Source organism: Ideonella flava (assembly GCF_051857595.1).
Lineage (GTDB): Bacteria > Pseudomonadota > Gammaproteobacteria > Burkholderiales > Burkholderiaceae_C > Ideonella.
Genome location: NZ_JBPZHD010000011.1, coordinates 57142 through 171274 on the forward strand (window position 1 = coordinate 57142; position 114133 = coordinate 171274).

At 67.6% G+C, this 114133-nt stretch carries 97 protein-coding genes and 2 pseudogenes (2 of these 99 running past the window's edge); 39 read left to right on the top strand and 60 right to left on the bottom strand.

The window, feature by feature from the left end; genetic code table 11:
* The 6 genes in view from ACS5PM_RS23370 to ACS5PM_RS23395 are tightly spaced (at most 49 nt apart) and all read left to right on the top strand, a layout consistent with a single transcriptional unit that may run on beyond the window.
* A protein-coding gene (locus ACS5PM_RS23370) for an ABC transporter substrate-binding protein (RefSeq protein WP_439390112.1) crosses the window boundary here: on the top strand, window positions 1-749 show its 3' end. 865 nt of this gene lie to the left of the window's left edge; 749 of the gene's 1614 nt are visible here — the last part of the coding sequence; the start codon falls outside the window, past its left edge; the stop codon is at window positions 747-749.
* 37 nt (window positions 750-786) lie between these two features.
* Window positions 787-1743 carry an ABC transporter permease gene (locus ACS5PM_RS23375; protein WP_439390344.1) on the top strand — a complete coding sequence of 319 codons (957 nt, stop codon included), beginning with the start codon at window positions 787-789 and terminating at the stop codon, window positions 1741-1743.
* Between the two features lie 10 nt (window positions 1744-1753).
* Window positions 1754-2629: an ABC transporter permease gene (locus tag ACS5PM_RS23380; RefSeq protein ID WP_439390113.1), complete on the top strand. Its 876-nt coding sequence runs from the start codon at window positions 1754-1756 to the stop codon at window positions 2627-2629.
* On the top strand, window positions 2629-4287 hold the full coding sequence (locus ACS5PM_RS23385) for an ABC transporter ATP-binding protein (RefSeq protein WP_439390114.1): 1659 nt from the start codon (window positions 2629-2631) through the stop codon (window positions 4285-4287). Before ACS5PM_RS23380 ends, ACS5PM_RS23385 begins: the two co-directional genes overlap by 1 nt.
* A complete protein-coding gene (locus ACS5PM_RS23390; RefSeq protein ID WP_439390115.1) occupies window positions 4284-5372 on the top strand; it encodes a tartrate dehydrogenase in 1089 nt (362 codons plus the stop codon). Before ACS5PM_RS23385 ends, ACS5PM_RS23390 begins: the two co-directional genes overlap by 4 nt.
* Before the next feature lie 49 nt (window positions 5373-5421).
* Window positions 5422-6888, top strand: a complete 1467-nt coding sequence (locus tag ACS5PM_RS23395; RefSeq protein WP_439390116.1) for an NAD-dependent succinate-semialdehyde dehydrogenase — start codon at window positions 5422-5424, stop codon at window positions 6886-6888.
* Between the two features lie 213 nt (window positions 6889-7101).
* Here ACS5PM_RS23395 and ACS5PM_RS23400 read toward each other — a convergent pair whose 3' ends face one another.
* The 3 genes from ACS5PM_RS23400 to ACS5PM_RS23410 all read right to left on the bottom strand — a co-directional run bounded on the left by ACS5PM_RS23400 (window position 7102) and on the right by ACS5PM_RS23410 (window position 10347).
* Complete coding sequence (locus ACS5PM_RS23400; RefSeq protein ID WP_439390117.1) at window positions 7102-8427, bottom strand: NAD(P)/FAD-dependent oxidoreductase; 1326 nt, start codon at window positions 8425-8427, stop codon at window positions 7102-7104.
* Window positions 8428-8447: 20 nt separating this feature from the next.
* Window positions 8448-9167 carry a cupin domain-containing protein gene (locus ACS5PM_RS23405; protein WP_439390118.1) on the bottom strand — a complete coding sequence of 240 codons (720 nt, stop codon included), beginning with the start codon at window positions 9165-9167 and terminating at the stop codon, window positions 8448-8450.
* A 265-nt stretch (window positions 9168-9432) separates the two neighbouring features.
* Window positions 9433-10347 carry a LysR substrate-binding domain-containing protein gene (locus ACS5PM_RS23410; protein WP_439390119.1) on the bottom strand — a complete coding sequence of 305 codons (915 nt, stop codon included), beginning with the start codon at window positions 10345-10347 and terminating at the stop codon, window positions 9433-9435.
* Between the two features lie 281 nt (window positions 10348-10628).
* Here ACS5PM_RS23410 and ACS5PM_RS23415 point away from each other — a divergent pair, with 281 nt between their 5' ends.
* From ACS5PM_RS23415 to ACS5PM_RS23480, 14 genes are all read left to right on the top strand, one after another.
* The gene (locus ACS5PM_RS23415) at window positions 10629-11726 is read left to right on the top strand and encodes an FAD-dependent oxidoreductase (protein ID WP_439390120.1); all 1098 of its coding nucleotides are present in this window, start codon (window positions 10629-10631) and stop codon (window positions 11724-11726) included.
* A 40-nt stretch (window positions 11727-11766) separates the two neighbouring features.
* Window positions 11767-13461 carry a DUF1302 domain-containing protein gene (locus ACS5PM_RS23420; RefSeq protein ID WP_439390121.1) on the top strand — a complete coding sequence of 565 codons (1695 nt, stop codon included), beginning with the start codon at window positions 11767-11769 and terminating at the stop codon, window positions 13459-13461.
* Between the two features lie 166 nt (window positions 13462-13627).
* Window positions 13628-14980, top strand: a complete 1353-nt coding sequence (locus ACS5PM_RS23425) for a DUF1329 domain-containing protein (protein WP_439390122.1) — start codon at window positions 13628-13630, stop codon at window positions 14978-14980.
* Window positions 14981-15150: 170 nt separating this feature from the next.
* Window positions 15151-16179: a WD40/YVTN/BNR-like repeat-containing protein gene (locus ACS5PM_RS23430; RefSeq protein ID WP_439390123.1), complete on the top strand. Its 1029-nt coding sequence runs from the start codon at window positions 15151-15153 to the stop codon at window positions 16177-16179.
* Window positions 16176-18557, top strand: coding sequence for an efflux RND transporter permease subunit (locus tag ACS5PM_RS23435; RefSeq protein WP_439390124.1), 2382 nt, complete (start codon window positions 16176-16178; stop codon window positions 18555-18557). The genes ACS5PM_RS23430 and ACS5PM_RS23435 overlap by 4 nt, the downstream gene beginning before the upstream one ends.
* Window positions 18558-18582: 25 nt before the next feature.
* Complete coding sequence (locus tag ACS5PM_RS23440) at window positions 18583-19731, top strand: alpha/beta hydrolase family protein (RefSeq protein WP_439390125.1); 1149 nt, start codon at window positions 18583-18585, stop codon at window positions 19729-19731.
* 112 nt (window positions 19732-19843) lie between these two features.
* A complete protein-coding gene (locus ACS5PM_RS23445; RefSeq protein ID WP_439390126.1) occupies window positions 19844-20770 on the top strand; it encodes a VOC family protein in 927 nt (308 codons plus the stop codon).
* A 101-nt stretch (window positions 20771-20871) separates the two neighbouring features.
* Entirely contained in the window at window positions 20872-21225 is a 354-nt protein-coding gene (locus ACS5PM_RS23450; protein WP_439390127.1) for a Rieske (2Fe-2S) protein, read from the top strand.
* Complete coding sequence (locus ACS5PM_RS23455) at window positions 21222-22352, top strand: FAD-dependent oxidoreductase (protein ID WP_439390128.1); 1131 nt, start codon at window positions 21222-21224, stop codon at window positions 22350-22352. Before ACS5PM_RS23450 ends, ACS5PM_RS23455 begins: the two co-directional genes overlap by 4 nt.
* Window positions 22353-22362: 10 nt before the next feature.
* Window positions 22363-22944: a cupin domain-containing protein gene (locus ACS5PM_RS23460; RefSeq protein ID WP_439390129.1), complete on the top strand. Its 582-nt coding sequence runs from the start codon at window positions 22363-22365 to the stop codon at window positions 22942-22944.
* 9 nt (window positions 22945-22953) lie between these two features.
* Window positions 22954-23904 carry an NAD-dependent epimerase/dehydratase family protein gene (locus tag ACS5PM_RS23465; RefSeq protein WP_439390130.1) on the top strand — a complete coding sequence of 317 codons (951 nt, stop codon included), beginning with the start codon at window positions 22954-22956 and terminating at the stop codon, window positions 23902-23904.
* 25 nt (window positions 23905-23929) lie between these two features.
* Window positions 23930-25072 carry an MFS transporter gene (locus ACS5PM_RS23470; RefSeq protein WP_439390131.1) on the top strand — a complete coding sequence of 381 codons (1143 nt, stop codon included), beginning with the start codon at window positions 23930-23932 and terminating at the stop codon, window positions 25070-25072.
* A gap of 17 nt (window positions 25073-25089) precedes the next feature.
* Window positions 25090-26079: a fumarylacetoacetate hydrolase family protein gene (locus tag ACS5PM_RS23475; RefSeq protein ID WP_439390132.1), complete on the top strand. Its 990-nt coding sequence runs from the start codon at window positions 25090-25092 to the stop codon at window positions 26077-26079.
* 14 nt (window positions 26080-26093) lie between these two features.
* Window positions 26094-26891: a cyclase family protein gene (locus tag ACS5PM_RS23480; RefSeq protein ID WP_439390133.1), complete on the top strand. Its 798-nt coding sequence runs from the start codon at window positions 26094-26096 to the stop codon at window positions 26889-26891.
* Between the two features lie 78 nt (window positions 26892-26969).
* Here ACS5PM_RS23480 and ACS5PM_RS23485 read toward each other — a convergent pair whose 3' ends face one another.
* Both ACS5PM_RS23485 and ACS5PM_RS23490 read right to left on the bottom strand, forming a co-directional pair.
* Complete coding sequence (locus tag ACS5PM_RS23485; RefSeq protein ID WP_439390134.1) at window positions 26970-29204, bottom strand: LamG-like jellyroll fold domain-containing protein; 2235 nt, start codon at window positions 29202-29204, stop codon at window positions 26970-26972.
* A 681-nt stretch (window positions 29205-29885) separates the two neighbouring features.
* Window positions 29886-30803, bottom strand: a complete 918-nt coding sequence (locus ACS5PM_RS23490) for a LysR family transcriptional regulator (protein ID WP_439390135.1) — start codon at window positions 30801-30803, stop codon at window positions 29886-29888.
* Between the two features lie 195 nt (window positions 30804-30998).
* On the opposite strand from ACS5PM_RS23490, the gene ACS5PM_RS23495 reads away from it, so the two are divergent.
* The 4 genes from ACS5PM_RS23495 to ACS5PM_RS23510 are packed head-to-tail and all read left to right on the top strand — an operon-like array spanning window position 30999 to window position 34633.
* The gene (locus ACS5PM_RS23495; protein WP_439390345.1) at window positions 30999-32084 is read left to right on the top strand and encodes an alanine racemase; all 1086 of its coding nucleotides are present in this window, start codon (window positions 30999-31001) and stop codon (window positions 32082-32084) included.
* A gap of 14 nt (window positions 32085-32098) precedes the next feature.
* The gene (locus ACS5PM_RS23500; protein ID WP_439390136.1) at window positions 32099-32479 is read left to right on the top strand and encodes a RidA family protein; all 381 of its coding nucleotides are present in this window, start codon (window positions 32099-32101) and stop codon (window positions 32477-32479) included.
* The gene (locus ACS5PM_RS23505) at window positions 32476-33348 is read left to right on the top strand and encodes a GNAT family N-acetyltransferase (protein WP_439390137.1); all 873 of its coding nucleotides are present in this window, start codon (window positions 32476-32478) and stop codon (window positions 33346-33348) included. Before ACS5PM_RS23500 ends, ACS5PM_RS23505 begins: the two co-directional genes overlap by 4 nt.
* A gap of 7 nt (window positions 33349-33355) precedes the next feature.
* Complete coding sequence (locus ACS5PM_RS23510; protein ID WP_439390138.1) at window positions 33356-34633, top strand: NAD(P)/FAD-dependent oxidoreductase; 1278 nt, start codon at window positions 33356-33358, stop codon at window positions 34631-34633.
* A 100-nt stretch (window positions 34634-34733) separates the two neighbouring features.
* On the opposite strand, the gene ACS5PM_RS23515 is transcribed toward ACS5PM_RS23510, so the two are convergent.
* From ACS5PM_RS23515 to ACS5PM_RS23525, 3 genes are all read right to left on the bottom strand, one after another.
* Window positions 34734-35447 (bottom strand): enoyl-CoA hydratase/isomerase family protein, encoded by a 714-nt coding sequence (locus tag ACS5PM_RS23515; RefSeq protein ID WP_439390139.1) that lies wholly within the window; start codon window positions 35445-35447, stop codon window positions 34734-34736.
* 398 nt (window positions 35448-35845) lie between these two features.
* A complete protein-coding gene (locus ACS5PM_RS23520) occupies window positions 35846-36415 on the bottom strand; it encodes a dihydrofolate reductase family protein (protein WP_439390140.1) in 570 nt (189 codons plus the stop codon).
* A gap of 210 nt (window positions 36416-36625) precedes the next feature.
* Complete coding sequence (locus ACS5PM_RS23525; RefSeq protein WP_439390141.1) at window positions 36626-36832, bottom strand: hypothetical protein; 207 nt, start codon at window positions 36830-36832, stop codon at window positions 36626-36628.
* Window positions 36833-37045: 213 nt separating this feature from the next.
* Here ACS5PM_RS23525 and ACS5PM_RS23530 point away from each other — a divergent pair, with 213 nt between their 5' ends.
* Window positions 37046-38254, top strand: coding sequence for a hypothetical protein (locus ACS5PM_RS23530; protein ID WP_439390142.1), 1209 nt, complete (start codon window positions 37046-37048; stop codon window positions 38252-38254).
* An 80-nt stretch (window positions 38255-38334) separates the two neighbouring features.
* Here ACS5PM_RS23530 and ACS5PM_RS23535 read toward each other — a convergent pair whose 3' ends face one another.
* The 12 genes from ACS5PM_RS23535 to ACS5PM_RS23590 all read right to left on the bottom strand — a co-directional run bounded on the left by ACS5PM_RS23535 (window position 38335) and on the right by ACS5PM_RS23590 (window position 56510).
* A complete protein-coding gene (locus ACS5PM_RS23535) occupies window positions 38335-39930 on the bottom strand; it encodes a glycoside hydrolase family 43 protein (RefSeq protein ID WP_439390143.1) in 1596 nt (531 codons plus the stop codon).
* A gap of 75 nt (window positions 39931-40005) precedes the next feature.
* Window positions 40006-42117 (bottom strand): family 43 glycosylhydrolase, encoded by a 2112-nt coding sequence (locus ACS5PM_RS23540; RefSeq protein ID WP_439390144.1) that lies wholly within the window; start codon window positions 42115-42117, stop codon window positions 40006-40008.
* Complete coding sequence (locus tag ACS5PM_RS23545; RefSeq protein WP_439390145.1) at window positions 42114-43259, bottom strand: glycoside hydrolase family 62 protein; 1146 nt, start codon at window positions 43257-43259, stop codon at window positions 42114-42116. Before ACS5PM_RS23545 ends, ACS5PM_RS23540 begins: the two co-directional genes overlap by 4 nt.
* A 36-nt stretch (window positions 43260-43295) precedes the next feature.
* Window positions 43296-44327 (bottom strand): glycoside hydrolase family 5 protein, encoded by a 1032-nt coding sequence (locus tag ACS5PM_RS23550; protein WP_439390146.1) that lies wholly within the window; start codon window positions 44325-44327, stop codon window positions 43296-43298.
* Window positions 44328-44544: 217 nt separating this feature from the next.
* Window positions 44545-46074, bottom strand: a complete 1530-nt coding sequence (locus ACS5PM_RS23555) for an alpha-N-arabinofuranosidase (protein ID WP_439390147.1) — start codon at window positions 46072-46074, stop codon at window positions 44545-44547.
* A 190-nt stretch (window positions 46075-46264) separates the two neighbouring features.
* Window positions 46265-47473 carry a glycoside hydrolase family 27 protein gene (locus ACS5PM_RS23560; RefSeq protein WP_439390148.1) on the bottom strand — a complete coding sequence of 403 codons (1209 nt, stop codon included), beginning with the start codon at window positions 47471-47473 and terminating at the stop codon, window positions 46265-46267.
* Window positions 47474-47578: 105 nt separating this feature from the next.
* Window positions 47579-50302 carry a glycoside hydrolase family 31 protein gene (locus ACS5PM_RS23565; RefSeq protein WP_439390149.1) on the bottom strand — a complete coding sequence of 908 codons (2724 nt, stop codon included), beginning with the start codon at window positions 50300-50302 and terminating at the stop codon, window positions 47579-47581.
* Between the two features lie 184 nt (window positions 50303-50486).
* On the bottom strand, window positions 50487-51635 hold the full coding sequence (locus ACS5PM_RS23570; protein ID WP_439390150.1) for a LacI family DNA-binding transcriptional regulator: 1149 nt from the start codon (window positions 51633-51635) through the stop codon (window positions 50487-50489).
* Window positions 51636-51912: 277 nt separating this feature from the next.
* Entirely contained in the window at window positions 51913-52890 is a 978-nt protein-coding gene (locus tag ACS5PM_RS23575; protein WP_439390151.1) for a Bug family tripartite tricarboxylate transporter substrate binding protein, read from the bottom strand.
* A 34-nt stretch (window positions 52891-52924) separates the two neighbouring features.
* The gene (gene tcuB / locus ACS5PM_RS23580; protein ID WP_439390152.1) at window positions 52925-54109 is read right to left on the bottom strand and encodes a tricarballylate utilization 4Fe-4S protein TcuB; all 1185 of its coding nucleotides are present in this window, start codon (window positions 54107-54109) and stop codon (window positions 52925-52927) included.
* On the bottom strand, window positions 54096-55502 hold the full coding sequence (gene tcuA / locus ACS5PM_RS23585; protein WP_439390153.1) for an FAD-dependent tricarballylate dehydrogenase TcuA: 1407 nt from the start codon (window positions 55500-55502) through the stop codon (window positions 54096-54098). Before tcuA ends, tcuB begins: the two co-directional genes overlap by 14 nt.
* 81 nt (window positions 55503-55583) lie before the next feature.
* Window positions 55584-56510: a LysR family transcriptional regulator gene (locus ACS5PM_RS23590; protein ID WP_439390154.1), complete on the bottom strand. Its 927-nt coding sequence runs from the start codon at window positions 56508-56510 to the stop codon at window positions 55584-55586.
* Between the two features lie 332 nt (window positions 56511-56842).
* On the opposite strand from ACS5PM_RS23590, the gene ACS5PM_RS23595 reads away from it, so the two are divergent.
* Window positions 56843-57004: a hypothetical protein gene (locus tag ACS5PM_RS23595; RefSeq protein ID WP_439390155.1), complete on the top strand. Its 162-nt coding sequence runs from the start codon at window positions 56843-56845 to the stop codon at window positions 57002-57004.
* Window positions 57005-57277: 273 nt separating this feature from the next.
* Here the strand turns inward: ACS5PM_RS23595 and ACS5PM_RS23600 are convergent, their stop codons facing one another.
* Window positions 57278-57670 carry a hypothetical protein gene (locus ACS5PM_RS23600; protein ID WP_439390156.1) on the bottom strand — a complete coding sequence of 131 codons (393 nt, stop codon included), beginning with the start codon at window positions 57668-57670 and terminating at the stop codon, window positions 57278-57280.
* A 231-nt stretch (window positions 57671-57901) separates the two neighbouring features.
* Between ACS5PM_RS23600 and ACS5PM_RS23605 the strand changes: the two genes are divergently transcribed.
* Window positions 57902-59146 carry a pentapeptide repeat-containing protein gene (locus ACS5PM_RS23605; protein WP_439390157.1) on the top strand — a complete coding sequence of 415 codons (1245 nt, stop codon included), beginning with the start codon at window positions 57902-57904 and terminating at the stop codon, window positions 59144-59146.
* A 94-nt stretch (window positions 59147-59240) separates the two neighbouring features.
* Window positions 59241-60152, top strand: a complete 912-nt coding sequence (locus tag ACS5PM_RS23610; protein WP_439390158.1) for a hypothetical protein — start codon at window positions 59241-59243, stop codon at window positions 60150-60152.
* Between the two features lie 83 nt (window positions 60153-60235).
* Here ACS5PM_RS23610 and ACS5PM_RS23615 read toward each other — a convergent pair whose 3' ends face one another.
* Entirely contained in the window at window positions 60236-61519 is a 1284-nt protein-coding gene (locus tag ACS5PM_RS23615; RefSeq protein WP_439390159.1) for a DUF418 domain-containing protein, read from the bottom strand.
* A gap of 14 nt (window positions 61520-61533) precedes the next feature.
* The gene (locus ACS5PM_RS23620; RefSeq protein WP_439390160.1) at window positions 61534-62742 is read right to left on the bottom strand and encodes an acyltransferase family protein; all 1209 of its coding nucleotides are present in this window, start codon (window positions 62740-62742) and stop codon (window positions 61534-61536) included.
* Window positions 62743-62766: 24 nt separating this feature from the next.
* Between ACS5PM_RS23620 and ACS5PM_RS23625 the strand changes: the two genes are divergently transcribed.
* On the top strand, window positions 62767-62982 hold the full coding sequence (locus tag ACS5PM_RS23625) for a hypothetical protein (protein ID WP_439390161.1): 216 nt from the start codon (window positions 62767-62769) through the stop codon (window positions 62980-62982).
* 408 nt (window positions 62983-63390) lie between these two features.
* Here the strand turns inward: ACS5PM_RS23625 and ACS5PM_RS23630 are convergent, their stop codons facing one another.
* The 9 genes from ACS5PM_RS23630 to ACS5PM_RS23670 all read right to left on the bottom strand — a co-directional run bounded on the left by ACS5PM_RS23630 (window position 63391) and on the right by ACS5PM_RS23670 (window position 76374).
* Window positions 63391-65991, bottom strand: a complete 2601-nt coding sequence (locus ACS5PM_RS23630) for a response regulator (RefSeq protein WP_439390162.1) — start codon at window positions 65989-65991, stop codon at window positions 63391-63393.
* A 32-nt stretch (window positions 65992-66023) separates the two neighbouring features.
* Window positions 66024-67067 carry a chemotaxis-specific protein-glutamate methyltransferase CheB gene (gene cheB / locus ACS5PM_RS23635; RefSeq protein WP_439390163.1) on the bottom strand — a complete coding sequence of 348 codons (1044 nt, stop codon included), beginning with the start codon at window positions 67065-67067 and terminating at the stop codon, window positions 66024-66026.
* Window positions 67064-69139 (bottom strand): hybrid sensor histidine kinase/response regulator, encoded by a 2076-nt coding sequence (locus ACS5PM_RS23640; RefSeq protein WP_439390164.1) that lies wholly within the window; start codon window positions 69137-69139, stop codon window positions 67064-67066. Before ACS5PM_RS23640 ends, cheB begins: the two co-directional genes overlap by 4 nt.
* A 6-nt stretch (window positions 69140-69145) precedes the next feature.
* On the bottom strand, window positions 69146-70594 hold the full coding sequence (locus tag ACS5PM_RS23645) for a methyl-accepting chemotaxis protein (RefSeq protein WP_439390165.1): 1449 nt from the start codon (window positions 70592-70594) through the stop codon (window positions 69146-69148).
* Window positions 70595-70603: 9 nt separating this feature from the next.
* Window positions 70604-71599 carry a chemotaxis protein CheW gene (locus tag ACS5PM_RS23650; RefSeq protein ID WP_439390166.1) on the bottom strand — a complete coding sequence of 332 codons (996 nt, stop codon included), beginning with the start codon at window positions 71597-71599 and terminating at the stop codon, window positions 70604-70606.
* Complete coding sequence (locus ACS5PM_RS23655) at window positions 71596-72876, bottom strand: CheR family methyltransferase (protein WP_439390167.1); 1281 nt, start codon at window positions 72874-72876, stop codon at window positions 71596-71598. Before ACS5PM_RS23655 ends, ACS5PM_RS23650 begins: the two co-directional genes overlap by 4 nt.
* Before the next feature lie 550 nt (window positions 72877-73426).
* Complete coding sequence (locus ACS5PM_RS23660; RefSeq protein ID WP_439390168.1) at window positions 73427-74260, bottom strand: hypothetical protein; 834 nt, start codon at window positions 74258-74260, stop codon at window positions 73427-73429.
* Window positions 74261-74334: 74 nt separating this feature from the next.
* Window positions 74335-75543, bottom strand: coding sequence for a vanadium-dependent haloperoxidase (locus ACS5PM_RS23665; protein ID WP_439390169.1), 1209 nt, complete (start codon window positions 75541-75543; stop codon window positions 74335-74337).
* 3 nt (window positions 75544-75546) lie between these two features.
* Complete coding sequence (locus ACS5PM_RS23670; RefSeq protein WP_439390170.1) at window positions 75547-76374, bottom strand: class I SAM-dependent methyltransferase; 828 nt, start codon at window positions 76372-76374, stop codon at window positions 75547-75549.
* A 199-nt stretch (window positions 76375-76573) separates the two neighbouring features.
* Between ACS5PM_RS23670 and ACS5PM_RS23675 the strand changes: the two genes are divergently transcribed.
* Entirely contained in the window at window positions 76574-77572 is a 999-nt protein-coding gene (locus tag ACS5PM_RS23675) for an AraC family transcriptional regulator (protein ID WP_439390171.1), read from the top strand.
* 95 nt (window positions 77573-77667) lie between these two features.
* Here the strand turns inward: ACS5PM_RS23675 and ACS5PM_RS23680 are convergent, their stop codons facing one another.
* The 9 genes and pseudogenes from ACS5PM_RS23680 to catA form a co-directional block, all read right to left on the bottom strand.
* Window positions 77668-78327 carry an Lcl C-terminal domain-containing protein gene (locus tag ACS5PM_RS23680; RefSeq protein ID WP_439390172.1) on the bottom strand — a complete coding sequence of 220 codons (660 nt, stop codon included), beginning with the start codon at window positions 78325-78327 and terminating at the stop codon, window positions 77668-77670.
* Between the two features lie 261 nt (window positions 78328-78588).
* Window positions 78589-78675, bottom strand: a pseudogene (locus ACS5PM_RS23685) (transposase); the annotation flags it as partial.
* Window positions 78676-78724: 49 nt separating this feature from the next.
* Window positions 78725-79549 (bottom strand): 3-oxoadipate:acetyl-CoA acetyltransferase, encoded by an 825-nt coding sequence (locus tag ACS5PM_RS23690; protein WP_439390175.1) that lies wholly within the window; start codon window positions 79547-79549, stop codon window positions 78725-78727.
* 85 nt (window positions 79550-79634) lie between these two features.
* On the bottom strand, window positions 79635-81020 hold the full coding sequence (locus ACS5PM_RS23695; protein ID WP_439390176.1) for an MFS transporter: 1386 nt from the start codon (window positions 81018-81020) through the stop codon (window positions 79635-79637).
* A 49-nt stretch (window positions 81021-81069) separates the two neighbouring features.
* A complete protein-coding gene (locus tag ACS5PM_RS23700; protein ID WP_439390177.1) occupies window positions 81070-81846 on the bottom strand; it encodes a 1,6-dihydroxycyclohexa-2,4-diene-1-carboxylate dehydrogenase in 777 nt (258 codons plus the stop codon).
* A gap of 11 nt (window positions 81847-81857) precedes the next feature.
* Window positions 81858-82865 carry a benzoate 1,2-dioxygenase electron transfer component BenC gene (gene benC / locus ACS5PM_RS23705; protein WP_439390178.1) on the bottom strand — a complete coding sequence of 336 codons (1008 nt, stop codon included), beginning with the start codon at window positions 82863-82865 and terminating at the stop codon, window positions 81858-81860.
* Between the two features lie 58 nt (window positions 82866-82923).
* Window positions 82924-83409, bottom strand: coding sequence for a benzoate 1,2-dioxygenase small subunit (benB, locus tag ACS5PM_RS23710; RefSeq protein WP_439390179.1), 486 nt, complete (start codon window positions 83407-83409; stop codon window positions 82924-82926).
* A gap of 13 nt (window positions 83410-83422) precedes the next feature.
* Complete coding sequence (gene benA, locus ACS5PM_RS23715; protein WP_439390180.1) at window positions 83423-84847, bottom strand: benzoate 1,2-dioxygenase large subunit; 1425 nt, start codon at window positions 84845-84847, stop codon at window positions 83423-83425.
* Between the two features lie 142 nt (window positions 84848-84989).
* Window positions 84990-85904, bottom strand: coding sequence for a catechol 1,2-dioxygenase (catA, locus tag ACS5PM_RS23720; protein WP_439390181.1), 915 nt, complete (start codon window positions 85902-85904; stop codon window positions 84990-84992).
* 141 nt (window positions 85905-86045) lie between these two features.
* On the opposite strand from catA, the gene ACS5PM_RS23725 reads away from it, so the two are divergent.
* Window positions 86046-86996: a LysR family transcriptional regulator gene (locus ACS5PM_RS23725; RefSeq protein ID WP_439390183.1), complete on the top strand. Its 951-nt coding sequence runs from the start codon at window positions 86046-86048 to the stop codon at window positions 86994-86996.
* Between the two features lie 576 nt (window positions 86997-87572).
* Here ACS5PM_RS23725 and ACS5PM_RS23730 read toward each other — a convergent pair.
* A complete protein-coding gene (locus ACS5PM_RS23730) occupies window positions 87573-88727 on the bottom strand; it encodes a hypothetical protein (protein WP_439390184.1) in 1155 nt (384 codons plus the stop codon).
* A gap of 51 nt (window positions 88728-88778) precedes the next feature.
* The gene (locus tag ACS5PM_RS23735) at window positions 88779-89579 is read right to left on the bottom strand and encodes a DUF2272 domain-containing protein (RefSeq protein ID WP_439390185.1); all 801 of its coding nucleotides are present in this window, start codon (window positions 89577-89579) and stop codon (window positions 88779-88781) included.
* 526 nt (window positions 89580-90105) lie between these two features.
* On the opposite strand from ACS5PM_RS23735, the gene ACS5PM_RS23740 reads away from it, so the two are divergent.
* Entirely contained in the window at window positions 90106-93051 is a 2946-nt protein-coding gene (locus ACS5PM_RS23740) for a Ulp1 family isopeptidase (RefSeq protein WP_439390186.1), read from the top strand.
* Window positions 93052-93432: 381 nt separating this feature from the next.
* Here the strand turns inward: ACS5PM_RS23740 and ACS5PM_RS23745 are convergent, their stop codons facing one another.
* The 9 genes from ACS5PM_RS23745 to ACS5PM_RS23785 all read right to left on the bottom strand — a co-directional run bounded on the left by ACS5PM_RS23745 (window position 93433) and on the right by ACS5PM_RS23785 (window position 100387).
* Window positions 93433-93753, bottom strand: a complete 321-nt coding sequence (locus ACS5PM_RS23745; RefSeq protein ID WP_439390187.1) for a type II toxin-antitoxin system RelE/ParE family toxin — start codon at window positions 93751-93753, stop codon at window positions 93433-93435.
* Window positions 93750-94058 carry a YlcI/YnfO family protein gene (locus tag ACS5PM_RS23750; RefSeq protein WP_439390188.1) on the bottom strand — a complete coding sequence of 103 codons (309 nt, stop codon included), beginning with the start codon at window positions 94056-94058 and terminating at the stop codon, window positions 93750-93752. The genes ACS5PM_RS23745 and ACS5PM_RS23750 overlap by 4 nt, the downstream gene beginning before the upstream one ends.
* A 326-nt stretch (window positions 94059-94384) precedes the next feature.
* Entirely contained in the window at window positions 94385-95206 is an 822-nt protein-coding gene (pcaD, locus tag ACS5PM_RS23755; protein ID WP_439390189.1) for a 3-oxoadipate enol-lactonase, read from the bottom strand.
* A gap of 11 nt (window positions 95207-95217) precedes the next feature.
* Complete coding sequence (gene pcaF, locus ACS5PM_RS23760; protein WP_439390190.1) at window positions 95218-96420, bottom strand: 3-oxoadipyl-CoA thiolase; 1203 nt, start codon at window positions 96418-96420, stop codon at window positions 95218-95220.
* 18 nt (window positions 96421-96438) lie between these two features.
* Window positions 96439-97086, bottom strand: coding sequence for a 3-oxoacid CoA-transferase subunit B (locus tag ACS5PM_RS23765; RefSeq protein WP_439390191.1), 648 nt, complete (start codon window positions 97084-97086; stop codon window positions 96439-96441).
* Entirely contained in the window at window positions 97083-97799 is a 717-nt protein-coding gene (locus ACS5PM_RS23770) for a 3-oxoacid CoA-transferase subunit A (protein WP_439390192.1), read from the bottom strand. The genes ACS5PM_RS23765 and ACS5PM_RS23770 overlap by 4 nt, the downstream gene beginning before the upstream one ends.
* Before the next feature lie 43 nt (window positions 97800-97842).
* Window positions 97843-98835: a Bug family tripartite tricarboxylate transporter substrate binding protein gene (locus ACS5PM_RS23775; RefSeq protein ID WP_439390193.1), complete on the bottom strand. Its 993-nt coding sequence runs from the start codon at window positions 98833-98835 to the stop codon at window positions 97843-97845.
* Entirely contained in the window at window positions 98832-99149 is a 318-nt protein-coding gene (gene catC / locus ACS5PM_RS23780) for a muconolactone Delta-isomerase (RefSeq protein ID WP_439390194.1), read from the bottom strand. The genes ACS5PM_RS23775 and catC overlap by 4 nt, the downstream gene beginning before the upstream one ends.
* 26 nt (window positions 99150-99175) lie before the next feature.
* Window positions 99176-100387, bottom strand: coding sequence for a muconate cycloisomerase family protein (locus tag ACS5PM_RS23785; RefSeq protein WP_439390196.1), 1212 nt, complete (start codon window positions 100385-100387; stop codon window positions 99176-99178).
* Between the two features lie 94 nt (window positions 100388-100481).
* On the opposite strand from ACS5PM_RS23785, the gene ACS5PM_RS23790 reads away from it, so the two are divergent.
* The gene (locus ACS5PM_RS23790) at window positions 100482-101360 is read left to right on the top strand and encodes a LysR substrate-binding domain-containing protein (protein ID WP_439390347.1); all 879 of its coding nucleotides are present in this window, start codon (window positions 100482-100484) and stop codon (window positions 101358-101360) included.
* A 35-nt stretch (window positions 101361-101395) separates the two neighbouring features.
* On the opposite strand, the gene ACS5PM_RS23795 is transcribed toward ACS5PM_RS23790, so the two are convergent.
* A complete protein-coding gene (locus ACS5PM_RS23795; RefSeq protein ID WP_439390348.1) occupies window positions 101396-101788 on the bottom strand; it encodes an ATP-grasp domain-containing protein in 393 nt (130 codons plus the stop codon).
* 459 nt (window positions 101789-102247) lie between these two features.
* On the opposite strand from ACS5PM_RS23795, the gene ACS5PM_RS23800 reads away from it, so the two are divergent.
* The 3 genes from ACS5PM_RS23800 (at window position 102248) to ACS5PM_RS23810 (ending at window position 104462) form a co-directional block, all read left to right on the top strand.
* The gene (locus tag ACS5PM_RS23800; RefSeq protein ID WP_439390349.1) at window positions 102248-102730 is read left to right on the top strand and encodes a GreA/GreB family elongation factor; all 483 of its coding nucleotides are present in this window, start codon (window positions 102248-102250) and stop codon (window positions 102728-102730) included.
* Window positions 102731-102833: 103 nt separating this feature from the next.
* Window positions 102834-103475, top strand: a complete 642-nt coding sequence (locus tag ACS5PM_RS23805; RefSeq protein ID WP_439390197.1) for a hypothetical protein — start codon at window positions 102834-102836, stop codon at window positions 103473-103475.
* Window positions 103476-103574: 99 nt separating this feature from the next.
* Complete coding sequence (locus ACS5PM_RS23810; protein ID WP_439390198.1) at window positions 103575-104462, top strand: hypothetical protein; 888 nt, start codon at window positions 103575-103577, stop codon at window positions 104460-104462.
* Between the two features lie 89 nt (window positions 104463-104551).
* Here the strand turns inward: ACS5PM_RS23810 and ACS5PM_RS23815 are convergent, their stop codons facing one another.
* Window positions 104552-104716 (bottom strand): hypothetical protein, encoded by a 165-nt coding sequence (locus tag ACS5PM_RS23815; RefSeq protein WP_439390199.1) that lies wholly within the window; start codon window positions 104714-104716, stop codon window positions 104552-104554.
* Between the two features lie 30 nt (window positions 104717-104746).
* On the opposite strand from ACS5PM_RS23815, the gene ACS5PM_RS23820 reads away from it, so the two are divergent.
* Both ACS5PM_RS23820 and ACS5PM_RS23825 read left to right on the top strand, forming a co-directional pair.
* Window positions 104747-104926 (top strand): hypothetical protein, encoded by a 180-nt coding sequence (locus ACS5PM_RS23820; protein ID WP_439390201.1) that lies wholly within the window; start codon window positions 104747-104749, stop codon window positions 104924-104926.
* Window positions 104927-105009: 83 nt separating this feature from the next.
* Complete coding sequence (locus ACS5PM_RS23825; RefSeq protein ID WP_439390203.1) at window positions 105010-106152, top strand: Lcl C-terminal domain-containing protein; 1143 nt, start codon at window positions 105010-105012, stop codon at window positions 106150-106152.
* Window positions 106153-106745: 593 nt separating this feature from the next.
* Here the strand turns inward: ACS5PM_RS23825 and ACS5PM_RS23830 are convergent.
* A complete protein-coding gene (locus ACS5PM_RS23830; protein WP_439390204.1) occupies window positions 106746-107306 on the bottom strand; it encodes a hypothetical protein in 561 nt (186 codons plus the stop codon).
* A 141-nt stretch (window positions 107307-107447) separates the two neighbouring features.
* Between ACS5PM_RS23830 and ACS5PM_RS23835 the strand changes: the two are divergent.
* Window positions 107448-107597, top strand: a pseudogene (locus ACS5PM_RS23835) (LysR family transcriptional regulator); the annotation flags it as partial.
* Between the two features lie 281 nt (window positions 107598-107878).
* Here the strand turns inward: ACS5PM_RS23835 and ACS5PM_RS23840 are convergent.
* The 5 genes in view from ACS5PM_RS23840 to ACS5PM_RS23860 are tightly spaced (at most 19 nt apart) and all read right to left on the bottom strand, a layout consistent with a single transcriptional unit that may run on beyond the window.
* Window positions 107879-110605: a CoA-binding protein gene (locus ACS5PM_RS23840; RefSeq protein ID WP_439390205.1), complete on the bottom strand. Its 2727-nt coding sequence runs from the start codon at window positions 110603-110605 to the stop codon at window positions 107879-107881.
* A gap of 14 nt (window positions 110606-110619) precedes the next feature.
* On the bottom strand, window positions 110620-111915 hold the full coding sequence (locus tag ACS5PM_RS23845) for an ATP citrate lyase citrate-binding domain-containing protein (protein ID WP_439390207.1): 1296 nt from the start codon (window positions 111913-111915) through the stop codon (window positions 110620-110622).
* Window positions 111916-111934: 19 nt separating this feature from the next.
* Window positions 111935-112735 carry an amidohydrolase family protein gene (locus ACS5PM_RS23850; protein WP_439390208.1) on the bottom strand — a complete coding sequence of 267 codons (801 nt, stop codon included), beginning with the start codon at window positions 112733-112735 and terminating at the stop codon, window positions 111935-111937.
* Between the two features lies 1 nt (window position 112736).
* Window positions 112737-113717, bottom strand: coding sequence for a tripartite tricarboxylate transporter substrate binding protein (locus tag ACS5PM_RS23855; protein WP_439390209.1), 981 nt, complete (start codon window positions 113715-113717; stop codon window positions 112737-112739).
* A gap of 7 nt (window positions 113718-113724) precedes the next feature.
* Window positions 113725-114133 carry the 3' portion of a GntR family transcriptional regulator gene (locus tag ACS5PM_RS23860; RefSeq protein WP_439390211.1) on the bottom strand. 338 nt of this gene lie beyond the right edge of the window, so the window shows 409 of its 747 coding nt (coding positions 339-747); the start codon falls outside the window, past its right edge — the gene reads right to left on this strand; it ends in the stop codon at window positions 113725-113727.

Below are 114133 nucleotides of genomic sequence, written 5' to 3' on the forward strand. Positions count from 1 at the left end.
GCTACGCGCTGCTCAAGACGCAGTCAGGCCAGTACTCCGACCTGATCATGCGCAAGGACACGGGGCCCGGCGCGAACCCGGACTTCGTGATGGCCATGAAGCTGCTGCTCGACCGCGAGCAGATGAAGAAGACCATTGCGCTGGACCAGGCGGTCGTCGGCAATGACCAGCCCATCGACCCGACCAACCGCTTCCATTTCGCGGGCCTTCCGCAGCGGGCCTTCGACCTGGACAAGGCGAAGTTCCACCTGCAGAAATCCGGCGTCACGGGCTCGGTACCCATCGTCGCCTCGCCCGCGGCGCTGTATTCCATCGAGATGGCGCTCATGATGCAGCAGGCCGCGCAGCGCATCGGCCTGGAGCTGGAGCTCAAGCGCATGCCGGCCGACGGCTACTGGTCGAACCACTGGCTCAACAGCGCGGTGGGCTTCGGCAACGTGAACCCGCGCCCGAGCGCCGACATCCTGCTCACGCAGTTCTTCAAGTCCGACGCGCAGTGGAACGAGTCACGCTGGAAGAACCCGAAGTTCGACCAGCTGCTGGTCGCCGCCCGCGGCGAGACCGACCTGTCCAAGCGAAAGCAGATGTATGCCGACGTGCAGACCCTGATCCACCAGGAAGCCGGCATAGGCATCCCCATGTTCCTCGCCAGCCTCGACGGCCACAGCACCCGGCTCAAGGGCCTGTCGCCCATCCCGCTGGGGGGATTGATGGGCTACAACTTCGCCGAGAACGTCTGGCTGGAATGAGCCCGGTCCACCGCTCACGGGTCGCGAGGTCGTCATGCTGAATCGAGTCATTCTGGTTCTCCTCGGGCAGCGCATCGCGCTGGCGTTGGTGTCGCTGCTCGCGGTCTCGGTGATCGTGTTCGCGATCACCGCGGTGCTGCCGGGCGACGCGGCACAGGAGCAGCTCGGGCAGGAGGCCACGCCCGAAGCGCTGGCCGCTCTGCGTGCGCAGATGGGGCTGGATGTGCCGGCGCCGCAGCGCTACCTGCGGTGGCTAGGCGGCATGTTCAGCGGCCAGCTGGGCGTCTCGTCGACGACGCAGCTGCCGGTGAGCGAGCTGATCGGCAGCCGGCTGCCGAACTCGCTGCTGCTGGCGGCCGTGACGGCGCTGTTCTCCGTCCCCATCGCGCTGACGCTGGGGATCGCGGCGGCGGTGTGGCGAGGCTCCTGGTTCGACCGCGCTGCGTCCATGGGGGCCGTGGCGGTCGTCTCGGTGCCCGAGTTCCTCGTCGCGACCCTGGCCGTGCTCGTGTTCGCGGTCCAGTTGCGCTGGCTGCCTGCGCTGTCCTACGTCAACGACATCGAGTCGCTAGGGCAGATGCTGCGCGCCTTCGCGATGCCGGTGCTGACCCTGTGCTGCGTGATCATCGCGCAGATGATGCGCATGACGCGCGCGGCGGTGATCGACCAGCTCGAGGCGCCGTACATCGAGATGGTCCGCCTCAAGGGTGCATCGCCTTTGCGCATGGTGATGGCCCACGCGCTGCCCAACGCGGTCGGCCCGATCGCCAACGCGGTGGCCTTGAGCCTGTCGTACCTGCTCGGCGGCGTGATCATCGTCGAGACCATCTTCAACTATCCGGGGATCGCCAAGCTGATGGTCGACGGCGTCTCGCAGCGCGACATGCCGCTGGTGCAGGCCTGCGCGATGCTGTTCTGCGCCGCCTACCTGATCCTCGTGACGACCGCCGACATCTGCGGCATCGTCGCCAACCCGCGGCTGCGGCATCGCTGAAGGCGCCCTCATGTCCACCATTCCTTCTTCAGGCACTTTCCCCCGTCCGGTGGCGCTGGCACGCCGAGGCTGGCACAGCCGGATAGGTGCCGCCGGCTGGTCTGGCCTGCTGGTGCTGGGCTTCTGGATGCTCGCGGCGCTGTTCGGCCCTTCGCTGCTCTCGCACAGCGGCGCCATGGGCGCGAGCGATGTGTTCGCGCCGATCAGCTCCAAGCACTGGCTGGGCACCGACTACCTCGGCCGGGACATGCTGGCGCGGGTGATCCAGGGGGCGCGCTACACCGTCGGCGTGGCCTTCGTCGCGACGCTGCTGGCCAGCGGCACCGGCACGCTGCTGGCGTTGCTGGCAGCCGCCAGCAACCGCTGGATAGATGCCTGCCTGAGCCGCGGCCTCGACACGCTGACGGCCATCCCCGGCAAGATGTTCGCGCTGCTGATGGTGGCCGGCTTCGGCTCCTCGATGGTGGTGCTCGTTCTCACCGCGGCTGTCATCTACGTGCCGGGGGCTTACCGCATGGCACGTTCGCTGGCCGTCAACATCAATGCGCTGGACTACGTGACCGTGGCCCGCACGCGCGGCGAAGGCACCTGGTACGTCATGCTGCGCGAGATCCTGCCCAACATCACCGGGCCGATGCTTGCCGACCTCGGGCTGCGCTTCGTCTACATCGTGCTGCTGCTCGCGAGCCTGAGCTTCCTCGGCCTGGGCGTGCAGCCGCCGGCGGCCGACTGGGGTTCGCTCGTGCGGGAGAACATCGGAGCGCTTGCCGACGGTGGCGCCTCGGTGATCGCCCCTTCACTCGCCATCGCGAGTCTCACGATCGGGGTCAACCTGGTGATCGACAGTCTGGCGGGCCGGGCGGCCCGCGAACGCGGAGCACGTTGATGGGCAGTCCTGTTGTCGTCGAAGGCCTGAGCGTCAGCGCAGGCGATGTCACCCTGGTCGATGGCCTGAGCTTCTCGATCCAGCCGGGCGAAGTGCTGGCGCTGATCGGCGAGTCGGGTTCCGGCAAGACGACCACCGCGTTGGCGCTGATGGGCTATGCCCGCCGCGGCTGCCGCATCTCGGGCGGCAGCGTCCGCGTCGGCGAGGTCGACGTGCTCGCGCTGGGGCCGCGTCCGCTGCGGGCGCTGCGCGGCCGGACGGTGGCCTACATCGCGCAGAGCGCGGCCGCCTCGTTCAATCCCTCGCGCTGCATCCTCGACCAGGTCGTGGAGCCGGCGGTGCTGCACGGCAGGCTGCGGCGTGCCGAGGCCGAGCTCAAGGCGATCGCGCTGTTCCGCGAGCTGGCGCTGCCCGACCCCGAGACGATAGGCTCGCGCTACCCGCACCAGGTGTCGGGCGGGCAGCTGCAGCGGCTGATGGCCGCCATGGCGTTGATCACCGACCCGGAGGTGGTCATCCTCGATGAACCGACCACCGCGCTCGACGTGACCACGCAGATCGAGGTGTTGCGGGCCTTCCGGCGCGTCGTGCGGGAGCGGCAGGTCACGGCGGTCTACGTCAGCCACGACCTGGCGGTGGTGGCGCAGATGGCCGATCGCATCCTCGTGCTGCGAGACGGCTGCATGCGCGAGCTCAATGCCACCGCGCACCTGATTACGGCGCCGCAGAACGAGTACACCAAGAGCCTGCTCGCCGCGGCCCGCCCGGCTCCTCGCGCGCAGGCCCAGCCTGCCGAGGATGCCGAAGTGCTGTTGCGCCTGCGCGGCCTGTCGGCCGGCTACGGGCCGCGCGGCGCCAATGGCCTGCCTGCGATCCCCATCCTCAGCGACATCGACCTCGAGCTGCGCCGCGGCCAGGCCATCGGGGTGATAGGCGAATCGGGCTCGGGCAAGACGACCCTGGCGCGGGTGGTGGCCGGATTGCTGGCACCGTGCGCCGGAACGATGGAGTTCCACGGCCGCGAGCTCAAGCCGCAGCTGGGCCACCGCACGCGCGACGAGCTGCGTCGCATCCAGATCGTCTTCCAGTCGGCCGACACGGCGCTGAACCCCTCGCAGACGATAGAGCGCATCCTCGCGCGGCCGGTGCAGTTCTACAAAGGGCTCAAGGGCGCTGCCCTGGAGCGGCGCATCGGCGAGCTGCTCGACCTCGTGCAGCTGCCGCGCTCGGTGGCGCGGCGCCTGCCCGGTGGCCTGTCGGGCGGACAGAAGCAGCGGGTCAGCCTCGCCCGCGCGCTCGCGGCCGAGCCCGACCTGATCCTGTGCGACGAAGTGACTTCGGCGCTGGACACGGTGGTCGGTGCCGCCGTGCTCGACCTGATAGCGCAGTTGCGTCGCGATCTCGGCGTGTCCTACCTCTTCATCAGCCACGACCTGCACACGGTGCGCGCCGTCTGCGACGAGATCGTCGTGATGCAGCACGGCCGCAAGCTGACGCAGGTGGCGCGGCGCGACTTCGATCGCGGCCCGCACCATCCCTACTACGAGCAGCTCGCGCGCGCGGTGCCCGAGCTCAGATGCGGCTGGCTCGACGAGCTCGACGCGCAGCGCCCGCCCACATCCGGGCAGATCGTTTCGAACCACCGGGAGATGGCATGACGACGACTTTCCGCATCGCCGCCATCGCGGGCGATGGCATCGGCCAGGAAGTGATGCCTGAAGGCCTGCGCGTGCTGAAAGCCGCCGCCCACCGCTTCGGCCTGGCACTGGAGGTGACAGAGATTCCCTGGGCCAGTTGCGACTGGTATACGCAGCATGGCCAGATGATGCCGGACGACTGGAAGCAGCAGCTCGCCGGCGTCGACGCGATCTACTTCGGCGCGGTCGGCTGGCCCGCCACGGTGCCGGACCACGTCTCGCTCTGGGGCTCGCTGCTGAAGTTCCGCCGCGAGTTCGACCAGTACATCAACCTGCGGCCGGTGCGCCTGTTCGAAGGCGTGCCTTGCCCGCTGGCGGGCCGCCGGCCCGGCGACATCGACTACCTCGTCGTGCGCGAGAACACCGAGGGCGAGTACACCGCCCTCGGCGGCATCATGTACGAGGGCACCGAGCGCGAGATCGTGATCCAGGAGTCGGTGTTCTCGCGCCACGGCGCCGATCGCGTGCTGCGCTTCGCCTTCGAGATGGCACGCTCTCGCGCACGCAAGCACCTGACGGTGGCCACCAAGAGCAACGGCATCGCGATCAGCATGCCGTGGTGGGACGGCCGGGCGGATGCCGTGGGCCGCGAGTTCCCGGAGGTCAGCGTCGACAAGCAGCACATCGACATCCTGAGCGCCCGCTTCGTGCTCCAGCCGCAGCGTTTCGACGTGGTGGTGGCGAGCAACCTGTTCGGCGACATCCTTTCCGACCTCGGCCCGGCGACGACCGGCACGATCGGATTGGCGCCTTCGGCCAACCTCAACCCGCAGCGAATGTTTCCGTCCCTGTTCGAGCCGGTCCACGGCTCCGCGCCGGACATCTTCGGCAAGAACATCGCCAACCCCATCGCGATGATCTGGTCGGGCGCCCTGATGCTGGACTTCCTCACCCACGGCGAGGGCGTCGGGCGAGCCGCCCACGATGCCATCGTCAGGGCGATCGAGAGGGTGCTCGCCGAAGGGCCGAGGACGGCGGACCTCGGCGGCCACGCCTCGACCACCGAACTCGGCCAGGCGATCGCCACGCTGGTCGCCTCGGCCTGAACGGCCACCATGCTTTCCACCCAACTGCGCCATGGCGCATGGACTCGACATGTCTCTCAAGCTTCAACGTGATGATCTCCTGCCCGGACGCAACTTCATCGGCGCCTGGTGCGATGCGCGCGACGGCCGTCGTCTCGAGGTGAGCGACCCCGCCACGGATGCCGTCTTCTCCACCGTCCCCGACAGCGGAGCGGAGGACGCCAAAGCTGCCGTCGATGCCGCGCATGCTGCCTTCCCGGCGTGGCGGGCCGTGCCTGCCAAGCAGCGCGCACAGATCCTCAAGCGGTGGAACGACCTGATCGTGGCGAACCAGGAGGACCTCGGCCGCCTGATCTCGCGCGAGCAGGGCAAGCCCCTGGCCGAGGGCCGGGGGGAGGTGGCCTATGCGGCCAGCTACGTCGAATGGTTCGCCGAGGAGGCGACACGTGCGAACGGCGAGGTCATCCCGGCGCCGGCGGCGGGCCGGCGCATGTTCGCGCTGAAGGAGCCTGTGGGTGTCGTGGCGGCCATCACGCCCTGGAACTTCCCCGCCGCGATGATCGCCCGCAAGATCGCGCCCGCGCTGGCCGCGGGTTGCACGGTGGTCTGCAAGCCGGCGGAGGACACGCCGCTGACGTCGCTCGCCCTGGTCAGGCTGGCCGAGGAGGCTGGCGTGCCCGCGGGCGTGCTGAACATCGTGACCGCCTCCCGTGCGCGCACGCCGGAGGTGGTCGACGTCTGGCTCGACGATCCGCGCGTGCGCAAGATCACCTTCACCGGCTCGACCCCGGTGGGCAAGCACCTGGCACGGCGGGCCGCCGACACCTTGAAGCGGCTTTCGCTGGAGCTGGGCGGCAACGCACCTTTCATCGTCTTCGAAGACGCCGACCTGGACGCTGCCGTCGAAGGCCTGATGGTCTCCAAGTTCCGCAATGGCGGGCAGACGTGCGTCTGCCCGAACCGGGTGTTCGTGCAATCGAAGGTGCATCAGGCCTTCGTGGAACAGCTCTCCGCGCGCGTCGCCGCGCTCAAGGTCGGGCCGGCCAGCGACCCGGCCTCACAGGTCGGGCCGATGATCAACGCGCGTGCCGTGGACAAGATCGAGCGCCACGTGATGGATGCGATCGCGGGCGGCGCGCAAGCCCTGGTCGGGGGAACGCGCTTGACCAGCCTCGGCCCGAACTACTTCGCGCCGACCTTGCTCGTCGGGGCCGACAGCCGCATGGCCTGCGCCCGTGAAGAGACCTTCGGGCCGCTGGTGGCGATCACCCGATTCGAAAGCGAGGCCGACGTGGTCGCCGCGGCGAACGACACGCCCTTCGGCCTGGCCGCCTACTTCTACGCCACCGACGTGCGGCGGATCTGGCGCGTGGCGGATGCCCTGCAGACCGGCCTGGTCGGCATCAACGAAGGGGCGCTGGCGGCCGAGGCGGCGCCGTTCGGCGGCGTCAAGGAATCAGGCTACGGCCGCGAAGGTTCGGTGCATGGCCTGGACGACTACATGCAGCTGAAGTACGTCTGCCAAGGGCAGCTCTGAGATCGCCGGCCCCGGGCGGGGCTGGGCGAACGGCCGAAGCCCCGCATCGCGGGGCGACATTCGCTTCTTCTCGGTGCTCGTCAAGGCGGGCAGCACGGTGGCGACAGTGCGATCCGACCCTCTCGCCACAGGCCATCGGGCCAAGTCCGACGGCGGCCTGGTCGGCCGCTCCATGTGCTGCGCGTGAACGAGCCCTTGGGCTCGGGCCCTGGGCTAGAAGTCCGCGACCTTGCCCCATGCCGAAGCGTTGAAACGCTCCGGGCGATACGGTGCGGGGTCGACGATGGGCTCGGCGCCGCTGACCAGGTCGGCGATCAGGTGGCCGGCACCCGGGCCGATGCCGAAGCCGTGCCCGGAAAAGCCCGCGGCCAGGATGAAGCCCGACATGCCGGGCACTTCGCCGATGCCGGGAACCCCGTCCGGCGTGCTGTCGATGTAGCCGGCCCAGGCGTGCGTGACCTTGGCTTCGCGAAGCTGGGGCAGCAGTTCGATGGCGCGGCGGTGGGTCTCCCGGATCGTCGGCATGTCGGGCTTCGGATCGAGGACGCGCACCCGCTCCATGGGTGTCGGCGCATCGAGCCGCCAACGCGCCAGCGTTTCGTGGCCGCCACGGATGCCTTCGAGGCCACCCGGACGGAGGTTGCGCCACCGCTTGGCGAACATCGGCACGAACTGCGGGGCGAATCGCATGAACTGCGGCGTCACGTCCACGCGGGCGCGGCCGCTGATGGCCAGTGCGTAGCGTCCGTCATTGCGGCGCGTGGCGGACACGCCCGCGCTGACCACCGCATCCGGCAGGTGATGCTCCACAGCGGACACGCTCAGGATGGATTGGCGGATCGAGGCCTGCGGAAAGCGCACGCCCAGCTGGCGGCAGAACGAAGACGCCCAGGCCCCGCCCGCGAGCACGGCCGTTCTGGTCTTGATGACCCCGGCTTCGGTGATGACGCCGCTGACCCGTCCTCCTTCCATCTCGATGCCTCGGGCTGCGCAGTTCTGGTGGACGCTGCCGCCGAGCTTCATGATCGCCGCTGCCACGGCGGGCGCTGCCTTGCCCGGGTCCGCGGTGCCGTCGCTGGGCGAGAAGACTCCGCCTTTCCACGCTCGCCCGGTCGCCTGCCCGCGCTGCGCGGCCTCACGGCTGCTCAGCATGTGGGTCGTCACGCCGGCGGTCCGGGCGAAGTCGCGCCAGCTGGCCCAGCGCGACAACTCGGCCTCGTCGTTGCTGAGGTACAGCAGCCCGCAGCGGCTGAAGCCCGTGTCCTGCCCGCTTTCGGCGGCAAAGCGCTCCCAGAGATCGAGGCTCTTGCTGGCCAATGGCAGCTCGCGAGCGTCACGGTTTTGCTGCCGGCACCAGCCCCAGTTGCGGCTCGACTGCTCGGCGCCGATGCTTCCCTTCTCGACGAGGGCCACGGCCAGTCCGCGACGGGCCAGGTAGTAGGCGGTGAAGACTCCGATGATGCCGCCGCCGATCACGACGACGTCGGCCGAGGCCGGCGGTGTGGGCGAAGTCTGGATGTGGTGCAGGGGAGGAGACATGATGGATCTCGTTCGCCGATTCAGGCCTGGACGCTTTGAACGACGTAGAACTTCGCCACGCGTTCGCTGCTCTCCCATCCGATCGGCGCGCCCTGCGGCACGAAAAGCGCATCCCCGGTGCCTGCCGACAGCACGCTGCCATCTGGGGCTGCGAATCGGACGCTGCCGGCCACGAGGTGCATGAATTCGTTGAGCCTGTGCGGACGGACGATCCGGTGGTACGCCGTCGAATCCCAGGCGCCGGCCAGGTACTGCGCGGCGTCGTCGCTGAAGACGTTGTCGCTGCGGCATTCAGGGGCCGGGCCGAGGAGCACTTCCGGGGGCAGGGTGGCCGTCGGCTTGAAGTTGGCGTCGGCACGCAGCGGCGCCAGGCCACGCTTCGTCGGTCTGTCGCAGGCGGCGGCGCAGAAGACGAATCGCGCACGCGATCCGGCCTGGATGCGAACCGGCGTGCCGCCACCGATGACGGCGCCCGATTGCGGACCGAGGACCAGCGGCGCCGCACCGGCTGTGGTCAGGGTCAGCTCACCCTCCACGACGACGAGCGTCTCGATGTGGGGAAAGCTTGCGACTTCGATCTCACCGACAAAGCTGGCCCGGCCCGCGGCCATGGAGCCCGGACCTTCCCAGGCGATCCCGCGATGTTTCGCGAAGGGATCGTTGCGGCCGAAGGCCGCTTCGCGGAAAGAGGTCGAAAGGGCCGCGCCGTCGGCGCGATGCAGCACGAGGGCCACGGTCATGAACTGCTCCTGCGCTTTGCGCGGTGACTCATCTGTCTTCTCGGGCGATGCCGGACTGGCACTTCCCGCTGGGGCCGGCGGACGGTGTCGCGCCGTCGATGGTCAAAAGTTTAGAGGGCGCGTCCGTCGCGCCGGTGCTGCAATGAGGGCGTTGCACGAAGCAGCCTGCGGTTGTGTGCGCCGCCACAGCAGATCCTGCCGTGTGCAGGCGTCCCGGGTCGCCGATGCCGACGCGCTAGCCGACGAGATTCGCCGATGCCGCGCCTCAGAACTCGTCCATCCGCCTCGCGGCCTCGCCCAAGAGGCCGCGCAGCCAGGTCAGGCCCGGATCGTTGGTCCGGAACTTGTGCCATTGCATGGCCTGCTCCATGGCGTCGATCTTCATCGGCGTGGGACGGATCTCCAGCGGCCAGGCGCCGGTGAGCCGTCGTGCAACGCGTTCGTGGACCGTGGCGACGCGTTCCGTGCCGACCAGCAGGGCCGGCAGCGTGATGAAGCTGTAGGTCAGCACGCCGACCCGCCGCGTGATGCCGTAGCGCTTGAGGAACCAGCCCTCGAAGGCGTCGGAGCGCCCGCTGCCTGGCTGCATCACGACGTGGTCCGCAGCGACGTAGCGCTCGAAGCTGAGCTCACCTTTCGCGATCGCGCTGTCGCGCCAGACCATGCAGACGAAGTTCTCCTCGTAGAGCACCTCGCGAGGATGGTCGGGCGACATGAAGCCCGTAGGGATGACGAGCAGGTCCGCCTCGCCGCGCTCCAGGTAGCGATGGGGCTGATCCACCTGCGGGGCGAACTCGAAGCGCACCGTGGCGCCTTGCTTCGCTGCCAGCGAGAGCATGGGGGGGCCGAGCACCAGCTGGGTGTAGTCCGACGAGAAGATGCGGAACATGCGGTCGCTGTGCTGCGGCTCGAACGCGGGCGGAGCGGCGATGGTGCTGTCGATGCGAAGCAGGACATCCCTGACCGCCTCCTGCAGGCGCTCGGCGCGCGGCGTCAGCTCCATCTTGCGGCCGATCTGCACCAGCAGGTCATCCTCGAAGTACTCGCGCAGCCGCGACAGCGAGTTGCTCATGGCCGAAGGGCTGAGGTTCAGCATTTCTGCCGCGCGGGTCACGCTGCGCTCCTTGAGCAGCACGTCCAGCGCCACCAGCAGGTTCAGGTCGAGTTTGTTGAATCGCACGTCGTCTTCTTCGCCAGGGGGCCGGGCACGGCGGATTCTGCATGCCGCGTCATCGGCCGGCGCAGGCCCTCGGGTTAACCCGCGATCGTTGGGGCGCATCGAATCGACGCTTCGATAGAAAGCGTTTTTCGGAATGAGCGGGCCCCCGTAGCCTGACGTCCATCGAGCCCGGAAAGGGCTCTTCACGAAGAACGGAGACAACGAATGGCCTTCGGCCAGGCGGCGGGCGTGCTTTCGCCCGAAATCCTCGCAGCATCGGCGGCAGCTGGAAAGGCGCACCGGTGACCCAGCGCGTCGTCGTCGTAGGCGCCGGGATCGCTGGCCTGGCCTGTGCGCTGTCGTGCGCACAGGCAGGTGCCGAGGTCGATGTGCTCGAGGCACGCCACTCGCCCGGCCACGTGCCCGCCACGGTGGACTTGGTGCCCAGCCTGTTGCGTGACCTGGCACGCCTGGGCGTGGCGGACGGCTGCACGCGTCGCGGTTTCGCCTATTGCGATCTCTCGGTGGTGGACGAGAACGGCGAAGAGGCCCTGCGCGTGCCGACGCCTCGGCTCGCGGGGCCGCAGTTGCCGCCGGCGGCTGGCGTGGCGCTCGACGACCTGCTGGAACTCCTCGCTGGCGCGGCAACGCAGGCGGGCGCCACGCTGCATCGGGGCTGTGCCGCGCGGGTCGTGGAGCCGCGACGCGGGCGGGTCGAGGTCGACGGCGGGGCGTTCGCAGGCGACCTCGTGGTTCTGGCCACTGGCGCCGACTCGCCCCTGGCCGCAACGCTCTTCGGCGCGGCGCCATCACGCTTTGCGCAGCACACCTGGTGGCACACCTTGATGCCGCGGCCGCCATGGCTCGAGCGCTCGACCTGGATGGCGGGCTCGGTGGGCCGCCGGCTGCTGCTGGTGCCCAGCGGGATGTCGCGAGCCGGCATGGCCGTGGTCGGCACACAGGCGCTTGAGGGACCGATGGACGGCCCAGCGCTCATGCGGCTGCTGCAGTCCTGGGGCCCGCTTCCGCGCCGCGTGGCTGCATTGATGGAGCCCTCTTCGCCCGTGGCGCCCCGGCCGGTCGCCAGTGCCCTGCGCGAGGCGCCTTGGCACCGTGGGGCGGTGTTGTGCGTGGGGGCGGCGGCGCACGCCATCGCACCGCCGTTCGGCCAGTCGGCGGCACAAGCGCTGGAGGACGCCGTGGTGCTCGGCGAACTCGTCGCCGCGCGGCTTGAGCGGCCGCTGTTGCTGCGGCGATTCATGGAGCGCCGAGGCGCCCGCGTGCAGCGGCTCCATGCCCTGGTCGAGCGAGCCGCGTGTTGGATGTTGAACCCCGAGCCGGAGACCGACCTGAAGCAGATCGGAGACGAGATCAGCGCGCTGGTCTCGGAGCCCGCATGAATCCCTGAGGACGAGAGAGAGAAAGACAGGAGACGCCCCCATGACAAAGCCCACGCCACCACAACGAACCCGAGCCGCCCTGGCGCTCGCAGCCGCCTTGGCCGCCACCAGCGCGCACGCCGTCGCGATCGACGTCGACGATCCGGATTGGTCGATCCGCCTAGACAACACCCTCAAGGGCAGCCTGATGGCCCGCACCGAGAAGGCCGACCCTGCGCTGGTCGACTCCTTCCGGCTGCTGGTGCCCGGCGTGCCGGCCTCCGCCTTCCCCCAGGCCCTGAACTTCAACGCCGGCGACGACAACTTCCGCCAGCGCGGCCTCGTCTCGGAGCGCCTGGATCTGCTCAGCGAGTTCGACGCGGTCTATCGCAAGGACTACGGCGTGCGCCTGAGCGCCGCGGCCTGGTACGACGGCGCGTACAGCGGAAAGACCGATGCGAAGGAATCGGTCAACGGCCAGTCGCCCTACAACGAGTTCCCCGAGCACACCCGCGACCTCGCGGGTCGCAAGGCCGAGCTGCTCGATGCCTTCGTCTTCGGCAGCTTCGATTTCGGTGACGGGCGGCGGCTGAGTACGCGCCTGGGCCGCCATGCATTGCAGTACGGCGAGAGCCTGTTCTTCGGCGACAACGGCATCGCGCGGGCCCAGGGCCCGATCGACATCTTCAAGCTGCTCGGCTCGCCGAACGCGCAGTTCAAGGAGATCGTCCGCCCGGTGCCGCAGTGGTCGGCGCAATTGCAGCTCTCGCCGGACCTGTCCATCGGAGGCTACGTGCAGTTCGGGTGGGAAGCGGACCGCCTGCCCCCCGAGGGCAGCTACTTCTCGACGACCAACATCCCCTGGGGTTCGAAGCAGCCCGAGTTCGTCGGCATCCCGGGGGTCGGCAACTTCGTGCTCACGCCCGGCGGCGACCGCAAGCCCAAGGATTCGGGCCAGTTCGGCGCGCAGGTCCGCTGGCGGCTGGACGACATCGACCTCGGCTTCTACGCCGCGCGCTACCACGACAAGGGCGGCCAGCTCTACGGTCAGCTGAACACGCTGGGCACGCCCGCGCCCGACGGCTCGCTGCCCGGCAGCTGGTACTTCGCCTTCCCCGAGGCGGTGAAGGTCTACGGCCTGAGCGCCTCGCTCTCCGCCGGCGACTTCAACTTCGCCGGCGAGGCCTCCGTGCGCGACAACATGCCGCTGCGCAGCACCAACATGCTCTACGGCTTCTTCCCGGGCCAGCCCGAGCCGCAGTACGCCACCGGCCGCACCGCGCACCTGAACCTGTCGACCCTGGCCACCTTCGGGCCGAGCTTCGTCGCCCGCGAATCGGCCCTGGTCGCCGAGCTGGCGTGGAACCGCGTGCTGCGGGTGAACGACCCCGATGGCGAGCTCGACAAAGGCCGCACGCGGGACGCCACCGCGCTGCAGCTCATCTTCACGCCCAGCTACCGGCAGGTGCTGCCGGGCCTGGACCTCAATGTCCCGCTCGGGCTGCGCTACACGCTGGACGGCCATTCCGCAGTCACCGTGTGGGACGGCCGTGGCAGCGGCAGCGCGAACGTCGGCATCGACGGCAACTACCTCGGCGTCTGGCAGTTCGCCCTGAACTACACGAAGTTCATCGGCAAGGCCGTGCCCTTCGTCGACTTCTCGCCGGCCGCCACCGGAGGCAGCCCGATCTTCGGCCGCGGCAACTCGCTGGCCGACCGCGACTTCGTGGCGCTGACCTTGCGCCGCACGTTCTGAAATGAGACCCCCACGCTCCCTTCCGGTCGCTGCCCCCCGAGGGGGCTTTTGCAGCGGACCGGCGAAGCCGGATCCGCGCAAACCCCTTGGTTGGGGCGGCTTCGTGCGTCGCGGGCAGCGCGACTCGCGGTGGAGCAACCGAGCTGAAAACCAGGAGACAACGACGATGAACCAAAGACTTGTGGCAACCGCTGCGTGCGTGGCCATGCTGGGCCTGCCTTGGGCCAGCTTCGCCGGCGTCAGCGCCGATGAGGCCGCGCACCTGAAGACCGATCTCACGCCGCTGGGGGCGGAGAAGGCGGGCAACAAGGACGGCAGCATCCCGGCCTGGACGGGCGGCCACACCACGCCGATCGCGGGCGACAAGCCGGGCGGCCGGCGCGGCGATCCGTTCAAGGACGAGAAGCCGGTCTACTCGATCACCGCGAAGAACGCCGACCAGTACGCGGACAAGCTGACCGACGGCACCAAGGCGCTGCTGAAGAAGTACCCCGATACCTACCGCGTCGACGTCTACAAGACCCATCGCACGGCGGCCGCGCCGCAGTGGGTGTACGACAACACCTTCAAGAACGCGACCCGGGCCAGGCTCGATGGCGAGACCATCAGCGGCGCTCATGGCGGCATCCCGTTCCCGGTGCCGAAGTCGGGTGCCGAGGTGATGTGGAACCACGTGCTGCGCTGGCGCGGCAGCTCGTGGCAGTTCCACATCGACTCGTACCAGCTCACCGCCGACGGCAAGGCCGTGCTCACCACCGACGGCGTGGGCGACCAGCAGATGCCTTACTACCTGCCTGATTCGGGCCCGGACAAGTTCGGCGGCGAGTTCTGGCTGGTCAAGCTGACCAGCTCCGGCCCGCCGATCCGCGCCGGCGAGGCCATCGTCGGCCGGGAGAACCTGGACTTCACCAAGTCCCAGGCCTGGGTCTACCTGACCGGCCAGCGCCGCGTGCGCAAGCTGCCGAACCCCTGCTGCGACACGCCGACGCCGGCGGCGGCGGGCGTCATGTCCTTCGACGAGATCGAGGTCTTCACCGGCAGGCTGGATCGCTTCGACTGGAAGCTCGTGGGCAAGAAGGAGATGGTGGTGCCCTACAACGGCAACCGCCTGCTGCAGCCCAAGACCGATGCCGAGGTGCTGGGCGCTCATCACCTGAACCCGGACTTCGTGCGCTGGGAGCTGCACCGCGTCTGGGTTGTCGAGGCCACGCTGCGCGACGGCAAGCGCCACCAGGCCCCGAAGAGCCGCTACTACTGCGACGAGGACACCTGGACCTGCCTGCTGGCCGACCGCTGGGATGCCAACGGCCAGCTGTGGAAGACCGTCTGGGCCCAGACTTTCGTCGCGCCGGACCTGCCCGGCGTGGTGGTCGGCAGCTTCGGCTTCAACGACCTGCTCTCGGGCACCGCCTTCGTCGGCAACCTCTACAACGCCAAGGCTGCGCACTATCCGATCGTGCCCACGTATTCGGACAGCACGTTCACGCCCGACGCGATGGCCGCGGCAGGCGCAAGGTGACCGAGAGGGGGAATGGCGTGACACGCGCAGCAGTGAGTCGCTGGCCTTCGACAGGCTCAGGCCGAACGGCGGGTGTGGGCTCAGGCCGAACGGCGGGTGTGGGCTCAGGCCGCGGGGCAGGGGCTCACAGGGCAAGGCACCCACGGCCAACCAGTTCGGGCCCTGCGCGAATGGCCCAGGTGCTCGTGGCGTTGCTGCTCGCAGCCGCCCCGGCATGGGCCGCCGAGTCCGTGAGCGAGGCGCTGGAGCGGCCCGCGCAGCTGACGCGAGTGCCCGAGCGGGCCGTGCTGCTCGGTGCTGCCCAGGCAGGCAGCGCCTGGATCGCCGTGGGAGAGCGCGGCCTGGTGTTGCGCTCCGAAGACGGCGGCGCCCGCTGGCAGCAGGTCGCATCGCCGGTCAGCGTCACGCTGACCGCCGTGCGCTTTGCCGACGAGCGCCACGGCGTGGCCGTGGGCCACGGCGGCACGGTGCTCATCACAGGCGATGGCGGCCGCAGCTGGGCTCGGCGGCTCGACGGGCGCCGCATCCCCGAGCTGCTGCTGGCCGATGCGAAGCAGAGACAGGACGCGGCAGCGCAGAAGGCCGCCGAGCAACTGCGCGCCGACGGCCCCGACAAGCCGCTGCTCGACGTGCTGATCCTGGGCGCCGGCCGCGCGCTGGTCGTCGGCGCCTACGGCCTGGCGCTCGCCACCGAGGACGGTGGTGCGAGCTGGAGTTCCTGGGCCGCCCGGATCGACAACCCCAAGGGCCTGCACCTGTACGCGGCGCGCCAGCGCGGCAACCGCATCGTGATCGCCGGCGAGCAGGGCCTGGTGCTGAAGTCGGACGACAGCGGCCGCAGCTTCCAGCGCCTGGCCACACCCTACCCGGGGAGCTTCTTCACCCTGGAGCTGCCCGACGAGCGCGAGATCGTGCTGGCCGGGCTGCGCGGCAACGTCTGGCACTCCACCGACGGCGGCCGCGAATGGAGCGCGCTGGCGGTCCCGATGCCGGTTTCCATCGTCGGCAGCCAGCTCGCTGCCGACGGCACGCTGCTGCTGGCCAGCCAGGCGGGCTTCGTGCTCGCGCGGCGCGGCGAGGCCTTCGTGCCCGTCCACCGCGATCCCATGCCGCCGCTCACCGGCCTGGCCGCAGGCCGCGGCGGCGCGCTGCTGGCCTTGTCCATCCAGGGCGTGATGCCCATCGCTGCCCAACCATGACGACGCAGGACTTCGACCCCCGCTCGGGCTCGCTCGTCGAGCGTGCGCTCTTCAATCATCGGCTGATCGTCGTCGTGCTGTGTGCGCTCGTGACCGCGCTGCTCGGCTGGCAGGCCACCAAGCTGCAGCTGAACGCCAGTTTCGAGAAGACCATTCCCGCCGAGCATTCGTACATCCGGCACTTCCTCGAGCATCAGAACGAACTCAGCGGCTTGGGCAACGCGGTGCGGATCGCGGTCGAGGCCCCGCAAGGTTCGATCTACGAAGCCCGGTACCTCGACACCCTGCGCCGCATGAGCGACGAGGTCTTCCTGCTGCCGGGCGTCGCGCGCCACCAGATGAAGTCGCTCTGGACGCCGACGACGCGCTGGGTCGGCGTGACCGAAGAGGGCCTGGAAGGCGGGCCGGTCATCCCCGAGGGGTACGACGGCTCGCCGCAGAGCCTGGAGCAACTGCGCGCCAACATCGCGCGCTCCGGGGAGCTCGGCCAGATCGTCGCGCTCGACGCGAAGTCCAGCGTGATCTTCGTGCCGCTGCTGGCCAGGGCGCCTGATGGACGGCCGCTGGACTACGGCGCTCTGGCGCGCCAGCTCGACGAGTTGCGTTCGAGGTACGAGTCGCAAGGCGTGAAAGTGCACGTCACCGGGTTCGCCAAGATCGTCGGCGAGCTGATCGACGGTGTGCGCGCGGTGCTGGTGTTCTTTGCCCTAGCGGTTGCGATCGCCGCTGCGATGGTGTTCTGGTTCACGCGCTGCTGGCGTTCGACGATGCTGGTGGTGACTGCATCGCTCGTCGCGGTGGTCTGGCAGCTCGGCCTGCTGCCGACGCTGGGTTTCGCGCTGGATCCGTACTCGATCCTCGTGCCCTTCCTCGTCTTTGCCATCGGCATGAGCCACGGCGCGCAGAAGATGAACGGGATCATGCAGGACATCGGGCGTGGCCTGCCCAGGCTGGTGGCGGCGAGATTCACCTTCCGGCGACTGTTCCTCGCGGGCCTCACGGCGCTGCTGGCCGACGCGGTGGGATTCGCCGTGCTGCTCGTGATCGACATCCAGGCCATCCGCGAGCTGGCCATCGCCGCCTCGATCGGTGTGGGCGTGCTGATCTTCACCAACCTGATCCTGCTGCCCGTCCTGCTGAGCTACACGGGTGTCAGCGCGAGGGCCGCCCAGCGCAGCCTGAGGGCGGAAGCGGCGCAAGAGAAGCAGCCGCTGTGGCGCTGGCTGGACCGCTTCACTCAGCGACGCTGGGCCGTCGGTGCGGTCGGCGCGAGCGTGGTCCTGGCGGCGGCTGGCTTCGGGGTCTCGCAGCGCCTGGCCATCGGCGACCTCGACCCCGGCGCCCCGGAGCTGCGCGCGGACAGCCGCTACAACCGCGACGTGGCTTTCATGAACGCCGCCTACGGCGCGTCGAGCGACGTGCTGGCCGTGATGGTGAGCACGCCCGAGGGTCAGTGCTCGCAGTACGCGACGCTGAACAAGATCGACGCGCTCGAATGGCAGCTGCGGCAGCTCGAAGGCGTGGAGACCACCAACACGCTCTCGCTGCTGAACCGCCGGGTGCTCGCGGGCCTGAACGAGGGCAACCCCAAGTGGTACGAGTTCCTGCCCAACCAGGACATGCTCAACACCGTCACGGCCGGGGCTCCGCGCGGCCTTTACAACGATGCCTGCTCGCTGCTGACGCTCTACGTCTACCTGCGCGACCACAAGGCGCAGACGCTGACGCGCGTCGTCGACCATATCGAGGCCTTCGCCCGGGCCAACGACACGGCGGACGTGAAGTTCATGCTTGCGGCCGGCAGTGCGGGCATCGAGGCGGCGACCAACATCGTCGTCAAGGACGCGTGGCGAACCATGCTGCTGCTGGTCTACGGCGCGGTCGTGCTGCTGAGCTTCGCCACCTTCCGCTCCTGGCGCGCCGTGCTGGTGGCGGTGCTGCCGCTGATGCTGACCTCGGTGCTCGCCGAGGCGCTGATGGTGGCGCTCGGCATGGGCGTGAAGGTCGCCACGCTCCCGGTGATCGCGCTGGGCGTGGGCATCGGCGTCGACTACGCGCTCTACATCCTCTCGGTCACGTTGGCGCAGCTGCGCGAGGGAAAGAGCTTGTCCGAAAGCTACTACCACGCGCTGCTGTTCACCGGCAAGGTCGTGCTGCTGACCGGCGTGACGCTGGCCGTGGGCGTCATCACCTGGGTCGCCAGCCCGATCAAGTTCCAGGCCGACATGGGCCTGCTGCTGGCCTTCATGTTCCTGTGGAACATGGTCGGCGCGATGGTGCTGATCCCTGCGCTGGCCCACGTTCTGCTGAAGCGGCGGCGCCATCCGTCGGCCGAGAACTCTGCCGCTTTTTTCGGCGCGCTGCACACGAAGCCCTGATTTTCCACCCCTCCATCTTCATCGCATGTTCCGCTACTTCCCCACCAACTACGTCTGGAACCTCTCGGTCGATCTCGCGATCGAGATGGGTGCCCGCATCGGCGAGATCGAGGAGATGTGCGCTCCGCTACAGGAAGCCGCCAAGGCGCCTGACGCGGCCGGCACGCAGGCCTTCCGCGAGACCTGGGTGCGCATGGCCGACAAGCTGTGCGCGCTGGCCGAGGAGGACCGCGCACGCGGCCGGATGCTCTCCGCCGGCGAGAAGCTGCGCCGTGCGTCGAGCTACCTGATCACCGCCGAGCGGCTGCAGGCCCACGACGCGCCGGGCCGGCTCGACATCTACCGGCGCGAGCTCGAACTCTTCCTCGAAGGTTCGCGGCTGATGGGCGACCGGGTGCAGCGCGTCGAGATCCCCTACGAGGGCAAGCACCTTTCCGCCCTGTACCTGCCGGCCGAAGGCCAGAAGCCCGGCGAGCGCGCACCGATCCTCGTCCAGCTCAACGGCCTGGACTCGACCAAGGAGATGAAGCACCTGGTCGGCCTGCCAACCTGGCTGGCCCGGCGAGGGGTGTCTTCGCTGGTGGTCGACCAGCCCGGCACCGGCGAGGCGCTGCGCCTTCACGGCATGACCGCGCGCTACGACACCGAGCACTGGGCCAGCCGCATCGTCGACTGGCTGGAAACACGCGACGACGTCGACCCGAAGCGGATCGGCTGCGAAGGTGTCTCGCTGGGCGGCTACTACTGCCCGCGCGCCGTGGCCATGGAGCCGCGCTTCGCCGCCGGCGTGTGCTGGGGGGCCAATCACGACTGGCGCGACGTGCAGAAGAAGCGCCTGCAGAAAGAAGGCGACTTCCCCGTGCCGCACTACTGGGCGCACGTCTGCTGGGTCTGGGGCGCCACCGACATCGACGATTTCATGCGCATCGCCGAGGACGTGCACCTGGACGGCGTGGCCGAGAGGATCCGCGTGCCCTTCCTGGTGACCCACGGCGAGAAGGATTCGCAGATCCCGCTGAAGTGGGCGGAGCGCACCTATGAGCAGCTCGTCAACAGCCCGAAGCGCGAACTCAAGGTCTTCACCGACCGCGAAGGCGGCGTGCAGCACGCCAGCTTCGACAACAGCATCAACGCCGGTCACTACATCGCCGACTGGGTGGCTGAGAACCTTTGACCCCCACGCCTCCTCCGGTCGCTGCCCCCCGAGGGGGCGCAGGCGACGGACCGGCAAAGCCGGATCCGTGCCTGAACCTTGGTTTCATGAGCAAACGGAAAAGGACAGACGCATGAACATCATCGGACCCGACGCGCTCGTCTTCGGCGTGGACGACGTCGCCGCCTGCAGCCAGTACCTCACCGACTACGGCCTGACAGCCGTCGGGCAGGGCCGCTTCGAGGCGCTGGACGGCACCGCCATCGTGATCGCGCACAAGGACGATCCCGCGCTGCCGCCCGGCTTGGGCACTTCAAGCATGCTGCGCAAGACGGTGTATGGCGTAGGCGATGCCGCCACGCTGCAGGCCATCGCCGAGGAACTGGCTCGCGACCGGACGGTGGAGCGCCTGCCCGACGGCTCCATCGAATCGGTGGACGACATGGGCTTCGTGCTCGGCTTCCAGCTCAGCGTGCGCAAGCCGCTCGCGCTGCCCGCCGAGACGATCAACGCTCCCGGTGCGCAACCGCAACGCGCGCCCAACACCGTGGCGGTACGCGACGACGCCGATTGCCGGCCGCGCAGCTTGTCGCATGTGGTCTATTTCGTGCCCGATGCGGCCCAGGCCGAGGCCTTCTACGTGAATCGGCTGGGCTTCGTCTGCACCGACCGATTCACCGGCGTCGGCCCCTTCCTGCGACCGGCCGGCACGCTGGACCATCACACCCTGTTCATGATCCAGACGCCGCCCTTCATGAAAGGCTGCGAGCACTTCACCTTCCACCTCGGCGGTCCGACGGAGGTGATGCAGGCCGGCACGCGCTTCGTGCAGAAGGGCTACGAGAGCTTCTGGGGCCCGGGCCGGCATCGCTTCGGCTCCAACTGGTTCTGGTACTTCAACTCGCCGTTGGGCTGCCACGTCGAGTACGACGCCGACATGGACCTGCACGACGGGGCCTGGGCCGCGCGCGAGGCCCCCATGGGCGCCGACGCTTCGCAGCTGTTCCTCCTCCAGCACCGCGAGAAGTGGGCTCCGGGCGGCCCGCTCCCCGGGAAATGAAGCCCCCACGCTCCCTTCCGGTCGCTGCCCCCCAAGGGCGCTCTTGCAGCGGACCGGCGGAGCCGGATCCGCGCAAGGCCCTTGGTCAAATACCCGACCGCATGGCCCTGTGCAGGATCGACGCGCTGGCCGACGGCAGCGCCCGCGGCTTCGACCCGCTGGGCCGCGGCCACGACACGGTGTTCGTGGTGCGACAGGGTGGGGCGCTGCACGCCTACCTGGACCTCTGCCCACACTATGGCGACACCCGTTTGCCCTGGCGCAAGGACGCCTATCTCGATGCGGCCGGCGAGGCCATCGTCTGCGCCGCGCATGGCGCGCGCTTCGACGTCGCCACCGGCCGCTGCACCCTCGGACCGTGCCTCGGCCAATCGCTGAAGGCCGTTCCACTCGAACTCAACGACGACGGCGAAGTACTCGCCGCGACCCACGACCTGCAGGAGACAAGCCCATGACATCCCCCGCCCGCAAGCTGCTCATCATCGGCGGCGGCTTTTCAGGCATGGCCGCCGCCATCCACTGCGCGCGCCAGAGCCTGGAAGTCGAACTGGTCGAGATCGATCCCGGCTGGCGTTCCTACGGCGCCGGCATCAGCATAGGCGGCGCCACGCTGCGCGCCCTGGGCACGCTGGGCGTGCTGCCGCGCTTCCTGGAGGAGGGCAGTGGGCATGACGGGGCGCAGGTCTTCGCGCCCACCGGGCAGTTGCTGGCCGAGTTGCCCACACCGCGCGTCGCAGGGCCCGACGTGCCGGGCGGCGGCGCCATCATGCGGCCGGTGCTCGCCACGATCCTGGCCGATGCCACGCGGGCGGCCGGCGTGAAGGTGCGGCTCGGCTGCACGTTCACCGCCATCGAGCAGGACAGCGCTGGCGTGGACGTGGCATTCAACGACGGCACGCGCGGCCGCTACGACCTGGTGGTGGGCGCCGATGGCCTGTACTCGCAAGTGCGGGAGACGCTCTTCCCGCAGGCGCCGAAGCCGCGCTACAGCGGCCAGGGCGTTTGGCGCGCCGTCCTGCCGCGACCGCCCGAGGTGAAGAACACCATGATGTGGGTCGGCCCCAAGGTGAAGACCGGCGTCAACCCGGTGTCGAAGACGCAGATATACCTCTTCGTCACCGAGGACCGAGCAGTCAACGAGCGCATCCCGACTGAAGAGTTCGTGCCGCGCCTGAAGGCGCTGCTGGCCCCGTTCCCGGCGCCGCTGATGCAGCAGGTCCGCGAGCAGCTGGACGAGCACTCTCTCGTCATCTACCGCCCGCTGGAGGGCCTGCTCGTGCCTCGGCCCTGGTACCAGGGCCGCGTGGTGCTGATCGGCGACACGGTGCATGCCACGACGCCGCACCTGGCATCGGGCGCCTGCATCGGCATCGAGGACGGCATCGTGCTGGCCGAGGAACTGGCCTGCGCCGCGACCGTGGAGGCGGCCCTGGCCGCCTTCCAGCAACGCCGCTGGGAGCGCTGCCGCATGGTGGTGGAGAACTCGGCCCGCCTGGGCGAGATCGAGGCCACCGGCGGCGACAAGGCCGAGCATGCCCGGATCATGCGCGAGTCGATGATCGCGCTGGCGCAACCGATCTGAGGGGCGCCCCATGGAGTTCCCCCCCATCCATCGCGTCGTCACCGGCCACGATGCCGAAGGCCGTGCCCTCGTGCTGACGGACGGCCCCCTGACCACGGTCGCGCACATCGAGGCCATCCCGGGCACCGTGTTCCATGAGGTGTGGAGCACGGCGGCGACGCCGGCGCCCATCTCGCTCGACGAGTCCGACCCGACCGCCGGGCCGCTGATGCTGCCGCCGCCGGCGCAGGGCACCCGCATGCGCTTCGTCGATATCCCGCCGGACACCCCGGAGTTCCTGGCGCGTGGTCACGAGCGCATGCAGGAGGCCTTCGAGCAGATCGGTGACGAGGAGGCCAGCACTGTGCAGCCCGACTCCCCGCACCCGCTCATGCACCGCACCGAATCCGTGGACTACGGTGTCGTGATCGAAGGCGAGATGACGCTGGTGCTCGACCAGGGCGAGGCGACGCTGCGGCCCGGCAGCGTGGTGATCCAGCGCGGCACCAACCACGCCTGGGCCAACCGCTCGGGCAAGCCGTGCCGGATGCTGTTCGTGCTGGTGGACGGGCGCTACGAGCCTCCGCTGGCCGCGGCACTGGCCCGTCGGTAGAGGACGGCCATGCACGTGCTCGTCACCGGCGCGGCCGGATTCGTAGGCCAGGCGCTGGTGCAGCGCCTTCTCAGTGATGCCTCGGCCACCGCCGAGCCGCTCACCGGTCTCACGGCGATCGACCAGAGCTTCGGCGACCTTGCCTCGTGGAGAGCAGACAGGCGCCTGGCCATGCTGGAAGGCGACTTCGCCGATCCTCGGCGGCTCGATGCGGCGCTCGGTACGCGCGTCGACCTCGTGTTCCACCTGGCCAGCGTGCCCGGCAGCCTGGCCGAGCGGGAGCCCGCTCTTGGCGCCCGAGTGAACCTGCAGGCGACCTTGTCACTGTTCGATCGCGTGGCCAGTGCAGGCGGCGAGCCGCCGCGCGTGGTGTTCGCCAGCTCCATCGCGGTCTATGGCGCCATGGAGGCAGGCGCCGAGGTCGACGAGTCCACCGCCCCGAACCCTTCGATGAGCTACGGAGCCCACAAGCTGATGGCGGAGATCCAGCTCGCGGATTCCAGCCGCCGCGGCTTGCTGGACGGTGTATCGCTGCGCCTGCCGGGCATCGTGGCCCGGCCTGCTTCGGCTTCGGGGCACGGATCGGCCTTCATGAGCGACCTGATCCGCCGCCTGCACGCCGGCGAACCGTATGAGTGCCCGGTGTCGCCGCAGGCGCGGTGCTGGTGGATGTCGCGTCCTCGCTGTGTGGACAACCTGCTGCTCGCCGCGCGACTGCCGGCCGCCGGCCTGTCGCCGCGGCGTGTGGTGCAACTGCCCGTGATCTCGGCGGCCGTCGGCGACGTGGCCGAAGCCGCGGCCAGGGTCGGTGGACGCCCGCCCCAGCTGCGCTGGCGACCCGACGCCGCCCTTGAAAGCATCTTCGGACGCATGCCGCCGCTGCAGACGCCGATCGCGCGCGGCCTCGGCTTCGCCGACGACGGCAGCCTCGACGAACTCGTGCGCAACGCGCTGGCCTGAGACGGCCGGCCACGAAAGGATCCTGATGGCCAAGACCGAAAGCTTCGTAGGACGAGGCGTCCTGATGGCAGCGCACTGCGCCGGCATGATCGACCTCGTCACCCTGCCCGTGTGGGTCGGCACCCTGATCTCGCAGTACCACTTCGACCCGCAGCAGGCCGGGGCACTCGCCACCCTGTTCCTGGCTGGTGCAGTGACAGCGAGCCTGTTCTTCGCGCCGCGCTTCCAGCGCATCATGGGCCGCATCGCGGCGCCCACGGGCTACGGCGTCGCGGCGGTCGCCTTCGCGCTGATGTCGACGATGCAGGACTTCGCGGCCATGGCGGTGCTGCACGCGCTGGCCGGTGTCGCCGCGGGCTGCGGGCTCTCGTTCACCCACGGGACCATAGGCCGAAGCGCCAATCCTCACCGCTTGTTCGCCATGGCAGGCATGGCGCTGGGCGTGTTCGCGATCCTGATGCTGGGGGGCCTGCCGACGCTGGTGGCAGCGGCCGGCGGCACGGCGATGTTCCGCGTGTTTGCCGCCGTGATGGCCGTGGCCGCGGTGCTGGCGGCGCTCGCTTTCCCCGAGCCGCACGCCACCGGCTCCGTCCCGATGGACCCTGCCGAACGGCTGCCCCCGGCGGTGTGGCGGGCCATGGCCGGCGTGAGCTGCATGGCGCTGGTGCAAGCGATGTTGTTCAGCTTCGTGGAGCGCATAGGTGCCGAGCGATTCGGCGTGCCGGCCGTCACCACCATGCTCATCGTGATGGGCTTCGTCACGCTCTTGCCGGCACCGCTTGCGGCGCTGTTGCAGAACCGACTGGCGCCGCATCGCGTCGTGCTGGCGGGGCCGCTCGCCCAGGTGGCCGTGGCGTTCGGCATCACGCAGGCCGGAGTCTTCGAGCCGTACGCGGCGGCGGCGATCCTGCTGCCCTGCGTGATGATCTTCACCCACACCTTCGCGTTCGGCCTGATCGCACGCCTGGACCCGACGGGTCGCGCCGTGGCCGCCACGCCGGCGATGACCATGATCGGCGCGGCGGTTGGTCCCTTGCTCGGCGGCACGCTGGTCAAGGCCGGCGGCTACGGCAGCCTCACCTTCGCGGCGGTCGCGGTGGCTGCCGTCGCCATGGTCTGCTTCATCGCCGTGCGCCAGCCGGCTGAGCCGCTCCCGGCCGCCGTTTGATTTCAAGAGGAACCCAGATGAAACTTGCCACGCTGCGCGACGGCACGCCGGATGGCCGGCTGGTCGTGGTCTCGCGCGATCTGTCCCAGGCGGTCGAGGCCGGCGCGATCGCCCCCAACCTGCTGCAGGCCCTGTGCCGTTGGAACGAGGTCCAGGCGCCGCTGCAATCACTGTACGAGCAGCTCCACGCCGGCACCGCGGCCGGTGCCTTCGACTTCGACTCTGCCCACTGCATGGCGCCGCTGCCGCGCAGCCCGCAGTGGCTCGACGGCTCGGCCTTCCTCAACCATGGCCGCCTCATGGAGCGTGCCTTCAACACCAGGCCGATTCCGAAGTTCGAGTCCGTTCCGGTGATGTACCAGGGCGCCAGCGACGACTTCCTCGGCCCGCATGACGACGTGTCGCTGCCGAGCGAAGCCGACGGCATCGACTTCGAGGGCGAATTCGGCGTGGTCGTCGATGAGGTGCCGATGGGGGTGACCTCCGAGGAGGCGCTGGGCTGCATCCGCCTCGTGGTGCAGATCAACGACTGGAGCCTGCGGGCGCTGGGGCCGCACGAGATGGCCACCGGCTTCGGCTTCCTGCAGGCCAAGCCATCCACCAGCTTCGCGCCGGTCGCGGTGACGCCCGACGAGCTGGGCGACGGCTGGAGCGATGGCCGCGTGAAGCTCGACCTGCACGTCCAGTTCAACGGCCAGCGTTTCGGCGAACCGAACGGACGCGAGATGAACTTCCATTTCGGTGAGCTCATCGCTCATGCCGCGCGCACACGGCGGCTCTCGCCCGGCAGCATCATCGGCTCAGGCACGGTTTCCAACGAGAGCCGCGCGGCCGGCTCGGCCTGCATCGCCGAGCGGCGCGTGATCGAGATCCTCGACCAGGGCGAGGCCCGCACGCCCTTCATGCGCTTCGGCGAACGCGTGCGCATGCAGGCCCGCTTGGCCGATGGCCGCGAGGGCCCCTTCGGCGTCATCGATCAGCGCGTGGTGGGTGCGCCCGCCGCCTGAACAGGAACCTTCCCATGAACAAACCCCAACGCCGCTTCGTCGACCTTTCGATCTACCTCGAGAACGACGTCCTTTCCGACCCGCCGCCCCTGGCGCCGAAGATCACCTACCAGAATCACTCCGACACGCTCAAGGAGTTCATGATGCTTCTGCCCGGCACCAGGCCGGAGGACTATCCCGAGGGGGAGGCCGCGGCGGCCGAGTGGGTGACGCTGACCACCCACAACGGCACGCACCTGGACGCGCCGTACCACTTCCACTCCACGATGGATGCGAAGCTGGGCGACTCGCGGCCCTCGATCACCATCGACCAGGTACCGCTGGAGTGGTGCTTCCAGCCGGGGGTGAAGCTGGATTTCCGCCACTTGCCCGACGGCTACGTCGTCACCGCGGCCGATGTCGAGGCGGAGCTGAAGCGCATCGGCTGCGAGCTGCAGCCGCTGGACATCGTGGTGATCAACACCCGGGCCGGCTCGCGCTACGGCCATGGCGACTACGTGAACGCCGGTTGCGGCATGGGCTACGAAGCCACCATGTTCCTGCTGGAGCGGGGCGTGCGCCTGACGGGCACCGATGCCTGGAGCTGGGACGCGCCTTTCTCGTACACGGCGAAGAAGATCGCCGAGACCGGCGACACGTCCCTGATCTGGGAGGGCCACAAGGCCGGCCGTGACATCGGCTATTGCCATCTCGAGAAGCTTCACAACCTGGAGGCGCTGCCGTCCCACGGTTTCACGGTGAGCTGCTTTCCGCACAAGATCCGTGGCGCCTCCGCCGGATGGACGCGGGCCGTGGCCATCTTCGAGGGCTGAAGTCTCCCGAGCCGGCGCGTGTCCAGGGTCGCCAGCGGCGGCCGATACGTCAGTGCGGCAGTTTTCAGCGGCAGCGGATCACCTGGCCAGCGCAGCGACGTCCGTTGCGCCCAGGGCTCCCGCGTAGATGCGGAAGTCCTGGATGCGGCCGTTGAAGGATGGATGAGCCCAGTTGCGTCCCAGGAAGGTCACCTGGTCGCCCACCTGGCGCGGCGTGAGCGTCATGTAGTCGGCATTCGCTACCTCGACGCCGTCGATATAGAGCCGACCCGTCGTGCCCTTTTGCGTGACCGCCACATGAACCCAACGTCTCGTGGCCAGGGCGCTGGGCGCTTCCAGCACACGCTGATCGTTGAAGGTTGCCCCGTAGATGCCGGAACGCAGGCGGCCATAGCCGCCGGACTGGGGTGCGATGAAGAGAGCGGAGAAGGCATCGGTCCCGGCGAACAGGATGCAGCTGTCCCAGTGCAGCCCGTTGGCGTAGGCCCACATGGACACCGTGAAGTCGTCCAGGCTGTTGAACAGGCCTGAAGGCAGTTGCAGGCCCGCCGACACGCCATCGAACGCGACGGCCTTGTCATTGTTGCGACCTTCGCCCCAGGTCGCGCCGTTCAGGAGCGTGCCCTGCACCGAAGTGGAAGTGCCGTCCGGATTCAGCAAGGTGCCGGTGGGGACGAGGCCGTTCTTGCCATCCAGCGGCATGCTGAAGCGCAGTTCGCCAGGCAGCGCGACCCGGACCGTGTTGGAGCCGTTGCGCGGCGCGCCGGGGCCTTGCGCCAGGACCTGGTAGAACCAGATGCCGTCGGGCGCAGCATCGGTGTAGGTCAGCAACTGGTCGGCCGCAATCGTGGCCAATGGGGTGAAGGGGCCCCTGGCCGATTTGCCTCGCCGCACCACGTAGGAAGTCGCTCCCACGCTCCCCCACCACGACAGCAGGACGCGGCCGTCATTCAGGTAGCCGGTGAGGCCGGACGGAGGCTTCATCGGCCCGGCATACGGCACACGGCGATGGATCAGCGTCGGCCACCAGATGTCGTCGCTGCTGCCGCCGTATTTCGGCTCGCACAGCACCACCATGCGCGCGACGTTCGGCGCCGCCAGCCCCAGGCGGTTGACGTAGTGGTTGAAGATCGGCTCCCAGGCGTTGCGGCCGTGCTGGAACGACTGGTTCACCTGCGTCCACATGGACGTGTGAGGCTGCGACGGGTCGTGCTCTGGGACATACGGCATGGGGTAGGTCTTGCCGTTCTCGTCCAGCAGGTTCGACCGCGCCACGTACTCGGCGGCCGCGAGGAAGCGATTGTTGTACAGCCCGTAGAGATCGTCGCCCTGGTTCCAGGCCATCTCCATCACGTCGCCGCCGAGCGACATGCCCAGCGTCGCATGGCCCTGGTCGCGTCCGCTCTCCTCCCACTGACCGAAGTGGCCGGGGTGCATGTAGTAAACGCCATGCAGGGCCGAGCCGTTGCCGAACGTCCTGAGCGTGCCGCGGTTGTTGGCGGCGTAGCAATCGCAGGCCAGCCTGTACAGGTCGGGCCGGTCGCAGAAGATGCCGATGGCCATGGCGCCGACGAGGGAGGCCATGTCCCAGTTGGCATGGGAGCCTATGCGGCCGTCGCTGAGGAACCATGAAGAGATGGACGCGAACACCGTCAGCAGCATGTCCTGGAAGCGCTTCAGGTTCTCCGGCGCCCAGCCGGAGTAGGTGCGCATGATCTCGCCGATCTGCGCCCATTGGTGGCCTTGCATGCCCGCCATCAGGATGAAGGTGTGATCGTCGTGGGCCGACGAGCCCGGCGGGACGGTCCCGATCTCCTTCAGCGTGCTGCCCCAGGCGTCGAGGAACTCCACCGCCTTGTCGGCATAGCGCGTGTCGCCCGAAATCTTCCAGTGCAACGCCAAGGTCCACGCGCGCCAGATGTCGACGTACATCGCGTTCTTGCTGCCGTCGGCCCGGTAGACGGCCGGCAGCGGGTAGGGCTGGGTGTCCAGGGTGCCGAAGTGATCGATGCACAGCTGGTTCCACCAGTTCGTCCACGGTTGCTGGCCGTTCTTGATCAGCTCGCTGATGCGCGAGAAGTCATCGTCGGTGACCAGCAGCCCGGGGTGAGTGAAGACGCCGCTCTCCGAGGCCGGTGTGCGGGTCCCTTGGCCTGGCCCTGGATCGCCGTCAACGCCATCCCCTTGGGGGCCGCCGCTGCAGGCGGGCAGCAAGGGGAACATGGGAAGCAGCCCGAGTCCGAACGAGAAGGCACGCCGCGCGGAGTCGGGCAGTTCATGGGCGTTCGTGTCTTGGATGCGGGGCTTGGACAAGTCTGATCCTTTGCGCTTGATGGGTTCGCTGCCCGGACGCCAGCGAAGGGGATGTCGTCGTAATGCGGGAGCCTTGACCGATGTCGCGATAGCAACCGCGTTCAGGCCTGCCAGCGGGTCTTCATCGCCTGCACGCGCATGTCATCGGCGCTCGACATGATGCCGAGGGTGACTTGATGTGTCAGTAACGAAGTGTGGTTAGGTTTCCATGGGGCCACAGCGTCCCAGCGTCCGCCGTGGTTGATGTTGGAGCCCGTCAAGTCACCGTTGCCCGCGGCTGCGAGGACCGGGCCCCCGGCCGGGAAGGGCAATCCCACCAGGGCCGAACGAAGGAATCGCCGCGGGAAGGAAGCCCCGGCTGATCGCGCACCGCGAGTCATGTCGCCAAACCCTTCTGCACAGCACCAACGCCTATCCGCTGTCAGTTGATATAACGCTATATCAACGGCGCCCAGACTAGTTCGTCGGTCACACGAACAACTGCGGGAAAACCTGTAGCGGGATCCTCGGAGGCCCCTCGGGCGCGTACTTTTCACGGCGCGGGGCCCTGAACGAATGCCCTATGCGGGCAGGCCTGGTTGCCGCGCCACGGCTGGTGGGTGCCGCTGCCGCAGGCTACTGGATCAGCGTGGCGCCCCGGCTTGCTCCCGAAAGCATGCGGCCGCAAGTGCAGCCTCGGCGTCATCGAACGGTCTTTCGCCTCCAAGGTGCCGGCGAAAGGGATTGGCGGAGCAGGGCCAGGAACGCCGTCGTGCGCGCACTTCGCCCGAAGCGCGTGCCCAGCATGGCGACGACGTCGGCCGCAGGAACCTCCCAGCTCGGCAGCACCCGCTTCAGTCGACCGGCTGCGAGGTCGGCTGCGACATTCCACTCCGACCGGATCGCGACACCTTGCCCTGCAAGCGCCCAGTCGCGAACCACGACCCCGTCATTGCTGCACATGGTGGGACGGATTCGAACGGTCTCGGGCCCGCGGGAAGCGTGCAGGAACCGCCACAGGGTGACGTCTTCATCGTTCTCCCTGACCACGAGGCATCGATGCCGCATCAAGTCTGATGGCGATTGAAGAGGTGCTGCATCGGCGAGATAGCCCGGGCTGGCGCAGAGGATGCGTCGGTTCGGCGCCAGCGTCGTCACGATCTGGTTCAGCGGTCCGGGCGGGCCGATGTGAATGGTGACGTCGCTGCTCTCGACCAGTTTCGCGCCCGGATGATCCGAGAGATCCAACGTGACCGTCACGCCGGGATGCGCCTGGGCGAAGGCGTCCACCACCGGCGCCACATGAAGCCGGCCAAAGCCGTGGGGGGCGGCGACCCGCAGATGCCCGCTGATGGCCTTCTTGCGGTCCGCCAATGCCTCGGACAGCGCCTCCATCGCCTCAGCCACTATCGTCCCGTGCGATGCGACGAGGGCGCCTTCGTCGGTGAGACTCATCTTGCGGCCGGAACGGTCGATCAGCCGGATGCCTATGCGTGCCTCCAGTGCGCGCAAGCGCTGGGTGACGGCGGGCGGCGTGACGTCAAGCTTCCTGGCGGCCTCGGCGAGCGACGCCGACTTGGTCAACACGTCGAAGAAGCGAAGGTCCTCCGAGCTGATCATTCAGTGCCGCCTTAATGCTCCATGCAGGTTCGGTAAATTGTAGGCTGCATGCGCCCGGTGCAACATCTGTCCCAAGGCACCACCGGAGGCAAGACATTGAGCCAGGCAATATTCGCGGACACGGCGCACGCCGAAGAGATCGCAACGACGCTTTCGGACCTGGCAACGCCTTGCCTCATCCTCGACGCCGAGCGGATGGAGCAGAACATCGCACGCCTGAGAACAAGGCTCGACGGCATGGGTGTGTCGCTGCGTCCGCACCTCAAGACGGCCAAATGCGTGGAGGTCGCACGGCGCGTCATGACGTCGCCGGCGGGGCCTGCAACGATTTCGACACTTCTGGAAGCTGCGCGGTTCGCGGCTGCCGGCGTGCGGGACATCCTCTATGCGGTCGGCATTGCGCCATCGAAACTGAAGCAGGTGCTCGAGCTGCGCGCCGGGGGCGCCGATGTGACCGTGGTGCTGGACACCGTGGAGCAGGCGCAAGCCGTGGCGCTTGCCTCGCGCCAGGCAGGCACGCGCATTCCAGCGCTGATCGAGATCGACTGCGACGGCCACCGCTCCGGGGTGCTGCCGACCCACCGGCAGCTGCTGCTGGACATCGGCCACGCCCTCGACGATGGAGCGGAACTGCGGGGCGTGATCACGCACGCCGGCGCCAGCTACTCGGCCCGTGGGGCAGAGGCCTTGCGTCGATGCGCGGAGGTCGAGCGCCGCAGCGTGGTCGACGCCGCGACGATCCTGCGTGAAGCGGGGCTGCCCTGTCCGGTGGTCAGCGTCGGCTCCACGCCGACTGCGCACCATGCCGCCGACCTCACCGGCGTGACCGAAGTGCGGGCCGGCGTGTTCGTGTTCTTCGATCTCGTGATGGCCGGGATCGGCGTCTGCCAGGTCGAGGACATTGCGGTCTCGGTGCTCGCGACCGTGATCGGACACCAGCGCGACAAGGGATGGATCCTGGTCGACGCCGGTTGGATGGCGCTGTCGCAGGACCGAGGTACGCGCAGGCTGGCCGTCGATCAGGGCTATGGATTGGTGTGCGACATGGCTGGCATTCCCTATCCCGACTTGATCGTCGCCGACGCCAACCAGGAGCACGGGATCATCACCGTGCGACCGGGCTCGAGCGGCGTGCTGCCGGATCTCGCCATCGGTGACCGCGTGCGAATCCTGCCGAACCACGCTTGCGCCACCGGCGCCCAGCATCGCGCCTATCAGGTCGTCCGCGGCACCTCGGACCGCGTCGAAGCCGAGTGGTTGCGTTTCGGGGGATGGCAGTGAGCGGCGGCCAGATCGTGAACGCCATCCTGACAGACAGCGCACCCAGGCCGGCGGGGCACTACTCGCAGGCCATCGTCTCGGGTGCACACGTCTTCGTCTCCGGACAATTGCCGATCCGGGCGGATGGACGTCCGCTGGACGACGAAGGCTTCGAGGCGCAGGCCGGGCAGGCCATCCAGAACCTGCTGGAGATGGTGCGTGCCGCGGGCAGTTCGCCGCAGCAGCTGGTCAAGGTGACCGCCTACATCGTCGGCATCGCGAACTGGCCGCGGTTCAATGCGGTCTACGCGGGCATGCTGCCGGATGCGTGCCCCGCGCGCACCGTGGTTCCCGTGCCTGAATTGCACCACGGGTACCTGGTCGAGGTCGACGCGATCGCGGTGCGCGAACCATGACCGCCAAGGCGACCCGGCCCGGCCACCACGACGACGGAGTGGTGCTGGTCCCGTTTGGCAAGGAACACCTGGCGGCCGCCCTGCGGCTCTCTCAGGAGATGTCCTGGCCCTATCGGCTCGAGGACTGGGCAATCGCGCTGGAGCTCGGCCAGGGATTCGTGCTGTGCAACGAAGCCGGCACGGTCATCGCGACCGCGGCGTGGTGGGCCCACGGCGAGGACCATGCTTCAGCCGGGATGATCATCGTCTCGAAGGCTGTGCAAGGGCGTGGCCACGGCTCCCGCCTGATGGACGCCCTGCTGGGAGCGGCCCACCCGCGGACCATCACGCTGAACTCGACGGCCGAAGGCCTGGCGCTTTATCAGCGACGCGGCTTCGCCTGCGTCGGTGTCATCCACCAGCACCAGGGCTTACCCAAGAAGTGCCATGAGGCGCCGCCGCCGAACCTCGTCAGGGCGATGGCGCCATCGGATGTGGAAGCGATCGCGCGTCTCGATCAGGAGGCCACCGCCTGGGCGAGGCGACAGATGCTGGATCGGCTCGTCCAGATCGGTGACGGCCATGTGCTCGTACGTGACGGCGAGCCGCGCGGCTATGCGATCTCACGTCTGTTCGGCCGAGGGCAGGTCATCGGTCCCGTCGTCGCCGAAAGCCCGGCCGATGCGCGCGCGTTGATCGAGGCCGCGCTCGCGCGCCTCGGGCGTGTGTTCGTTCGCGTCGACACCTCGGCCACCTCGCAGCTCGGCGAGTGGCTCGAAGGCCTCGGCCTGCAGCGGGTCGGTGACGCCACCACCATGGTCCTCGGAACGCAGGTTCCATCGACGGGGCCGGCGCGCTTGTTTGCGCTCGCCAACCAGTCGTTCAACTGACGCCGGTATGAAGCTGACCTCCTATTGGCTCGACACGTCGGAGCCCTTCCGCAGCGCAACGGCAGGACCCGTGCTGGGCACCTGCGACGTTGCAGTGATCGGCGGCGGCCTGACCGGCTGTTCGGCCGCGCTGGCGCTGGCCAAGAAGGGCGCGCGTGTCGTGCTCCTGGAAGCCGAGACCATCGGTCACGCGGCATCCGGCCGCAACGGCGGCATGTGCAACAACGGCTTCGCCCAGGACTACGGTGCCCTGTCGGCCAAGCTCGGCAAGGAAGTCGCCGACCGGCTGTACCGGGCCTTCGACGCCGGCGTCGACATGGTCGAGCGCCTGGTGGCGGAAGAGAAGATCGACTGCAGCTTCGCACGCACCGGCAAGATCAAGCTGGCGGCCAAGCCAGAACACTACGACAAGCTGGCGCGCAGCCAGGCCCTGCTGGCGGCCCATGTCGATCCCGACACGGAGATGGTCAGCCGCGCTGACCTGGCCGGGGAGGTCGGGTCGGACCGCTTCTATGGCGGGCTGATCTACCGCAAGAGCGCGGGCATGCACGTCGGGCGCTTCGTGCGAGGGTTGGCCGAAGCGGCGGCGCGCCGCGGCGTCGAGATGCACGAGCACGCGCCGATGACGAGCCTTCGGCCCGCCCCCGGTGGTGGCCACACCATCGACACTCCGAAGGGCCGGCTTCGGGCGGCGCAGGTTCTGCTGGCCAGCGGGACCTCGCACACCGGGCCTCTGGCCTGGATCCGGCGCAGGATCGTGCCGGTAGGCGCGTTCCTCATCGTCACAGAGCCGCTGCCGAACGAAACGCTCGACCGCCTGTTGCCGCGGCGCCGGATGGCGGTCGACACCAAGAACCTGGTCCACTACTTCAGGGCCACGCCGGACAACCGGCTGCTCTTCGGCGGACGGGCGCGATTCGCCGTCTCCAATCCGAACTCCGACCAGAAGAGCGGTGAGATCCTCCAGGCGGCATTGCACGACGTCTTTCCCGAACTGCGCGACGCACGCATCGACTATTGCTGGGGCGGCATGGTCGACATGACGCGCGACCGACTGCCACGCGCCGGCGAACGCAACGGCATCTACTACTCGATGGGCTACAGCGGCCACGGCACCCAGATGTCGACCCTGATGGGGACGATCATGGCGGAGGTCATGGACGGGCGCGCGGAGCTCAATCCCTGGAAAGACTTCGCCTGGCCAGCCATCCCGGGCCATTTCGGACCTCCCTGGTTCCTGCCTCTGGCAGGTGCCTATTACCGGCTCAAGGACAAGATCGGCTGAAGCGCCTCCTGCTCGCTCGGACGAGCGCTCCCGTCGACGGCCAGCGGCCGTTCAGTTAAGCATGCCGGACCTCTGCACCGACTCCGCACTGATACGGCGATCAGGTCCCGAGCGGAGATGCCTTCACCAGCAAGCGAGTGGCGTTCGACTCCTCCTCAATCGCCTGGTCGAATCGGTCGAGGCCGACAGCGTTGAGCACGCGCTTGTAGTGCGCCACGACGGTCGGATCGAGCGCCGCGAGTCGCTGGCACACAACCATCGAGACTTCGTCCAGTTGATGGGTCGGTACCGCCCGGAGGGCCAGGCCCCAGTCGACAGCCTGACGGGCACCGAACTCCTCGCCCAACAGCATCATGGCCTTGGCCCGCGACAGTCCGGCGATGGCTGGCAAGGTAGCCACGAGACCACCTGTCACGAAGACGCCGATCGACGCTTCGGGCAGCTTGAACCTCGCATCGTCTGCAGTCACCACCACATCGGCGTCCATCGTCCACTCGAACCCTGCGCCCACAGTCCAGCCGTGCACGGCCGCCACCACGGGCCTCGGGTGGCGCACGATGGCCACGGCAACACCCTGGACCAGTTCGAGATCCCGCTCGGTGGGCGGCGCGCTGACATCGCGCCCCGCGCAAAAGGCCCGCCCATTGCCACGCAGGCGGATCACACGCACCTCTGGGTTGTTGGCTGCTGCCTGTAGTTTCTCGAGCAATGCGGCTGCCAAGGCGTTGTCGATCGCGTTGAGCTTCTCGGGGCGGTTCAGCGTCAACGTCAGTACGCCTTGGTCGAGCGTCGAAAGCAGTGTCGGTTCCACCATGCACCCAGGGTAGCAAAACGCTGTCCAGCCAGCCAGGCGACAGCTCGCGCGCGGTCACGCGAAGGAGTGCTGTCGCCTGCCGCGATCGGCGGGCTCAATGACGCGTCGGCCACCTGACCGATCCGGAGAGTCCGCATGAGCGCGACCCGTCGATCGCTGATCCAGGCAGGCCTGGGCCTCGCCCTCGGCCTGAACTGCCGCGAGAGTTTCGCAGGACACGGGTCGCCGGATAAGCGCCCGCCCGCGCCCCGCATCGGGGCTACCGTGGAATTCACCGTCGTCTTCAACCAGGACGCCATCAGCCGCCGGTACCGTGTTCAGGGTCAAGGTCACGGGCTGACGTCCTGGCCGAGCGCGAAGCGGCTTCCGCTTGAATGGACAGTTGGGCGCCAACCCGCTCAGCGACGAACGCGATAGCGGATGTGCGTGGCAGCCGGAGTGTCGATCACTCGCACGATCTCCAGCTCGATCTGCGAAGGCAACACGTCGAATAGACGACGGCCGCCGCCGAACAGCACCGGGATCTGATGGATCTGCAGCTCGTCCAGCACACCGGCCTCAAGTGCCCGTTGTGCTGTGTACGCGCCGAGCACCAGCACGTTCAGATTGCCGGCGGCGGCCTTCGCCTGAGCCATTGCGCTCTTGATTCCGTCGCGCACATATGTCACCAATGGATAGTTCGCGACGGATGGGCCGGGCGGCCGGTGGCTGGGCACGAAGATTGGGACACCGTGATTGTCACCGCCCCAGTGATCGATCTGCTCCACGGTACGCCGACCCGCCAATATCGAACCAGGCGTGTTCCACTCGTCCCACAGTTCTCCGACGGCCCCAGACGGCCGGGAGAAGTCCCCGTACCACTCGTGCAGCCGGTCGAAGCCATCGCCACCGGGATGGCCGACTTCGTCGTGCGGACCGGCAATATAGCCGTCGAGCGACATTGACATGAACAGTACCGATGCAGCCATTGGATTCTCCTGCGCTGTCGAAGGGGTGGTGTTATGCCTGTACGACGAGCGAGGAGCAGCAGAATCGACATGGTCGCTTCAACTTTTTGCGACTGTGCCCAACTCCCGGGAGGCTTCTACGGCGCCTCTAACGTTCGAGATGGCCGGTCGCAAAGCGATCCTTGACAAGCTTCTGCTATTGGCCGAGTCGAGCCCAAGTGGAACTCAATCTCACCGCCGGATAGCTGCCGCTCGCGGGTGCGTCGCGATTCGATTCGCGTAGGCAATTTGCTTCATGCTGCAGCCCTGCACGACGCGCCGCAGGATCTCGACCTGGCATCGCGTCAGCGGCAGCTCGGGCGTCGCGGTTTGCGGTGCCACGTACCCGATCATCAGTGCTCGTGCCTGCGTCCCCGAGGCCGCGAGCAGCCGATCCATGGCGGCTGCGTTCGACGAATTCGAGGCCGAAGCGGCTGAACGATCGTTCCGCCGGCCGCCGGGACGCTAACTCGCTACAGTTGCTCACTCTCCGCATGCTCCGCTTGCCAACCTTGCGCAGAACATCGAGTAGTTCGCGGGGAGTTTCGGTTCGGCCCATCGAGAATGTCACGCACGCTCGTGTCGCATGACATCTCGTTGGAAAGGAAAAGAATGCCGAACGCCCTGAACGCCGCTTCGACCGTCCGCCTCGTCGCGCTTGCCTTGCTGATGGCCAGCGTGGCCTCCTGCGGGGGAAGCGGGTCCGAAGGCAGCGACTCGCCGCCAGCGCCGGCACCGGGGCCGGCGGATCCTCCCCCCGCCCCACCGCCGTCCGCCGGCTCCATCAACGCCGCCCTCGGCATGCCCGATCGGCTGCTGGGAGGCCTGGGCGCCGGCAATTCGATCGCGGACATGACGAGCCAGCAGATCCAGCCGGACATCATCGATACCTACCTGGTCGGTGTGGGCAGCGGTTCGTGGCCGACGTGGAACAGCCCCGATGGGGCCTACGTGACCTACGTCTCGGCGAACGTCAAGGCCGTCGGCGCGGTGCCCATGTTCACGCTCTACCAGATGGCCTCCCGGGGCGAGGGCAACCTGGACGCCGTCAACGACCCCAGCTTCATGTCCAGCTATTGGGCCCAGGTCAAGCTGATGTACCAGAAGATCGGCGAGACGGACTCGCCCGCGTTGGTCAACCTGGAGCCGGACTTCTGGGGTTTCGCGATGACAGGCGCTCCCGGGGGCGACCCGGCGAAGCTGCCGGCGCGGGTGAGCATGGTCAACGAGTGCGCGAGCCAGCCGGACAACGTCGCCGGCATGGCGGGATGCCTGCTCGCGCTCGGTCGCACTTACGCGCCCAAGGCCAAGATCGGGTTTCCGCCGTCCTTCTGGGGCCGGGATGCCAACACCGTAGGCAACTTCATGCTGAAGGTCGGGGCGGACAAGGCCGACTTCATGGTCGCGCAGACGAGCGATCGCGATGCCGGTTGCTTCGAGGCCTCGCCACCTCCGGGGGAGTGCTCGGGGCGCGGCAACGGCCCGTTCTACTGGGACGAGGCCAACGTGTCGACGCCCAACTTCCACCAGAACCAGAACGAGTGGACCGCCGTGCGGAGCCTGCTCGGTGACCTCCCCGTGCTGTACTGGCAGACGCCGATGGGTGTGCCCTCGAACACGCCCGGCGGCACGCCGGGGCACTACCGGGACAACCACGTCCAGTACATGCTCACGCATCCGACCGAGTACACCGCCAGCGGCGTGTTCGCCATCGTGTTCAGCGGCGGCGGCAGCACGTCGGCCAACATCACGACGGACGGCGGGCAGTTCGCCCGGTTGTTCAAGGCGTACCTGGCGAACCCGGCCCCGCTGTCTCGCTGAGCACGTCGCCGACGCACAAGAAGGCTGCCGCCACGCGCAAGCGCTGCGCGGTCGCCAAGCCCTGACGGCCAGCGGCGGGCTCAGCGCGGCTGGAGCGCGTAGAGCGCGAACGCGAAGTCCACGGGGCGGCCCTGCGGGTCCTTCAGCGGCCGATCGTCGAGGCTGGCCTCGCCGTCCGCGTAGATGTCATCGCGGCTGGCGCGCAGATCGATCGTCAGCGCCTCCTTCTGGCCCTGCAGCGCCAGCGCGTAGCGGCGACCGGCCTGCAGCACGACGGACGGGTGGGCGCTGAAGTCGAAGCTCAGCAGCCCGGCCCCTTGCGGCCGGTAGGCGATGGCCAGGCCCTGGCCGGCGCCGAGCAGTTCGGTACCGGCCTCCACGTCTCGCAGCGACAGCCGCAAGGGGTGCGCCGCGTCCGTGCCGTGGCCGTCGCCGGCATACAGGCTGAGCAGGCCCAGTTCGATGTCGGCGCGCGGCACGAAGGTCTGCACCAGGCGGCTGGCGCCGCCGTCGCGATTGAAGCCCACCGGCTCGGGCGCCTGCTCGAACGGCCGGGTCACCGAGGCCAGCGCCGGGCGACCAGGCCAGGTTTCGGGATAGCCCTGGGCGAACTGCTGGACGGCCACGCGGGGGTCGGAGCGGCCAGGGTCCGCCGGCGCGGGCACCTTGCCGGCGGGCGGCCGGGGCGGCGTGCTGATGCCGGCCTCGGTCTGCGTGACGGGCCACATGCGGCCGTCGGCGTCGTAGTGGAGGTACTCCATCGTGACGGAACGGCGGTTGCCGTTGCCGGTCTGGCCGTCGGGCAGGGTCAGCTCGCCGTTGTGATAGGCCAGGTAGGACTGGCCCTTGAAGTCGTCGATGATGCCCGCGTGGATGGTGAAGCTGTTGCGCGTCGGGCCGGTCAGCACGCCCTGGTAGGTCCAGGGCCCGCGCGGGCTGGGCGCGGTGGCATAGGACAGATGCTCCCAGACGTTCTGGTGCGCCATGGATGCATAGGTCAGGTAATACATCCCCTTGCGCTTGGACAGCCACGGCCCCTCGGTGTAGTTGGGCAGCGCGATCCTCTCGATGGGGCCGTCGAGCTCGGTCATGTTCGGCTTGAGCCGGGCCAGGTAGAGCACCGGGTTGCCCCAGGCCAGCCAGGCGGTGCCGTCGTCATCGACGAAGACGGTGGGATCGATGTCGTTCCAGTGGTAGGGGCTGGGTGTCGTGGCATCGGTGACCAGCGCCGAGCCGCGCGCATCCTTGAACGGGCCCAGCGGGTTGTCGGCCACCGCGACGCCGATGGCCTTGCCGGGCTGCGTGTCGTCGTGCTGCACGGTGGCGTAGAAGTAGAAGCGGCCGTTGCGCTGCACCACCTGCGCGGCCCAGGCGTCGCCCACCGCCCACTTGAAGTCGGTGGGCTTCATGAAAGCGCCATGGGCAGTCCAGTGGCGCAGGTCCTTGGACGAATAGCACAGCCACTCCTTCATGAGGAAGAAGTCGTTGCCCTTGGCCTCGTCACGGCCGACGTAGAGGTAGACCGTGTCGCCCACGACGAGCGGCGCGGGGTCGGCGGTGAAACGGTCGCGCAGCACCGGATTGGCGCCGGGCGGCGGTTCGGCGGCCGGCGCGGCCGCGCTGGCGAGGGCGGCCCAGCAGAGGGCGATGCGGGGCAATAGGTTGGACAGGCGCATGGCCAGGTGTGAACCTTCAATGGGTTGTTCGGGTGTTCATCCGGGTGCCCGGCTGATCCGCCGGTGCGGCCACCTTCACTGCGACCAGATAAAGCGGGCGCCGTCGCTGTCATCCGGCATGGGGCCGGGACTGTCGGCCCGGACATCCCCAGTCTGCGCATCGATGCGCAGGAAGCGGTTGGTGGCGAGTGACATCAGCACCAGTTCTCCCGTCGGCGTTTCAATCCATTGAAAGGTCTGCGCCGTGCCGGGTTGACCGGCCACAAGCGTCACCCCGCCATCTTCACCGACTGAGACATAGCGTCCGCCCGATCGCAGAGCGACGCGGCCCAATTTGCGGTCGACGATGTCGAACCGCGTCGGGACACCCGACGCCAGGCGCCCATCGCTGGCCGCCAGTCCGGTCGTCGCGCGAAACGACGCCATCCGGATCGATCGACCATACGGAATGGGCCGCATCAGGCCGCGGGTATGCGGCTGATGGACATCGATGCTGTCGAAGTCGGCAAAGCCGCCCTCGGCGCCGGTCGTGTTGTAGCTAAACAATCCATAGCGAACGCCCTGGAAGGTGAAGGTCTGGTAGATCAGCACGACCTCGTCGCCGATAGGCGTGAAGGTGACGCCGTCGAAGGAATAGCTGAAGCGCGCCCGTTCGGTGAGGAAGTCGCAGTCGGCCCGAAGCCAGAGGCGCGTCCCGTTCATCTTCACCCGCACCCGCTGGTCCAGGCGCTGGTCATGAAAGATGACGTTGATCTCATCGGTTAGTTTTTCAACGCCCAAGGTCGCGTAGGGCAGATTGAGCAGGCCCAGTCCCGCCGTGTCGCCTGGCTTCAGGTGCGACGCATCGAGCAGGACGGTCGGTGCCGACATCGGCCCGATCGCCCGCTGCGTCAAGGTATTGCGCGCGTCGTAGAACGAGGTCGCCGGCAGGGCGTGAAGACGCAGGAAACCGGGCCGTTCCGACAACGACCACTTGTCGTCGACCGGGACATGGTTCCACTGCCATATAGGCTGGAGCTGCGGCGCCGAAAAATCATCGCTGCGCTGGAAGGGCACGCTGACCGGCTGCGGCGTGGCGGTCTTCGGCTTCACCCAGATCCGCGGCGTGCGCGTCAGATTGCCCGGCAGTCCGAAATAAGGCCAGCCGTCCTTCCAGGTGATCGGAGACAGGCTGAGCAGGCGGCCGACGGAATTGAAATCCATCATTGAAAAGCCCCACCATTCGCCCTCTGGCGTCAGGATGATGCCTCCCTGGTGCATCGCCAGGCTGTGTTTGGCAGCGGGGTCGGGCCCCCAGGTCCCGAACGGCGGCTTGGGCGTAGCCAGGCGCATGCTTGACGCCATGCCGAAGTCCTCGTGCAGACTGATCGCCTGATGGACCTCGTAGGGCCCCAGCACATGATCCGCCCGCGCCGCCGGCATGCGAAAGCCGCCTGCGTAGTTGGCGCTGATGATGTAGTACTTGCCGTCGATCTTGTAGAAGTGCGCGCCCTCGCCCATCCCGGCGTCTTTGGTGAAAAGGGTGCGCTCGGTGCCCGGAACGATGTCGGTCAGGTCCTCAGTCAATTGGGCCAGGTGCATCGTCTGGTGATCCCAGACGACATAGGCCTTGCCTTCGTCGAACAGGACGGACAGGTCGTGAAAGCTGCGCTTCATCGACGTGCGTGTCCACGGCCCCGTCGGATCGGTGGCCGTGAACATCTGGGTCGTCTGGCCGTTGACGTTGGCGAAGATGTAGAACTTGCCATCGCGGTAGCGCAAGGACGGCGCCCAGATACCCTGGCCGTAGATGTTGCCGCCGCCCTCCAGCCGGTAGGCCGGGCCGAGGTCGAGCTTGTCCAGGGCATAGGCGACGAACTCCCAATTGACCAGGTCCTTCGAGCGCAGGATCGGCAGGCCCGGCATGGCGTGCATGGTGGTGCCGGTCAGGTAGAACCAGTCGCCGACGTGGATCAGGTCCGGATCCGAGAACTCGTCATAGAACAAAGGATTGGTGAAGGTCCCGTTGCCGTTGTCCGGCGTCCAGGTCGCGGTCGACATGCCCTTGGGCCCGCTCGCCACCGGCCCCTCCCCATTCATCGCAGATGCCGGTGCCGCGCATGGAATCAGCGCCAAGGCCACGCACAACATCAGCCCGGATGTGGCCATGCGCAAGGCCCGAAGCGGCCCGGCCGGGCGAGGGTTCATTTCTGGCACGACTCGCTGATGGCGTTGGGGCCGGTCGCGGTGATGACTCCCAGCCGATAGGGCAGCTCGATGTACTCGTACTTCTTGTCCTTCTCCATGTCCAGGCCCTGGTAGAGGAATCTCAGCGGCTGGCAGGGGTCGATGCTCAGCGTCTGGTCGAAGCCGTCGCGGATCAGTTCGCCATGGGATACGCCTTCGGACCAGATCCGGCCGTCGAACTTGACGTTGTCTGCGCCAGCGAACATGTTCATCCTGGCGCCGGGAACCGGTTGCCACTGGCCGTCCAGGCGATCGGCCTTCCAGGCCCGGAAATACCTGCCGCGAGGCCCCATGGCCTCGATCAGCGTCAAGTACTCGTTCGTGCCGGTGATCTTGTAGGTATTGCTCGCCTCGAACAGGTCCTCGGTCTTTTCCTTCATCACGACGACGGGCTCCGAGAAGCCACGAGGGAAACGCTCCATCGTCGTATCAGCGCGGAAGAAGCTGCCGTGGTCGTCGGTGAAGAACAGATGGCATTTCTTGTCGTCGCAGATGTTCCAGAAGTCCAACCAGGCTGCCTGGCCCTTGGCGTCTTTGACGCTTTCAGGGATGGTCGGGTAGAAGGGCTGCGGCGGCGTCCACGACCGGGGGTCGGCGAGGTTCCTGGTCGTGGAGTACAACGGGTCGCCGCCTTGGTAGATGAGATACCAGAGTTTCTGCGGCGCGAAATAGAAGACTTGCGGCGCTGCGCGGTAACCCGGCCCGATGGGGGACTGGTCGAGCATGAACAGGGACGCCTTCGGCGCTTCGTCCCAATCCGCAAAGCTCGTATAGGCCATACCCCAGCCCGTCGCCGTGGCCGTGGTCATGAAAACATGGTATCGATGGTCGTGGTAGACGATGGTCGGGTCCTTGACGCCATGGATTCGACTGGCGTCGGCTGGAGGCTTGATCAAGGGCGCGCTGGACTTCCATTCGAAAGGCTTGGCGCTGGTCGCGGGTTCCGCCGCGTGGGCGAGCGTGCTCAATGCCAGGCATGACGCCAACCAGAGTGCATTGAATCCGCTGAGGGAGGATCTGTTGTGGTGCATGACTTCAGCCATTGATGTTTGCATGATGTCGGTGAGAACACGGGGAGCGGAATGCGGAAGCGTTCCGCACATTGGTTGCTGCTTGCAGGCGGCATCCCGCCAGGGCGATCACTGGGCGCTGTCGACGATGGCCTTGACCAGGTTGGGGAAGTACTGGGCGCCGGTGGAGCGATCGAACAGGCCCGACGCGTGGTTGAAGCCGTAGCCCGGGTCCCACCACGCCGGCACGAGGCCGTGCTGGTAGGCCGACTGGGTCACGTACTTGGCCCAGTAGGTTCGGTAGGTGCCGGCGGGGTCGTACTCGGACTTCAACATGGCCGCGTACTCGCCCAACAGCACGGGGATGCCCGCATCGACGAAGCGGGACTTCATCATCTGGAACTGCGCGTCCACGTAGGCTTCGTTGGCCCACGTCTCGGTCGCCTCGGGATCGGTCGCGATCGCACCCCACTGCCAGATGCTGCTGTTCTCGTTGAGCGCGAAGTTGTACGGATCGTAGAAGTGCACTTCCAGGAACAGCCGGTTGGTTGCAGAGTCGGCGGGCTTGATGAAGCCGTTGTAGGTCCAGTTGATGTTCGTGTTGAAGCCCTGCACCACGAGATGGCGCTTGGCGTTGTTGCCGCCCGTGGCCCGCACCGCGTTGACGAAGACCTGGTTGAACCCGTTCTGGACGTCCTGGTACTCGGCCGTCGGCGGGCCGTAGTCGCCAGGGAACAGTACCTCGTTGGTGCCGGCGAACAGCAGGTGGTCGTCGTAGTCCTTGAAGTTGTTGGCGATCTGCGTCCACAGCTTGGCCAGGCGCGCGTTGGCCATCGGCTGGTTGGCGTAGGTCGGGGTCGTCCACTCGGTTTCATGGTTGTTCAACACCACGTACAGGCCGGCGTTGCGGGCATAACCGACGATTTCGGTGACGCGCGCCATCCAGGCCGGGCTGACGTTGCCGTCGGCGTCGGAATACTGGCTCCAGCCGGCGACAATGCGCACGGTCTTGAAGCCTGCCGCCTTCACCGCGTCGAGCAGTGGCTGGTTCACCATGGGGTTGCCCCAGGAGGTCTCGGTGGGTGTGGCGTTCACCGTGTTGCCAAGGTTCCACGCGGGCGACATCTCCTGCGACAACTGGATGCTCGTCAGCTCGCGCATGCCGCTGTTGTCCGGGGGCGGGGGCGGGGGTGGGTTGGCCGATCCGCCGCCACCACCGCCGCCACAGGCGAAGAGGCAGAAGGCCAGCACCAAGGAGGCGAGGGCCGAAGCTGGTGCGAGGCGAGGTGGTTTCATCTTGGGGGAGGGACGTGGTGACTGCTTGGTGCCGCGTTTTCTCTGCCAGCCCCGCTTGCGGCTGGCGTGGCTCGGTGCATGGCTACATCGCGAGGACGACGACCGATTTGGGCGGCAGGTCCAGAACCAGGCCCTGCGGGCCGGGCTTCGCCGAGAAGGGCGCGGGCACAACGGCCCTCGGTTGCTGGAAGGTGTTGTGGGCATCCATGGCGGCCGCTGTCAGCACCTGGCCCGTGGCCGCGGCGGTGAAGTTGGTGGCCACGCGCGCCGGGCGATCCGGGTGAAGGTTGACCAGTGCCAGCACCAGCTTGCCGTCGGCTGCGCGGGCTGCACTGACCTGCACGGTGGGCAGCTCGACGTCGCCAGTGCTGAAGGCGGGCGCCTGCAGCGTGGCCTTGAGGGGAGTCGCGCCCTTGAACGGGCGGTACAGGTCGAAGGCATGGTAGGTCGGCGTCAGCACCATGCGCGGGCCATCGGTCAGTGCCATCGCCTGCAGCACGTTGACCATCTGCGCGATGTTGGCCATCTTCACTCGGTCGGTATGGGCGTGGAAGACATTGAACGTGACCGCGGCGACGAGGGCATCGCGCAGCGAGTTCTGCTGCCACAGCGAGCTGGCGCCGGCGGGTGTGTCGTACCAGGTGCCCCACTCGTCGATGTAGAGCGCCACCCGCTTGGCCGGGTCGTGCTTGTCCATGATGGCCGACAGGGCGCTGATGCGCTGCTCGATGCCCAGGGCGGCTTTCAGCGTGCGTGCCCAGGCGCCGGTGTCGAAGCCAGTGGCGTCGCCGTGCTTCGTCCAGTTGTCGGGGACCGAGTAGTAGTGCAGAGTCAGCGCGTCCATGTGCTTGGCGGAGCGCTTCATCAGCACCTCGACGCGGTTGTCATCGCCCTCGCCGTCGCCGGAGGCCACGCGCGTGGCCGGCCACAGGAAGGTGGCGTACTGGTTGTGCATGTCGGCCTGGTGCTCCGGGCTCATGTTGCCGCCGCACCCGAAGCTCTCGTTGCCGACGCCGAAGTACTTGACGTTCCAGGGCTTGTCGCGGCCGTTGCGGCGGCGCTCCTGCGCCAGCGCGGAGGCGTCGTCGGCCGTCATGTAATCCAGCCACTGTGCCGCGGCCCTTGGCGGCATCGAACCCATGTTGCCGGAGAGGTAGACCTCGCTGCCGAGCTGCTCGGCGAAGTCCATGAACTCATGGGTGCCGACGCGGTTGCTCTCCAGGCCGCCCCACCAGCGGTTGCGACGGGCGGGGCGCTGGGCAGGGTCGCCGATGCCGTCGCGCCAGTCGTAGTCGTCAGCGAAGCAGCCGCCCGGCCAGCGCATCACCGGCACGCCGACGCGCTTGAGCGCCTGCACCACGTCGTTGCGCCAGCCGCGTGTGTTCGGGATGTTCGACTCCGGGCCGACCCACAGGCCGCCATAGACGCCCGTGCCGGCATGCTCGACGAAGTGGCCGTAGACGGTGGGCTCGATGCGCGGCCCGGCGGGCTGCTGGGTGACGTCGAGACGCACCTGGACGGGCTCGGCGGCGCTGGCGACGAAGGGCAGCACGGCGGCGGCCGCGAAGGTGGCGAAGGTGGCGAAGGTACGCAGGAGGCGCGCGGGTGGCATCGGAATTTCCTGGGTTTCAAGCGCGGCGCACGAACCGTGCGCCATGCGGGGGGAGGGTGAGCGTGCGGGTGCCCGCAGGCAGGTCGGCGTGCCCGGCAGTCGCGACCGCGCGCACGCAGCCGCTGCGGCCGGGCTGCTCAGGGAATTCGCCAGTCAGGGCATGGTGGTCATGCGGGCTTGCCTTCCCGACTTACAGCACCGGGGTGATGCGCACCATGACCACGCCATGCGGGGCCACCGTGCCGCCGTAGCTGCCGCGCACCTGCTTCGAGACCTTTTGCGTCCAGAGGTCCCTGACGTCAGCCTTCAGGCCGGCGGGCAGGTCGAGCTGGTCCCAGCCCACCTTCATCTCGGCCGGCGCCTCGCCGCGGTTGAACAAGACCACCGCGAACTCGCCGCCCTTCAGCGGTCGCGCCCAAATCTCCAGGTCGCCCTGCCGCCAGACGCGCCGGCCCTGCTGGCCCAGCGCGTCCTGGTCGACGGCGATGACGTCCTTGTTGGTGAGGATGCGCAGCGTGTCGGCGTCCATCTTGGACAGATCGTTGCCGGCGATCAGCGGCGCGGCCAGCATGGCCCACAGCGAGAAGTGCGACTCGTACTCGGTCGTCGTCATGCCGCCGTTGCCCACTTCCAGCATGTCGGGGTCGTTCCAGGCATTCGGAGCTGACCGGCCCCCGCGCTCGGCTTGCATGTCCAGGATGTTGGTCATGCCATTCCCCCGGTCCTTCGTGCTTTTCCAACCGTCGTAGATGTCGTAGGTGGTGCGCCACAGGTGGCCCACCGTCGGGCCCCAGCGCTCGGGATGGTCGGTGCCCCATTCGCAGATGGACAGCACGATGTCGCGGCCGGACTCGCGCAGGGCCTTGGCCATGATGGTGTAGGCCGCCTCGGCATTGCGGGTGCCGGTGTGGCACCAGTCGTACTTCAGAAAGTCCACGCCCCATTTGGCGTATTGCCGTGCGTCCTGGAACTCACGGCCTGCGCTGCCTGGGCGGCCGGCGCAGGTCAACGAGCCTGCGTCGGAGTAGAGGCCGAACTTCAGGCCCTTGCCGTGTACATAGTCGGCCAGTGCCTTGATGCCCGACGGGAAGCGCTCCGGGTCGGCCTGGATGTTGCCGTCGGCATCACGGCTCTTCTGCCAGCAGTCGTCGATGACGATGTACTGGTAGCCGGCGTCTTTCATGCCCGAGGCGGCCATGGCGTCAGCCTGCTGGCGGATCAGTTGCTCGCTGACGTTGCAGGCGAACTTGTTCCAGGAGTTCCAGCCCATGGGCGGCGTGGGTGCGAGATTGGGCTTGGGCGCATCGAGCTTGAGCGTCTCGTGCGCGTGGCCCGGCAGCGCCGCGAGGGCGCCCAGCAGGGCCAGCATGTGCGCTGCGCTTTGGATCAGGGGATGCATCGGGACCTTTTCGAGCCTGTGAGAAGGGGGAGCACCCAGTGGGGGGTGGTCTTCATGGAAGTGTGGATTGCATGGGGCATCGACTTCATGCCGTGAAGACGGCGTTCATCCCAGTCGTACATCCGTGGCGCGGCCGGTGTAGACCACCTCGCGCAACGGTGTGGATTGCAGCGTCGGCCCGCCGTCGCCGATGCGGTGGATGCGCAGGCGCTTCGTCATGCGCATGCCCGCGAAGCGCCCGCTGCGCGACGCGAGGCGCAGCACGCCGCGGCTGTCGTCCCAAGTCATGCGGATCACGCTGAGCCCGCCCTTCTCGTACGCATAGTCCAGGCCGCCGTCCTCGTAGAGATCGAAGACGCCGTCGCGGCCCGGCACGACGTAGAGGTCGAGCGCCTCACCGGTGGCATCGGCGGTGGACTGCAGCACCGGCCCGAGGGGCAGGATGCTGCCCGCGCGCAGGTGCAGAGGCATGCGCTCCAGGGGCGACGGCACGTCATGCGTGCGACCACCGACGCGCCGTTCTCCTGTCCAGAAATCGACCCAGCCGCCCGCGGACCGCGGCAGGTAAACCGACCAGCTCGACACCTCAGGCGCCAGGACTGGCGCCACATGCAGGGCACGGCCGAACATGTAGCTGTGCGCCTGGTCCAGGGCCTGGTGGTCCTGCGGGAAATCGAACACGAGCGGTCGCATGATCGGTGCGCCCTTCGCATGGACCTCGTGGGCCAGGCTGTAGAGGTAGGGCAGCAGCTGATAGCGCAGTTCCAGGTACTGGCGCGCTACTGCCTCTACCTTGTCGCCATAGCGCCAGAACTCGGTGTTGGTCATGTAGCCATGCACGCGCTGCAGCGGCAGGAAGGTCGCGTACTGGAACCAGCGGATCAAGCGCTCGTGGTAGGCCTTGTCGGTGTACTGGCCGTCGCCCGGGCGAAAGAATCCGCCGGCGTCGACCGTCCAGTAGGCATAGCCGGCGGCGGCCATGTTGAGGCCCGCGGGGATCTGCCGCTTGAGCGTGTCCCAGTCGTTGCCGATGTCGCCCGACCAGGTGGCTGCCGCATGGCGTTGCTGCCCGGGGAAGGCCGAGCGCGTGAGGATCATCACCCGCCGGTCAGGCGCCGCCTGGCGCTGGCCCTCGTAGACGGTGCGCGTGACGTGCCACGGATAGGCCAGGCGCACGCGCTCACCGCGGCCTGCCGCCGTACGCCGCCCGACCAGGTCGTCGTTCTCGGGCTCCGTCGCGTCCTGCCACCAGGCGTCGATGCCGAGCTTGAGCAGGCGATCGCGCTGGTTGTTCCAGTAGAAGGTGGCGGCCTTGGGGTCGAAGAAGTCGACCCAGTCGGTCTGGTCGATGTAGTGACCGGCGGCTGCGGTGGTGCGGCCGAGCTCGGTGTCGCGGGCGATCCTGGCCCACACCGACAGCATGAGGCGCCCGTTCATGCCGTGCACCTCGCGCACCAGCGCGGCGGGATCGGGGTAGTGGGCTTCGTCGAAGCGCATCGCGTTCCAGCCGTGGCGGCCCCAGTACTGCCAGTCCTGCACCATCACGTCGACGGGCAGCTTGCGGCGGCGGAACTCGCGCAGCGTGTCGACGATCTCCTGCGACGAATGGAAGCGCTCGCGGCAGTGGATGTAGCCATAGGCCCAGCGCGGCATCATCGGCGTGGCGCCGGAGATCTCGCGGTAGCCCTCGAACACCTCATCGGCACTGGGGCCGGCGATGACGACGTAGTCGATCGCATCGGCCACCGGCGAGCGCCATGTCGTGCTTGCGCGCACAGCGCCAAAGCTCAGCGAGGGAGCGTCGCCGTCGTCGGCGTGGACGCGCACGTGATGCTCGCCCGCCGGTAGCTCGACGACAAAGCCGATCGTCGGCGGCAGCCACTGGTTCGCGATCTCGACGCAGGACTGGCCGTCGATCTCCACTGAGTGGCGCGAACCCATCGGGCGGCCGACGTCGAGGAGGAATGCGAAACGGCCGGCCGCTGCCGTTCGGAACGTGCCTTCAAAGCGCGTCAGGTTCCGCACGACTTGCGCATTGCCAGTGGTCGTCGTCACATCCACGACTTCGGCTTTGCGCTCGGCGTTGACGCGACTCAGCGCCACCCGTTGCTCGGGCGCGTTCAGCTCGGCCATGCCGTTGTTGTGCCAGAGCACGCCGTAGCCGCGGCTGGACAGCATGAACGGCAGGCTGATCTGCGTGTTCACCTGCGTCAAGCGGCGTGGGAGTCCGCGCAGGTCCATGGCGCCGTCCTGGAAGCAGCCGGTGCCGTAGAGCCGCTCGTCAGCGGGGGACTCGAAAGCCTGCTCGGCGATGAACACGGGCTCGTCACCCAGCCGCGACGGCGTCAGCCGCCGGGTGCCGGGCGCTTCAACGAGCAGCAAGGCGCCCTTGCCGTCGAAGAATCGCAGCGCCCCGGTCCCGTTGTCCACCTCGCAGCGGATGGCCGGCAGTTCGAGGCGGGTCGCGTCCGCGCCCGGCTTCTGCGTCATGAGGGGCGTGGCTCGGCCGGGCAGCAGCGTGAGGCTTGGCGGCGGCGCCTGCGTTGCAGCCTGTGGGGGCAGGAAGCGCACGCGCAGCGCGCGGTCGCAGAGCGCGCTGATCCGCAACGTGCCCTGGGATGTCGTCAGCACCCATTCCGATACGGGCGATGGCTGGCCGCGGCGGGCCGCGGCGTTCCTGGGCGCCAGGTCGCCGGCGGCAGCGTTCGTCACGCTGGGGGAGGAGGCCATCGCGGCCGTCGCTGCTGCAGCGCCCAGTGGGGCGGCGGCTGCGGCGAGGGCGGCCTGCAGTGCCTTGCGCCGGGAGAGCGTGGACTTGGTGTATTTCATGCAGTCGCTATGGGTGGGCTGCGCGCCGCGGCATCCGATCCCGCACCATCAAAACAAGCTTGATTCGGCGCCGAATCAATCGGCAAAAATAACGGCGGCCTGGTGCCGCGCGGCTGATGATAGTTCGATCGGTCGCCGAACTAACTAGGGGAAACCCATCGGCGCCGTGAGCTCGCGCGCCGGGTCAGGGGATCATCAGCGGCGCATTGCGGGGGCGGTCGAGCAATGTCCGGCCCGGAACGATCTCGACGGGCAGGACGATGTTGCGGGGGCCCTCGTACGGCTGTCCACCGCGCTGCGCCTCGATCAATTGCATGAGGACGTCGACCGCGCGACGACCCATTTCGAGCAGGGGCTGACGCACGGTCGCCATGTGCAGCGTGCGGGCCAGCACAGTGTTGTCGAAGCCAACGACCGAGACATCCCGAGGAACGCCCACACCTCGGGCCTCCAGCGCTTCCATGCATCCGAAGGCGATGTCGTCGCTGCCACAGAAGATGGCCTCGGGCAGCAGGTCACCGTGGTGGTTCTGCAGCCACTTCTCCATCTCCTGGCGACCGTCCGCCACGGTGAACCATGTGCGGATCACGTGGTCGGAAGCAACGTCCACTCCGTTCTCGGCATGCGCCCGCAAAAAGCCATCGACACGGCGGTCCGCGCTCTTGTTGTGCGGCGGTCCGCCCACGCAGAGGATGCGGCGATAGCCAAGTTCAAACATATGACGCACGATGCCAAAGCCACCCGCCTCGTCGTCCGCCTCGACGTTCACCTGAGCCTGCAATTGCCTTCCGGCATGGATCGTGACCAAGGGCGTATGGATGGGCAGCCAGGTCGTGCTGTCGTCTTCGAGATTCGGCGCCAGAACGACCAGCCCGTCGACGCGGCCGTCACACAGCGCGGGGATGCGCTTCGGCGCTTCATCCCAGCTGCTGAGTGGGAAGATGCACGTGGTCTGCTGGGCGTCAGTAGCGCCCCGCACGACCCCGTTGAATAGCTCCTGGAAGTAGAGGTTGGGTTCCTCGTAGGCAATGTTCGCGACGAAGCCGATCGCGTTGGCCCGTTGACGGCTGAGTGCACGCGCCGTCGCGTTCGGCAGGTAGCTCAGGCGCTTCGCTGCCGCCAGCACCCGTTCGCGGGTCTCCACCGAGACGCGAGTCGAACCTTTGCCGGCATTGAGCGCGCAGGATGCCGCTACATCGGACACGCCAGCTTCTCGCGCGACGTCAGCGAGCGTGGGCAATCTGTGACGACGGCTTTTCGTCGGCCGGGAAGGCTTGGGTGTCGATGCGGACACTGACTGGTGGCGGCATGAGCGGGCGGCGCACTTTATCACCGGACCGCCGGCAAGCTCGGCGTTGCCACGGTCGAGACCGCCCGCGCGAACAGGCGCAGGTTCCGTCCCAGGCTGGCTTGCTTCGTGTCCTCAATCGATCCTGAAAAGTACTGCTGGCATGACCCCGCCGCCTGTGCGCCGTTGCACATCCTCCACCGACCCGGGCGGGAATCGCTCCAATGGCTGGAACCTGCCTATGTCGCTGTACTACTTCGACGCCAAGGTGCGAGCCATGGTCGCGTTGCAGTTGCCAAGAAGCCGCCTGCTCAGGTCCGCTTCAGTTGGCCGTGATCTTGCGGTCCCGTACGACGGCGCTCCACTTCGCGTCTTCTTTCTTCATGAAGGCCGCCAACTCGGCGCGCGTAGTGGGCTGCGGGGTCAGGCCGTGCTTGTTCAGCGCGTCTTTCATGCTCGGGTCGTTGAGCACCTTCACGATCTCGACGTTCCAGCGATCCAGAATCGGCGTGGGCGTCTTGCCCGGTGCCACGAAGGCATACCAGTTCAGCGCCTCGAAGCCGGGGTAGCCGGACTCCGCGACCGTCGGGATGTTGGGCATGTATCCCGGACGCGTCGGACCCGTGGTGGCCAGCGGGACGAGATTTCCGGCCTCCACGTGCGGCAGCGCAGTGGGCGGCGCCGAGAAATAGGATGCGATGCGTTCGCCCAGCAGGTCCTGCAGGGCCGGCGCGCCGCCCTTGTAGGGCACGTGGGTCATCTCGATCCCGGCGCGCTGGCTGAAGAGTTCGCCCGCCAGGTGAGATGCCGATCCCGCGCCGGTGGAGGCGTAGTCCAAGCCCCCCGGCTTCTTCTTCGCCAACGTCACGAACTCGGTCAGCGTCTTCACGCCCACGCCTTTGTGAACCACCAGCACGTTGGGGAAATTGACGCCACCCGACACCGGCGCCAGATCCTTGAACGGGTCGTAGCTGACCTTCATCACGTGCGGAGCGATGGTCAGCGGGCCGATCGAGCCGAACAGCAGCATCGTGCCGTCGGCCGGACCGTTGGCCACCTGCTGGTGCGCGATGTTGCCGCCGGCGCCGGCCCTGTTGTCGACGACAACGGTTTGGCCGATGTTCTCGCCCAGTTTCTTGGCGATCAGGCGGGCCGCTGCATCGGCCGCGCCGCCGGCGGCAAAACCCACGACCAGCGTGACCGACTTCTGGGGTGGGAAGTCCTGTGCATGGCTGGGGCCGCTCAGCAACAGCGCAGCGAAAGCCAACGCCGTGGCGTGCGGCAGGTGGAATTTGTTCATCGCGGATCTCCGGAAAGAGTGTTGTGAGTGGTCTTCAGTCGGCCGCCAGACCGATCGTGTTGGGCTGGCGCTTCTCGATCGCATGCCGCAACAGGGCCGCGCTGCGGAAGATGCCGTGACCGAACTTGCCGTAGGGCAGCGTGGCGAACAGGGCCATCACCGCACCAAGGTGCAGGCACAGCAGCACGGCCAGGGCGGGCGTGCCGCGGCCCAGCCAGAGTGCCAGTCCGCTGGCGCTGGTGAGGAACAGCAAGGCAATGAAGCCCAGGTCCATCGGTCTTTGCACGGCGTCGCCATGCAAGGGATGGCGACGGCGGTTCAGGTGCCACAGCCCTGCCGTGCCGATCATCAGGCTCACACCGCCGACCACGCCGAACAGCTTGGGCAGGCTGGGCAGTTCGTAGGGCGCCGTCCAGCCGAACGCGTAGTGGTAGATCGTCGCCACGCTGGTCGCCGCAAAGCACAGCAGGAAGCCATAGAAAGTGAAGTGGTGGAAGCGCCGGCGCGCGAGGGTGAAGGCGTCGTCGTCGTTGTTGCAGCCCATACCGTGGCCACCGTCGAGGTACTTCAGGCGCAGCACCGCGTCCGTGGCCTCCGCAGCCGCTGGTCCGCTCAACGATGCGCCGCTGGTGGCACGCGTCACGTCTCGCCAGAAGCCGCGCACCCCCATCGCCAAGGCCAGGGTTGCGAACAGGAACACCGGCGCGAACAAGCCGACCAGAAGGTTGTGAGGGAACAGGTTGTAGAAGTTGCCGCCGAGCTGCCCGCCCCACAACGTGCCGTTGACGGCCACCGCCAGGATCAGGAACAGTGCCAGGCCCGTCGCCAATGCCAGCGACACCGTCAGCCCGTTGCGCTGGTACAGCGCGCCCAGCGCCGGTGGCCACGCGTAGTCGACATAGGTCTGGCCACGCACCTGGGCCATCGCCTGCGGCACGTTCACGGCAAACTCGTGCGGCGGCGCGTACTGGCACGCATGCAGGCAGGCGCCGCAGTTGTGGCACAGGTTGGCCAGGAAGTGGATGTCGGCCTTGCCGAACTCCAGCCGCCGCGTCATCGCCGGAAACACCGCGCAAAAGCCCTCGCAGTAGCGGCAGGCATTGCAGATCTGCATCTGGCGGCCGACCTCTGCCTCACGGGCGCTGAGGATGGGTATGACCGTGCGGCTGCCGGGGGCACGCGCCACCGCTTCGCGGGCAAATGATTCAAGCTGCTGCATGTTCGAACTCCTTGCGCGCAGCCAAGGCCGCCTGCGTGCCGGCGATGCGGCCGAATGCGGTGCCGATCGACATGCCGACCCCTGCCGTGTAGCCCTGACCGAGCACGTTGCCGGCCATCATTTCGCCGGCGACGAACAGATTGGGGCTGGGGCGGCCACCGAAGTGCACGGCGGACTTGTCGTTGACCTTGAGGCCCAGGTAGGTGAAGGTGACGCCGGGCTTGAGCGCGTAGCCGTAGTAGGGTGGCGTATCGATCGGCCGTGCCCAATGGGTCTTGGCGGGTGTCAGCCCCTCGGTGCGGCAGTCGTCCAGTGCCGTGTGGTCGAAACTGCCGGGACGGCAGGCGGCGTTGTATGCCTCCACGGTGTGCACGAAAGCCCGCTCGGGCAGACCCAGCCTGCTGGCCAGTTCTGCGAGCGTGTTCGCCGTGACGCCCGCAAAAACTGGGGGCATGAAGCGGCCGATCGCCTTCTGGTCGATGATCGAGTAGCCGATCTGGCCGGGTTGCTGTGCCACCAGACGGCCCCAGATCGCATAGCGCTTGGGCCAGAAGTCCTCGCCCTCGTCGTAGAAGCGCTGCGCTTCGCGATTGACGACGACGCCGAGCGAGACACAGTCGATCCGCGTGCAGATGCCGCCGTCGTACAGCGGCGCGCGCGCGTCGATCGCCACCATGTGCGCCTGCGTCGGATCGCCAATCGAATCGGCGCCGGCCTCCATCATGGATTTGAGCAGCACGCCTTGGTTGAAGCGCGTGCCGCGGATCAGGAAGTTGTCGGAGGGCCACTCGCCGCGCCCGTTCTGGCCCCAGGCCTCGCGCAGCCAATCGCGGTTGGATTCGAAGCCGCCGGCAGCCAACACACAGCTTCTGGCCTCGATCCGCTCGCCCCTGGCAGTGCAGGCGGCGACGAAGCGATCTCCGTCGAGTTCGACCGACACCACCGGCGTGTCATAGCGGATCTGCACGCCCAGTTTCTCGGCACTGCGAAAGTAGGCGTTGACCAGCGCCTTGCCACCGCCCATGAAGAAGGCGTTGGTGCGTGCCACATGCAGGGCTCCGGACAGCGGCGGCTGGAAGTGCACGCCGTGCTTGCGCATCCAATCGCGGCAGTTCGACGAAGCGCGGATTGTCAGGCGCGCGAGTGCTTCGTTGGTGATGCCGCCGGTCACCTTCAGCAGGTCTTGCCAATACTCCTCTTCGGGGTAGGCATCGACCAGCACGTCCTGCGGCGCGTCGTGCATGCAGCGCAGATTGCGCGTGTGCTGCGAGTTGCCGCCGCGCCATTCGCGTGGCGCGGCCTCCAGCAGCATCACCGACGCGCCGGCCTCGCGCGCCATCAGTGCAGCGCATAGCGCAGCGTTTCCACCGCCGATCACCAGCACGTCGAGCATCTGATCGTCTCCTCTTCGCATGGAGACGCACTCTAGGGAAGCTCGCGTCGGGCCGGTAGACGGCGTCAGGGCAAGCGGTGTTCAGGGTTCGTGAAGGGTCGCGCCGGGCCAGCGCTGCTGCACGACAAGCTCGGCGGCCACGCTGCGAAGCACCACGCGCGCTGCCAGCGCGGCCGGCGACAGCTCGTCGTCGGAGAGGCTGGCCAACAAGTTGCGCCGCCGCGCGCTGCGCTCCGCCAGTTCGATGCGCGCCATTTCGTCGGCCGGCAGGCGCACGGTCGCGGCGCCGGGCTGGATGGTCGCCGCCAGTCCGGCCCGCACCGCGTCCATCAGCACCGCCAGGCCGTCAATCTCGAGCACGACGTGGGGCGCACAACGCTCGCGTGCGAAGGCGGCATCGAGGATCGCGCGCAGCCCGTGCGTGCCGCTGGGCAGAACCAGCGGCAGACTGGCCAGCCGCAGGATGCGCACGCTGCGGCCGGTGGGCATGCCCGGCAGGTCACGCCGGCCTATCACGAACAGCCTTTCCTCGAGCAGCGGCAGCACGCTCCAACGCCGGGCGCCATCGGTCTCGAACAGCACGGCCAGGTCCAGTTGCCGCGCGTTGAGCATGGTCGCGAGGTTGCCCGACAGACTCTCGACCACGCGCAGCCGCACGTCCGGATAGCGCTCGCGCATGGCCTCCAGCAGCGGCAGCGCGAGCACGCCCGAAGTGGACGGAGCGAGGCCGATGCTGACTTGCCCTGCCAGCCGCGCCTGCCGTGCGGCCTGGGCGGCGGCGTCGGCATGGCGGATCGCGAGCTGGGCCTGGCGGAAGAAGGCCAGTCCCGCATCGGTCGGCAGCACACCGGTGGTGGTGCGCTGCAGCAGCCGCGTCGACAACTCGCCCTCGAGGCGGCTGATCTGCTGGCTCAGCGCCGGCGTGCCAACGCCCAAATCCAACGCGGCGCGGCCCATGCTGCCTAGCTCGACGATCCGGATGAAGTAGCGTAGCTGACGCAGTTCCATAGGCTCGTGCTCAGGATGCCGCCGCGCGCGGGTGCGCTGCGTCATTGCGCGATGCCGGCTTCATCGCATGGAGACTGAAGTTGAGGGAGGACCAAGGCATCGATGACAAACGATAGTTGAACAGTGTGCACCTTCGATCGCGAACGTCGAGTTCACGGTATCGGTCATGTAGCGATCTCGGAGACGCTGCGCCAGGCGTGTGGACGAAGCTGAAGCGCGTGCTGCGATGTGTGCGGCTTTGAGGGCGCAACGAACGGCCCATTGGCAGGCTCTTGGGCCGCGAGCCCGCCCGATGCACACTCGGGCTTCAAAAACACCCCTGGAGAGGTCCCATGGCCGGCAAGAAGTCCACCCTGAAACAGCTCAACGAGCAAACATCCGCGAAAGCGGCCTCTGCGGCATCGAAGGTTCTCAAGAACCCCAAGTCGTCAGCCGACGAGAAGACGGCTGCCGCGTTGGCGCTCACGCAAGCGCGCAACAAGAGGAGCAAGTAGAAGGGTGGGCGCCCCGCCGGGGGCGCACTGGCGGTCAGCGCTACGGCCGCGACCTGGTCGTGCGATGGAATCCAGACGACGAGAACGACGTCTGGTGCGAGCCGCTCTGTGGGTCCTCTCGGCCTTCCTCGTCGCCAGCGGCCTGGGTGCGGAACGGACCTGACCTCGTCGATCTCGCGGGCGGGCGCAGGGGTCGTCGCGATCCCGAGCAGGCCGCTCAGTGGCCGCCTGGCACACCCTGACTATCACGAGACGAATCGAGCGATCGCCTTCTCAGGTCTTCGCCGACTTCTTCGTTGATCTCCTCGCGGCCTCAAGGGCGGCCGCCTTCGCGGCGTGCTTCTCTGCGCGCGAAGGCCCGTGGGCCGTGCCAGCCTTGGCCTCCTTGGGTTCCTTGGGTTCCTTCGTCGCCTTCGGCTTCTCCTTGGCCTTCGCACGATGCGTTCTCACCAGCCTGTCGACGGCCTTGACCCTGGGCTGCTGCGCTCGCGCTTGGCGATTCGTCCGCTCCTCCTTGAGCAGGCGCCGCTCCTCAGCGAGCGCCTGTTCGGCTTCGGACGGCTCATGGTCCGCCCCAAGGGCTTGGATGCGGTCCACCATCGCCCGGTGAAGCATCGCGCCGTTCTTCTCGATGCGCCGAGCCAGCGATGCAATGCGTATAGGCATGTTGCGATCCTCAAGGTAGGTGCGGAAGCAATGTACGCCCGCTCGCCGCGACCTGCCAGCGATATGTGCGGTTTCGCCGCGGGCGATCGTGCGGGGCGGCCGACAAGACGTTGGACCCTCGAGATCGATGGCTCGACCGTAGGCCATAGCCGCGGTGAGCGGGTATGAGGGCGCGGGTTTTCATCGCGGGGTCCCTCGGTCATACTAAAGTCGCAAGCGGGGAGGGTCTTGATGTCAGAAGTTCTTGGAATCCTGAAGGGCTCGGCGCTAGTCACCAGTGGGTTCTCTCTCGCGGCCTTAACCGTGGCGGGCTATGTTCTTCACAAGCGGCGCACGCACCTCGAGAAGATTGCCGCGATAAACAAAGGCGATGCGACTGCGCTGCAGCTGGTGAACGGCACTTTGACCGCGTTCAACGTCGACCCTGCCCACTACTCGAAAAAGGATGCCGCCGAGTTCGTCAAGCTCGAACTGGCCCGGCTCGCTCGCCGCGAGTTGTACGGTGCGCTGGGGGCAGGGTTGGTGGCGCTGCTGCTCTTCGTCATCGTGATCGTCGCGATCCTGGCGCCGGAACCCAGGCGGGTGACGGCCGAACTCTATCGAGAGATGAGGACGGGGACGCCCGCAGCGCGCGCCGAAGCCATCCGACACTTGGTTGCCGCGGGCGTCAGCCAAAGCGAAATCCTCCGACACGTCGGCGAGGCTATGCTGGCCGGGTCAGGGGTTGAGCTATGCAACCTGATGCTGGCGAGCGCCGCGTTGAGTGATCCGCCGTCAGTGAGCGCCGCGCCCAGTTCGGTGGCCGATTCGCCCGAGCATCAGCTGCAGAACCCCGTCTGCACGAGTATCAACAAGCCCGACTTCAAGGACGCCAAGGTTGAGAAGGTCGCTTTTGTCCGTCCGCAATTCGTCACGGCGGACTTCACGCGCGGGCGCTTCGACGAGGCTGTGCTGCGTGACGATCCAGATTACTCGGGTAAAGAAAATTCTGAGTGCCAAATCGCCCAAACCTCCTTCGACGGTGCGACATTCAAGAACAGCGCTTTCGAGGGCTGCAAGATGTCCCAGGTCGGTTTTAATTCCGCCGTGCTGAACAAGGTCAACTTCCACCGCACGGTGCTAGATCGGGCTGACCTGCGTTTCGTGCAAGCGACAGACCTCCGCTTCCTCGGCGGCCACCTGAAACATGTTGACTTGCGGGATCTGAAGGGCACGATCAAGTTCGCTCTTAATCCGTATGGCGGGCACATCCGCATGGACTTCGCTTTGGCAAAGCAGTTGGGTTCGTTGCCATCCGGCTTTCAAGCGGCGGTGTGCGTCAGCACCCTGGATGCCAATCGGTGCTGGGATTTGGTCTCACAGGACGTCCCCGAATGCCAAGCGCTCGCCGGTCCCAAGACGTATCTGGTGACGTCGGAGCAGTCCCTCCCAGCCTGCAAGTCTTGGGTCGCCGAAGCGGCCAAGGCCGGCAAGTAGGAAGGCGCTCAGGTCGCAGGCGGGCGCCCGAAGGTCACCGCTTCCGCCAACTCCCGCGGCCCATTCGCCACCCCCTGGCTGTACCATTTTGACGATGGCCCATCGCGCTTGGATCGTCGACTTCGTAGGTACACCGACGTTCGATCGACTGGTAGACGGGCTTTCGGGCTCGGAGCTTCAGTCGCTTCTGCTCGAAGTGATGCACGCGCGCGCCGTGGCCCGCCGCGCGAAGGATCTTGTAGTTCAGTACGGCCGCGACCCGTTCTGCGTGCCGGCACCCGTCGACCTGCGCGCAATGCTGACCATCGACAGCCAGCTGTTGGCAGCCGCAGAGCGCTTCGAGGCAGTCGAACTCTCGCCGGTCGCGCCTATGGGAACCTGTTCGGTCGTCGGACCCACTCATCAGAATCGCGTCCTCTCGGCTTTGCGGGCAACCGAAGTCGTATCGGACCCGACGAACGTTCTGGCGCTGGAGTGTGCGCTGCGGATCCGAGCGCATCCGAAGGTGGATATCCACCTCGCCACGAGCCACCGTGTCGTTCGCGCGCAGCCGGTTCCAAAACAGCCGGGATTTGCCCAGCACTTTCGCCTGTTCGTTCTTGGGAGCGCGGGCATCGAGCGCGAGGACCACGCCTTCACGATCGAGACGGTCTCCCTCCATGTGCGCACGCTCCTTGCGGGCCTCACCCGGCTCGAGCAGCAGGGATACGCCCTGGGCCGGCGGCGCGTGGAAATCCTCGCGTCCCCCGAAAGGCGGGGCCTTGGCAACCACCTTGCCGAGCTCCTGGAGGCTGACCATCAGTTGTTGGAACATCCCTACTACTCAGGAGGACTGCGCTACCGAATCTGGGTGGCCGGGCCCGGTGGAGAGGAACTGCCGCTCGCGGACGGCGGAACCTTCGACTGGCTGAGCCAGCTCTCATCCAATCGGCGCGCAGTCTTCATCGGAAGCGGACTGGGCTCGCAGTTGATCGCACTGCGCCTTGGGTCCGAGCGACTGTCCTGAACGGATCACCCGACTTGCGAGGCATCCTGTGAGCTGCCTGCACTGCCTCACATTTCGACCGATTCCGCGTCGAGCCGCTTTGCCTATTCTGAGGAAGACATGTTGCCGCGTTTCCCTGAACGGGCCGGATGATTGTTGCCGAGCGCCGAACCATTCCTAACAACAATCTCCCCGAGCCGGAGCCGCGGCCGGCTGCCCTGAGTGAACCGTCGCCACACCCACTCCAGTGGGCCATGCGTGAAGTGCAGAAGCCATACCCGGCTCCACCACATCTGCAGCGCAACCATCGATGCACATGCAGCGAGGACACCGATCATTCCAAAGCGTGGACCGACACCCAAGCCCACTCCATAGAACAACGCGATTCCCATGAGGCTCTGCGTTACATAGTTGGTCAGCGCCATGCGACCGAAAGGAGCGAGCACACGCAGGCGCCGCGCCCAAGCCGCACGACAAAACAGCAAGACGAAGCCGGCTGCGTAAGCGATGCCGATGGCCAAAGGCCCGACCCTGAGCAGCATGCGCATCAGAATGCGCGGGGTCCCCATATCCATTGCCGGCCACGCCGCAAGAATCGCTGGCTGAAAGTGTGAGAGCGTAGTTGCCGCAAGGCCCAAACCGATGGCGCCGATAAAGATTTGCCGCAGCACCGGATAATTCTCCGCGGTGACGAGATGCAGGCCTTTTCTGCCGGCCCAGTATCCGAGCAGGAACCGTCCCAGCACGAAACACACCAGTGCCCAGTTCGAGACGCGAGCCCACCCGGCCATGGCGATGTTGGCGCGGAGGGCATCTCCCCAGTTTGCGGACGAGAAGCTCTCCAATGATTGCGCGTACAGCACCGGCTGGTCGAACAGTCCCGTAAGCAGGGGTCTTACATAGGGGGCTATCACCGGGGGCAACAGCGCGATCGCGATTCCAGAGATCAGCAGCGCTCGGTCCGATACGTGGCTAAAGGGGAGCATGAGAAGCCCGACGACCCCATAGGTAAGCAGGATGTCGCCCCACCACACGAAACAGGAGTGAATCGCTCCGATGACGATCAGTACAAGAATGCGCTTGAGGTAGGTCCACCTGCCGGCGCTTCCGCTCGATGAGGCGCGCTGCAGTTGCAACGCGAAGCCCAATCCGAACAGCAAGGAGAATATCGTGATGAACTTTACGTTCACCATCCACGCCACTACCAGTTCCGCGATCGCGTCGAAGCCCGAGGTGGCGAGGGCTTCCTTCCTGGTTGTATCGAGAAATTCGTAGAGAGTCAGGGATGCCAGGTTGACCATGCATACGCCGATGAGAGCGAATCCGCGCAATGCATCGATGACTTCATGGCGCCGATGCGTTTGCTGCAATACGTCGTCCACCTGCATTGAAAGCGTGTGTTTCAGTGGGCCAGCGCGGCGTGCCCCGGTGCGGTCCGACGCAGCAGACGGCCACGCACTGCGCGCTCCAGAGGCTGTGACACCGCACGTGCCACCACCCAGCCCAACAGCCAACTGCCGGCGACGGCCGGCAGGTAAGCCAGCCAACCCCAGGCCGGCCCCAGGCCCGTGGCCCGGTAGGCCTGCACCAGCGGCAGCACCACGAACATGTGGCTCAGGTAAATCTCGTAGCTCAGCCGGCCGCCCTGTTGTAGCCAGCCGGTGCCAGGGAAGCGCCAGGGCGTGGCACCGCTGCCGGCCTGCCAGTGGAAGGCCAGCAGCAGGCACAACGCGCCCACGGTCAGAAGCAACAGGCTGCCAAAGCGCAGCATGGGCCACAGCAACTGCGAGAACATCAACACCGCCGTGATCGCCACGGCACCCGCCCAGGCAAGTGCCGTGATGAAGCGCCGGCGCGGCGCGCGCACCCGCCCCGCCAGCAGCGCGCCGGCCACGCCCAGCGCGATGGCCGCCATCCCGGGCAGGTAGGCCTTTTCCTGCCACACCTCCGTCCCGCCGGTGCTGGCCCGCAACCACGGCAGGGCCAGTGCTAGCAGCACCACGCCGGCCAGCAGCAGGCCTTCGCGCCGCACTGCCAGGCACAGCAGCGGGAAGGCCAGGTAGAACAGCTCTTCCACCGACAGCGACCACAGCACGTCCCAGTTGGCGGGCAGGTAGCCAGTCTGGCCTTCGTACCAGTTCAAGTGCAGGCCCAGGGCCGCCACCAGCGCGCCGGGTAGCGACTGGCTTGCGCGCTCGATGGTGTAGCCGTCCAGGCCCAGGCCATGCAGCAGGCTGAGCACCGCCAGCAGCACCAGCAGGCCAGGCAGGATGCGCGCCGCGCGGCGGGCGTAAAAGCTGCGCCAGTCCAAGGCCGCCAGCGAGCCCCATCGCGCGATGCTGTGGCTGGTGATCAAAAAGCCGGAGATGACGAAGAAGATGAACACCGCCTCGTAGCCGTTGTAGACCAGGCCATTGAGCAGCCAGATGGGCAGCCACTCGGCCAACTGCGTCTTCTGCGGCGGCAGGCGCAGGCCCACGTGGTGCAGCACCACCAGCAGGATGGACAGGCCGCGCAGCAGGTCTATGCCGGCATTGCGGGCGGCGATGGTGCTGGTTCTACTGTGGCCCGCATGCGGGTCAGAGAGGGTGGCGTTTGGCGGGAAGCTCAAGCGGTCATTTTGGCACGTGCCCTGGTGGCCGCCGTGCTGCTGGCGGGCTGCTCGTCCGGCCCCAGCCGCGCTTCATCCTCCGGCAATGCGGCGCGCACAGCGAGCGGCAGTGTCAGCAAATCCGGTTACTACAGCGTGCGGCCCTGCGACACCCTGGGCTCCATCGGCCTGGCTACCGGCCAGCAGGCGGTGCTGCGCCGCCTGTCGGCTCGACGCCGCAGGACTCATAGCAAACCCTGATCCCAAGGCCGAACGAGCCCAAGCGAACCGTCGGGTGCCGGCCGAATCGGGACAAGGCAACGGCCCAGGTGCCAGTTCCAAGATATCCAGGCAGGCATCGGCCGCCAACCCAAGGGCTGGCTCGGGCTTTCCGGGCTTTTCAACGGCCGTTTGAAATTCGAAGTTCCTACCTGATCAGCAAGATGGTTCAGCCGCAAGAACGGTCCGGAGGGGAAGGGGCTTGAGCAAGCAGCGCGCGCGAGCCTGACGAGGATGGAGCGCAGGTCGAATCGGCGAATGAACAGGTGTCGACGTTGCAGCATTCTCGCAAACAGGGATTCGCATGGAGCCCATGCTCGCCAGCGCGGCAGCCGCGTCCACTCCCGGCAGTGATCGGAGACCCGTGGCCGCGCCGTCCGCTTCGGTGGACTATGCCGTTTGCCTGCGCGGCGCGAGCCACCTGGCCAGCGTGGCGAACATCTCGTCGACGTTGATTGGCTTGGCGATGTGGTCGTTCATGCCCGCCGCGATCGCGCGCTCCCTGTCGCCGACCATCGCGTTGGCCGTCATCGCGATCACCGGCAGATCCTGTAGCGCCGGCCGCTCCCGCAGTGCGCGCGTGGCGGCGAAGCCGTCCATCACCGGCATCTGGCAATCCATGAGCACCGCGTCGAAACACTCACGCTCCAGGACTTGCAGCGCTTCGCGGCCATTGGCAGCGGTCACGACCGTGATGCCTTCTTCGGTCAGCAACTCGAGCGCGACCTCGCGGTTGATCTCGTTGTCTTCTACGAGCAGGATGCGTGCGCCATTCAGCGTTGATCGATGGTCCGTGGTGAGAGCGCCTTTGCGCCGCTCGGCGTGCACGCTGGCCAACGAGGCCAGGCCCAGGGCCTTGCAACATGCATCGAACAGGGAGGATTGCGTGACGGGCTTGGTCAGCAGCGCGGTGATCAGCACGCCCTGCTCTTCGACGCGCGTGAGCGCTTCGTCGCGCGAGAAGGCCGTGAGCATCAGCACCGTGGGCGAGCGGGCGCCCGGGCGCGTCAGGTCGCGCGCCATGTCGTGGATGTGCTGCGCGCAGGTGATGCCGTCCATGCCGGGCATCTTCCAGTCCAGCAGGACGAGGTCGTAAGGCTCGGCGCCGGCCTGGGCATCGCCGATCTTGCGCAGCGCCTCGATGCCGTCGGCGGCCTCGTCGGGCTGCAACCCGAGCGCCTGGGCCATGGCCAACAGCAACTCACGCGCTTGTGCGTTGTCGTCCACCACCAGCGTGCGGCTGCCGAGCAGCCCTTCATGGCGCAACGGGGCCTGGCGCGAGAACTCTTGCTGCAACGGAAAGCGCAGGGTGAAGAAGAAGCGGCTGCCGCGTCCCGGTGTGCTCAGCATCTCCAGCTGGCCGCCCATCAGGTGCACCAACTGCCGGCTGATGGCGAGGCCCAGTCCTGTGCCGCCATGGCGGCGGCTGGTGGACGTGTCGGCCTGCTCGAAGGGCTGGAACAGGCGCTCGCGTTGCGCCGGCTCGATGCCGATGCCCGTGTCGCGCACCTCAAAGCGCAGGTCGATCCAGTCGTCGCCACGCTGGACGATCTGCAGCGCCAGCGACACCTCGCCCTGGTCGGTGAACTTGACGGCGTTGTTGGCGAGGTTCAGCAGCGCCTGGCTGAGGCGCAAGGGGTCGCCCACCAGCGCAACCGGCAGGTCGGGTGGCTCCAGGTACAGCAGCTCCAGGTTCTTTTCTTCGGCCTTCATGCCCACCACGTTGGCCAGGTTGTCGAGCACGTCGGCGAGGTTGAAGTTCACGTGCTCGATGTCGAGCTTGCCGGCTTCGATCTTCGAGAAGTCGAGGATGTCGTTGATGATGCCCAGCAGCGACTCGGCCGAGGCGTGGACCTTCTGCACGTAGTTGTGCTGGCGCGGGGTGAGTCCGCTTTGCAAAGCGAGGTGCGACATGCCGAGGATGGCGTTCATTGGCGTGCGGATTTCGTGGCTCATGTTGGCCAGGAAGTCGCTCTTGGCGCGGTTGGCCGCTTCCGCCGACTGGCGCGCCAGCCGTTCGGTCTCGGCCCGCCTGCGTTCGGAGAGATCGAGCACGAAGGCGACGCCCTCGAGTTCCTTCGCGTCGGCGAAGGGGGCGACACCGATGAGGACCGGCACGCGATGGCCATCCTTGTGAAAGTATTCTTTCTCGAAGGGGGGCAAACGTCCAGTTTTCCTCTGTTCAGGCAACCATATCTGCTCGTCCCGATCCAGCCATTCCGGCGGCGTGATTTCCTTCCAGTTGAGGCGCCCGGACGCAACATCGTCTTGGTCGTACCCCAACATGCAAAGGAAGGCATCGTTGACTTCAGTGATCCGGCCTTCTGCATCCCACATCAGGATCCCAATGATGTTGGACTCGACCAGGCGCTGGATGCGGGCATGGCTTTCCTGCAGAGCCGCGGTACGCTGCCTCACCATCTCCTCGAGGTTTTCATTGAGCTGGCTGAGCTGGGCCTGGACGGCCATGAGCTCCTGGTTCTGGGCCATGGTGTTTTCATACACCGAGAGCAGCAGGTTGAGCATCTGCTGGGGGTCGGCATCGATGTGGAAAACCTTGTCGCGGTACTCCACCACCAAGGGCCCGCCCGGCTCGCGCTGGGAGCGAGACGGCGTCGACAGCAGCGAACTGAGCCGCCCGAGCAGATTCGCTTCGGAGTAGGGCTTGGTGGTGTAGCTGTCGGCGCGGGCATCGATCGCCTGAATGATGTCCTCGGGCTCCGAAAGGACAGAGAGCAGGATCACCGGAATGTGGGCCAGCGCCGGGTCGCGCTTGATGGTCCGGCAGAGCTCGTAGCCGTCCATGATGGGCATGCGGATGTCGGTCATGACCAGGTCGGGCGGGGCGGTGCGAACGGCCTCCAGGGCCTCCTGGCCGTTGTGCGCCAGGGTCACCCGGTAGCCGTTCCCCGCCAGGGTACGCCGCAGCAGTTCGGATTCCACCAGGCTGTCCTCCACCAGCAGGATGTTGCGGGCGGCCTGATGAAGCATTCGGCTCGTTCCCATATCGATTCCTTGCTCGCCTAGTTTTCGGTGGATGCTCGCCTGTCGTTTTTGACCAGGGCCATGAGAGTCGGGGCGATTTGTTCCAGCGGCAGCACGTGCCGCGCCGCGCCGAGCGCCACTGCCTCGCCCGGCATGCCGAAGACCACGGAAGTGGCCTCGTCCTGGGCGATGGTCAGTCCGCCGACCTGGGCGATGCTGGCGAGGCCATCGGCGCCGTCGCGCCCCATGCCGGTGAGCAGCACCCCGACCGCGCCGTCTCTGAATTGCCGGGCTGCCGCATTCATGCTGACCGTCACCGACGGCCGGTGCCCGCCAAAGGGCGGACTGCAGGTCAGCAGGAAGCGCCCCGCCCGGTCGAATTCGAGATGCCTGTCGGCGGGCGGAAAATGGACGCTGCCGGGCTCGGGATACTCGCCGGCACGGGCCTGCCGGATCGCCAGCGGCGTCGTCTGTCCCAGCCAGGTCAGCATTTCGGGCAGGAACTCGCCGCCGATGTGCTGGATGCAGACCAGCGGCAGGGGAAAGCCGGTCGGCAACGCCCCCAGGATTTGTTTCAGGGCTTGCGGACCACCCGTCGAGGCGCCCAGCACGGCGAGCTTCGCCGGCCCCGCCTTCATCAGATCGATCGTCGGCGACCACGCGGGAGGGCCCAGGCGACGCCGGAAAACCCGCACCCCGGCGACCACCCGCACCTTGACCGCGAACTCGGCGGCAAAGCCCGCGTCGTCGGCTTCGAGCACTCCGGGCTTGGGCAGCACATCCACGGCGCCCGCCTCAAGCAGCTTGAAGACGCCGGATCCGCCCGGCTCAACCGAGACGCTGACCACCAGGATGGGGTGCGGCGTGCTGGCCATGACCGCGCGAGTGAACTCCAGCCCATCCATCACCGGCATATGCAGGTCGAGGCAGATCACGTCGGGGCTGAGGCTGGCGACCAGGGGCAGCGCTTCGCGGCCGTTCAGCGCCGTGCCCACGACTCGGATGTCTGGCGTGCTTGCGAGGACCCGCTGGAGGAGGTGAAGGGCGAGCGGCGAATCGTCCACCAGCAGAACGCGAATCATGTTCCCACCAGCCGTTTCAAGGTTTCCAGCAGCAATTGCTGGTCGAAGGCGGGCTTCGGGATGTAGGCATTGGCGCCCACCTCCAGACCGCGCCGCTTGTCGGCGTCGGACGCCAGCGCCGTCACCAGGATCACCGGCAGGTCGCGATAGCGGGCATCCTCGCGCATGCGGGCGGTCAGGCCGAGTCCATCCAGCTTGGGCATCTGGATGTCCGAGACGACGCCGGCGAAGGGGCGGCTGCCCAGCTTGCCGATCGCGTCCTCACCGTCCACTGCGGTGACTACGTCGTAGCCCGCGCCTTCGATGATGCGCTTTTCCATCGCCCGCACCAGGGCGGAGTCTTCCACCAGCAGGATGCTGCGGCGTGGCCGCGGCGCCGGCCGCACGACCGCCGCCGCGACTTGCGCGGCCGAACGCAGCAGATCGGCCGGGTTCAGCACCGGACAGATTTCGCCATTCGCCAGGGCAGCGAGGCCAGCGACGTTGCGCACCCGCTTGAGCGGCGCCGGCAGGGGCCGGGGCAGGACATCCTCCTCCGCCAGCACATCATCGACCTGCAAGGCCAGCCGCTCGCCATCCATCCGCACCACGACACAGACAATCGACCCGGCGGCGTTGTCGCCTGGGTGGCCCGGAAGCGCCAGCACCGCGGCCAGCAACGGCGCCAGAATCGACTGGCCGTCGAGATGGATGGCCACCCGCCCGTTCAGGCTGAAGCAGGCGCTGGCCGGCAAGCGCCGGATGGCCTCGACGGCTTCCACCGGCAGGCCGAAATGCTGGCGGTTGGCCACTACCAGCAGCAAGCGCTGTGTCGTAAGGCTCACGGGCAAGCGCAGCGTGAAGGCGGTGCCGCGGCCGGGCGTGGAATCGAGGCTGATGCCACCCTTCAAGGCCTCGACATTCGTCAACACCGCGTCGAGGCCGAAGCCACGACCGACCAGTTCGGTGACGTAAGGCACGGTGGAGAAGCCCGGAAGGAAGACCACCTGCTGAATTTGCGCAGGCGACATGCCCTCAAGAGTCTCGGCATTGAAGACACCTTGCTGCACGGCGGACCGGCGGATGGCCTCCAGGTCCAGGCCACCCCCGTCGTCTTGGACCACGATGTTGACGTGCCGGTCTTCGCGGATGGCGGCCAGGCGGATCTGGCCGGCCCGCGGCTTGCCGAGACGCAGGCGATCCTCGGGCGCTTCGATGCCATGGCCCACGGCATTGCGCAGAAGATGCATAAGGGGATCCTTGATCTCCTCCAGGATGCGCTTGTCGAGCGCAATGTCGGCGCCTTCGATGTGAAGCTCGACTTCCTTGCCGGCCGCCCTGCCCAGGTCGTGCACCATGCGCGGAAAAAGAGTGAATACCGTCGCCAGGGGCAGGAGGCGCATGTCGAGGACTTGCTCTTGCAGCCCGGACAGCGCGGACTGCAGGCGGTCGGCATCCTCCCGCGTACCGTCATCGACCGCCCGCAACAGGCTGCCCAGGCGGGTGATGGTCTCCTGCCGGCGATCTGAAGGGAACTGGCGACGGTCGCGCTCGAACTGGGACCACTGCTCCAGCATGCCGGACAACAGCATCCGCGTGTGCCGGCTGCGCCCCTGCAGCACGCCCAATTCGCCGGTAAGCGTCAGGAGGTCGTCCAGTTTCGCGGTCTCGACCCGAACCGTCTCGATGTGAAAGGACTCGGCACCAGCCGGGACCGCGGGTGCCATATCGCCCGGCTCTGGCATCGCCGGCGGCACCGGTGCGGTCGGAGCCGGCGAGATGACCGCCTGGATCTGGGCGCGCAGATTCACGAGGCCGCTGTCGAGCGCCTCGATGCCGGCCGGCGTGAGCGGGCCCTGCGCCTTGCGCGCGGCATTCAGGAGTCCTTCCAGGGCATGGGTGGAGTTCTCGATGGGCATGAGCCGCAGCATGCGCGCCGCTCCCTTGAGACTGTGCATTTCGCGGAACAGCTCTTCGAGGAGTTCGTGATCGGCGGGATTCTTCTCCAGGCGCAGCAGGCCGCTGTCGAGCTTGGCGAGGCGCTCCTCGCTCTCCATCCTGAACATCGCCAGGAGTTGGGGATCGTCGATCATGGGGCGTCAGGCCAAGGCCCTCAGGTTCTGTACCGCCAGGTTGAGCTGCTCGACGGCGACCTTGGTCTGGCTGATGCCGGCGGCGGTTTCCCTGGCACCGGCCGAAATGCTGCCGGTGGCTTGCACCACCTGATCGAAGGCGGCGGACTGCTGCTTGGCATTGAGCATGACCTGCTGGACGTTCATGTTCACGTTCGCCGCCATGCCGGTCAATTGCTGGAACAGCGCGCCGACCTCCTCAGCCTGCCGGGTGACGTCGGCGACCATGCGCGCACTGTCCTCGGTCATCATGATGGAAGAATCCGTGGCCTTCTGGATCTCGGCGATCAAGGTCGTCGTCTGTTCGCCCGACTTCTTGCTCTGGTCGGCGAGTTTCCTCACCTCGCTCGCAACCACGGCGAATCCCTTGCCGTGCTCCCCGGCGCGAGTGGCCTCCACGGCCGCGTTCAGCGCCAGCATGTTGATTTCCCCGGCCAGATCCTTGACCAGGCCGGCGATGTTGCCGATCTGCCCGCTCTGCTCGGAAAGCCGGACGATATGGTCGGCCATGAGGTTGATCTTGTCCTTCAAGTCGCTCATGGCCGCAATGGTCTTCTTGGTGGTGGCGCTGCCTTCGCCAGTGCTGCGGCTGGCGTCGCCTGCCAGGGCCGCCGCATTGGCCGCCTGCTCGGCCGACTGGCGCGATGAGGCGGACAGTTCCTCGATGGTGCTGGCGGTCTCGCTCGCTGCCGCCGCCTGGCGGCTGGAGGTGCTTTCATGCTGGGTGACGGTGGCGGCGATTTCGCTGGTGGCCGACGCCAGCTGCACGGCATAGTCGCTGATCCGGCGGCTCAGGGCGAGGGCCAGCCACCAGCCGATGCCGATGGCGATGACGACCGCCCCGACCGTGCCGGCCACGATGGCGCGGTGCACCTGCCCGAGCGCGGCCTCCAGCTTGGCTCGCTGCATCTGGTCAAGTGCGCTGGCACGCTGGAGAAGGCGGCTCGACAGCCGATCCATTTCTTCGGACTGCTTCAGGCCCCCACCCATCCGAAACAGGGTGACCGCCTCCTCCGGCTTGCCAGCGTCGACCAGATCGATATATTGCCGGGTCTGATTGCGGACTTCCGAGGCCAGCGCCTGTACGCGGCGGAGGGTTTCGAGCTGCTGGCCGTCCTGCACCAGCTGGTCGAGCGATTCCAGGTCGAAAAGCGCCTTGTCGTGTCTTTCAAAATTCCCGCGAGACTGGGGGTTCTTCAGCAGGATGTAGCTGTGGGCCGCGTGCTGCATGGAGGCGACGTGCAGTTGTATCTGATAGGCCCCGTCCTCGATCCGACTGGATCGATTCAATTGTTCGGACGCCGACAGCACCTCGTCCAGGCTGTCGAATACGAGGACCATGACCGCGATCAGCAGCAGCAGGGGCGCGAGATAGCCGAGCAGGATGCGCTGCCGCAATTTGAGTTTCGCAAACATCGTCTTCTCCTAAGCCACCTTCTCGTCCACGAGCCATTCCTCGCGTGCCAGGAGGGCAGGCAAGTCCAGCAGGACAACCATGCGCCCAAGGTAGGAGGTAACCGCCCGGATCTCCGAGCCCCGCTGCCGTACCAGCTCTGCCGGCGGCGGCTGCAGGTCGGCTGCGGCCGGGTTGATGACATCGACCACGTCGTCCAGGGCCAGACCGATTACCGCCTCGCCCAAGCGGCCGACCACCGCCTTGGAGCGCGGCCCGGCGGGAGGGGGCAGGTTGAGGGCGGGCGCCAGTTCGAGCAGGGTGACGAACTGACCGCGCAGGCCAAATACTCCGGCAATATGCGGCGGGCAGCCGGGTATGGGGGTGAGCGTGCCGATATGGCAGAAGGCGTGCACGTGGCGCATTTCGATGCCGAAATACTGCCTGCCCAGTTCGACCACAGCCAGGGCCGTCGCAGCTTGCTCCACCCGGGTGGCGGGCGGGTGCAGGGCGCGGGCGCGGGCCTGGAAGACGGACTGTGCGGCGGGCGCCGGATCCTGGCGGAACCCCGTCTCGGCCGCGCCGGAGCCATCGGCGAGGGCGATGGCGGGAGAAAGCAGAAGCCCGGCATCGACGAGGGTGACCAAGTCGTCGCCCAACTGGACGCTGCCGATCACCAGCGGATTCGATTGCGGACCGTAATCGGGGCCGGCCAGGTCGGCGCCGACGCCGAATGGGACCAGATCGCGCACTGCGCTCACCAGCAACCCGACGAGGTTCTCCGCGCTCGCCAAGACCACGATCTGGTCGCAGCTCCGGCCGGTCAGGGGCGGGCGTTTCAGGCGGGACGCCGGATCGACGACCGGCACGATTTCACCCCGCAGATTGAAAACGCCGATGACGCCTGCCGGCGCGGCGACGGCCGGGTAAAGGGCTGGAAGCCAGAGAATTTCGCGCACCAGCCTGGCATCCAGGCCGCAGCGTAGGCCATCCAAATCGAAGATCAGGAGTTCGCGCGGCGCATTCATGACGGGGGCTCGAATTCGATCAGCCGATCGGCGAGCTGGCCGGCGCTGACCTCGAAGGGTTCCACCATGGCGTCGGCCGGCAGACGGCGCAGGAGATCACGGACGGTGCCCCGCCGGGCCCGGGCTCGCTCAGTCTGGCCGGCCCGTTCGAGCAATGCGGCAAGTTCGAGGTGGGCGGCGATGTGATCGGGCGCGAGGTACAGCGTCTGGTTGAGTTGGGCTTCGGCTTCCCGGTAGTCGCCGCGCAATTGGGCGAGCTGGGCGAGGAGGAAATGCGGGCCAGGCTGCAAGAAATCGGCGTTGAGGGCCTCATGGCAGGCGTGGTCGGCAGCCTCGTAGTCACCGCGGTTGGCCAATGCCTGTGCCCTCTCCAATGCGGACTCCCGGACCGGCGGCGCCGCGTCCGGAGGCGGCAATCCTCCGGCAGGAGGCAGTGGGATGATGCACGGCGTGGATGAGACCAGGGATTGGGGCGCGGCCGGCAGCGCGCGCATGGACCTCTCATACACCACCCCTTCCGGAAACAGGTGGGCTTGCAGGCCATGCAACGGGCACGCGTGCAACTCGGTGTGCCCGGTGACGAGGTATCCGCCTTCGGCAAGGCTGGCGGCGAGTTTCTCCGCGACGATGCGAACCGCCTCGGGATAGAAATAGATGAGGACGTTGCGGCACAGAATCAGGTCCATATCGTTAGACATCCAGTCCGCAAGCGCGTCCATCACCAGGTTGCCGGAACGGAAGTCGACCATGGCACGGATGCGGGGGTCCAGAACCCACGCGTCGCCGTCGCACCTGAAATAGCGGGCCTTGAGGTTCTCCGGCACCATGCGGAAGGACCAGTCGCCGTAGCGGCCGCGCCGCGCGCGCGTCAAGGCTTCGTCGTTGATATCGCTGCCGACGACGGTAATCTGCCATGTTTGCCATTCAGGCAGAACAATGTCGATCAGCATTGCGATGGAATAGGCCTCCTCGCCACTGGCGCAACCGGCACTCCACAGGCGTAGCCGACGCTTCTCGCGCCGGCGTTCGATCAGCTCCGGCAGGATGCGCGTCCGCAGCAGGGCAAATTGACCTTGATCACGAAAGAAATAGGTTTCGGCAGGGGTGAGTCGGGCTGCCAGAAATTCCGCCTCGCGGGCGAGTCCCGCCTCGGACAGGCTGGTGACGTAGGCGACCGGGTCGCCATGGCCTGCTCTGACGCGCAGCAACTGTTCGAGCTTGACGACATCTGCATCCGTCAGGCGCAGGCCGGTTCGCCGGGCGAGCAGAAGCTGCACCACAGAGGGCAAACACCTTCCAATTGTTGCGCCGAGCTCCACCTGAACACGCTCGAACTATCGAGTTGAAAATCCTTTAACCTGGAAACTGCAGTTGACGGCCAATTCCACGAGAAATGAAATCAACGAAGTGGTTGCGTCAGTCTCGAATGCTCCGTAGGGCGCACAAAACGCCATTTGGTACTGCATTGAGTCTACGCTTGCCCGCCATCCAGTACTGCGTTTTTTTCGGCCGGCCCGGTCCTGGAGCGCTCCGCTCGGCCTGGTAACTGCCGTCTTGAGGGTGACCCCGCTTCGGGTCGGCAGCACCAGGTCGCTTTGGGCATAACCAGTCTTTCGCACGGTAGCGTCTGGTCAGCTGCCGATGGACGTCAGCTTTAGGAGGGCGTGCATTCACTCGAGGCATCCCCGGAGCGCACACACTGGAATCGGTCAAGCCGGCGACAGCCCGCTGTGCGCCAGCGCCGGCTTTGCAGACGTTCGGCCCGCATCTGGTCAAGCACCTGCGGGCCTGCGGATGCCAGTGGCGCGGGATGGCGCCGCCAAACGCTCAGCGAGCGGCCTTCTGCCACTTGGTCAAGCCTGTGGCCCCCAGCATCAAGCGCAGCTTCCGAGTGGCGCGAGCAGTCGCTTCGCCCGGCCGCACAGCCGTGGCAGCCGCCGTGGAAACCGCCGTGCCTTCCGCGGTGCCCATGGCCCACCACTGACCACCCGCCACGGTATCCGACTCGTTCTGGATCGACACGCTCAGCGCCCGCGCTTCGGCGAGGTTGCACGGGTCGCTGCAGTTGAACTGGAACTCGTCCCGATGCTCGCCCAGGTTGTCCAGGGTCACGCTCAGCACGACCGATGACTCGGCGGCGTCGCCGGTCTTGGTGGTCGCGAGCTTGACGCTTGCATCCATCGTCACGACCAGCGCCGTCCACGGCGACAGCGTGAAGCGGATGCCTTCGCCGCTGGAGCTCAGGACCGACTGGGCGAAGAAGCCGCTGGCTGCCTCGGGCGGGCCGAAGAAGTCCTTGGCCGCGCCGTTGCCCGACATCTTCGCGCCACCGAGGCCACCATCGCTGCCGCCGCCCTGCACACGGGCCCTGGCTTTCGCGAGGGTCGTCGCCGAGGCGATGCGGCTGTCCGCCCAGGAGCCGTACTGGGCGCGAAGCTCGAGCTGCAGCGGTGACAGCTGGGCAGCCTGGGCGGCCACGCCGCCTTCCTGGTCGGGCAGCGTCTGGAACGTCAGCGAAGGCGCGATGCCGTCGTCGGGCCGCAGGTCGATGAGCTGGAACCGGATCGCACCGGTGTGGAAGCTGCCGCTGCTGGAAGCCCAGGCCGGAGCGCACAGTGCCAGCGCGGCGGCGGCCACGATCGAACGGGAAGCGGTGAACATGCGAGTCCTCATGGAGGGTGGGTTGTGGAGCGGCTACTGTGGCGAGCAGGCCGTTCCGCAGCCGTTCTGTGCGCTCATGGCCCAGCCGTCTCGGCATGCGACGCAGCCCATTCGCCGACGCGCTGCCCCAGCACCTGCCCCGCCTCGGTGGAGAAGCGGTAGTGCACGCCTGCCACGATGCGGGCCTGAGCCACTTCTTGGGTGAAGGCCTCAACGCTGTTCCAGCTGCGCATCGCGTCCTTCGCCGTTGGGCTCGTCGTGCTGAGCACCGGCAGCGGCGCCGGCCCAGCCTGGGCGTGCAGCACGGCACCCACCGCGGCGGCCAGCGTGCAGTGCGCGCAGGGGTACTCGGGGTGCATCGGCGTGTCGATCAGCGGCGTCCAGCCGGCATCGCGCTCCGTGCCTCCGTGGCCGTCGACGTCGCCATTGCGGATGGCCGTGATCGGTCGCCACCAGTTGTACTGGTACTTGGCATCGAACACCGCCATCAGCGCGTCGTCCATCGCCTGGCTCGCGGTCGCGAAGAGACGTGCATTGGCGAGCACGTCGCGCCCCGGCTGCAGCGCCACCGAACGCACCACACCGTGGTACACCGCCGGCAACGAGTAGTCCCAGAAGCGCCCGATCTCGGTCTGCTCGGCGCTGCGCTGGGGGCTGTCGCGGCGGCCGAGCGCCTTGACCTCGTTGAAGTCGCTGGCCCAGCGCTCGCTCGTCAGCGCCGGCGGAGGCGCAGGGCGGAACTGGTCCGTGCGCTTCAGCAGCCAGGGTTTGCGCTGAGGCCATTGCGCCACCGCGGGGATCGCAGTGGGCACGTAGGCGCCCGGCGAGGCGTGCGGGCGGTAGGTGTCAGGCGTGCGCGGCATGTCGTCGGCCCGCTCGGCCAGTACGCGCTGTGCGGCCTTCTCGCCGACGGCGAGTTGCTGCGAAAGCAACGCGTCATCAGGGATTTGCGCCAGTGCGGCCTGGAACGCCGTGTCGATGGTGGCGCGCTGCGCCGGCAGGAGCTGCAAGAAGGCGCTGCGGTGCGCGGCCGCAATGGCCACGTCGATCGCCTGCGCACTGGGATCCGGCGAACGGGCCGCGTCGCGCGCTGCCTCGTAGGCGGCCGTTTGCACAAGCGCCATCACGCGCACGGCCGGCGGCGTGCCCATGCGGGCTTCGGCGATGACCTGAGCCGACCGCTGGTTCCAGTCGGTGATGGCGTCGGCGCGCGCGGGCACAGCGCAGGCGGCGAACAGGGCACCGACCAGCGGCGCCATGATGAAGCGGGAAAAGCGTTGCATGGCTCAGTCCTTGGTGATCACGATCTCGAGGTACTCGCTGGGCACGACCAGCGAGTCGGGGCCGCCGACGTTGAGCTCGTCCAGCAGCGCGGTGATGGCGCGCTCCAGCGACGCCGCGCCGGTCGCGTCGAGCGCGCCGAAGGCCTTGTGCACCGGACCGTACAGCTCGCGGAAGACGGCAATCCAGTGCGCCGCCGAGCGGTAGCGGAAGGTGAAGGTGCGGTGCTCGCAGCGGATGTCCGCGGCATGCGCGCCGAACAGCTCGACGATGTGGGGCTCGGTGCCCCACAGCGACGCCGGCTGCACGCCAGCCGGCGGGCTGACGTGTGCACCGACGACCTTGAACAGCCGGCCGATGAAGCCCGCCGGTGTCCAGTTGGCCATCGCGATGCGGCCGCCAGAGCGCGTCACGCGCAGCATCTCGCCCGCAGCGCGGCGGTGGTCGGGCGTGAACATCACGCCGAAGGTGGACAGCACGGTGTCGAAGCTGCCGTTCTCGTAAGGCAGCGCTTCGGCATCGGCCAGTTCGAACTGCACCGGCAGCTCTTCGGCCAGGGCGCGTGCCCTGCCCCTGTCGAGCAGTGACTGCACGTAGTCGGTGGAGGTCACCTGCGCATGGCGGCGAGCCGCGGCCAGCGAGGCATTGCCGTTGCCGGCGGCCACGTCCAGCACGGCTTGTCCGGCGCGCACGTCGGCGGCCTCGGCCAGCGTCTCTCCGACGATCTGCAGCGTCGTGCCGATGACAGCGTAGTTGCCGCAGGCCCAGGTGGCCTGCTGACGTTGCTTGATGGCGGTGAAGTCCGAAGTGGATGGGTTGATTGCGGTGGTCATGGGAGTTCCTGAAGAATCGGGTGAGTGGCGTCTGCGCTCTGCGGCGTCGACGACAGTCATTCTTCGAAGCGAGCCCCATTGACGCTTCACCCGGCGTCGGGCAGATTTGCTCGCGACTCCGCCGTTGGCCCTTCGTGTGCCGTCGCCTTGATCGAACGTCCGCGGCGCTTGATCGATCGTCCTCGGAAGACCTGCCGCGATGAGCCACGACCCCCTGTCGGATGTCCTGCGAAGCGTGCGCCTGCGCGGCGCCGTCTTCTATTACGTGAGCTTCGACGGCTCCTGGGCCGCCGAGACGCCGCCCTCGGCGACGCTGGCGGGCGTGCTGATGCCGGGTGCCGACCACGTGCTCGCCTACCACCTGCTGCTCAAAGGCGACGGCTGGGCAGCCACCGAGGGCCAGCCGCCGGTACGAATGACGGCAGGCGACATCGTGATGTTCCCGCGCGGGGATCTGCACACGCTGTCGAGCGCGCCGGGGCTGCGCGCGCAGGAGGACCAGAGCGACTGGCGCTTCACCACGCGCAGCGACCCTAAGCCCATCCCGGTGGCCTACCACCGCGGCGTGCTGCGGCCAGGTTCACCGGGCCCGGCCGAGGGCGCCCAATCCGTGGTGGTCTGCGGCTTCGTCGCCTGCGACATGAAGCCCTTCAACCCGCTCATCAACGCACTGCCGCCGTTGATGCACTTGCGCGCCGGCGACCTGGGGCCCTGGACCACGCAGCTGCTGGATCAGGCCGTATCGGAGTCGCGTGAGCACAGGGCAGGGAGCGACGCGGTGCTCGAGCGCGTCAGCGAGTTCGTGTTCGTCGATGCGGCGCGGCGCTATCTGAATTCGCTGCCGGAGGGCTCGGCGGGTTGGCTGGGCGCCCTGCGCGACCGGCACGTAGGCCAAGCCATCGCGCTGCTGCACGAGAAACCGGCGCAGCCGTGGACCGTGGAGGAACTCGGCCGCCAGGTCGGGTTGTCACGCTCGGCGCTGCACGAGCGCTTCGTCGAATTGACGGGGCAAGCTCCGATGCAGTACCTGACGAATTGGCGGATGCAACTGGGCGCCGGCCTGCTCCGCCGCGGAAAGGGAAAGGTCGCCGCGATTGCGCAGGAAGTGGGCTATGAGTCGGAAGCCGCCTTCGCGCGCGCCTTCAAACGCCTGATGGGCGAGGCGCCGGGGGCTTGGCGGCGAGCGCAGGAGAGTTGACTGTCCGCTGGTGCCCAGCGGCAGCCACTCAGGTGCACGAGATCTTGTACCGACGCCGCCACTTGGAGTGTGATGGGCGTCGGCGTAGGCGAGATTCAGCTCGGACTTCCCTCCGGCGGGCCGCCGCGCACGCACCAGGCGTTGAGTTGGACTTCGGGCACATGGTTGCCCACACCGCCACCCTCGAAGACGATGATGAAGTAGGTCGGCCCCTCGTTTGCATAGGCCGACGTGTAAGGGGTCGCTGTCCAGTAAAAGCCCGGCGTCTTCTGAAAGATGAAGGGCCAGTTCGCGGGAATCTTGAGCTGAGATGGGTTGCTCATGTCGATAAGCGTGGCCAGTTCGGTCACGGAAGGCAGACGCCAGCCCTTGCGATTGCCGAGGTTCAGGTTCAGGCAGGTTTCCCTCGCCATGTACCAGCTGTAGGTGTACTGAAGCGGTTGCGCCCAGACGAGGCCGGTCTCGTTGTCGCGCACTGCGGCGTTGTTCATCACGCAGGTGAAACGGGTGGACCAGTTCGGACAGCCGGCGCCCGGCTCTGCCGGCAAGACCTTGTCCCAATTCTGCGTCACGCCGCGCAGGTCGACGGTGCCGGTGCTGCCGCTTGGCGCTGCCATTGCCGGCGACAGCATTGCGGCGGCGACAACGGCAAGCACTGCGCCAGCATTCGCCTTGCGGGCTGTGGCGACGCACGCGCCGCGGGTGCCTGCTGGCGGGGTGGTTCGATGGCGTGGTTGATCGATGAAGGATTTCATGGAAGGGTCTCTTGTGATGGGTGAGAGGTCGTATCGGCATTCGCATCAACGCTCGGTGCGTCGACGAGTCAATTCTGGAAAGCGGACCCAATTGACGCTACTCCGCAAGTCGTACAGCTTTGCTCGATCGTCCGCCATCGCGCTCGACGTCATGGGGCCGGGTCCGCCAGGACCGGCCGCAGGTGCCCGATCGGTGGTGGTGCGGCTTCATTGCCGCCGACTTGAAACCGTTCACGCCGGCAGCGACGCGCTGCTCTAGCGCGCGAACGAAGTGGTGTTCCGTCGATGCAGGCCGTAGTGACGGATGCGATGGAGCCCGCTGGGCAGCACATGCAGCAGGAAGCGCCGGTCTGCCTGGATCACCCCCTTGGAGTCGACCATGACGGAGGCTCCGGATTCAATGCAGGCCGAGCAGCTGGCGGGCCTGCCGGGCGCTCGCGACGGGGCGGCCCTGCTCCTCGCACAGCCGTGCCACCGCACGCACCAGCGCTGCGTTGGACGGTGCCAGCGTGTCCCTGTCCAGGCGCACGTTGTCTTCCATGCCCGTGCGGCAGTGGCCGCCCAGTTCCAGCGACCAGCGCGCCATCGTCATCTGGTCGCGGCCGATGCCCGCGCCCGTCCAGGTGGCGCCCGGGGCCACGCGCTTCAGGGTGCGTACGTAGAACTCCAGCACCTCGCGGTCCACCGGCATCGCATTGCGGATGCCCATCACGAATTGCACATGCAGGGGACCCCGAATGAAGCCCCGCTGCTGCAGGCTCGCTGCCTGGAAGACCATCGACAGGTCGAAGGCCTCGATCTCGGGCTTGATGCCGTGCTCACGCATCTCGGTGGCCAGCCACTCCACCAGGTCGGGGCTGTTGTCGTAGACCCGGGTCGGGAAGTTCACCGAGCCGGTGGCCAGCGAGCCCATGTCGGGCTTCAGGCCCAGGTGCGCACCGCGCTCGCGGCCGGCACCGGAGCGCCCGCCGGTGGAGAACTGCACGATCATCTCCGGGCAGTGCTTGCGGATGCCGTCCATGACCTGGGCGAAGCGCTCGGGCGACGACGTCGCTGTCCCGTCGTCGTTGCGCACGTGCAGGTGCACCAGCGAGGCGCCGGCCTCGAAGGCCTCGTGGGTCGATTCGATCTGTTCCTGGACGGTGATGGGCACCGCCGGGTTGTCGCGCTTCTGCGGCAGCGAGCCGGTGATGGCGACGGTGATGATGCAGGGGGTGGTCATGGCAAGGGTCTCGGGTGGACACCGGGCGGGCCGCTGCGCCCTGCCGGTGCGATCGTGTCGTTCGTGGGATGCCCCGGGCGCCCGTTCACTTGGCGGCGGTGATGGCCACTGCGGGCGACGTGCCCACGGCCGTCCCGGCGGTCGCGCCCGCAGCGTGCGCCCGGGCCGAGGCCGAGCGTCCATGCCTGATCATGGCCACGGCCACCGCGGCGATCAGCGCGGGGATCGCGATGGCGATGAAGTTCTGCTGCAGGGGCAGGGCCATCGCCACCAGCGTGCCGATCACGATCGGCGCCAGGATCGCGCCGCTGCGGCCCACGCCGGAAGCGAAGCCGATGCCGGTGGAGCGGATGGCCATCGGGTAGAACTGGCCCGCATAGGCGTAGGTGACGATCTGCGTGCCGATCGTCGACGCACCGGCCAGGCCGACCACGACGAACAGCGCCTCGGTGGGCATCGGCACGCCCAGCAGCGTGATCGACACGGCCGCCAGCACGTACATCGAGAACAGCACCCACTTGATGTTGAAACGGTCGGCCAGCCAGCCGCCGCCGATCGCGCCGATCATGGCGCCGAAGTTCAGCGTCAGCACGAAGGTCAGCGCCGAGCCCAGGCTGTAGCCGGCGCCGGCCATCAGCTTGGTCAGCCAGGAGCTGAGCGCATAGACCATGAACAGGCACATGAAGAACGCGATCCAGAACATGGCCGTGCTGAAGCCGCGGCCATCCTGGAACAGCTGGCTCACCGGTGCGTCAGCGGCCTTGTCGACGGCGGGCAGCGCAAAGCGGTCCTCGGCGGTCGGCTTGAAGGAAGGGTCGAGCCGGGCGACGATCGCCTTGAGCTCGTCATGCCGCCCCTGCTTCAGAAGGAAGGGCATCGATTCGGGCAGCGACTTGAGGATGAACGGGATCAGCACCACCGGCGCGGCCGCGGCGAGGAAGACCGACTGCCAGCCGTGGCTTTCGATCAGACCCTTGCCCAGCACCGCGGCCAGCATGCCGCCCACCGCATAGCCGCTGAACATCAGCGTGACCATGGTCGAGCGCAGCTTGCGCGGCGAGTACTCGGTCATCTGCGCCACCACGTTGGGCATGACGCCGCCGATGCCCAGGCCGGCCAGGAAGCGGGTGACGCTGAACATCACCGGATCGTTCGTCATGCCGGCCGCAGCGGTGAACACGCTGAACAGCGCGATGCAGATGACGATGGCCCATCGCCGGCCAATGCGGTCGGCGATGGTGCCCAGGAAGATGGCCCCGAACATCATGCCGAACAGCGCCGAACTCACCATGAAGCCCGCCTGGGTGGCCTGGACGCCCATCTGCTTCATGATCGATGGCAGCGCGATGCCGGCCACGGCCAGGTCATAGCCGTCGAAGATGATGATCAGTGCGCACCAGAACATCACCAGGCCATGGAAGCGGTTGAAGCGCGCCTGATCGGCGACCTTGTGAACGTCGATGTGTCTCACGGAAGTCTCCTGAACAACGTGTCGTGTGTCGGGGGAAGGGTCGGGCCGCTCAGCCCTGGTCGCCGCCGCCCACCGGCAGCGTGACGCCGGTGATGTAGCTGGCCTCGTCGGAAGCCAGGAACAGGATCGCGCCGACCTGCTCGTCGATGGTTCCGTAGCGCTTCATCAGGCTGGACTGCACGGTCTGGTCGACGATCTGCTGGTACCAGGCCTTCTCCTGCTCGGTGGGCTGTTCGGTGTTGCGCGGGATGCGACGCGGCGGCGCCTCGGTGCCGCCCGGGGCCGTGGCGTTGACGCGCACGCCGCGCTCGGCGTTCTCGAACGCCAGGCAGGCCGTGAGCGCATTGACGCCGCCCTTGGCCGCGCCGTAGGGCACGCGGTTCACGCCCCGGGTGGCGATGGACGAGACGTTGACGATGGCGCCACCGCCTTGCGCCAGCATGATGGGCAGGGCCGCATGGCAGCACCACAGCGTGGGGAACAACGAGCGGCGCACCTCGGCTTCGATCTCGTGCTCGCGGTAGTGCTCGAAGGGCTTGGCCCAGATCGTGCCGCCGACGTTGTTCACGAGGATGTCCAGCCGGCCGTAGCGCTCGGCCGTGGCCGCCATCACGCGCCCGGCGTCGGCATGGCGCTCCAGGTCGGCGGTCAGCGTCAGCAGTCGATCGGCGGCGCCCGGCAGGCTGCGCAGCTCATGGACCAGGTCGGAGCGGTCCACCGCGGCCACGCGGCCACCCTCTTCGAGCAGGCGCTCGACCACGCGCCGGCCGATGCCTTGCGCGGCGCCGGTGACCACGGCGACCTTGTCATGGAAACGGGGAAACATGGCAGGCTCCTTCAGGCGCTGGCCGCGAACTTCTCGTGGTGGAAGCTGGCCGGCTTGACCCCACATTCGCGGATGAACTGGCTGACCGCTTCGACCATCGGTGGTGGGCCGCACAGGTAGACATCGACGTCGCCGTCGTTCAGGTGCGCCGGCGTGATGTGGTGGGTGACGTAGCCCTTGTTCGGGTAGGCGCTGTCGGGGCTGGCCACACAGGCGGCGTAGCTGAAGTTCGGAATGCGTTCGGCGTACTCGGCCAGCCGGTCCATCTCCACCAGGTCGGCGTCGTGCGTGACACCGTAGATCAGGTGCAACGGGTGGGCGCTGCCCTCGGTGGCGATCTTCTCCAGCATCGCGGTGAAGGGCGCCAGGCCCGTGCCACCGGCCAGCAACAGCAGCGGGCGCTGGATGGCGCGCAGGTAGAAGGTGCCCAGCGGACCGGCCAGGGTCATGCGGTCTCCGGGCTTCGCAGCGCCGCTGAGGTAGCTGCTCATCCGGCCACCCGGCACGTTGCGGATCAGGAACGACACCGTGCCGTCCTTCACCAGCGAACTGAACGAGTAGGCCCGCGTCTGGTCGGTGCCCGGCACCTGCAGGTTCACGTACTGGCCCGGCAGGAAGGCCAGCTTGTCGAGCGACGCATCCTGCAGCGTCAACGACAAGGTGCTGGGCGAAAGCTGGCGCACCTCGCTGATGGCGGCGGTCACCGCCGCCTGCGGCGTGCGGCAGACCGACGAGGACGCCGGCACCTGCACCACGCAGTTGCCCTTGGCGCGCATCTGGCACGTCAGCACGAAGCCGCGGGCGGCCTCGTCTTCGCTGAGGGCGTCCTCGATGTACTCGCCCATCTCGAACGGGCCGGATTCGGCCAGGCACTTGCAGGTGCCGCAGGCGCCGTCGCGGCAGTCCAGCGGGATGTTGACGCCCTGGCGGTAGGCGGCGTCTGCCACCGTCTCGGTCGGGTTGGCCTCGATGAAGCGGGTGACACCGTCCTCGAAGCGAAGGGCAATCTGGTGGGGCATGGCTTGTCTCCTCGGCGTGGCCGGCGCCTGCTTTTGCAGGTCAACGGCGTCGGCGGGCTCAGATGTGGTAGACGTCCAGCACGTGGTGGATGTAGTCGTTCTTCAGCACCACGTGCTTGCGGCGGATGAGCGGCTGGCCGCTGCTGAGGTCCAGCGTGTAGTGGCTGGTGCCGAAGTAGCTGTCCACCGTCTGGTAGCGGTAGCTCAGCGTGTGCCAGTTGAAGCGCAGCTCGACCTGCTCGCCCTTGGTCGACACGATCTCGACGTTGTGGATGTTGTGGCCCGTGCGCGGCTCGGGCATGCTGGCCGCCGAGCGTTCGGTCTTGATGCGGAACACCCGGTCTTCCAGCCCGCCCTTGTTCGCGTAGTAGATCAACGAGATCTCGCGCTGCGGGTCGGTGGTCAGCTGGTCGTCGTCGTCCCACGACGGCATCCAGAACTCAGCGGCCGGGTGGTAGCAGGCCAGCCACTCGTCCCACCGGCGGTCGTCCAGCAGCCGGGCCTCGCGGTACAGGAAGGCCTGCACCTGTTCGATCGTCATCATGGTGGTGTCTCCTTCAGGCGTGGTCACAGGCCTGGCTGTGGGCACAGACCGGGTGCTCGATGCCGGCCGCCTGGCGGGCTTCCTCGGTGGCGACGGCGCGCTGCATCGTCTGCAGCCAGTAGCGGTGCTGCACGGTGTAGAGGCCCTCGTCCTCGGTCTTTACGCCCGACAGCGTCGGGTTCAGGCCGATCTCCTGGGCGGCGGCGTCGGGGCCGGGCACCCACTGCGTGGCGCCGCGACACATGTCGTTCCAGGGCAGCGCGATGCCGGCATAGCCCTGCTGGCAGGCGCGGAACTCTTCCAGGTCGTCGGGCGTCGCCATGCCGGTGGCGTTGAAGAAGTCCTCGTACTGGCGGATGCGCCGGGCACGCGCCTCGGCCGCCTCGCCCTTGGGCGCGATGCAGTAGATGGTGACTTCGGTCTTGTCGACACTGATCGGCCGCAGCACGCGGATCTGCGAGCTGAACTGGTCCATCAGGTAGACGTTCGGGTACAGGCACAGGTTGCGCGAGTGGCCGATCATCCAGTCGGCACGGGCTTGGCCGAACCGCGCCGCGAGCTGGTCGCGGATCGGGTAGGCCGGCCGGTCTTCCGGGTTCGCCCACTTCGTCCACAGCAGCATGTGGCCGTGCTCGAACGAGTAGAAGCCGCCACCCTGCTTGGCCCAGCTGCCGGCATCCATCGCCTTGATGCTGTCGCCGGCCGCGGCCTGCTTGCGCTGGTTGGTGGTGGCCGCGTAGTTCCAGTGCACCGAGCTGACGTGGTAGCCGTCGGCGCCGTTCTCGGCCTGCAGCTTCCAGTTGCCGTCGAAGGTGTAGGTGGACGAGCCGCGCAGCACCTCCAGCCCCTCGGGCGACTGGTCCACGATCATGTCGATGATCTTGGTGGACTCGCCCAGGAACTCGGTCAGCGGCGGCACATCGGGGTTCAGGCTGCCGAACAGGAAGCCGCGGTAGCTCTCGAAGCGGGCGACCTTCTTCAGGTCGTGGCTGCCGTCCTGGTTGAAGGTGTCGGGGTAGCCGGCGCCGTTGGCGTCCTTCACCTTCAGCAGCTTGCCGGAGTTGTTGAAGGTCCAGCCGTGGAAGGTGCAGGTGAAGCTGGTCTTGTTGCCCTTCTTGTGGCGGCACAGGGTGGCGCCGCGGTGCGAGCAGGCATTGATGATGGCGTTGAGCTCGCCGGCCTTGTTGCGGGTGATGACGATGGGCTGGCGGCCGATCTGGGTGGTGAGGTAGTCGTTGGCGTTGGGGATCTGGCTCTCGTGGGCCAGGTAGATCCAGTTGCCTTCGAAGATGTGCTTCATCTCCAGGTCGAACAGGGCCTCGTCGGTGAAGGCGCTGCGGTGCAGGCGGTACTGATGCCGGTCGGCGTCCTCCACCAGCATGCCGGCCAGGCGCTGCCGGATCTGGTGCAGGCCTTCGAGGGATGCGGAAGTGCTCATGCTTGTCTCCATGCCCGGTCGAGCGGGCCTGTTCGGGGCAGTTCGGGGCAAGGCTTCGCCCGACCCGGGCACGAACGCGTGCCGGGAGGAGAAGGTGCTTGGGGGGGAGCAGCGCCGCGCGGGCGGCGCTGGGGTCAGCGCATCAAGCCGCCGCGCGGGGACGGGCGAAGTCGGTGGCCGGCGCGCTGGCCTGTTCGGCGTGCAGCGTGAAGTCGAACTGGATCTCGTAGAACGGCTTGTCCACGCCCAGGGCCTGCATCGCGGCACGGTCGTTGTTGGTGTAGACCTTGGGCACCAGGCCTTCGCGCGTGCCGAAGGCGAAGTCGTCCCACAGGTGCGGGTCGTTCTCGATGTTGATCTGCGTGGTCAGCTTGCGGTGGCCGGGGGCGCTCACGAAGAAGTGGATGTGCGCCGGGCGGTGGCCGTGACGGCCCAGCAATTGCAGCAGGCGGTCGGTGGCGCCGCCCGGAGGGCAGCTGTAGCCCACGGGCATCACGCTGCGGAACTTGTAGCGGCCCTGCGCGTCGGTGACGATGGTGCGGCGCAGGTTGAAGGCGCTCTGGCTCGGGTCGAAGTACGAGTAGTTGCCCAGGCTGTTGGCGTGCCACACCTCGACCTTGGCGCCGCCCACCGGCTGGCCGTCGGTGCCGCGCACGACGCCCTGCATCACCACCACCTCGCCGGCGGTCTGGCCGTCGTCCAGGCGCGCTTCGCCTTGCGCCACCGGGGCGCCGGCCACGTACAGCGGGCCTTCGATGGTGCGCGGGGTGCCGCCTTTCAGCCCGGCACGCGCCTCGGCCTCGTCCAGGCGCAGGTCCAGGAAGTGCTCCAGGCCGATGCCCGGCGCGATCAGGCCCAGCTCGCCGTTGCGGCCGGCTTCGGCGAAGTAGTTCAGGCCGGACCAGAACTCCTCAGGCGAGATGTCCAGGTCCTCGATGGCGATCATCAGGTCGCGCACGAGGCGGTTGACGACCAGCTTGACGCGGGCGTCGCCTTCGCCGACGACGCCGGTCTTCTCGAAGCGGTCCAGCAACTGGTCGATGGTCTTGATGTCCATGGCTTGTCTCCTCAGGGGGGGTGGGGCAGGGTGGGGCCGTCGGGGCGCCGGCCGTGCGCTGGGAATGGAACGAATGGTAGAAATCCGCTGGCCGCAAGTCCAAGACGCTTTTAGACTGTTTCGATACCCAAAAGGCATGCCATGGAACTGCGGCACCTGCGCTACTTCGTCGCCGTCGCCGACGAGCAGAGCTTCACGCGCGCGGCGGAAAGGCTGCACATCTCTCAGCCGCCGCTGAGCCGTCAGATCCAGGACCTGGAGGAGGAACTGGGCACGCCGCTGTTCGAGCGCGGCTCCAGGCCGCTGAAATTGACCGAGCCGGGCCGCTTCTTCTACAGCCACGCCACGCGGCTGCTGGAGCAGGCGGCGCAGGCCGCGCGCGCGACGCGGCGCGTGGCGCGCATGGAGCGCCGGCTGGTGATCGGCTTCGTGGCGTCCACGATGTACGGCGCCTTGCCGCGCCTGGTCCGGCTGTTCCGCGCGGCCTTGCCGCAGGTCGAGATCGCCTTGGAGGAAATGCAGACGCTGGACCAGATCGAGGCCCTGAAGAGCGGGCGCATCGACGTCGGCTTCGGGCGCATACGGCTCGACGACGCGAGCATCAAGCGCGAAGTGCTGCGCGAGGAGCGCCTGGTGGCAGCAATACCTATCGAGCATAGCCTGGCGATCCCAGGCCAACCTTTGGCTTTGGCTGCGCTCGAGAGTCAGGACATCCTGGTCTACCCGCGAAAGCCGCGGCCCAGCTACGCCGACCAGGTCCTGTCGCTGTTCCGTGACCAGGGACTGCAGCCCGCAGCCGTGCACGAGGTGCAGGAGATCCAGACCGCGCTGGGACTGGTGGCCGCGGGCATGGGCATCTGCGTGGTGCCCGAAGGCGTGAGCCGACTGCGTCCCGACGAAGTGGTCTACCGCGCGCTGAGCGACCCGCAGGCGGTATCACCCATCATCATGAGCACCCGCCTGCACGACCAGAACGAAGACATCGCGACTCTGCGCGCGCTCATCGATCGGATCTACCAGGAACAGGCCGAGGCGCGTCGGGGCGCTGCAGAGCAAGACGCACGGGTGGGGCCGGCGGGCAAAGAAGCCTAGCCAGGGCGTCGGGCGGGTTGTCGTGGCGGGCCATCGGCGGATGCCGAGGTCGGGTGTACGGGGCGTTGGATTCTCCCTTTCGGCAACGTCCGGACATTCCCCCGGCTCTGGCGAACGTTCCGTCAAGACTGGGCACGGTCATTCGGCCGCGGTGGCCTGAACGTCGGCGGGGCCGGTCACCTGACATTCGACGGAGGGCGCTTTGTAGGCCCGCTGCCCCTTCGTCACCGGTCACTCGAGAAGGTGACAGCCAGCTGATGGCTCGCGAATGACTCCTGTCTACCGAACTGGTTGGCTCTACCCGACCCACAGCGGTCACTCGGACCAGTGAGACCTGTCGTTGGCGAACGTAAGAGCACGTCCTCAGAGATTGTTCTCAGTCCCATTGCAGGTCAGACCGATTCTCGAGATCGCCTAGTCCAATCGCTCGACGGCTCGTCGGTCAATTCGATGGCCTGGGCCCAGGCCCTTCGAATCAAGCCCACCAGGACCAATCCCGTGAAGGCTGTGTCTCTGGCGACATTCGGCATGTGGACCTCGGCAAGTTGAACGTTCGGCATGGTGGCAGACATGGTGTCAAGGCACTTCGGCCTTGACGCAGGTCTTCATCTGGCCCGGCAGACGCAGGGCGGCTTCGATCGCGTTGGTACTTGGGAATGCCTTGCCGCGTGCAGCGGTGACGAGCGGCGTCAATCCGCCGCTCACCGCCTGCAGCTGGCGAGTCAGTTCCTGGTGGTACGTCACCTTGGCTCTGAGCTCCTCCTGAAGCCGGACGTACGCATCCACCCGTTGCTTCAGCTCCGCGGAAATCGGTTTCCCGGCCTTGGGAACGACGGTTCCGGAGGCGAGCGCCACTGCGTCTGCGTCGCGGGTCTGGAATCGCTGGACCTCCGCCTGAAGCGGGCCCATGGCGCGCTGATTCTCGTCCACCGAGGCCTGAAGTCGCCGGATGCGCTCCAGTGAGTCTGTGCCTCCTGCACGTGCCTGAGCGAAAGCAGCCGCCTTCAGCTTTGTGTCGGCTTGCGACAGCTGCTGGTCCTTGACGGCGTTGACGATGTCGTCAGCCTTGGGAATCCGAACGGCCTTGGAGCTGACGTTTTCGTAGACCTTGTTGGCGATCTCCGAAAGCACGTCGTGAATATCAACGAGGAGACGAGAAAGAGCGTCGTATGCGTCCTTGGCCTTGTCCTCGCCTATCGCGTCATTGAGCTTGTCTGCGTTCATGGCAAAGTCGCCGCTGACGAACTGTCCCCATATGGACTTGGGGACGGCTTCGATCTCCCTGCGAACACAGTCCATGCTCTGGGCACCCTGGCGGTATGCCAGGGCCTGGGCTTCGACTTGGTAGCGATCCAGCACGAGGCCTGTGCCACCCGCTCCCGCCAAGGCCCATTTGGCGGCGGTCAGATTGCCCTTGACCGTGTTGTACGCCCCTGAGACGACCATCCCGAATTGGCCGTTGTTCAGAACATCTCTCTCAAGAAGAAGATGACGATCTGCCTGTCTCCAGGTACGTGCAAACAACTCGGCCTGATTCGCGCCGAACTCGGCGCTGGTGATCCTTGGAATGGCGCTGTCCTCGACGTCCGCCTGGAGCGCGTCCGCGGGCTTGAGCTTGGCGCTCCCTTCGGGAAACTTGACTTGAGAAGGAAGCGCCGCGCACCCCGAGATCAACAGCGCGGGCAGCCAGAGTGTCAATGCTTTCATGGCGGATTCGAATTTGAAGTTCATAGTAGGACTCGAGATCGGCACCTAGCGCCTCTAGATGCCTGGGACCATCGATCACGGCACGTCGTCGGCGCGATTGAAGAGCAAGGCAAACGCGTTCCCGGTCGGGGCGAGGAAGTCACCCGGTGCTAGGTCGAACTCGGAGATCGAGATCGAATCGTTGATGTTGCCGCCGATGGCAACCGCCCTCTGACCGACCGAGTCGACGTGAACGATGATGTCCGAGTGGGACCGATAGCTGTCGGAGTGCGCGGCCGCCTCGAAGTCGACGCTCGGAGCGAAGTCGGGGTTGTCGCGAACGACGATGTCCCCGGGACGGGGCTTGACTTCGTGAAGGCGCATGCCCCAGAACGGCACGCTCTGGTCTTGTGCTTGGCGGGCGCGTATCGCTTGGTACGTGAACTTGCTGTGAGCTGCCGCAAACCGGAATCCGCGATAGGCGGTGCCGGCGGTCCTCACAATGAATGAAATCGCCGCCGCCGACCAGGGCTGATCGCGATCTGTGCCATCCAGTTCAATGCCCAGGGCACGCCAGATCTCGCCCACGAACCCGGAGAACGGTTGGACGTGCTCCTTCCCGAGGCCTCGCTCGAAACGACGGTACTGGGTATGAACCTGGTCCAGCAAGGCTTCGCGTTGCGGATCCTCCAACGGGCGAAGGTACTTCGCCGAGACAAACCCCGCCTGCTCGGAGGCTCCGAGCAAGGCGTTGCAAGGGAAGAAGCCGTCCTGCGACGCGCCAGTTGTTTCGACCACGTCGAGCAGGAACAGTTGGCCCAGAACGTTGTGCGGTGACACCACGGGCTCGGACCGGAAGTTCAGGCCGCTTCGGTAGGCAGTGACGCGCATCTTCATGGTGAAGTCCTGAAGGCACAGAAGGCCGCGCGATGTGACCAGTCGAACCGGGTCCGGTCATCCCCAACGTTGTGGAGTCGCCTCTGGCGACGCTCCCGCCGCGAGAGACGGCTTGCACACGAGTTGGCAGGGCTCTTTACGTGTAGAACGAAATTTCGAGTTGAGTCCCGACAGGTCTAGGTGCGAAGGCGACCGGCAGCGCGTAGTCCGAACCGTCGGGCAGCACGCGCCCGGCTCCCCTCGTGGCCGGGGCCGACGCGCTGCACCGGCGCTTCGCTCGGGTCTTCGCCTGCGCTTCTGCGGCTTCGCCTTTACGGCGGGTAGCAGACGGCCGGTTCGCTCAAACTGCTGCCATGCCCGCGACGGAGCGCTGATCGCTGATGACGGACGAACTCCATGGATCTCGCGAAGCCAGTCTTCCGCGGGCTTCGCCGGATGTTGTCGCACCCGCGTAGCCTGACCTGCCGTCCTTGCGCGCAACGCGAAGCTCCACGCAACCTGGCAGTGACAAGAGAACCCCGCGCCCATGAAGTTCCCGGGAGACACCTCGAGGCCGCGTCTGGACCTGGAGAGCCATCGCCAGGCCACCGCGCACGCGGTCAGCCCGCCCGCGCAGGCCGCCCCGGCAGCCTCGACCGCTCAACCCGCCGGCATGCTGGGCCGGTTGAGCGACCTGCAGCGCGACCGCCGCCAAGCCGGCGATGCCGCAGCAGCCCTGGCGCCGCGCAGCGCGATGCCGGGCATCAGCGGCGCTCAACGGATGCCGGGCTCGCCGGCGGCATCGCCCGCGAGAGACGAGCGCCAGATCCCCGGTGCGGGCGCGGGCCCGTCGCACGCCGGCGGCGTCAACACCGAAGCCCGGGCCGCCGTGCATGACGGCCCGCTTGCGCAGGGCGCGGCGCCGCAGGCCGCCGACGAGCCACGCGTTCGCGCGCGGGATGACGCGGCGGACTTTCTCCGCCGGCAGGCCGGGGCCGCCATGCATGCGGGCGCCACGACGCTTCCGCCGCCGGACTTCGCAACGCACAGGCAACCCCACGCGCAGGACCTTCCGCTCATCGACCGGGTGCGCCAGGGGTTGGAGATGGCGATGCCTCCCCTTGCCTCGCGCACGAAGGCCAGCATATTGGGCCGGCTGACGCAGTTCAGCGCCTGGCTCAGGCAGATCGACAGGCCCGCCATGGACGGGCGGTTGTTCTCCGATCAATTGATGTCCGATGCCTGGAAGCTCGTCCGGCTGGGGGGCGACAACGCGACCCCCGCGGCGCTGAGGCACCTTTGCCACATCGAGGCGAGCCGCCTTGGCGTGGCGGAGGTTCCCAGGATCCAGCGCCGATACGCGAAGGCGGTGCCGGAGGCGGATCGGGCGTTCATCGACGCGGCGTTCGGCGCGTCGCGGACGGAGGTCGTCTATCGACATGCGGCACACAGTTTCAGCGAATGGCTCGCGGTCTCGGGACATCCCGCGTTGACCGATCCCGTGCACGATCCACAGGGGCTGGCAGGGCCAGCGCTCCACGCCGACCACATGGACGAACTGGTCCGCGCGTACGTGCAAAGCCCGAACGCCGCGCACCCGATGTCCGTCGGCTCGGCCCTGAAGCAATTGCGCCTCTTCGACCTGCACGGCGCGACGAACATCGGCACGCAGAGCCGGCATCTGGGCATCCCGGAAGTCGACCTGCGGCTCATCGACCGATACCTGGTGCGCAGCAACGCCGAGTTGCGCGCCAAGCCCGCGCCGGAACCCAAGTCGCGCGATGCGCGCCCGAAGGTGTCGCGCCATACCAAGTTCGACACCTATGCCCGCAAGGTGCGCAACTTCAGCGATTGGCGGCAACAGGAGGGCCTGCCGCCGATCGCCTCCCGGCTGGGGGACCCCGCGTTGCTGGCCGAGGTGGGAGCCTTTGCCGAACCCGGTACCAGCATGTTCAACCACACGAGGCTCGCGCTGAGGCAGATGGCTGCGATGTTTCCGCCGGAGCTTCCGGAGTTGACGTTCGCGCGCATCGGGCACGTCGCGTTCGTCAATGCGTTGGGTGCGCTCGCGTCGCACGCGAGCGTGGACGACGCGGCGCAACGCGTCGGCGTCAACGTGGACGACCTGCTGGTGTTCCTCGATGCCCGCGCAATGGATGGATTGACCGACGCCGGGCGGCAACTGGTGGAAAGCTTCGATGGCCGGGCGCGCCAGGGTGCCGATGCCAACATCGAACTGCGCAGGCAGGCGATGGCAGCGGGCCGGGCCGCGCGGCCGGGGCCCGAGCAGGCTCCGCCGCCGCGGGCCGCGGCGGCCCCGCGCTCGCGGGACGGTGGGGCGCGCGGTTCGGCGGCGGACTCGATCTTCAACGGCCTGAGCTCGATCGATTCCGTGTCGAGCCTTGGCAGCCGCCGAGACGTCGGGGTGCACGCGCCGGCGGTGGGGCCGCAGCCTGCGCCGATGGACTCGACCTTCAGCGGCCTGAGCTCGATCGGTTCCGTGTCGAGCCTTGGCAGCCCCCGAGACCCCGGCGTGAACGCGTCCGCGGTGGGGCGGCACCCTGCGCCGGCGGACTCGACCTTTGATGGCCTGAGCTCGATCGGCTCCGTGTCGAGCCCCGGTAGCCGGCGCGACTTCGACCTGAATACGCCGGCGATCGAGGAGCCGCCCGCGCCGGCGGGCTCGGCCTTCGATAGCCTGAGCTCGATCGCCCCCCTGTCGCGCCTCGGCGGCGGTCGAAGCGTCGATCCGGGCACGCCGTCGCAGGAGGTCACCGGGCCGGCCAGGGCGGCTCCCGCGATCGGCGACGTGGACCGGCGGGTGGTGCACGCGAGCGCCGCCGCGAGGCTGGCGAGCGACCCGTGGCTCGGCGACGAGGACATCCACCGCTACGCGACGGTCGCCCTGCACAGGATTGCCGACGAGATCGGCCCGCGGGGCCATGCGATGCTCGGGCAACTCGCCGTCGCGAACCCGGCGCAGACCGCGCTGATGCTGGATGGTGATGCGGCGCAGCGGGCCGACGTGCTGCAGCACCTCACCGCCCCCATCGTCTTCCTGCCCGTGAACGGCGCGAACCGGCACTGGTCGCTGTTGGTGGTGGACCGGGCATCGGGGCAGGCGGTCCACTACGACTCACTGATCCACCCGATGCGCATCGCCGAGGCCGCCTCCACGGCGCAGTTCCGGAGGGCACGCGACGCGGCGGTTCATTTCGGGATCGCGCAGACCGCGGCCATGCCGACGGCCCCGCAGAATGACGGGCACTCCTGCGGCGACCACGTGGCGGCCGGGATCGAGGAGCTGGCGCGCAGGCTGCTCAACCGCGGCTTCCAGGGAGTCTCGCTCGACCTTCGCGGGATCGTGCCCAGCCGCGCACGGGTCATCGAACTGGTGACGGAGCACGAGCGGTTCGCGGGGCGGATCCACGCCCGCCAGGCGGCGCCTGCGTCCGACAGCGAGCTCGCCGGGCCGAGCAAGAAGCGGCGGTGAGGGTGGCGGCAGCGCTCGCTTGCGCGCACGCGCCGGATGCCGGGCTCGCGATGCTCAGGCATCGGACCCGTCGTCTCAAGATGCCACGGCCGGGCGCTTACGGTCTAGGGTTGATCCTAGTGATGGAATTGCATGCCACGCCGCATCTGCTCGCGGCAACAGCCATGCAATACCTGCAGGCGGCCCCCTCACGACTGTCTGGTCTTGGCCGACTCCGGGTCTACATTGAGGTCGCCTACAGCTGACATTGGCAGGCGTGACCGTCGAATCGGCGGTCAGCTTCCCGAGGCAGCGGCGACCTCACACACCCGGCCAAAACCTGTCATCGCTCATAGGCGGCTTTCTGGACGGCCGGCGCCGGCCCAAGCCCATGAACCTCCGTCAGCGGTAGTCTCGTTCGTGATGATCTCTCGCCGCGAGCAACACGACGTCGGAGTCGCGGATCACGAAAAGAACGACGCACCCGCCTTGACCGAACGGGATGATCAGCTCGCGGAACTCCCTGTGCTCCTCCGATCGACGACAGGTGTGCGGCGCAAACGACAGGATACTCATCGCGCGCTCGATCGCATCGCGGAAACGGAAGAGGCACGTGTCGTCTGGTGTGTTGCTTGCCAGCTCGCGCTCGATGATGTGTTCCTCGAGCCGCACGATGTCCTCCTGGAACGCGACAGTCGGAACAACGCGAAAGCGTTCGCTCACCCGCCGGACCGCTTGTTCTTGACCTTCACTGCCTCACGGATGCGCTGCTGTGCAGCTCTGGCACGCTGCTCCATACCCTCAAGGAAGTCTTCGGACTTCATCAGGCCCGCTCCCTTGTCGGCGCTGCGCAATGCCTTCTTCGCGCGTGCGATGGCGGCGTTCTGCTCGGCTCGGAACTCTGCCTCGCGGCAAACAGCGTTCTCAATGAACTGCGTGAGAGATTCGCCTTCTCGCAGCACGGCTTCGAGGCTGGCCTTCGTCTCTGGCGCAACACGGATGGGTGGCAAGGTGGCGGAGCGACTCATCTGAGAATTGTATAGCGTTTGCAATACATTCTGCAAGGTAGAGCCACGCGTTCGGGCTGCTCAATGGGGAGCCGACGTATGGCGAGGTCTCCACCTGGCCCGAGTCATCGAGATCGAGCGGCAGGATTGGGGGGCGAGATCAGCGCTGCAAATGTCGCAGATGGGTCGTCAACCGCCCCGCGATGTGCCGCTTGAAAGCTGTCACCCGGAGGCGCCCATCTTGGTGTAGACACTGCCCGTCGAAGATGCGACTTCTCTCGCGGCGAGACCTTGCTCGCCCGGAGTCGTCGAGAGCGCGGGCAACGGCCCGCGCGGCGCTCTGGTCCTCAGGCGGGCAGCACCTGCCGCAGCCAGTCGTCCACCGCGCGGCGGAAGGCCAGGGGCTGTTCCAGCACGCTCAGGTGCGAGGCCTCGGGCAAGATCACCAAGCGCGCACCCGGGATGCCTTGCGCCATGACACGCGCCATCTCGGGCGGCGTGCCCTGGTCCAGCGCGCCCGCGATCACCAGCGCGGGCACCGCGATGCCGGGCAGCCGGGCCGTGGTGTCGACCCCGGCGATGGCCTGGCAACAGGCGATGTAGCCCGCTGCATCGCAATCCAGCACGCGGGCGCGCCAATGCGCGACGGTCTGCGGTTGTTGGGAATGGAAGCCCGCATGGAACCAACGTTGCAGCGCGCCGTCGACGATGGATTCCAACCCGCCCTGCTCGATGCCTGCGATGCGCTGTGCCCAGCCGGCCTGCGCGTCCGCTGGATAGCCCGACGTGGTGTTGGCCAGCACCAAAGCCCGCACGTGGCCCGGATGGCGCAGCGCCAGTTCCTGGCCGACCATGCCGCCCATGGACAGGCCGACCCAGACCACCGGCCCCAGCGCCAGGTCGTCGATCAGCCGCGCCGCGTCGTCGGCCAGATCGGCCATCGTGTACGGCCCGGCCGGTGCCTCGCTGCCCCCGTGGCCCCGTTGGTCGTAGCGCACCACCCGGCCATGCTCTGCCAGGTGATGCGCCAGCGCGTCCCACATCGTCAGGTCGCAGCCCAGCGCATGCGCCAGCACGAAGGTGGGACGGCCAGGACGGTCATCGCGCGGGTCCTGGACGTCGTAGCGCAGGCGCGGTGCGCTGGTCGTCAATCCGTTCACAGCGTTCATGCCTTGGCCCTTCACACCCGTTCCAGCACCACGGCGATGCCCTGCCCGACGCCGATGCACATCGTGCACAGCGCATAACGCCCGCTGGTCGCGTGCAGCCGGTTGACGGCCGTCGTCGCCAGGCGCGCGCCCGAGGCGCCCAGCGGGTGGCCCAGCGCGATGGCGCCGCCCCACGCGTTCACACGCGCGTCGTCGTCGGCCAGGCCCAGCTGGCGCAGCACGGCCAGGCCCTGTGCCGCGAAGGCTTCGTTGAGTTCGATGACGTCAATCTGGTCCAGCTTCAATCCGGTCAGCGCCAGCACCTTCTGCGTCGCCGGCGCCGGGCCGATGCCCATCACGCGCGGCGCCACCCCGGCGGTGGCCATGCCGACCACGCGCGCCCGGGGCGTGAGGCCGTGTTTCGCGGCGGTGGCTTCGTCGGCCAGCAGCAGCGCGCAGGCGCCGTCGTTGACGCCGCTGGCGTTGCCCGCCGTCACCGTGCCGTCGGGGCGCACCACGCCCTTGAGGTTCGCCAGCGCTTCCAGGCTGGTGGCGCGCGGGTGTTCGTCGGTGTCGACGACGAGCGCGTCGCCCTTTCTCTGCGCCACGCTCACCGGCGTGATCTCGCGCGCCAGGTGGCCGGCCTGCTGCGCCGCCACCGCACGCAGTTGGCTGGCCAGCGCCATGCGGTCCTGCGCCTCGCGCTCGATGCCGTACTCCACGGCGACGTTCTCCGCCGTCTCGGGCATGCTGTCGACGCCGTACTGCGCTTTCATCAGCTGATTGACGAAGCGCCAGCCGATGGTGGTGTCGTGGATGGCGTTGGCGCGGCCGTAGGCGCTCTCGGCCTTGGGCATCACGAAGGGCGCGCGGCTCATGCTCTCGACCCCGCCCGCGACCATCAGCCTGGCCTCGCCGGCGCGGATGGCGCGTGCCGCCGTGCCTACAGCGTCCAGGCCGGAGCCGCACAGGCGGTTGATGGTCCCGCCCGGCACGTCGATCGGCAGCCCGGCCAGCAGCAGCGACATGCGTGCGACGTTGCGGTTGTCCTCGCCGGCCTGGTTGGCGCAGCCGTAGAGCACGTCGTCCACGGCCGCCCAGTCGACACCCGGGTTGCGTGCCATCAGCGCGCGCAGCGGGATGGCGCCGAGGTCGTCGGCGCGGACGGATGCCAGCGCACCGCCGTAGCGGCCGAAGGGTGTGCGGATGGCGTCGCAGATGTAGGCGTGTGTCATGGGGATCTTGTCGGTGGGTCAGGGGCGGATGGGCAGCCCGAGCAGGTGTTCGAGTTCGTCGTGGCTCAGGCCCTCGACCTTGTCGATGAGGTGCAGGCCCTGCGGCGTGCAGGCCAGCGTGGCCAGGTCGCCATAGATGCGCTTGACGCAGGCCAGGCCGGTCAGCGGATAGGTGCAGCTGCGCAGCACCTTGCTGGCACCCTCGCGGGTCAGCAGGTCCATCATGACCCAGGTCTGCTTGGCGCCGATGGCCAGGTCCATCGCGCCGCCCACGGCCGGGATGCTGCCGGGCTCGCCGGTGCTCCAGTTGGCCAGGTCGCCGGTGGCCGAGACCTGGAAGGCGCCGAGCACGCAGATGTCGAGGTGGCCGCCGCGCATCATGGCGAAGCTGTCGGCGTGGTGGAAGTAGGCGCCGCCCGGGCGCAGCGTCACCGGCTGCTTGCCGGCGTTGACGAGGTCGTAGTCCTCGTCGCCCGGGGCGGGCGCGGAGCCCATGCCGAGGATGCCGTTCTCGCTGTGCAGCACCACCTCGATGCCAGGCGGGATGTGGTTGGCCACCGTCGTCGGCATGCCGATGCCCAGGTTGACGTAGGCACCGTCGAAGATGTCCTGCGCCACGCGGCGCGCGAGTTCGTCCTTGGTCCGACGCTGATGGTTCTTGCTCATGCTGCCGCCTTGAAGCCGCCGGCCGCCGTGGCCACGCGATCGATGCGCACGACGTGGCTGACGTGGATGCCCGGCGTGACGATGTGCTCGGGGTCGAGCATTCCGAGTTCCACCACCTCGTGCACCGTGGCCACGGTGCGCTTCGCGGCGGTGGCCATCACGGGGCCGAAGTTGCGCGCGGCCCTGCGGTAGACCAGGTTGCCCCAGCGGTCGCCGCGCTCGGCCTTGACCAGCGCCAGGTCGCCGTGGATCGGGTACTCCAGCACATACGGCCGGCCGTCGATGACGCGCGTTTCCTTTTCGCTGCCATCGGCGTTCCTTGCCAGTTCGGTGCCGTAGCCCGTGGGCGTGAAGAAGGCGCCGACTCCGGCCCCGGCGGCGCGAAGGCGCTCGGCCAGGTTGCCCTGCGGCACCAGTTCCAGCTCGATCCGGCCGCTGCGGTAGAGCGCGTCGAAGACCTGCGAATCGGCCTGGCGCGGAAAGCTGCAGATGATCCTGCGAACGCGGCCGGCGGCCAGCAGCGCGGCCAGGCCGCTGTCGCCGTTGCCGGCGTTGTTGTTGACGACCGTGAGGTCGCGCGCGCCCTGCTCGATCAGGCCGGCAATCAGTTCGTTCGGAATGCCGGCGGTGCCGAAGCCGCCGATCAGCACCGTGGCGCCGTCGGCCGTGCCGGCCAGCGCCTCGGCGACCGAGGCTGCGATCTTGTCTATCACGGGGTACTCGCTTTCAGAAGTCGTTGCGTGCCGCTGGCGCGCTTCAGTCCAACTGGATGCCGCGTTCGGCGATCAGCTTCGTCCAGCGTGCCGATTCACTGGCCAGGTGGGTGGCCAGCGCCTCGGGCGCCGAGCCCACGGCTTCGACGCCGATGGCATCGAGCCGGGCGACGACGTCGGGCTGCTTCATCGCGTCCAGCAGCGCCGCGTTCAGCTTGTCGATGACCGGCCGCGGCGTGCCCGCGGGCGCGAAGACCGCGAACCAGGGCGACACGTCATAGCCCGGCACACCGGCTTCGGCCAGCGTCGGCACGTCGGGCAGCGCCCGCGAGCGCTTCGTGGTTGTCACGGCCAGCGCGCGCAGCTTGCCCGAGGCGATGTGCGGCTTGGCCGAGGTGACGCTGTCGAACATGCTGTCGACCTGGCCGCCGAGCAGGTCGGCCACCGCTGGACCGCTGCCCTTGTAAGGCACGTGCAGCAGGTCGGCCCGTGCCATCGAGGTGAAGACCTCGCCGGCGAGGTGGATCGAGGTGCCGTTGCCCGCCGAGGCGTAGGTCAGCTTGCCCGGTGACTGGCGAGCGGCGGCGATCAGGTCCTGCACCGAGCGCGCCTTCGACTGCCCGGCGTTGACGACCAGCACGTTGGGCACCACGGCGAGCAGGCTGACCGGGGCGAAATCCTTCGCCGGGTCGTAGGCCAGCTTGCCGTAGAGCGGCAGGTTGGTGGCCATGCCGATCGAGGTGATCATGATCGTGTAGCCGTCGGCCGGCGACTTGGCCACCGAGGCGGCTCCGATGTTGCCGCCGGCACCCGGCCGGTTCTCGATGACGAAGGTCTGGCCCAAGGCCTTGCCGGCCCGTTCGCCCAGGATGCGTGCGATGGCGTCCATCGCGCCGCCAGGCGGAAAGGGCACCACCCAGCGCACCGGCTTGTTCGGCCAGTCGGTGGGCTGGGCCTGGGCCTGCGCAGACACCAGGGCCGTGGCCAGCACGCCCAGGCCGGCGGCGATGCGGGTGCAGAAGTGGCGCTTGTTCATCTTGTCTTCGCCTCTTGTTCGGCAGGGCGCACCGCTTCGGCCAGGGCCGAAGGGTGTCGCGCCAGCGGCGTCACGTGAAGCTTCATGTAGGGGAACAGCGGCAGCTTCGACAGCAGGGTGTGCAGCTCGTCGTTGGACGCGACGTCGAAGACGCTGTAGTTGGCGTACTCGCCGACCACGCGCCACAGGTGCTGCCAGCGGCCGTCGCGCTGCAGGTCCAGCGCGTAGGCCTTTTCGCGGGCCTTGATTTCATCGGCCTGTGCGGTGGGCAGGTCGTGCGGGATAAGGACGTCCATCCGGACCAGGAACAACATGGTGGGGGCTCCTTCAGGTAAGGTGTTCAGGCCGTGGCGGCGAGGCGGCCGAGATCGACATGCGTGGCGTTGAGCCCCGCTCGCGCGCGGTCGAAGCGCGACAGCTGCGCCAGGTCGACCTCCACGCCATAGCCGGGGCCGTCGGGCAGCTGCAACTCAAAGTCACGGATCTCCATGCGCGCGGTGACGACATCGTCCACCAGCAATTGCGGGCCGAAGAGTTCACAGCCGTGGTGCTGCGGGCCCAGCGTGCTGAAGGCGTGCGCGGCGGCGGCGCTGCCGATCGAGGTCTCGAGCATGGTGCCGCCGTACCAGCCGATGTCGGCGGCCTCGGCCACGGCCGCCACCTGCAGCGTGCGCAGCAGGCCGCCATGCTTGGCCACTTTCAGCGAGAACACCTGTGCGGCCTGGGCCTTGGCCAGGCGCATCGCGTCCTGCGGCGTGCACACGGTCTCGTCGGCCATGATGGCCGCACGGTCGCCGAGCGTGGCCGCCAGCGTGGTCAAGGCCTCGACGTTCCATTTCGCCACCGGCTGCTCGATCAGGGTCACGCCCGCGTCGATCAGGGGCGGCAGCCAGCGGCGGGCGGTGGCGCCGTCCCAGGCCTGGTTGACGTCCACCGTCAGCGTGGCCTGGCCGTCGAGCGCGCGAGCGATCTGTGCCACGTGGGCCACGTCCTGCGCCGGCTCCCGGGCACCGATCTTCAGCTTGAAGATGCGGTGACGGCGCTGCTGCAGCCGAAGCTGCGCTTCCTCGATGTCGCGTGCCACGTCGCCGCTGGCCAGCGTCCAGGCCAGCGGCAGGCTGGTATGGCAGCGGCCGCCCAGAAGCTGCCAGGCCGGGACGCCCAGCGTGCGCGCCACGGCGTCGATCAGCGCCATCTCCACCGCGCTCTTGGCGAAGGCGTTGCCGCGGCAGGCGAGGTCCATGCGCGCCAGCGCGGCGCTGAACTGGCCGCCGGGCTGGCCCAGCAGCGCTGGTGCCAGATGGCCTTCGATCGCATGAAGGATGCTTTCAGGCGACTCCTCGTTCCACGACGGCCCGCCGATGGTGGCGGCCTCCCCGAAGCCACAGGCGCCATCGGCCAACCAAAGCTGGACGATGACAGGGCTCTGCCGGCTGATGGCGCCGAAGGCCAGCTTGTGCGGTCGGATCGTCGGGATGTCGAGGATGCGCGCCTCGATGCGCTCGATGAGCCAGTGTCCCGGCGTCGGGAGGAGTCTTGGGTGGTGTTGCATGCCCCGACGTTAGGGCGACTGCGCCTACAGCTCAAATGACATATTTCTGATGAACCGTTCGATGCTGACGAACGGTAGGCGCTACGATGCGGCGATGGAACTCCGTCAGTTGCGCTACTTCCTCGACATCGCCGAGACTGAACACCTCACGCAGTCGGCACAGAACCTGTTCGTCACGCAGAGCACGCTTTCGCACGGCCTGCGCCAGCTGGAAGAGGAGTTGCAGGTTCAGCTTTTCGAGCGCCTGGGGCGGGGCCTGAGGCTGTCGCATGCCGGCGTCGAGTTCCGCAGTTACGCCACTCGCGCGCTGAAGGAGATCGAGGCTGGTCGCATGGCGCTGTCCGAGCTCTCTGGCCTGCAGTCGGGTCGGCTCACGATGGGCGCGATCCCGACCTTCCTGAACACCGTCGTGCCAGTCACGGTGGGTGCCTTCAGCCGTGACTACCCTGGCGTCGCGATCGAGGTGCGCGAACTGCGCGCCGGGCCCATCGAGGAGCAACTGCGCAGCGGGGAGCTCGACCTGGGCATCGCCTTCCACCCGACGACACACGCCGAGATCGAGACCGAAGCGCTGTTCGACGAACGCATGCTGTTGGTGGTGGCGCCAAAGAACCCGCTCGCCAGACGGCGCACGTTGGCGCTGGGGGCGCTTGCGGGTGTGCCGCTGGCGCTGCTGCCACGCAGCTTTGCCACACGGCGCCTGATCGACGCCAGCCTGCAAGAGGCTGGTGTCGAGGCCACGGTTCGCATAGAGATGGCATCGGTGGAGTCTCTCCTCGTGGTGTGCCGCCACGGCGACGTGGCCAGCATCGTGCCGGAGCGCGCCGCTCGGCTGGCACCCGATCTGCGCGCCATCGCGCTGACCGCGCCCAAAGTGGTGCGGCACGCGGGCATCCTCTGGCGCCGCGGCGCGTCGCGCAGCGCGGCGGCACGCGAGTTCGCAACGAGGCTGCGCGAGGCGCTACGCCGTTGAGGCGGGCTGGTCGACCGCGCGATGCCCAATGTCGATCAGCTCACCATCAGAAGGGCCGTGGTCATGTTTGGCATCGCGTCGGACGCACCGTCATAGTGGTGGATTCCGACGATGTCGTTTTCGACTACGTAGACGCGATATTCGGAACGCCAAGAAACCACCTCAGAGCACCACACTTCCTGACGCCGACTGGTAGCTCCCAGATACATGAAGTCGCTCGGCGAAGCGAATACCCTTCCGGTGAAGCTCCTTCGAAGGAACGACGGATTGGCGAAGACGGGTTGGCCGGCTTCGCCGAAGATTCGGCGGTCGACTTCGCCAAGCACATCCTTCCAAAGGTGGTTTCGAAGAAAGGGCAGGGGAGCGTCCGCAAGGCGACGGTGACCGTGCCTACCGAGTTGACTGGCGACCGACCGGGTACGCCGCAGACCTGCCGCTGACTTTAAAAGTCAGGTCCAGATTGGGCAGCGTCATTCGCTGTCCGGGGCCTGAATGTCAGCGCGCCCGATCACCAGACCTTCGTCGGCCCGCGCGGCGGACGCCCGCTGCACATACGTCACCGGGTAGTCGCCCGTTGCGGCCAACCAATGGCTCGCGAATGGCTCCATCCGGCCGCGCTGGTAGGCGTCACCCGACCTTCAGCTGCCATTCGCGGTTCTCCGGAACCGTCCGACAGACACGCCTCGGCTCCACGCGTTTCGTACCCGATAAGCGGCCTTTCATGGCCTCCGGGGTCGGCCGGTTCCTGCCGTTCGATGAACGGAAATGCGCGACAGGTCGGTTCTCATGGCTGAAGTTGACCTGCAGCCAACAGAAGCGTCGAAGGCTGGTGGAGCCCTTCATAATCAACACCTGACCCCCGCTTGTTCGAGATTCCGATCTTCATCATGGATAAATCCTTGCTGCAGCAGCAGGTGCTGGAACGGCTCGCCGAAGACCTGCTGCATGCCGAACAGGCAATGCGGGCGGCGCATGAAACGGCGACTCACGAAGAAAACATTGCCGAGAACAAGTACGACACATTGGGACTCGAAGCCGCCTACCTGGCCACCGGCCAGGCTCGTCGCGCAGAAGCCATACGCCAGGCGATGGCCAATTGGCGCCAATTCCGCCCGCGTCCCTACGACGCCAGCAAAGGTATACAGCTCGGCGCGTTGGTCTGCCTGGTTGATTCCGACGACAAGCAGCACCAGCTCTTTCTCGGCCCGGATGGAGGCAGCATGAAGTTGGTCAGCGGCGCCAAGCTCGTCCAGGTCATCAGCAGCGAAGCTCCTTTGGGCAGGGCCATGCTGGGCAAATGCGAGGGCGATGAGGTGTCGATACTGGCCGCTCCAATCCGACAGCAGTTTGAGGTGCTGCGGGTTCACTAAGCCGCAAGCAAGTTCACGCCGAACTGATCAGAGATTACTCGCCACGACAACCGACCCCTTGGCGAGGTCACCGCCGCCGTGCCGCACGTAGCATAGCCACTCCATGCAAGCAAGAACCGCTTACGCATGCCTGCTGGCCCTCGGTGCAGTCCTGCACTTGGCCCTCCTTTTCAAGCCGCCGAGCCGCGGCCAGCTGGCCTTCTACATTTGCTGGCTGTTGATCAGTGCTGCCTGTGCCGCTTTCGTGTCCGCACGGTCGTCCGGCCGGCCTCAGCACGTGCAACAGCATCGCATCCGACGTGCCACGCCGAAGGCGGAGGTGGCCAACCTATGGGTGTTCGGGGGCATCGCCGCCATCGGGCTACTGATCCATTTGTTCGGCCCCTACGAGGTGACGCGCCTCTCCCGCCACAGAGTGCTATGGAGTCAAAGCATCGCCATGACGATCATGTTCGCCCTTTGCGCTGCCGGCTGCTGGGGACTGCTGCGCGGCAATCCCGGCGACACGACGGCGCCCATCCCCGATGGCTCCCAGGTGGTGCGCATCGGCTCGTGGTTGCGGCGCTCGGCCGGCGTGGCGCTGGCGGGCTGGGGGCTGTGGATGCTGGTGCTCGGAGCCCGGCGGTGGGGGCAGGCGCCAGGCGGCGTGGACCGGATGATCAACCTCACCTTCGTCGTCGGTGGCGCGCTGATGCTGCTTCTCGGCCTTGCCATCGCGCTACGCGGTAGTCGAAGTGGCACCTGAAGACGGCGATGACGGCCTGAAGGGCTGGAGATGATCTAGCGCAGGTTGTCGCCGGGCCCGTCACTAGCATGGTGCCTCGCGAATTCGCTTGGGGGCGTCATGAGCAAGCTTCTCTTCCGCGTGTCGGCTCTGGCAGCGGTGTCAATCACGGCGCTATCCGTCCAGGCATCGGCATTAGCAATCGAGATCCTGTGGGATCAACGTGACGGCGACTCAGGTATTGGAATCTCGTCGCAGAACTTCGAAGCCAGCTTCGATATTTACGACACCCAATCGGCGGACGATTTCATCGTGCCGACGGGCGAAACCTGGGTCATCAAGACCATCGAGGTCATTGGAAACCACTTCAGCGGCACCCAGCAGCCCATTCGCTCTATGCGCGTTACGCTGTACCGCAACCGCGCTGAAAGGCCAGGCCGGCCAGGAGCGGTCTTGCATGACTTCCCGGAGGCTCAGGCGGATCCGCTCGATTGCGTTGGGTGCGGCTCCTATCTTGTCCATTTATCGGAACCGGTCGAACTGCACCAGGGTAGACACTGGTTGGGCCTGCAAGCCAATCTGGATTATCAGAACGGCGGCCAGTGGGGCTGGGAGGCGTCGAAGACACGGCACGGCAGACCAGCGGTGTGGCGAAATCCCGGAGGTGGTTTCGCCACCGGTTGTGCTGACTACCAGCGGATGCTTCATTGCATAGGTGATTTGGGCCAAGGTGCCGACTTTCTGTTCGCCTTGCACGGCAAGAGAAGAGCTCCGAACCAGCTGACCCTCCCGAATAGCCGGCGGACAAACCGTCAGGCCGGAGCCGGGGAACCGGAAGGCCGATTCGAATCCTCGCCAGGAATCCTCATCCGACGCCTGGCGAACACACTTCCGGACTGGAGCCCCCCGAAAAAGCCAGCAACCACACGGGGATTGACGGACTTCGCTACGACCCGCGGCCCTGACGAACGACGGCATTCGTTGGAGCCGTCAGGTCCGAGCCGATGACAGTTCCTGCCGAGTGGCGTCGATCACTTCATCCCCGGCATCGTGGTGGACGCGAACACTTCAGCCCGGCTGGCGCTCACCTGCTACTTCTACCCGAGCGCCAGTTGCTCGCAAAGCAGTTGCCAGCGTTCAGTCGGCTTCGTGTCCTCGATCGATGGCGGCGCCACCTGGAGCGCACCGGTGACGCTGCCCGGCCCGATGAAGCTGACCGACCTGGCCAACACGAGCCAGGGCATGATGGTGGGGGACTCCATCTCGACCTCGTTCGTCGGCAGGAAGGCGAGATGCCGTTCTACGCCGTGGCCAAGCCGAAGAGCGGCTGGGTGTTCGACGAAGCCATGCATGCCAGCAAGGTGAAGGTGCCGGCGCTGGGGGAGTCGTATCCGCTGCGCGTGGTCGACGAGCCGGTGCTTTCGACCCAGGGTGACACGAGCCAACCCATCCGCCCGCTCATCATCCAGTAACACTTCGGTGGGCGGAGCCTGTCGCCATTCTTCCTTCCATTCCGTCTGAGCAGATGCGCCCGACATTCAAGGAGGAACGCCCCATGCAACGACTGTTGTCTTCATGCGCCGCCGCCTGTGCTTCAGCCGCCCTGGGGGCCGCGCCCTCGGCGGCATCGGCGGCCCAGACTTCGTTTCCTCGCCTGCTCAACGACACCGGCTCGGTCACGTGCTACGTGCCTGACCGGGGCGGCACCGAGATCCCCTGTGACGGCACAGGGCAGGATGGCCAGTACGGCCGTGATGTCACCGACTGGCGGAAGTTCGATGGCCGTGGCGGCTTCAGCTACCGCAAGATCAGCAGCACCGGCGAGCCGCTGCCGGCTTCGGCCACCGAATGGGCCTGTGTGCAGGACCGCATCACCGGCCTGATGTGGGAGATGAAGACCGCCGATGGCGGGCTGCATGACGGGCTGCGCACCTACACGCAGCTGAATAACGGCGACTCCGACGACGTGAGCGGCTTCGTGCGCGAGGCCAACCAGGCGGGGCTTTGCGGGCACAACGACTGGCGGTTGCCCGCGCGGATGGAACTGCAAAGCATCATCGACCTGGGGCACCACGCGCCACTGGTCGTCGATGGCTGGTTCCCCAACACGCCGGCCTCGTACTTCTGGGCGTCGACGAAGAGCGCCGACGATGCAGCCTACTGGTCCGCGGGCTTCAAGAACGGCGCCGTGCTGGACCTGCAGCCCGGCAGCAGCTCGAACGCGGCGCGTCTGGTGCGCGGCAAGAAATTCCTGCCTGGGGAGCATGCGGAGGGCCGCTACGTCACCGATGGCGACAAGGTGACCGACTCGAGCACGGGCCTGGTGTGGCGCCGTTGCCCCGAGGGAATGGGCTGGGACGGCGTGACCTGCGCCGGCGATCCACTGCGGGTCAAGTGGAGGGCGGCGCTGGACCTGGCCCACGCGGCCCACTACGACGGCGCGTCATGGCGCTTGCCCAATGCCACGGAGCTGTTCAGCCTCGTCGATGACAAGCGCGACTTTCCGGCCATCGACGTGGACGCGTTCCCGGGCATCGCCGGGATGTCGCTGCCATGGTTCTGGACCGCTACACCGGAGTTGCCGACGCGCCATGCCACCAGCATCACCGCGGTCTGGCATGTCGATTTCATGTCCGGCTCCCTCACCACCGAAGACCTGGCCGCCAGCCGCGCCGTGAGGCTGGTGCGGGTCGACTGAGAGTCGTTTGCGTTCAGCCCAAGCTACTGATCTCGCACCAGGCGCGAAGCGACGCAGTCGATCAGCAGGCCCCGGCTGCACGCGAACGTGTGGCACCGATGAAATCGACGCAGCGCGGCGTCGGGTCGGTGGGGAAGGACGAAGAGCTCCACAGCATGTCGTTCTTCCGAGCCTAGCGACATCAAGCCGGACAGCGTCGAGTACCTACAGACGCCTACCTTTCCGCCTCGCCTACCATCGAGAGCACGGAAGGTGCTCAGCGCGAATGCTCAGTGAACCTGCCAGCTTCGACGTGCTAAGGAGACTCCCTTGAATCGAGCAGACCGACGAGCATCGGTTCCGACTTCCTACCGGTCCCATCGGTATTCGAAGGCCCCCCTCGATGAACTGCACAAACCCCCAAAGCAGGGCGTGTTCGCCGGACGAATACATCGGCCCGACTGGAGCTGATCGCGTGCCAGGAGCGCCAGCGACTGCCTTGCGGCGATCAACCCGCTGCGGCTACTGTCACTGATGGGTCATTTGTTGAGCTCGCCCAAGGCCGAAGCGGTCACACGAGCAAGGGTTTGCCGGGAACTTCGTGCGGGCACAGGTCATCCGAAGTGCATCTGGTACTTCGCGCCGTCGGAGAACAGGCACACGCCCGTGCCCAGCGTCGGCCCGCTGATGAGGTACTCGCACTGCACGTTCACGCCCTTGCTGCCGAAGGCGTTGGCGATGCCGCGGCGGCCGCTGAAGTTGCGCGACGCGCTGCCCAGCACCTCGTTGTGCAGGCGGCCGAAGGCGGCGTAGTTCGCGTCCACGCGCGTCGCTTCGCCCTGCAGCGTGTCGCCCAGGTAGGCAAGCGTGAAGCTGCCGCGGCCGGTGTGGCTGTCGACGACGATGGCCGTGAGCATGCCGCCCTGGTTGGCCTGCGGATTGAGCGGGTACAGGCGCACGCTGAGCACGCCCGGCTGCGGCGGCGCGCTGGGTGCAGGCGGCGTGACCACCGTGACGCTGGTCGGCTCGCGCGCCGCCGCGGGCCCGGGCGGATAGGCCTGCCCGGTGCGCGGATCCATCGGCACGACGTAGCAGGCGGAGAGCCCGGCGAAGGCGGCGGCGCAGGCCGCGAGGAGGGCAAGGCGTGAGACCGTTCGGGGCGAATGAGTGTTCATGCGTTCTCGGGTGACGCGGCACATGCCGCCGGCGAAGAATCCGCGGGCCGCACGGTGCACGCAAGGCGCAAGGGCGCGGGTATCGAATCGCGATACCGTGCGTCGCGGCGAACGATGCGCGGCGCCGCGATACTTGCCGCCATGACGCTCACCGAACTCCGCTACATCGTGGCGGTCGCCTGCGAGAAGCACTTCGGGCGTGCCGCCGAGTGCTTCGTCTCGCGGCCCACGCTCGGCATGATCAAGAAGCTCGAGGAAGAGTTCGACGTGAAGATCTTCGAGCGCGGCGCCCCTACAGCGGCGGCTCAGGCCAGCGTGTCTCGCCCGGCCGAACGACAGCAAGGGTGCCAGGCACCGTGCATACGAACGGCGGTTGCCGCACACCGCAACCGCTGCATCGCTGCCTTTGGCGACGTAATGGCTAGGGTGATCATTGGCTCAATCGTGCGCTTGACGTGCGGACAAGAGGATCCGAACTGCGTGGCCTCGCAGGGCTGGCCGAAGATGTCCCTTGACCGAGGCGGGCGCAGCCCGTTGACGGGTCAACCTCCCTCAGTCAAGAGCGATCCGGATCACGCCACGAACTGGCACTGCGAGGCCGGGCTGCGCGTGTCCATATTGCGGCCCCGATTCAGGTGATCGTCGATCTCGGCCGCACAGCCCAGCATGCGCGGGTACAGGAAGATCGTGAAGGCCGCCGTCTCGAGTTCGCGTTCGCCGATCTCGCCGGACTGCAGAGGCTTCCATAGCATCTTCAGCAGCAGGGCGGCAATCACCGCGTCGATGTTCACGCAATAGACGTTGCGCGACACGCCGGCATCGAACAGCTGCTGCACCAGCTCCTTGTAGAAGGCATGGAAGACATTGCTCTCGCCGCGTTCGGCAAAGACCTTGGCGATGAACACCTCGCGCGGGTCCAGATTGACCGGCTTGTCCTTGAAGATGGGATGGTTCACGCCTGGCAGCTTGGCGATGTCGAGGCTGCCTGAGGTCTTCTTGCGCGACTTGTACTCGGCATAGCGGGCCACGGCCGTGGCGGCCAGCGCGTGGACATCCACGCCAGGGTCAGGCGCGCTCGGGTCGGCGAGCTCGGTGCCGCGGAACTGCTCGCACAGGTAGGCGATGCCTTCGTAGCCATTGCCGCCGTGCGCATAGCCGGTGTGGGTCAGGAAGCCCATCAAGGCCTTGTTGAGCTGCACGCGCTCGGGCTGCTCCGGCCCATCGGCCGACACCGCCCCCTTGGCGCCCTGGGCCGAGATGGCGCCGGGGCCGTTGGTAAGCAGCAGGCCGATGAGGGTTTCGAAGGCGAACAGGTCGCCCTTGCCCGGCGCCCGGCCCAGCAGGGCGGCAAAGCCGATCTCGCCGAGACTCGCCTTGCCCAGCATGTCGGCCGTGGTGATGCCGCAGAAGCGCTCGGGCTCGTGGCGCGCCGCGTCGGCCGACGCGCCTATCAGCGTGCCGAACAGCTGCAGCCACCAGGGGAAGCTCTCGGCCGTGGCGAGCGAAATGCGCTTGCGCGACAGCGGGCCCCAGGCCAGCGTGGCCGAGATCGCCGCGAGCACCGCGGCCTCGGTCGGATGACCCGGAAGGTTGCTCAGCCAACGCAGGAAGACCGAGCGCCCGCCACGGGTCTGAACACCGGCCAGCAGGGCCTGGGCGCGCGGGTCGGGCTGGTCGGTGGTCAATGCGGGCAGGCCCGCCGTGTCGACCTGGGTGATGTCGAAGCTCTCGCTCAAGGAGGCGCCGAACTCCATCCCCAGGCCGGCGGCATGGAAGCGCTCGATCATGAAGGACAGCGCGCTGCGAGCGGCCTCCTGGCGCTTCGGGCCCACGATGGCCGCTGCGGCCGCCAGCACCGCGTTGGGCGCGTTGCCGGCCTCGCGGCTGGCCTGCGCCGCGGCGAGCTCGGGCCGGCCGTGCAGGTTGACGTAGGCCGCCACCGCCGGCGCGATCAGCTTGCGGTCGTTCTGGCCGCCGGCGTCATGCACCAGGGCGAGCGCCACGTTGCTTTCAAAGGGCAGCATCGCCGCCTCGAGCATGCTGGTGCCGTGCAGGCTGCTGACCTGCGTCTTCGCGTCCATCTGCGAGGCGCCCGAGGCATCCTTCATCGATTGGCGCGGCACCACGCCGCCGATCTGCTGGTTCAGCAGGGCTATCTGCTCGTTGTAGGGCGCGACCGCCTGGACCACTGGCAGGCGCATGTCCTCGGGCAGGTCCAGCCCCTCGTCGGAGCCGAACCAGGCCTTCAGCGCCAAGTTGCCTTCGGGTGCAAAGTCGGGCAGCGTGGCGTTGGCGCGCATCACCGCGGTCAGCGCGGCCGGGATGTGCGCGATGTTGGTCACCAGCGCGCCCTTGGCGGAGAACACCGGCTTGTCGGGCGTGAAGATCGCGTCCACGCCGAACTTGTCCATGAACCAGCGTTCCTTGGCCTGCGCATCGTCGGTGCCGCCGGCCATCGCGCCGGCGTGCCCGACCGCGCGGGTGAGCTTGCTCTTCCAGCGCCCCACCACGCAAGCGACCACGGGCTTGGTGAACTTCGCGTCCAGCTCGTAGTAGCCGCCGGGCTCGCAATACAACACCGCCGCCTTGCTGCGCGCATCGTTGGCGAGCGCGAAGGCGAACTCCGGCGCGGCGTAGTGGATGTAGACATCCTTGCCGCTGGAGATGACCGTGGTCGTTCCCCAGCCGGCCATGCGCAGGTACTGCGCGATCGTCGTCGAGAAGCCGCCGGAGTTCGAGAAGATCGCGATCGAGCCGGCGCGCAGCGAGTCGCCCGGCTTGTCGCCGCCGAGGGCGCCACCGATGCGGACCTGGTTCCACGAATCGGCCACGCCCAGCCCATTGGCGCCGAAAATGTCGATGCCGTGCTGCTGGCCCATCGCGCGAATCTCGCGTGCATCGTGGACCGAGATCTTCTCGGTGATGATGAAGATCTTGCGCAGGTCCGGGTTGACGCGGATCAGCTCGGCCACGCCGTCGCGCGCGGCCGAGGGCGGCAGATAGACCACGCCGCAGTTGAAGCGGTGCCCGGCGGCGAGCCCGTCGCGCACGTTGTTGTAGACGGGAATGTCGCCGATGGGCGTCGGCAGCACCGCGCCGCCCTTGCCGGGCGCCGTGCCGAACACCACGTTGCCACCCGAGTAGGCGTGGCTGACTGGCGTGACCTCGCTCGACTCGCCGCCGAGGATGTTGAGCACGCAGACCCGGTCGTCGCGGGTCGCTACCTGCGTCAGCGAGCTCAAGCCCACGTGGTACTTGAAATCGCCGACGCTACGGTTCTGCCATTGGGTGGTTTGCATGATCGGCCTCGCGTTCAAGCAGTTTGGACGGGTTCGGCGGTGCCCAGGCCCAGCCGGGCGGCCACCTGCTCGCGGCCGCCGGCCTTCATCCAGGCGTCGGCGCGCTTGGCGAACTGGATCACCTCGCTCATGTCGGAATCGAAGCCGAACAGGCGATAGGGCAGCCCCAGCGCATCACAGGTGTCGCGCAACGCCCCCATGCCACGCACCAGGTTCGGCCCGCCGCGGCCGGCCACCACGTACAGCGGCGTCGGCCCGTGCGTGCTGAAGTGCTCGCGCAGCGCATCGGCCATCGCGCGGAAGGTCTCGAAGATGTCGGTGTTGTTCGACTTGCCGCCGATGATGAACAGCACGTTGCTCTGCTTGATCCAATGCTTGAAGCAGATCCGCGCGACCGACTTCATCTTCTCGTAGGGCGGGTTGCCGCCGAAGTCCGAGCTGATGATCGCGTCGTCGCCGAGCATCTCGGTGACCAGCGAGTTGGCGCCGCCGCCGAAGGTTGGCGCGAGCACCGTGCCCTTGTCGTTGATCACGTAGACGTCGCTCTGGCCCTGGTGGGTGCGCAGGGTGTTGATCTCCTGCTCGAAGGCCGAGTAGTCGGCCGCGAAGAGCTGCGCCGGCAGGTTCAGGCGCAGCCAGCGGGGGTCGTCGCGGTCGAAGCCGCACTTGAAGTCGCAGGCGACCGGGGTCAGGCGCCCCTTCTTGTCCTGCCGCATGCGGATCGGGTTGAGCTCCAGCGTCGTCATGCCGAAGTTGTGGAACAGCTCCCACAGCTTGGGCAGCTGCTGCACCAGCGGCGAGATGATTTCCTTGGGTGCGCCGATCTCCGTCAGCGCATTGGCCACGACGAATGCCTTCAGGCCCGTCAGCGGGTCGAAGGGCACCATCGCGACCTCGCTCTTGTCGAGCTCCTCGATGTCCATCCCGCCCTTGTGCGTGAGCGTCATCATGGGGGCGCGGAAGTGCGTCGAGTCTGTGATCGAGAAGTACACCTCGTGTTCGGCCGGCACACCGGCCTCGAAGGTCACGCCGTTGGCCTTGGCGCGGACGTGGCCGACCTTGTGCTCGGCGAAGTACAGCCGCTCCTTCTCGGCCAACGCCGTCTGCAGGTCGGTCGCCCGGCCGAGCAGGCCGGCCTTGCCCTTTTTGCCGATGCCGCCCTTGAACACCGGCTTGACGAAGACCAGGCCGTGCTTGTCGATCATGGCCTTGATCGCCTCCTCGCTCGCATCGGGGCCGAGCACCTCGGTGGCCGGGAAGCCTGCGAACTCGAGCAGGCGCGAGCCGTGCAACATGCCGGTGATCTGCATGGGGTCTCCTCAGGTGGGTTCAGGGATAGAGGCGCGCCGGGTTCGATCGAAGGATTCGATCGGCCCGGGCGTCGGAGAGGCTGCGCGCTACAGGCAGCCAGGTCTGCAGGTAGTCGGGGACCTCGGCGCCGGCCCGGCCCTCGAGAAACATAGTGTGCGGCCAGTCGGAGCCCCAGACGCAGTGTTCGCCGAACGCCTCCGCGGCCCGGCGAATGCTGTCGTCCAGCTCGCTGTAAGGGACTGAAGCGCCCAGCCGGTACCAACCCGACAGCTTGAGCCAGCCACCGCCTTCGGCGACGAGGCGCAACGAATGCCAGACACCTTCGTCCGCAGCCAGCGAAGGCGTGAGGCCAGCCAGATGGTCGATCACGCAAGTCAGGCCGTGCCGGGCCTGGAACGCGGCGATCTCCGCCAGCATGGCCGGCGGCGCGTACCACTGCACGTGCCAGCCCAGTTCCTTCATGTGCGGCGCCAGGCGCACCACGGCGCCAGGCGAATTGCCGACCGGCGAGACGAGGTTGCAGCGCACGCCGCGTACGCCGAGCTCGTGCATGGCTTGCAGGCTCGCGGGCTCGATCGATTCGTCGATCACCACCACGCCGCGGTGCCGCCCGCCGGTTTCGCGAAGCGCGGCGAGCAGCAGCCGGTTATCGCTGCCGTAGACGCTGGGCTGCACGAGCACGAAGCGGTTCACGCCACTGGGCGCGGCCGCTTCGGCCAACATCCGTAGCGTACGGCGCGGCGGCGCGTAGTGCCCCGCCTGCGGCACCGCGTCGCCATCGAAGACGTGAACGTGGCAATCCCAGCCGTCGGCGCTCATCTCATTCGACCTTGACGTTGCGCTGCCGAACGATACGCCCCCACAGCTGCTGCTGCTCGCGCAGGAACGCATCGGCTTCAGCGGCGCCACCGTTGAACGGCTCGCCGCCCAGTGCGCGGATGCGCTCCCGCACCTCGGGCGCTGCCATGGCGTGGGCCACCGCGGCGATCAGTTGACGCCGCGTCTCCGCGTCGATGCCGGATGGCGCGAGTACCGGGTTCCATTCATAGACTTCGTATCCAGGCACGCCGGCCTCCTCCATCGTCGGCACCGCGGGCAGCGCGGCAGAGCGCTTCTTGCTGGTGACGGCCAGCGGCCGCAGGCGGCCACCCTCGATGTGCGAGAGCGACGACGCGAGATTGGCGAAGAACAGGGGCACCTGGCCTCCGATGACATCGGACATCGCAGGGCCGCCGCCGCGGTACGGGACGTGCAGCATGTCGACGTGGGCCAGGTCTTCGAACAGCGCGCCCGCCAGGTGCTGGGCCGAGCCATTGCCCGAGGAGGCGAACGCGAGCGTGCCCGGCTTGGCCTTCGCAGCCGCCACGACATCGCGCACGGAGGCGGCGGCAAACGGCGGATGCGCCACCAGCACGTTCGGAAACAGCGCCAGCACCGCGATTGGCGTGAAGGCCTTGGCCGGGTCGTAAGCCATGCGCGGGAACAGGCTGGGCGTGACGGCGTAGCTGGAGGCGTCGACCAGCAAGGTCGTGCCGTCGGGCGCCGCCTTGGCCACGTACCCTCCGGCCACCTGGCCCCCCGCTCCCGGCTTGTTGTCGACGATGACGGTCTGCCCCAGGGCCTCGGCCATGCGCGGCGCGATGAGCCGCGCCATCAGATCGGCGCCGCCACCTACCGGATAAGACACGATCAACGAGATCGGCTTGCCGCCGGCGACGGCCGCCAGCGTGCCCGAGGGGCTGGCGGCCACCAGCGCGCCGACGGCCAGGGCGATGAATCGGGAGAAGACGTGGAGCGACATGGAGCCCTCAGGTGAGCGTGACGGTGTAGTGGAAGGCATTGGCATCGCCCCGCGTGACGCGGACTTCGACGCAGCGACCGGCGATGTCATACGCGGCACGATGGACGACCGCGCAGGGGTGCCCGGCCGTCAGGTCGAGCCGGCGCGCTTGCGCCGCGGCGAGGTGGCCGAAGGCGATGGTGTCGACAGCGCGGTGGACGCGCACGCCGCAGCGCTGCGCGTACATCGGATACAGCAGGTCTGCCCACGTGGCGGTGTCGTCGTCCACCAGCGCTTCGAATTCGGGCAAGGGCAGCCAGATGGTCTCGAGCAGGCAAGGGGCATCGTCGATGGAGCGCAGCCGCTTCAGCTGCAACGCCTCCTGCGCAGGTGGGCGGCCGAGAAGCCGCAGCACCTCGGCCGGCGGCACCGCGCGC

Excerpts from the sequence above, each read along its gene's own strand:
- ACS5PM_RS23380 (WP_439390113.1), top strand. The coding sequence starts at position 1,754 with ATGTCCACCATTCCTTCTTCAGGCACTTTCCCCCGTCCGGTGGCGCTG.
- ACS5PM_RS23385 (WP_439390114.1), top strand. The coding sequence starts at position 2,629 with ATGGGCAGTCCTGTTGTCGTCGAAGGCCTGAGCGTCAGCGCAGGCGAT.
- ACS5PM_RS23390 (WP_439390115.1), top strand. The coding sequence starts at position 4,284 with ATGACGACGACTTTCCGCATCGCCGCCATCGCGGGCGATGGCATCGGC.
- ACS5PM_RS23395 (WP_439390116.1), top strand. The coding sequence starts at position 5,422 with ATGTCTCTCAAGCTTCAACGTGATGATCTCCTGCCCGGACGCAACTTC.
- ACS5PM_RS23400 (WP_439390117.1), bottom strand. The coding sequence starts at position 8,427 with ATGTCTCCTCCCCTGCACCACATCCAGACTTCGCCCACACCGCCGGCC.
- ACS5PM_RS23405 (WP_439390118.1), bottom strand. The coding sequence starts at position 9,167 with ATGACCGTGGCCCTCGTGCTGCATCGCGCCGACGGCGCGGCCCTTTCG.
- ACS5PM_RS23420 (WP_439390121.1), top strand. The coding sequence starts at position 11,767 with ATGACAAAGCCCACGCCACCACAACGAACCCGAGCCGCCCTGGCGCTC.
- ACS5PM_RS23425 (WP_439390122.1), top strand. The coding sequence starts at position 13,628 with ATGAACCAAAGACTTGTGGCAACCGCTGCGTGCGTGGCCATGCTGGGC.
- ACS5PM_RS23430 (WP_439390123.1), top strand. The coding sequence starts at position 15,151 with ATGGCCCAGGTGCTCGTGGCGTTGCTGCTCGCAGCCGCCCCGGCATGG.
- ACS5PM_RS23435 (WP_439390124.1), top strand. The coding sequence starts at position 16,176 with ATGACGACGCAGGACTTCGACCCCCGCTCGGGCTCGCTCGTCGAGCGT.
- ACS5PM_RS23440 (WP_439390125.1), top strand. The coding sequence starts at position 18,583 with ATGTTCCGCTACTTCCCCACCAACTACGTCTGGAACCTCTCGGTCGAT.
- ACS5PM_RS23445 (WP_439390126.1), top strand. The coding sequence starts at position 19,844 with ATGAACATCATCGGACCCGACGCGCTCGTCTTCGGCGTGGACGACGTC.
- ACS5PM_RS23450 (WP_439390127.1), top strand. The coding sequence starts at position 20,872 with ATGGCCCTGTGCAGGATCGACGCGCTGGCCGACGGCAGCGCCCGCGGC.
- ACS5PM_RS23455 (WP_439390128.1), top strand. The coding sequence starts at position 21,222 with ATGACATCCCCCGCCCGCAAGCTGCTCATCATCGGCGGCGGCTTTTCA.
- ACS5PM_RS23460 (WP_439390129.1), top strand. The coding sequence starts at position 22,363 with ATGGAGTTCCCCCCCATCCATCGCGTCGTCACCGGCCACGATGCCGAA.
- ACS5PM_RS23465 (WP_439390130.1), top strand. The coding sequence starts at position 22,954 with ATGCACGTGCTCGTCACCGGCGCGGCCGGATTCGTAGGCCAGGCGCTG.
- ACS5PM_RS23470 (WP_439390131.1), top strand. The coding sequence starts at position 23,930 with ATGGCCAAGACCGAAAGCTTCGTAGGACGAGGCGTCCTGATGGCAGCG.
- ACS5PM_RS23475 (WP_439390132.1), top strand. The coding sequence starts at position 25,090 with ATGAAACTTGCCACGCTGCGCGACGGCACGCCGGATGGCCGGCTGGTC.
- ACS5PM_RS23480 (WP_439390133.1), top strand. The coding sequence starts at position 26,094 with ATGAACAAACCCCAACGCCGCTTCGTCGACCTTTCGATCTACCTCGAG.
- ACS5PM_RS23490 (WP_439390135.1), bottom strand. The coding sequence starts at position 30,803 with ATGATCAGCTCGGAGGACCTTCGCTTCTTCGACGTGTTGACCAAGTCG.
- ACS5PM_RS23495 (WP_439390345.1), top strand. The coding sequence starts at position 30,999 with ATGGAGCAGAACATCGCACGCCTGAGAACAAGGCTCGACGGCATGGGT.
- ACS5PM_RS23505 (WP_439390137.1), top strand. The coding sequence starts at position 32,476 with ATGACCGCCAAGGCGACCCGGCCCGGCCACCACGACGACGGAGTGGTG.
- ACS5PM_RS23510 (WP_439390138.1), top strand. The coding sequence starts at position 33,356 with ATGAAGCTGACCTCCTATTGGCTCGACACGTCGGAGCCCTTCCGCAGC.
- ACS5PM_RS23515 (WP_439390139.1), bottom strand. The coding sequence starts at position 35,447 with ATGGTGGAACCGACACTGCTTTCGACGCTCGACCAAGGCGTACTGACG.
- ACS5PM_RS23520 (WP_439390140.1), bottom strand. The coding sequence starts at position 36,415 with ATGGCTGCATCGGTACTGTTCATGTCAATGTCGCTCGACGGCTATATT.
- ACS5PM_RS23525 (WP_439390141.1), bottom strand. The coding sequence starts at position 36,832 with ATGGATCGGCTGCTCGCGGCCTCGGGGACGCAGGCACGAGCACTGATG.
- ACS5PM_RS23530 (WP_439390142.1), top strand. The coding sequence starts at position 37,046 with ATGCCGAACGCCCTGAACGCCGCTTCGACCGTCCGCCTCGTCGCGCTT.
- ACS5PM_RS23535 (WP_439390143.1), bottom strand. The coding sequence starts at position 39,930 with ATGCGCCTGTCCAACCTATTGCCCCGCATCGCCCTCTGCTGGGCCGCC.
- ACS5PM_RS23540 (WP_439390144.1), bottom strand. The coding sequence starts at position 42,117 with ATGAACCCTCGCCCGGCCGGGCCGCTTCGGGCCTTGCGCATGGCCACA.
- ACS5PM_RS23545 (WP_439390145.1), bottom strand. The coding sequence starts at position 43,259 with ATGTGCGGAACGCTTCCGCATTCCGCTCCCCGTGTTCTCACCGACATC.
- ACS5PM_RS23550 (WP_439390146.1), bottom strand. The coding sequence starts at position 44,327 with ATGCGCGAGCTGACGAGCATCCAGTTGTCGCAGGAGATGTCGCCCGCG.
- ACS5PM_RS23555 (WP_439390147.1), bottom strand. The coding sequence starts at position 46,074 with ATGCCACCCGCGCGCCTCCTGCGTACCTTCGCCACCTTCGCCACCTTC.
- ACS5PM_RS23560 (WP_439390148.1), bottom strand. The coding sequence starts at position 47,473 with ATGCATCCCCTGATCCAAAGCGCAGCGCACATGCTGGCCCTGCTGGGC.
- ACS5PM_RS23565 (WP_439390149.1), bottom strand. The coding sequence starts at position 50,302 with ATGAAATACACCAAGTCCACGCTCTCCCGGCGCAAGGCACTGCAGGCC.
- ACS5PM_RS23575 (WP_439390151.1), bottom strand. The coding sequence starts at position 52,890 with ATGAACAAATTCCACCTGCCGCACGCCACGGCGTTGGCTTTCGCTGCG.
- tcuB (WP_439390152.1), bottom strand. The coding sequence starts at position 54,109 with ATGCAGCAGCTTGAATCATTTGCCCGCGAAGCGGTGGCGCGTGCCCCC.
- tcuA (WP_439390153.1), bottom strand. The coding sequence starts at position 55,502 with ATGCTCGACGTGCTGGTGATCGGCGGTGGAAACGCTGCGCTATGCGCT.
- ACS5PM_RS23590 (WP_439390154.1), bottom strand. The coding sequence starts at position 56,510 with ATGGAACTGCGTCAGCTACGCTACTTCATCCGGATCGTCGAGCTAGGC.
- ACS5PM_RS23595 (WP_439390155.1), top strand. The coding sequence starts at position 56,843 with ATGGCCGGCAAGAAGTCCACCCTGAAACAGCTCAACGAGCAAACATCC.
- ACS5PM_RS23600 (WP_439390156.1), bottom strand. The coding sequence starts at position 57,670 with ATGCCTATACGCATTGCATCGCTGGCTCGGCGCATCGAGAAGAACGGC.
- ACS5PM_RS23605 (WP_439390157.1), top strand. The coding sequence starts at position 57,902 with ATGTCAGAAGTTCTTGGAATCCTGAAGGGCTCGGCGCTAGTCACCAGT.
- ACS5PM_RS23610 (WP_439390158.1), top strand. The coding sequence starts at position 59,241 with ATGGCCCATCGCGCTTGGATCGTCGACTTCGTAGGTACACCGACGTTC.
- ACS5PM_RS23615 (WP_439390159.1), bottom strand. The coding sequence starts at position 61,519 with ATGCAGGTGGACGACGTATTGCAGCAAACGCATCGGCGCCATGAAGTC.
- ACS5PM_RS23630 (WP_439390162.1), bottom strand. The coding sequence starts at position 65,991 with ATGCTTCATCAGGCCGCCCGCAACATCCTGCTGGTGGAGGACAGCCTG.
- cheB (WP_439390163.1), bottom strand. The coding sequence starts at position 67,067 with ATGATTCGCGTTCTGCTGGTGGACGATTCGCCGCTCGCCCTTCACCTC.
- ACS5PM_RS23640 (WP_439390164.1), bottom strand. The coding sequence starts at position 69,139 with ATGATCGACGATCCCCAACTCCTGGCGATGTTCAGGATGGAGAGCGAG.
- ACS5PM_RS23645 (WP_439390165.1), bottom strand. The coding sequence starts at position 70,594 with ATGTTTGCGAAACTCAAATTGCGGCAGCGCATCCTGCTCGGCTATCTC.
- ACS5PM_RS23650 (WP_439390166.1), bottom strand. The coding sequence starts at position 71,599 with ATGAATGCGCCGCGCGAACTCCTGATCTTCGATTTGGATGGCCTACGC.
- ACS5PM_RS23660 (WP_439390168.1), bottom strand. The coding sequence starts at position 74,260 with ATGTTCACCGCTTCCCGTTCGATCGTGGCCGCCGCCGCGCTGGCACTG.
- ACS5PM_RS23665 (WP_439390169.1), bottom strand. The coding sequence starts at position 75,543 with ATGCAACGCTTTTCCCGCTTCATCATGGCGCCGCTGGTCGGTGCCCTG.
- ACS5PM_RS23670 (WP_439390170.1), bottom strand. The coding sequence starts at position 76,374 with ATGACCACCGCAATCAACCCATCCACTTCGGACTTCACCGCCATCAAG.
- ACS5PM_RS23675 (WP_439390171.1), top strand. The coding sequence starts at position 76,574 with ATGAGCCACGACCCCCTGTCGGATGTCCTGCGAAGCGTGCGCCTGCGC.
- ACS5PM_RS23680 (WP_439390172.1), bottom strand. The coding sequence starts at position 78,327 with ATGAAATCCTTCATCGATCAACCACGCCATCGAACCACCCCGCCAGCA.
- ACS5PM_RS23690 (WP_439390175.1), bottom strand. The coding sequence starts at position 79,549 with ATGACCACCCCCTGCATCATCACCGTCGCCATCACCGGCTCGCTGCCG.
- ACS5PM_RS23700 (WP_439390177.1), bottom strand. The coding sequence starts at position 81,846 with ATGTTTCCCCGTTTCCATGACAAGGTCGCCGTGGTCACCGGCGCCGCG.
- benC (WP_439390178.1), bottom strand. The coding sequence starts at position 82,865 with ATGCCCCACCAGATTGCCCTTCGCTTCGAGGACGGTGTCACCCGCTTC.
- benB (WP_439390179.1), bottom strand. The coding sequence starts at position 83,409 with ATGATGACGATCGAACAGGTGCAGGCCTTCCTGTACCGCGAGGCCCGG.
- benA (WP_439390180.1), bottom strand. The coding sequence starts at position 84,847 with ATGAGCACTTCCGCATCCCTCGAAGGCCTGCACCAGATCCGGCAGCGC.
- catA (WP_439390181.1), bottom strand. The coding sequence starts at position 85,904 with ATGGACATCAAGACCATCGACCAGTTGCTGGACCGCTTCGAGAAGACC.
- ACS5PM_RS23725 (WP_439390183.1), top strand. The coding sequence starts at position 86,046 with ATGGAACTGCGGCACCTGCGCTACTTCGTCGCCGTCGCCGACGAGCAG.
- ACS5PM_RS23730 (WP_439390184.1), bottom strand. The coding sequence starts at position 88,727 with ATGAACTTCAAATTCGAATCCGCCATGAAAGCATTGACACTCTGGCTG.
- ACS5PM_RS23735 (WP_439390185.1), bottom strand. The coding sequence starts at position 89,579 with ATGAAGATGCGCGTCACTGCCTACCGAAGCGGCCTGAACTTCCGGTCC.
- ACS5PM_RS23740 (WP_439390186.1), top strand. The coding sequence starts at position 90,106 with ATGAAGTTCCCGGGAGACACCTCGAGGCCGCGTCTGGACCTGGAGAGC.
- ACS5PM_RS23750 (WP_439390188.1), bottom strand. The coding sequence starts at position 94,058 with ATGAGTCGCTCCGCCACCTTGCCACCCATCCGTGTTGCGCCAGAGACG.
- pcaD (WP_439390189.1), bottom strand. The coding sequence starts at position 95,206 with ATGAACGCTGTGAACGGATTGACGACCAGCGCACCGCGCCTGCGCTAC.
- pcaF (WP_439390190.1), bottom strand. The coding sequence starts at position 96,420 with ATGACACACGCCTACATCTGCGACGCCATCCGCACACCCTTCGGCCGC.
- ACS5PM_RS23765 (WP_439390191.1), bottom strand. The coding sequence starts at position 97,086 with ATGAGCAAGAACCATCAGCGTCGGACCAAGGACGAACTCGCGCGCCGC.
- ACS5PM_RS23775 (WP_439390193.1), bottom strand. The coding sequence starts at position 98,835 with ATGAACAAGCGCCACTTCTGCACCCGCATCGCCGCCGGCCTGGGCGTG.
- catC (WP_439390194.1), bottom strand. The coding sequence starts at position 99,149 with ATGTTGTTCCTGGTCCGGATGGACGTCCTTATCCCGCACGACCTGCCC.
- ACS5PM_RS23785 (WP_439390196.1), bottom strand. The coding sequence starts at position 100,387 with ATGCAACACCACCCAAGACTCCTCCCGACGCCGGGACACTGGCTCATC.
- ACS5PM_RS23790 (WP_439390347.1), top strand. The coding sequence starts at position 100,482 with ATGGAACTCCGTCAGTTGCGCTACTTCCTCGACATCGCCGAGACTGAA.
- ACS5PM_RS23800 (WP_439390349.1), top strand. The coding sequence starts at position 102,248 with ATGGATAAATCCTTGCTGCAGCAGCAGGTGCTGGAACGGCTCGCCGAA.
- ACS5PM_RS23805 (WP_439390197.1), top strand. The coding sequence starts at position 102,834 with ATGCAAGCAAGAACCGCTTACGCATGCCTGCTGGCCCTCGGTGCAGTC.
- ACS5PM_RS23810 (WP_439390198.1), top strand. The coding sequence starts at position 103,575 with ATGAGCAAGCTTCTCTTCCGCGTGTCGGCTCTGGCAGCGGTGTCAATC.
- ACS5PM_RS23815 (WP_439390199.1), bottom strand. The coding sequence starts at position 104,716 with ATGGAGTCCCCCACCATCATGCCCTGGCTCGTGTTGGCCAGGTCGGTC.
- ACS5PM_RS23820 (WP_439390201.1), top strand. The coding sequence starts at position 104,747 with ATGCCGTTCTACGCCGTGGCCAAGCCGAAGAGCGGCTGGGTGTTCGAC.
- ACS5PM_RS23825 (WP_439390203.1), top strand. The coding sequence starts at position 105,010 with ATGCAACGACTGTTGTCTTCATGCGCCGCCGCCTGTGCTTCAGCCGCC.
- ACS5PM_RS23830 (WP_439390204.1), bottom strand. The coding sequence starts at position 107,306 with ATGAACACTCATTCGCCCCGAACGGTCTCACGCCTTGCCCTCCTCGCG.
- ACS5PM_RS23840 (WP_439390205.1), bottom strand. The coding sequence starts at position 110,605 with ATGCAAACCACCCAATGGCAGAACCGTAGCGTCGGCGATTTCAAGTAC.
- ACS5PM_RS23845 (WP_439390207.1), bottom strand. The coding sequence starts at position 111,915 with ATGCAGATCACCGGCATGTTGCACGGCTCGCGCCTGCTCGAGTTCGCA.
- ACS5PM_RS23850 (WP_439390208.1), bottom strand. The coding sequence starts at position 112,735 with ATGAGCGCCGACGGCTGGGATTGCCACGTTCACGTCTTCGATGGCGAC.
- ACS5PM_RS23855 (WP_439390209.1), bottom strand. The coding sequence starts at position 113,717 with ATGTCGCTCCACGTCTTCTCCCGATTCATCGCCCTGGCCGTCGGCGCG.